The 91,010-nt window shown below is 69.3% G+C and carries 84 protein-coding genes and 1 riboswitch; of the genes, 32 read left to right on the top strand and 52 right to left on the bottom strand.

What is annotated here, in order from left to right; translation table 11 throughout:
- Positions 1-69: 69 nt before the first annotated feature.
- Positions 70-219, bottom strand: a complete 150-nt coding sequence (locus FOZ76_RS27800; protein ID WP_246129249.1) for a hypothetical protein — start codon at positions 217-219, stop codon at positions 70-72.
- Between FOZ76_RS27800 and rpoH the strand changes: the two genes are divergently transcribed.
- Positions 167-1,012, top strand: a complete 846-nt coding sequence (gene rpoH / locus FOZ76_RS01785) for an RNA polymerase sigma factor RpoH (protein WP_246129248.1) — start codon at positions 167-169, stop codon at positions 1,010-1,012. The two genes, FOZ76_RS27800 and rpoH, sit on opposite strands and share 53 nt — an antisense overlap.
- A gap of 161 nt (positions 1,013-1,173) precedes the next feature.
- The gene (locus FOZ76_RS01780; RefSeq protein ID WP_143946408.1) at positions 1,174-1,512 is read left to right on the top strand and encodes an H-NS histone family protein; all 339 of its coding nucleotides are present in this window, start codon (positions 1,174-1,176) and stop codon (positions 1,510-1,512) included.
- Between the two features lie 44 nt (positions 1,513-1,556).
- On the opposite strand, the gene ybgF is transcribed toward FOZ76_RS01780, so the two are convergent.
- The 8 genes from ybgF to ruvB all read right to left on the bottom strand — a co-directional run bounded on the left by ybgF (position 1,557) and on the right by ruvB (position 8,837).
- Entirely contained in the window at positions 1,557-2,270 is a 714-nt protein-coding gene (gene ybgF / locus FOZ76_RS01775; RefSeq protein WP_425473221.1) for a tol-pal system protein YbgF, read from the bottom strand.
- Positions 2,271-2,642: 372 nt separating this feature from the next.
- Entirely contained in the window at positions 2,643-3,167 is a 525-nt protein-coding gene (gene pal, locus FOZ76_RS01770; protein WP_143946406.1) for a peptidoglycan-associated lipoprotein Pal, read from the bottom strand.
- Positions 3,168-3,267: 100 nt separating this feature from the next.
- Positions 3,268-4,539, bottom strand: coding sequence for a Tol-Pal system beta propeller repeat protein TolB (gene tolB / locus FOZ76_RS01765; RefSeq protein WP_143946415.1), 1,272 nt, complete (start codon positions 4,537-4,539; stop codon positions 3,268-3,270).
- A 112-nt stretch (positions 4,540-4,651) separates the two neighbouring features.
- Positions 4,652-5,881, bottom strand: a complete 1,230-nt coding sequence (tolA, locus tag FOZ76_RS01760) for a cell envelope integrity protein TolA (RefSeq protein ID WP_143946405.1) — start codon at positions 5,879-5,881, stop codon at positions 4,652-4,654.
- A 5-nt stretch (positions 5,882-5,886) separates the two neighbouring features.
- A complete protein-coding gene (tolR, locus tag FOZ76_RS01755) occupies positions 5,887-6,333 on the bottom strand; it encodes a protein TolR (RefSeq protein WP_143946404.1) in 447 nt (148 codons plus the stop codon).
- The gene (gene tolQ / locus FOZ76_RS01750; protein ID WP_143946403.1) at positions 6,330-7,004 is read right to left on the bottom strand and encodes a protein TolQ; all 675 of its coding nucleotides are present in this window, start codon (positions 7,002-7,004) and stop codon (positions 6,330-6,332) included. Before tolQ ends, tolR begins: the two co-directional genes overlap by 4 nt.
- Positions 7,005-7,044: 40 nt before the next feature.
- Positions 7,045-7,497, bottom strand: coding sequence for a tol-pal system-associated acyl-CoA thioesterase (ybgC, locus tag FOZ76_RS01745; protein ID WP_143946402.1), 453 nt, complete (start codon positions 7,495-7,497; stop codon positions 7,045-7,047).
- A gap of 269 nt (positions 7,498-7,766) precedes the next feature.
- A complete protein-coding gene (gene ruvB, locus FOZ76_RS01740) occupies positions 7,767-8,837 on the bottom strand; it encodes a Holliday junction branch migration DNA helicase RuvB (RefSeq protein ID WP_143946401.1) in 1,071 nt (356 codons plus the stop codon).
- Positions 8,838-8,974: 137 nt separating this feature from the next.
- Between ruvB and FOZ76_RS01735 the strand changes: the two genes are divergently transcribed.
- Positions 8,975-10,030, top strand: coding sequence for a LacI family DNA-binding transcriptional regulator (locus FOZ76_RS01735; protein WP_143946400.1), 1,056 nt, complete (start codon positions 8,975-8,977; stop codon positions 10,028-10,030).
- 21 nt (positions 10,031-10,051) lie between these two features.
- Here FOZ76_RS01735 and FOZ76_RS01730 read toward each other — a convergent pair whose 3' ends face one another.
- Genes FOZ76_RS01730 through FOZ76_RS01700 form a run of 7 tightly spaced genes read right to left on the bottom strand, consistent with a single transcriptional unit; the run spans position 10,052 to position 16,909 of the window.
- The gene (locus FOZ76_RS01730) at positions 10,052-10,906 is read right to left on the bottom strand and encodes an SDR family NAD(P)-dependent oxidoreductase (protein ID WP_143946399.1); all 855 of its coding nucleotides are present in this window, start codon (positions 10,904-10,906) and stop codon (positions 10,052-10,054) included.
- A gap of 40 nt (positions 10,907-10,946) precedes the next feature.
- Positions 10,947-11,471 (bottom strand): carboxymuconolactone decarboxylase family protein, encoded by a 525-nt coding sequence (locus FOZ76_RS01725; protein WP_143946398.1) that lies wholly within the window; start codon positions 11,469-11,471, stop codon positions 10,947-10,949.
- A gap of 22 nt (positions 11,472-11,493) precedes the next feature.
- Positions 11,494-13,029, bottom strand: a complete 1,536-nt coding sequence (locus tag FOZ76_RS01720; protein ID WP_143946397.1) for an ABC transporter substrate-binding protein — start codon at positions 13,027-13,029, stop codon at positions 11,494-11,496.
- Positions 13,026-14,039, bottom strand: coding sequence for an ABC transporter ATP-binding protein (locus FOZ76_RS01715; RefSeq protein WP_143946396.1), 1,014 nt, complete (start codon positions 14,037-14,039; stop codon positions 13,026-13,028). The genes FOZ76_RS01720 and FOZ76_RS01715 overlap by 4 nt, the downstream gene beginning before the upstream one ends.
- Positions 14,036-15,061 (bottom strand): ABC transporter ATP-binding protein, encoded by a 1,026-nt coding sequence (locus FOZ76_RS01710; protein WP_143946395.1) that lies wholly within the window; start codon positions 15,059-15,061, stop codon positions 14,036-14,038. The genes FOZ76_RS01715 and FOZ76_RS01710 overlap by 4 nt, the downstream gene beginning before the upstream one ends.
- Positions 15,058-15,936 carry an ABC transporter permease gene (locus FOZ76_RS01705; protein ID WP_143946394.1) on the bottom strand — a complete coding sequence of 293 codons (879 nt, stop codon included), beginning with the start codon at positions 15,934-15,936 and terminating at the stop codon, positions 15,058-15,060. The genes FOZ76_RS01710 and FOZ76_RS01705 overlap by 4 nt, the downstream gene beginning before the upstream one ends.
- On the bottom strand, positions 15,926-16,909 hold the full coding sequence (locus FOZ76_RS01700; RefSeq protein WP_170235251.1) for an ABC transporter permease: 984 nt from the start codon (positions 16,907-16,909) through the stop codon (positions 15,926-15,928). The genes FOZ76_RS01705 and FOZ76_RS01700 overlap by 11 nt, the downstream gene beginning before the upstream one ends.
- 159 nt (positions 16,910-17,068) lie before the next feature.
- Between FOZ76_RS01700 and fghA the strand changes: the two genes are divergently transcribed.
- Both fghA and FOZ76_RS01690 read left to right on the top strand, forming a co-directional pair.
- Entirely contained in the window at positions 17,069-17,908 is an 840-nt protein-coding gene (fghA, locus tag FOZ76_RS01695) for an S-formylglutathione hydrolase (protein ID WP_143946393.1), read from the top strand.
- Positions 17,909-18,011: 103 nt separating this feature from the next.
- Positions 18,012-19,187: an iron-containing alcohol dehydrogenase gene (locus FOZ76_RS01690; protein WP_143946392.1), complete on the top strand. Its 1,176-nt coding sequence runs from the start codon at positions 18,012-18,014 to the stop codon at positions 19,185-19,187.
- 97 nt (positions 19,188-19,284) lie between these two features.
- On the opposite strand, the gene FOZ76_RS01685 is transcribed toward FOZ76_RS01690, so the two are convergent.
- Both FOZ76_RS01685 and FOZ76_RS01680 read right to left on the bottom strand, forming a co-directional pair.
- A complete protein-coding gene (locus FOZ76_RS01685; RefSeq protein WP_170235250.1) occupies positions 19,285-20,202 on the bottom strand; it encodes a cobalamin-binding protein in 918 nt (305 codons plus the stop codon).
- Positions 20,203-20,234: 32 nt separating this feature from the next.
- Positions 20,235-22,112: a TonB-dependent receptor domain-containing protein gene (locus tag FOZ76_RS01680; protein WP_143946390.1), complete on the bottom strand. Its 1,878-nt coding sequence runs from the start codon at positions 22,110-22,112 to the stop codon at positions 20,235-20,237.
- 94 nt (positions 22,113-22,206) lie between these two features.
- Positions 22,207-22,406, bottom strand: a riboswitch (cobalamin riboswitch).
- Between the two features lie 216 nt (positions 22,407-22,622).
- Between FOZ76_RS01680 and metH the strand changes: the two genes are divergently transcribed.
- From metH to FOZ76_RS01665, 3 genes are all read left to right on the top strand, one after another.
- Positions 22,623-26,399 (top strand): methionine synthase, encoded by a 3,777-nt coding sequence (gene metH, locus FOZ76_RS01675; protein WP_143946389.1) that lies wholly within the window; start codon positions 22,623-22,625, stop codon positions 26,397-26,399.
- Between the two features lies 1 nt (position 26,400).
- Positions 26,401-27,201, top strand: coding sequence for a helix-turn-helix transcriptional regulator (locus FOZ76_RS01670; RefSeq protein WP_143946388.1), 801 nt, complete (start codon positions 26,401-26,403; stop codon positions 27,199-27,201).
- A gap of 85 nt (positions 27,202-27,286) precedes the next feature.
- On the top strand, positions 27,287-29,356 hold the full coding sequence (locus tag FOZ76_RS01665; protein ID WP_143946387.1) for a hypothetical protein: 2,070 nt from the start codon (positions 27,287-27,289) through the stop codon (positions 29,354-29,356).
- On the opposite strand, the gene FOZ76_RS01660 is transcribed toward FOZ76_RS01665, so the two are convergent.
- The gene (locus FOZ76_RS01660; RefSeq protein WP_143946386.1) at positions 29,320-29,502 is read right to left on the bottom strand and encodes a hypothetical protein; all 183 of its coding nucleotides are present in this window, start codon (positions 29,500-29,502) and stop codon (positions 29,320-29,322) included. The genes FOZ76_RS01665 and FOZ76_RS01660 overlap by 37 nt on opposite strands.
- A gap of 81 nt (positions 29,503-29,583) precedes the next feature.
- Here FOZ76_RS01660 and FOZ76_RS01655 point away from each other — a divergent pair, with 81 nt between their 5' ends.
- On the top strand, positions 29,584-30,858 hold the full coding sequence (locus FOZ76_RS01655; protein WP_143946385.1) for an amidohydrolase family protein: 1,275 nt from the start codon (positions 29,584-29,586) through the stop codon (positions 30,856-30,858).
- Between the two features lie 35 nt (positions 30,859-30,893).
- On the opposite strand, the gene FOZ76_RS01650 is transcribed toward FOZ76_RS01655, so the two are convergent.
- The 4 genes from FOZ76_RS01650 to FOZ76_RS01635 form a co-directional block, all read right to left on the bottom strand.
- The gene (locus tag FOZ76_RS01650) at positions 30,894-31,859 is read right to left on the bottom strand and encodes a Bug family tripartite tricarboxylate transporter substrate binding protein (RefSeq protein ID WP_143946384.1); all 966 of its coding nucleotides are present in this window, start codon (positions 31,857-31,859) and stop codon (positions 30,894-30,896) included.
- A 19-nt stretch (positions 31,860-31,878) separates the two neighbouring features.
- Positions 31,879-32,616: an enoyl-CoA hydratase/isomerase family protein gene (locus FOZ76_RS01645; RefSeq protein WP_143946383.1), complete on the bottom strand. Its 738-nt coding sequence runs from the start codon at positions 32,614-32,616 to the stop codon at positions 31,879-31,881.
- 137 nt (positions 32,617-32,753) lie between these two features.
- Positions 32,754-34,883, bottom strand: a complete 2,130-nt coding sequence (locus tag FOZ76_RS01640; RefSeq protein WP_143946382.1) for an acetate--CoA ligase family protein — start codon at positions 34,881-34,883, stop codon at positions 32,754-32,756.
- A gap of 14 nt (positions 34,884-34,897) precedes the next feature.
- On the bottom strand, positions 34,898-35,878 hold the full coding sequence (locus FOZ76_RS01635; RefSeq protein ID WP_170235249.1) for a Bug family tripartite tricarboxylate transporter substrate binding protein: 981 nt from the start codon (positions 35,876-35,878) through the stop codon (positions 34,898-34,900).
- Between the two features lie 277 nt (positions 35,879-36,155).
- Here FOZ76_RS01635 and FOZ76_RS01630 point away from each other — a divergent pair, with 277 nt between their 5' ends.
- Complete coding sequence (locus tag FOZ76_RS01630; protein ID WP_143946380.1) at positions 36,156-37,049, top strand: LysR family transcriptional regulator; 894 nt, start codon at positions 36,156-36,158, stop codon at positions 37,047-37,049.
- 36 nt (positions 37,050-37,085) lie between these two features.
- Here FOZ76_RS01630 and FOZ76_RS01625 read toward each other — a convergent pair whose 3' ends face one another.
- A complete protein-coding gene (locus FOZ76_RS01625; RefSeq protein WP_143946379.1) occupies positions 37,086-37,937 on the bottom strand; it encodes a sulfurtransferase in 852 nt (283 codons plus the stop codon).
- A gap of 161 nt (positions 37,938-38,098) precedes the next feature.
- Entirely contained in the window at positions 38,099-38,899 is an 801-nt protein-coding gene (locus tag FOZ76_RS01620; RefSeq protein ID WP_143946378.1) for an IclR family transcriptional regulator domain-containing protein, read from the bottom strand.
- A gap of 122 nt (positions 38,900-39,021) precedes the next feature.
- On the opposite strand from FOZ76_RS01620, the gene FOZ76_RS01615 reads away from it, so the two are divergent.
- The 3 genes from FOZ76_RS01615 to FOZ76_RS01605 are packed head-to-tail and all read left to right on the top strand — an operon-like array spanning position 39,022 to position 41,820.
- On the top strand, positions 39,022-39,867 hold the full coding sequence (locus FOZ76_RS01615; protein WP_143946377.1) for a TauD/TfdA dioxygenase family protein: 846 nt from the start codon (positions 39,022-39,024) through the stop codon (positions 39,865-39,867).
- A gap of 7 nt (positions 39,868-39,874) precedes the next feature.
- Positions 39,875-40,795: an alpha/beta fold hydrolase gene (locus FOZ76_RS01610; protein WP_143946376.1), complete on the top strand. Its 921-nt coding sequence runs from the start codon at positions 39,875-39,877 to the stop codon at positions 40,793-40,795.
- A 47-nt stretch (positions 40,796-40,842) separates the two neighbouring features.
- Positions 40,843-41,820 (top strand): Bug family tripartite tricarboxylate transporter substrate binding protein, encoded by a 978-nt coding sequence (locus FOZ76_RS01605; protein WP_143946375.1) that lies wholly within the window; start codon positions 40,843-40,845, stop codon positions 41,818-41,820.
- Between the two features lie 86 nt (positions 41,821-41,906).
- On the opposite strand, the gene FOZ76_RS01600 is transcribed toward FOZ76_RS01605, so the two are convergent.
- The 9 genes from FOZ76_RS01600 to ruvA all read right to left on the bottom strand — a co-directional run bounded on the left by FOZ76_RS01600 (position 41,907) and on the right by ruvA (position 50,034).
- The gene (locus tag FOZ76_RS01600) at positions 41,907-43,082 is read right to left on the bottom strand and encodes a YncE family protein (protein ID WP_143946374.1); all 1,176 of its coding nucleotides are present in this window, start codon (positions 43,080-43,082) and stop codon (positions 41,907-41,909) included.
- 24 nt (positions 43,083-43,106) lie between these two features.
- Positions 43,107-43,406 carry a DUF3325 domain-containing protein gene (locus tag FOZ76_RS01595; RefSeq protein ID WP_143946373.1) on the bottom strand — a complete coding sequence of 100 codons (300 nt, stop codon included), beginning with the start codon at positions 43,404-43,406 and terminating at the stop codon, positions 43,107-43,109.
- Positions 43,403-45,034, bottom strand: a complete 1,632-nt coding sequence (locus tag FOZ76_RS01590; protein WP_143946372.1) for a PepSY-associated TM helix domain-containing protein — start codon at positions 45,032-45,034, stop codon at positions 43,403-43,405. The genes FOZ76_RS01595 and FOZ76_RS01590 overlap by 4 nt, the downstream gene beginning before the upstream one ends.
- A gap of 4 nt (positions 45,035-45,038) precedes the next feature.
- On the bottom strand, positions 45,039-45,314 hold the full coding sequence (locus FOZ76_RS01585; RefSeq protein WP_211365934.1) for a DUF3649 domain-containing protein: 276 nt from the start codon (positions 45,312-45,314) through the stop codon (positions 45,039-45,041).
- A gap of 259 nt (positions 45,315-45,573) precedes the next feature.
- A complete protein-coding gene (locus FOZ76_RS01580; RefSeq protein WP_143946370.1) occupies positions 45,574-46,398 on the bottom strand; it encodes an acetoacetate decarboxylase family protein in 825 nt (274 codons plus the stop codon).
- Between the two features lie 115 nt (positions 46,399-46,513).
- The gene (locus FOZ76_RS01575) at positions 46,514-47,536 is read right to left on the bottom strand and encodes a 3-hydroxyacyl-CoA dehydrogenase family protein (RefSeq protein WP_143946369.1); all 1,023 of its coding nucleotides are present in this window, start codon (positions 47,534-47,536) and stop codon (positions 46,514-46,516) included.
- Positions 47,533-48,510 (bottom strand): tripartite tricarboxylate transporter substrate binding protein, encoded by a 978-nt coding sequence (locus FOZ76_RS01570; RefSeq protein ID WP_143946368.1) that lies wholly within the window; start codon positions 48,508-48,510, stop codon positions 47,533-47,535. Before FOZ76_RS01570 ends, FOZ76_RS01575 begins: the two co-directional genes overlap by 4 nt.
- A gap of 51 nt (positions 48,511-48,561) precedes the next feature.
- The gene (locus FOZ76_RS01565) at positions 48,562-49,338 is read right to left on the bottom strand and encodes a GntR family transcriptional regulator (protein WP_143946367.1); all 777 of its coding nucleotides are present in this window, start codon (positions 49,336-49,338) and stop codon (positions 48,562-48,564) included.
- A gap of 123 nt (positions 49,339-49,461) precedes the next feature.
- Positions 49,462-50,034, bottom strand: a complete 573-nt coding sequence (gene ruvA, locus FOZ76_RS01560) for a Holliday junction branch migration protein RuvA (RefSeq protein ID WP_143946366.1) — start codon at positions 50,032-50,034, stop codon at positions 49,462-49,464.
- A gap of 164 nt (positions 50,035-50,198) precedes the next feature.
- Here ruvA and FOZ76_RS01555 point away from each other — a divergent pair, with 164 nt between their 5' ends.
- The 3 genes from FOZ76_RS01555 to FOZ76_RS01545 all read left to right on the top strand — a co-directional run bounded on the left by FOZ76_RS01555 (position 50,199) and on the right by FOZ76_RS01545 (position 54,281).
- Positions 50,199-50,747 (top strand): sigma-70 family RNA polymerase sigma factor, encoded by a 549-nt coding sequence (locus FOZ76_RS01555; protein ID WP_143946365.1) that lies wholly within the window; start codon positions 50,199-50,201, stop codon positions 50,745-50,747.
- Positions 50,744-51,724, top strand: coding sequence for a FecR domain-containing protein (locus FOZ76_RS01550; RefSeq protein ID WP_143946364.1), 981 nt, complete (start codon positions 50,744-50,746; stop codon positions 51,722-51,724). Before FOZ76_RS01555 ends, FOZ76_RS01550 begins: the two co-directional genes overlap by 4 nt.
- Positions 51,725-51,851: 127 nt before the next feature.
- On the top strand, positions 51,852-54,281 hold the full coding sequence (locus tag FOZ76_RS01545) for a TonB-dependent siderophore receptor (protein ID WP_246129246.1): 2,430 nt from the start codon (positions 51,852-51,854) through the stop codon (positions 54,279-54,281).
- Here the strand turns inward: FOZ76_RS01545 and FOZ76_RS01540 are convergent.
- The 6 genes from FOZ76_RS01540 to FOZ76_RS01515 form a co-directional block, all read right to left on the bottom strand.
- Entirely contained in the window at positions 54,259-54,663 is a 405-nt protein-coding gene (locus tag FOZ76_RS01540) for a type II toxin-antitoxin system PemK/MazF family toxin (protein WP_143946363.1), read from the bottom strand. The two genes, FOZ76_RS01545 and FOZ76_RS01540, sit on opposite strands and share 23 nt — an antisense overlap.
- Entirely contained in the window at positions 54,660-54,914 is a 255-nt protein-coding gene (locus FOZ76_RS01535) for an AbrB/MazE/SpoVT family DNA-binding domain-containing protein (RefSeq protein WP_143946362.1), read from the bottom strand. Before FOZ76_RS01535 ends, FOZ76_RS01540 begins: the two co-directional genes overlap by 4 nt.
- 124 nt (positions 54,915-55,038) lie before the next feature.
- The gene (locus FOZ76_RS01530) at positions 55,039-56,058 is read right to left on the bottom strand and encodes a patatin-like phospholipase family protein (RefSeq protein ID WP_246129245.1); all 1,020 of its coding nucleotides are present in this window, start codon (positions 56,056-56,058) and stop codon (positions 55,039-55,041) included.
- 165 nt (positions 56,059-56,223) lie between these two features.
- Positions 56,224-57,378: a CaiB/BaiF CoA transferase family protein gene (locus tag FOZ76_RS01525; protein ID WP_143946360.1), complete on the bottom strand. Its 1,155-nt coding sequence runs from the start codon at positions 57,376-57,378 to the stop codon at positions 56,224-56,226.
- 41 nt (positions 57,379-57,419) lie between these two features.
- Complete coding sequence (locus FOZ76_RS01520; RefSeq protein WP_143946359.1) at positions 57,420-58,403, bottom strand: Bug family tripartite tricarboxylate transporter substrate binding protein; 984 nt, start codon at positions 58,401-58,403, stop codon at positions 57,420-57,422.
- A gap of 97 nt (positions 58,404-58,500) precedes the next feature.
- Positions 58,501-60,222 (bottom strand): acyl-CoA dehydrogenase family protein, encoded by a 1,722-nt coding sequence (locus FOZ76_RS01515; RefSeq protein ID WP_143946358.1) that lies wholly within the window; start codon positions 60,220-60,222, stop codon positions 58,501-58,503.
- 180 nt (positions 60,223-60,402) lie between these two features.
- Here FOZ76_RS01515 and FOZ76_RS01510 point away from each other — a divergent pair, with 180 nt between their 5' ends.
- Positions 60,403-61,323 carry a LysR family transcriptional regulator gene (locus tag FOZ76_RS01510; protein WP_143946357.1) on the top strand — a complete coding sequence of 307 codons (921 nt, stop codon included), beginning with the start codon at positions 60,403-60,405 and terminating at the stop codon, positions 61,321-61,323.
- Positions 61,324-61,339: 16 nt separating this feature from the next.
- On the opposite strand, the gene FOZ76_RS01505 is transcribed toward FOZ76_RS01510, so the two are convergent.
- The 6 genes from FOZ76_RS01505 to FOZ76_RS01480 form a co-directional block, all read right to left on the bottom strand.
- A complete protein-coding gene (locus tag FOZ76_RS01505) occupies positions 61,340-62,440 on the bottom strand; it encodes an NAD(P)-dependent alcohol dehydrogenase (protein WP_143946356.1) in 1,101 nt (366 codons plus the stop codon).
- Between the two features lie 131 nt (positions 62,441-62,571).
- Positions 62,572-63,378: an enoyl-CoA hydratase-related protein gene (locus FOZ76_RS01500; RefSeq protein ID WP_211365932.1), complete on the bottom strand. Its 807-nt coding sequence runs from the start codon at positions 63,376-63,378 to the stop codon at positions 62,572-62,574.
- Entirely contained in the window at positions 63,371-64,363 is a 993-nt protein-coding gene (locus FOZ76_RS01495; RefSeq protein ID WP_143946355.1) for a Bug family tripartite tricarboxylate transporter substrate binding protein, read from the bottom strand. The genes FOZ76_RS01500 and FOZ76_RS01495 overlap by 8 nt, the downstream gene beginning before the upstream one ends.
- Before the next feature lie 36 nt (positions 64,364-64,399).
- Complete coding sequence (locus FOZ76_RS01490) at positions 64,400-65,584, bottom strand: acyl-CoA dehydrogenase family protein (RefSeq protein WP_425473218.1); 1,185 nt, start codon at positions 65,582-65,584, stop codon at positions 64,400-64,402.
- Positions 65,556-66,818, bottom strand: coding sequence for a CaiB/BaiF CoA transferase family protein (locus FOZ76_RS01485; RefSeq protein ID WP_143946353.1), 1,263 nt, complete (start codon positions 66,816-66,818; stop codon positions 65,556-65,558). Before FOZ76_RS01485 ends, FOZ76_RS01490 begins: the two co-directional genes overlap by 29 nt.
- A complete protein-coding gene (locus tag FOZ76_RS01480; RefSeq protein ID WP_143946352.1) occupies positions 66,815-68,647 on the bottom strand; it encodes an acyclic terpene utilization AtuA family protein in 1,833 nt (610 codons plus the stop codon). Before FOZ76_RS01480 ends, FOZ76_RS01485 begins: the two co-directional genes overlap by 4 nt.
- A 147-nt stretch (positions 68,648-68,794) precedes the next feature.
- Between FOZ76_RS01480 and FOZ76_RS01475 the strand changes: the two genes are divergently transcribed.
- The 4 genes from FOZ76_RS01475 to FOZ76_RS01460 all read left to right on the top strand — a co-directional run bounded on the left by FOZ76_RS01475 (position 68,795) and on the right by FOZ76_RS01460 (position 73,550).
- Positions 68,795-69,649, top strand: a complete 855-nt coding sequence (locus tag FOZ76_RS01475; protein WP_143946351.1) for an IclR family transcriptional regulator — start codon at positions 68,795-68,797, stop codon at positions 69,647-69,649.
- Positions 69,650-69,842: 193 nt separating this feature from the next.
- Complete coding sequence (locus tag FOZ76_RS01470; protein WP_143946411.1) at positions 69,843-71,447, top strand: class I adenylate-forming enzyme family protein; 1,605 nt, start codon at positions 69,843-69,845, stop codon at positions 71,445-71,447.
- A 50-nt stretch (positions 71,448-71,497) separates the two neighbouring features.
- On the top strand, positions 71,498-72,694 hold the full coding sequence (locus FOZ76_RS01465; protein WP_143946350.1) for a lipid-transfer protein: 1,197 nt from the start codon (positions 71,498-71,500) through the stop codon (positions 72,692-72,694).
- Positions 72,695-72,713: 19 nt separating this feature from the next.
- Entirely contained in the window at positions 72,714-73,550 is an 837-nt protein-coding gene (locus tag FOZ76_RS01460; RefSeq protein ID WP_143946349.1) for an SDR family NAD(P)-dependent oxidoreductase, read from the top strand.
- Positions 73,551-73,612: 62 nt separating this feature from the next.
- On the opposite strand, the gene FOZ76_RS01455 is transcribed toward FOZ76_RS01460, so the two are convergent.
- The gene (locus tag FOZ76_RS01455; protein ID WP_170235248.1) at positions 73,613-76,366 is read right to left on the bottom strand and encodes a LuxR C-terminal-related transcriptional regulator; all 2,754 of its coding nucleotides are present in this window, start codon (positions 76,364-76,366) and stop codon (positions 73,613-73,615) included.
- A gap of 213 nt (positions 76,367-76,579) precedes the next feature.
- On the opposite strand from FOZ76_RS01455, the gene FOZ76_RS01450 reads away from it, so the two are divergent.
- The 3 genes from FOZ76_RS01450 to ada all read left to right on the top strand — a co-directional run bounded on the left by FOZ76_RS01450 (position 76,580) and on the right by ada (position 79,376).
- Positions 76,580-77,077 (top strand): hotdog family protein, encoded by a 498-nt coding sequence (locus tag FOZ76_RS01450; protein WP_143946410.1) that lies wholly within the window; start codon positions 76,580-76,582, stop codon positions 77,075-77,077.
- A 96-nt stretch (positions 77,078-77,173) separates the two neighbouring features.
- Positions 77,174-78,160 (top strand): tripartite tricarboxylate transporter substrate binding protein, encoded by a 987-nt coding sequence (locus FOZ76_RS01445; protein ID WP_143946347.1) that lies wholly within the window; start codon positions 77,174-77,176, stop codon positions 78,158-78,160.
- A gap of 139 nt (positions 78,161-78,299) precedes the next feature.
- Positions 78,300-79,376 (top strand): bifunctional DNA-binding transcriptional regulator/O6-methylguanine-DNA methyltransferase Ada, encoded by a 1,077-nt coding sequence (gene ada, locus FOZ76_RS01440; RefSeq protein WP_143946346.1) that lies wholly within the window; start codon positions 78,300-78,302, stop codon positions 79,374-79,376.
- 24 nt (positions 79,377-79,400) lie between these two features.
- On the opposite strand, the gene FOZ76_RS01435 is transcribed toward ada, so the two are convergent.
- Positions 79,401-80,426 (bottom strand): bile acid:sodium symporter family protein, encoded by a 1,026-nt coding sequence (locus FOZ76_RS01435; protein WP_143946345.1) that lies wholly within the window; start codon positions 80,424-80,426, stop codon positions 79,401-79,403.
- A gap of 111 nt (positions 80,427-80,537) precedes the next feature.
- Here FOZ76_RS01435 and FOZ76_RS01430 point away from each other — a divergent pair, with 111 nt between their 5' ends.
- Complete coding sequence (locus FOZ76_RS01430) at positions 80,538-81,419, top strand: LysR family transcriptional regulator (protein WP_143946344.1); 882 nt, start codon at positions 80,538-80,540, stop codon at positions 81,417-81,419.
- A gap of 82 nt (positions 81,420-81,501) precedes the next feature.
- Complete coding sequence (locus FOZ76_RS01425; RefSeq protein WP_143946343.1) at positions 81,502-82,263, top strand: GntR family transcriptional regulator; 762 nt, start codon at positions 81,502-81,504, stop codon at positions 82,261-82,263.
- Between the two features lie 24 nt (positions 82,264-82,287).
- Here FOZ76_RS01425 and FOZ76_RS01420 read toward each other — a convergent pair whose 3' ends face one another.
- From FOZ76_RS01420 to FOZ76_RS01405, 4 genes are all read right to left on the bottom strand, one after another.
- Positions 82,288-83,025, bottom strand: a complete 738-nt coding sequence (locus FOZ76_RS01420; RefSeq protein ID WP_143946342.1) for an amino acid ABC transporter ATP-binding protein — start codon at positions 83,023-83,025, stop codon at positions 82,288-82,290.
- Positions 83,003-83,692, bottom strand: coding sequence for an amino acid ABC transporter permease (locus FOZ76_RS01415; protein ID WP_143946341.1), 690 nt, complete (start codon positions 83,690-83,692; stop codon positions 83,003-83,005). Before FOZ76_RS01415 ends, FOZ76_RS01420 begins: the two co-directional genes overlap by 23 nt.
- The gene (locus FOZ76_RS01410; protein ID WP_143946340.1) at positions 83,692-84,360 is read right to left on the bottom strand and encodes an amino acid ABC transporter permease; all 669 of its coding nucleotides are present in this window, start codon (positions 84,358-84,360) and stop codon (positions 83,692-83,694) included. Before FOZ76_RS01410 ends, FOZ76_RS01415 begins: the two co-directional genes overlap by 1 nt.
- A 63-nt stretch (positions 84,361-84,423) precedes the next feature.
- Positions 84,424-85,254: a transporter substrate-binding domain-containing protein gene (locus FOZ76_RS01405; RefSeq protein ID WP_143946339.1), complete on the bottom strand. Its 831-nt coding sequence runs from the start codon at positions 85,252-85,254 to the stop codon at positions 84,424-84,426.
- A gap of 206 nt (positions 85,255-85,460) precedes the next feature.
- Here FOZ76_RS01405 and FOZ76_RS01400 point away from each other — a divergent pair, with 206 nt between their 5' ends.
- From FOZ76_RS01400 to FOZ76_RS01375, 6 genes are read left to right on the top strand one after another with little or no spacing between them, the layout of a single operon-like run.
- Positions 85,461-85,781 carry a (2Fe-2S)-binding protein gene (locus FOZ76_RS01400; protein WP_143946338.1) on the top strand — a complete coding sequence of 107 codons (321 nt, stop codon included), beginning with the start codon at positions 85,461-85,463 and terminating at the stop codon, positions 85,779-85,781.
- On the top strand, positions 85,778-87,208 hold the full coding sequence (locus FOZ76_RS01395; RefSeq protein WP_143946337.1) for an FAD/NAD(P)-dependent oxidoreductase: 1,431 nt from the start codon (positions 85,778-85,780) through the stop codon (positions 87,206-87,208). The genes FOZ76_RS01400 and FOZ76_RS01395 overlap by 4 nt, the downstream gene beginning before the upstream one ends.
- A gap of 8 nt (positions 87,209-87,216) precedes the next feature.
- Entirely contained in the window at positions 87,217-88,350 is a 1,134-nt protein-coding gene (locus FOZ76_RS01390; protein ID WP_143946336.1) for an NAD(P)/FAD-dependent oxidoreductase, read from the top strand.
- 17 nt (positions 88,351-88,367) lie between these two features.
- Positions 88,368-89,303 (top strand): dihydrodipicolinate synthase family protein, encoded by a 936-nt coding sequence (locus FOZ76_RS01385; protein ID WP_143946335.1) that lies wholly within the window; start codon positions 88,368-88,370, stop codon positions 89,301-89,303.
- Positions 89,304-89,327: 24 nt separating this feature from the next.
- Positions 89,328-90,740 carry a dihydropyrimidinase gene (gene hydA, locus FOZ76_RS01380; protein WP_143946334.1) on the top strand — a complete coding sequence of 471 codons (1,413 nt, stop codon included), beginning with the start codon at positions 89,328-89,330 and terminating at the stop codon, positions 90,738-90,740.
- Between the two features lie 10 nt (positions 90,741-90,750).
- Entirely contained in the window at positions 90,751-90,978 is a 228-nt protein-coding gene (locus tag FOZ76_RS01375) for an FmdB family zinc ribbon protein (RefSeq protein WP_143946333.1), read from the top strand.
- Positions 90,979-91,010 lie beyond the last annotated feature (32 nt).

The raw sequence follows: 91,010 nt of genomic DNA, 5'->3' as shown, positions 1-91,010 counted from the left end.
GGCCGGGCGGTACCGGGGTTAGCTATTCCCTATTGACTTGGGAGAAGGAACCAATTAGCACTCTCGCAGTCAGAGTGCTAACATGTCTTCGTTGGTCCCGGACCTACCCAGGATGACGCACACCATGACCCAGAACACTGTCTCGCTCAGCCCGTCGCCCCAGTCGATGGCCTTGGCCATCTCGAACCCCGGTTCGCTGGGTACCATCGACGCGTACATCGCTGCAGTCAACCAGATGCCCATGCTCACCGCGGAGCAGGAGACCGCGCTCGCCCTGCGTTACCGCGAGCGCGAGGACCTGGACGCCGCGCGTGATCTGGTGCTGTCCCACCTTCGCCTGGTGGTGGCGGTCGCTCGCCAGTACCTCGGCTATGGCCTGCCGCATGCCGATTTGATCCAGGAAGGCAATGTCGGCCTGATGAAGGCCGTCAAACGCTTCGATCCGTCGCGCGGTGTGCGGCTGGTTTCGTTCGCCATTCATTGGATCAAGGCGGAAATCCACGAATATGTGATCCGCAATTGGCGCATGGTGAAGGTGGCCACCACGAAGGCGCAGCGCAAGCTGTTCTTCAATCTGCGCAGCATGAAGCAATCGGGCGATACGCTGACGCCCGATGAAATCGAGCATATTTCGCACGCACTGAATGTGCGCGAGCAGGACGTGCGCGAAATGGAAATGCGCATGACCGGCCGCGAAATGGCGCTCGACGGACGCGACGACGAAGACGACTACGCACCTTCGGCCTGGCTATCCGACGAAGGCGCCGAAGAGCCCACCCAGGTTCTCGAACGGCGCGCGCGCGACGAATTGCAGAGTACCGGCATTACGCGTGCGCTCGACGTGCTGGATCCGCGTTCGCGCCGCATTATCGAGGCGCGCTGGCTGCCCGAGGGCGACAGCGCTACCTTGCAGGAACTCGCCAACGAATTCGGCGTTTCCGCCGAGCGTATCCGGCAGATCGAATCGCGCGCTCTCGGCAAAATGCGCGGCGAACTTGCGCAAGCTGCCTGAAACCGTCGTTTGCGCGGCTTGTTTCAAAACAAAAGCGGCAAAGGAACCATTTCCTTTGTCGCTTTTTACATTCAACACTAAAATAGACGGCATTATTCGATCGCTAGCCACCCTGGCATAGCGCAATTCTGTCGGCCTTCTGGCTGAAAGCGACTACCTCCATGCCCAGCTACCGTTCCCTCCTCGCTCAGAAAGCCTCTTTGGATCGCAAGATTCAGCAAGCCCGAAAACGCGAAGTGAGTTCGGTCATCAAGCAGATCAACGGCTTGATCGAAGAATACGGCCTGACACCGGACGAACTGACGTTCAGCGACGGGACCGCGCGGCCGCAGCAGGCCAAGGCCAAGCGTGGGCGCCGCACCGTGGGTGCCAAGTCGGCCACGGCCGGCATCACGGTGGCGCCCAAGTATCGCGATCCGGAAACGGGCAAGACCTGGACTGGTCGCGGCCGCGCGCCCAAATGGGTGGTCGGCGACAAGGAACAGTACTTGATCAAGTAATCGAAAAGCGGGCCGTCGGCCCGCTTTTCCTATTCGCGGTTGCTTTACTGAAGCAATTGCAGACGGTCACGCGCCGTATTGGCCGCCTGGCTGCCGGGATAATCCTTGATGATGCGCTGCAGGGTGGCGCGGGCTGCATTGCGGTCGTTCAATTCGATCTGGCTGCCTGCGATCACCAGCAGCGCATCCGGTGCGCGGGCATTGTCCGGCCAGTTCTGCAGGACGCCTTGCAGCCGGCTGATGGCGCTCTTGTAATCCTTCAGCGCGTACAGGCTGCTACCCCAATAGAATTGGGCGGTAGGCGCATAGGTGCTTTGCGGGAATTTCTGCACGAAGGCCTGCAGGGCGGTTGCGGATTCGCGGTATTGACCCTTGCGGAAGTAGTCGATGGCCGCGTCGTAGGAGGTCTGCTCCTCGCCGCCCGCAGCCAGGAGATTGGCTGCCTCGGGCTGGCCGGGACCGCCCGCGGCGGGCGGTTGCTCCGTCATGTCGAGAGATAGCTGGCGCTGCGCCTGCTGGGTATCCGCGATCTGCTTGCTCAGCGTTTCGAGTTGTCCGCGCATCTGCGACATCTGCTGCTGCAATTGCTCGATCTGGGCCGCGAGGGCCAGTCGGCCTCGCTGGTCTTCGGAACGGACATCGGCGAGTTCCTGGCGCAGCTTGATGATGGCCTGGCGCGCCTCGTCGTCACCGCCGAAGAGCTGTGCCTGGGCCGGCTGGGCGGCCAGGCCGGCCGCCACGAGCGCGGCGCCTGCCATCAGGCGGGTTGCGAAAGACACCTGCTGAATCATGGACGAATAACTCCTGCTGTGGTGGGGCTGGCGTGACGCCGGCCCCGGCATGCGAATACGGGTGACGCCTACTTTACCGCGTGAGGAGAGGGTCGACGCCGGCCGAGTGCGACACGCGGTGATGAATGCCTGGTGGGACGCTCTTTGCGCTGGACCGCCCAACGGCAAAGTGGCCCCCACGCTCGCCCTTGGCTCGCTGCCCCCAAGGGGTTTTTTGCCTTGGGGCGGCCCGGCGGCAAAAAAAACCGCCCCCCGGCACTCGGCCCAGGGGCGGCTCCACGCGCGGCTGACGGGGCAGGCCGGATGGCGCACCACCGTCACGTCACGCCCTGCGCGTGATCAACGGCGATAGGCGAAGTCGGCGCGACGGTTCTCGGCGTAGTCCGATTCGCTGGTGCCGGTGGCGCGCGGACGCTCCTTGCCGAAGCTAATGGCTTCCACCTGGTTGTCGCGCACGCCCAGCAGCATGAGCATCTGGCGCACGGCTTCCGACCGGCGCTGGCCCAGGGCGAGGTTGTACTCGCTCGAGCCGCGCTCGTCGGTGTTGCCTTCGATGGTCACTTGCTGCTGCGGGTTGCCCGACAGGTACTGGGCGTGCATTTCGACCACGGGACGGTACTGCTGGTTCACCGAGTAGCTATCGAAGTCGAAATACACCGAGCGCTGCTGATACAGCGGGCTGGACGGGTTGAACGGATCGTATTGACCCGAGCTGCCCGCACCCACGCCGCTCACGGTGCCGCCCGCCGTGCCGCCGCCCGCGCCCGCGCCGGCGGAGTCGTCCAGCGGGACCGAGCTGCCGCAGGCCGCGAGGGCTGCCGAAAAGCCAACGACTGCAAAAGCTTTCAAGAAACGATTTGTCATAATGGGCTCCCAACGGAAAGGGATAGATTGAAGGGTGCGGCCAACGTCGTTGCGCCCAGGACGACGGGCCGCCAGTTTTCAGACTACAGCGAGCGGGCGATCACTTTGCCGTACCGAAAGGCCCCCAGGCTGCCGCGCTCACGCCTGCGCCCGCCGCGGACAAGGTCTCCTGCGCGAGCCCGTCGATCGAGCGCACGTTCAGCGTGCCGCCGCGCTGGCCGGCTGCGTACAGCACCATGCCGCCGTCGGGCGAGAAGCTGGGAGACTGGTCGTCCGGGCCGTTCGTGAGCACGACCTCGTTGCCAGAGGAAAGATTCAGCACTGCAATCTGAAAACTGCCCCCGCGGCGCGTCACGTAGGTGAGCGCCGTTCCGTCGGGAGAGATGCGGGGACTCACGTTGTGGCCCCCGTTGAATGACAGGCGGGTGACGTTGCTGCCGTCCACCCCCATGCGATAGATCTGGGCGCTGCCGCCGCGATCACTGCTGAATACGATGGAGCGGCCATCGGGCGAGAAGCTGGGCTCGGTGTTGATGGTGCCGCTTTGCGTGAGCCGGGTCGGATTCGAGCCGTCCGCGTTCACGAGATAGATCTGCGAGGACCCGTCGCGCGAGAGCACGACGGCCAGCCGGTTGCCGTCGGGCGACCAGGCCGGGGCGCTGTTGTTGCCGCGGAAGTTCGCGACGATGGTGCGCTGTCCGGTGGCGATGTGATGCACGTAGACCACGGGCTTGCCGGACTCGAAACTCACGTACGCCAGGCGCGAACCGTCGGGCGACCAGGCCGGCGAGATGATGGCTTCGCGCGAACGCAACGCGGTCTGCGCGTTGTGGCCATCGGCGTCGGCGATTTGCAGCTCCCAGAGATTGCCGCGCTTGAGCACGTAGGCGATCTTGGTGGAGAAGGCGCATTGCGCCCCGCTCAGGCGCTCGCAGATGCGGTCGGCGAGCTGGTGGGCCGCGGCGCGCCAGTTGTTCAAGGGGGCGGTGAAGCCCTGGCCGTCGATCACGGCCTGCTGCACCGTGTCGGCCATGCGGTAATCGATGTCCAGGCGTGAGCCGTCCGAGCGCGAGGTGCCGTAGGCCACGGCATTGGCGCCGCGGTCGCGCCAGACGGCGAAATCGAGCTGGCTCTCGGCGTTCAGGTTGACGCCGCTGGGGTTGACCATGCGGAACAGGCCCGAGCGTGTCAGGTCGGCCCGCACTACGTCCGCGATCTGGCGGCCGCGGGCACCGTCCGAATCGGCGAAGTCCGCGATCGCGATGGGGTACTGGTTGGCGCCGGCGCCCGAGATCTCGACCTGCAACTGGGCCTGCGCGGCGGGAATCGTGCAGCCGGCCAGGAACGCGAAGACAGCGAGGCGGCGGAACATGCCCGAGCGGCCGGAAACGGCGGCCGCACGCGACGGTTGGGTGGTTGTGGACAAGCGGTTTGGGATGTCGGCAACAGTCATGTCTGGGTAGCGGTTATCGGTCGATGGGCGATCAGTCGAACATGTTGTAACGCACGTCTATGGTAGATGGATAGCTGCCCGACGGCGGCCGCGGGAAGGGATTGCAACGCTGAATCCCCACCTGGACGGCCCTGTCGAACGCATCCACGCCGGACGAGCGCAGCAGGCGCGGCGTACCGCCCTGCCTGCCGTCCGGACCAAGCTGCACCCGGAATACCGCATACGGATTGCCGGAAACGCTGTCACGCGAGGCGGAATACACGACCCCTGGCTTCACGCACGCACGGATCAGTGCGCCGTAACCGCTGTCCGCACCGCCACCCGCCTGGCTGCGGGCTGCAGTGCCGCCGGGCAAGCCGGCAGCGGCGGAGGCGGATGCCTGGAAGGCTTCACGCAATTTGCGTTCCCGTTCCTCGGCTTCCTTCTTCTCGGCGGCGCGCTTGGCGGCCGCTGCCTTTTCCTCGGCAGCCTTCTTTTCCGCCGCGGCTTTTTCTGCCGCAGCCTTTTCCGCAGCGGCTTTTTCAGCGGCCGCCTTCTTTTCGGCAGCGGCCTTCTCTGCCGCAGCCTTCTCGGCAGCCGCCTTTTTCTCCGCGGCCGCTTTTTCTGCCGCCGCTTTTTCCTCTGCCGCTTTCTTTTCGGCGGCGGCCTTTTCCTCGGCAGCCTTTCTTTCGGCCGCGGCTTTCTCCGCGGCTGCGCGCTTTTGCGCAGCGGCCGTCTCTTCGGCCGCCTTCTTCTCGGCGGCAAGCCTTTCCTGGCGCTCGCGTTCCTGGGCTTCCTTCTGATCCTGGATCTGGCGCTGGCGCTCTTCTTCCTTGCGCTGGCGCTCGCGCTCCTGCTGACGCTGCGTCTCGAGGCGGGCGCGTTGCTCTTCGCGGCGTTTTTCCTCTTCCTTCTGCAGGGCGATCTCGGCTTCCCGGCGCTCGGCTTCGATCTGCTGCGGCGTCGGTTGCGGCGGCGTCGGCTCCGGCTCCGGTTGCGGCGGCGTTGGTTCGGGCTGGGGTTGCGGCTCGGGTTGCGGCGCAGGCTCGGGCGGCGGCGCGTCCGCTTCCACGACGTCTTCGGGCTCCGGCAGCGAGGCCCACATCTCCACCTGCATCGGTTGCAGGGGCTGGCGGTCCAGCAGGAGGCCGAGGACCACGGCGAGCACGATCAGCAAGTGCAGCCCGATCGCGAGCGCGAGCGGGCGGCCCTGCGGTTCGTCGGGCGACTCTCCCACCGGGTGGGGCGGAAAGTACGTGTTGTTGCGGCCGGGCTGCTCCATGCGCGTCAGCTCCCGGGGCCGCCTTGCTGGACGAGCAGGCCGACGCGGGACACCCCTTCACGCTGGAGCTGATCCATGATCTTCACGACGCTGTCATAGACCACCTTGCCGTCGGCAGCGATGACGACGGGCTGGTTCGGCTGGGCCTGCTGGCGCATGCGGATGTAGTCGGGCAACTCGGTCGCCGGGACCGGCTGCAACTGGGTCTCGCCCTGTTCGAGATCGCGTACCGAAATCACGCCGTCGGCCGCGACCTGCACCTCGATGGGCCGCACGGGCACTTCGGCCGCGCGCTGGCTCACGGACGGCAGTTCGATCATGCCGGGCGCGACCAGGGGTGCGGTGATCATGAAGATGACGAGCAGCACGAGCATCACGTCGATGTAGGGCACGACGTTGATCTCGCTTTTCATTCGGCGGCCGCGGCCGTTACGCGATCGGACGGCCATCAGCGCACCTGGCGTTGCAGGATGTTGAGGAATTCGTCGATGAAGCTGTCGAACCGGGTGGCGAGGCGATCCACCTCATGCGAATAGCGGTTGTAGGCGACCACCGCAGGGATGGCGGCGAACAGGCCGATCGCGGTGGCGATCAGGGCCTCGGCGATGCCGGGCGCGACCACCGCCAGCGTGACCTGCTCCATGCCCGCCAGGCCGACGAAGGCGTGCATGATCCCCCAGACGGTGCCGAACAGACCGATGTAGGGGCTGACCGAGCCCGCGGACGCAAGGAAGGCCAGATGGCGGTCCAGGGTGTCGAGCTCGCGCTGGTACGAAGCGCGCATTGCGCGGTTGGCGCCTTCCAGGACGGCACTCGCATCCGGCTGCGACTTGCGCCCCTTCAGGAACTCGGACATGCCGGACTCGAAGATCCGCGCGAGCGCGCCGTGCTCGACCCGGTGCGTGGCCACCGCGTGGTGCAGCATGGTGAGATCGCCGCCCGACCAGAAATCCGCCTCGAACTTCTCGGTCTGGCGCTGGGTGCGTTTGATCGTGGTGCGTTTGCTGAAGATGTACGTCCAGGAAATCACAGAAATCACGACGAGAATCGCCATCACGAGCTGCACGGGGATGCTCGCGTGCAGGATCAGAGACAGTATCGACATGTCCTGGTTGGGATTCATGGGGTGCCTTGTGGGTTCGCGTAATGGATGGGTTGGACGTTCAGCTCGCAGCGCCGCGGCCCGGGGCCGCCGTCGATGCGCGCAGGGCCTGGAGAATTTCTCCCGGCATGGCGACCGGGCGCAGGCTCGTTGCATTCACGCAGGCGACATCGACTTCGGCGGTGACCAGCGTTTCGCCGTCGCGCTCGCACGATTGCATGAAGGTCATGGAGGCTCGGCCGACGCGGGCGATGCGGCTGGCGATGGACAGCGTATCGTCCAGGCGCGCGGGCCGGTGGTAATCCGTGCGTGCGGACCGGACGACAAAAATACTGCCCGACGTCGCGGCGGTGCGTGATTGATCGAAGCCGAGCGCACGCAGCCATTCGGTGCGCGCACGTTCGAAGAACTTCAGGTAGTTCGCGTAATACACCACGCCACCCGCGTCGGTATCTTCATAGTAGACCCGCACGGTAAAGCGGAATGCAGCGTCACTCCGGGGTACAACGGACATAGCGGGCGGGGCGTCAAAATCAACCGCTGATTGTAGCGTTTCGCCGACCCTGTACGAGGGTTGCTCGCAACAAAATACGACAGTAAAGGGCGCGCATTTTGGCACTTTACGGCCCGTTTTTGGGGCGGCGGTGCGCCGAAGCGTGATGGTAGCGCAACAGTGTTGCGCCGATGGGACATTTATGGGCCAAATGGGCGCTAGCCGGCCAGGCCCGGGAACGCAAAAAACGGCCTCGCGTGCCACGTGCGCAGGCGTGGCGGGCAGGTCGTTCAGAACAGTTCGCCTTCGGCGCCGCGGCCGCCGGGTTCGGCCAGGCCGAGATGCCGCCACGTGGTGCGGGTGGCCATCCGGCCGCGCGGCGTGCGCTGCAGGAAACCGTGCTGGATCAAGTAAGGTTCGATAACGTCTTCGATCGTGTCGCGTTCCTCGCCAATTGCCGCGGCCAGGCTGTCCACGCCCACCGGGCCGCCGTCGAAACGGTGCACCACCGCCTCGAGCAGCTTGCGATCCATCACGTCCAGGCCGTGCGGGTCGACCTGCAGCATCTGCAGCGCGGCGCCGGCGGCTCGTTGGTCGATCACGCCGTGCGCCTTGACCTCGGCGTAGTCGCGCACCCGGCGCAGCAGGCGGTTGGCGATCCGGGGCGTGCCGCGCGAGCGCCGGGCGATTTCCTCTGCACCTTCGGCCGTGATGTCGGCGTTCAGCAAACGGGCGCTGCGCGTGACGATGTGGGTCAGTTCATCGGTGGTGTAGAACTCCAGGCGCGCGGTGATGCCGAAGCGGTCGCGCAGCGGGTTGGTGAGCATGCCGGCGCGGGTGGTGGCCCCGACCAGGGTGAAGGGCTGCAGGTCGAGCTTGACGCTGCGCGCGCCCGGCCCCTCGCCGATCAGGATGTCGATCTGGAAATCCTCCATGGCCGGATAGAGGATTTCCTCGACCACGGGCGAGAGGCGGTGGATCTCGTCGATGAAGAGCACATCGTTGCGTTCGAGATTGGTGAGCAGGGCGGCCAGGTCGCCCGCGCGCTCCAGCACCGGCCCCGACGTCTGCTTGAGGTTGACGCCCATCTCATTGGCGACGATGTGGGCGAGCGTGGTCTTGCCCAGCCCGGGCGGGCCGAAGAGCAGCACGTGATCCAGCGCCTCGCCGCGCTGGCGCGCCGCCGCCACGAAGATCTCCAACTGGTCGCGGATGCGCCGCTGCCCGACGTAGTCGTCCAGCGCCCGCGGGCGCAGGGCGCGCTCGAGGGTTTCCTCGTTCGGCGAGGCCGGCTGCGGCGCCACCAGGCGGGGGCCGCTGTCGTCGAGGCGGGAGGAGAGGGCGTCGGATTTGATGGTCATGGCTGGCTGTGGCTGGCCCCGGCGTATCCAGGGCTGGATGCATATCCAGATGTTAGCCCACCCTGGCGCGAGAGCGCTGCGGGTGTGCGGCACCATTCACATAATAGAATGCGCAATAGCCACACCCGCCGTCGTCCATGAGCCCCAAGTCCAAGCCGCGCTCCATCAGCATCCGGGATGTCGCGCAACGCGCCGGGGTGTCGCTCGGCAGCGCATCGCGCGTCATCAACAACGCCGCCAACGTCACTGAAGACACGCGCCGCCGGGTACTCGCCGCCATCGACGAACTGGGCTATCGCCCGAACCACGCCGCGCAGTCGCTGCGCCTGCGTTCGAGCCGCACCATCGGCTGTCTGCTCACCGACGTCACCAATCCGCTGTATGCGCGGCTGTTTCGCGCCCTGGAGGAGCAGTTCCTTGCCGAGGGCTACATGCTCCTGCTGGCCAACGGGCTGAACGATGCCCGGCGCGAAATCGACATCCTCTCGACCTTCCGCGCGCGCGGCATGGACGGCGTGATCCTCGCGCCCGGCAACGAGCGCGATCCCGAGGTGCTGGCGGCCATCGAGGCGCTGCCGGTGCCCGCGGTGATCCTCGATCGCGACATCCGCGGCAGCAAGGACCGGGTGCTGTTCGAGCAGGTGGCCGGTATGCGCCACGCCACGGGCGAGCTGCTCGCCCTGGGTCACCGGCGCATTGCCCTGGTGCTCGGGCAGACGCCGCTGGCCCCGTCGCGCCGTCCGATGCGCCGGCGCATCGAAGGGTTCCACGCGGCGTATGCCGAGCATGGGCTGGCGGCCCCCGACGATGCGTGCGTCGTGCGCGTGGACGAATCGCTGGATTCCGCGTTCGAGCGGGTGCGAGCACTGCTGCAGTCGCCCGACCGGCCGACGGCGGTGATCGCCCAGGGCACGAACATCCTGAACGAATGCCTCAACGCGATCAGCGCCTCCGGCTTGCGGATTCCCGCCGACGTTTCGGTGGTGACGATCGGCGATCCGGTGTTCGCGCGCACCTTTCTGCCGCCGCTGTCGGCCTCGCGCCTCAGCGCGAACGACATTGCGCGGGCCTGCGCCCATCTGCTGCTCTCGCGCATCCGTGGCGAGGCGGGGCCCGAACCGCGCACGCTGCGCGTGTCGATGACCTGGATCGGGCGCGAGTCGTGCGCGCCCCCGCCCGCCGGGGCGCGCTGAGACCCCTGCGGGCCGGCCGGATCAGGCCGCCCGGACGATCCCGTAGGCCAGCCCCCCGTCCACCTGGAGCGCGTGCGCATTCACGTAGCTCGACTCGTCCGAGGTGAGAAAGAGGCACGCATAGGCCACTTCCCAGCCCGTGCCCTGGCGGCCGAACGGAACCGCGGCCGCGCGGCCGGGGCGGCGGCGCGACGCGTCGCGCCCCATCGGCGTATCCATCAGGCCGGGCAGCACACTGTTGCAGCGGATGCCGAGCGCCTCGCCGGCGGCGGCGATGCTGCGTGCGAGCGATACCTGCGCGGCCTTGGACGACTCGTAGGCCGGGTTGCGGCCGGTCGAGCGCAGACTGGCGAGCGAGGACATCAGGACGATCGTCGAGCCGGCGGGCATCAGGCGCAGCGCGGCTTGGCTGAACAGCATGTGGCTGCGCACGTTGACCGCGTATTCCTGGTCCCAGTCGCGTGCGTTCTGGCCGGGCAGCGGCAGCCCTTTGGAGATGCCGACGTTCAGGACCAGGCCGTCCAGCCCGCCGAGACGCTCGGCGCAGCGCTCGACCAGCGGGGCGATGGCGTCGGCCTGCGCGACGTCGGCGACCTCGGCGAATGCCTGGCCGCCTTCGCGCCCGACCTGCGCTACGGTCTGCTCCACCGCGTCGGCGGACAGGTCCACGCAGGCGAGGCTGGCGCCTTCGCGCGCGAACAGCAGCGAAATCGCGCGGCCGTTGCCCACGGGCGGGGCCTCTTCGGGAATCACGCGCTGGCCGGCGCCGACGACGAGGATGCGCCGGCCCTGCAGGCGGCCGCGTCCGGGGGATAGTCCGAGCGCCGAGGCCGTCAGTTGCCGGCCGGGATCGAGTTCATACGAGGGAATGTTCATGTGCGTGTGTTCCGGATGGTGGCTATGACGTTGGCAGGCCTCAGAAGGCGCCGGGCGGTTCGATGTCGACTTCGAAGTTCTCGAGAAAGCGGCTGACCATCATGTAGAAGCCGATGGTGAAGACCAGTTCGGCCATGCGGCGGTGATCGAGCCGCTCGAGCACGGCGTTGAACAGCGCGTCGGGTGCCTTGACGTCGCGCACCACCGTGTCGGTGAAGCGCAGGATGAGTCGCTCGAGTTCGTCGAAGACCGGCGCGTCCGCGCCCTGGGCGATGGCTTCGATCTTCTCCTCGGACAGGCCGACGGAGCGCGCGACCCGCTTGTGCTGGTGGACTTCGTAGCCGGCGTCCGACAGCATGCCCACGCGCAGGATGACGATTTCGCGCAGGCGCGAGTCCAGCTCGTTCTCGCGCAGCAGCGCGCCGCCCATGCGCAGAAAGCCGCTGGCGGCGCCGACACCGGCGTGCGGCAGCATCCGATACAGGTTCAGGGGCTTGCGCACGTCGAGCAGCGCGGCATATTCGGCAGGCGCGTGTTCGAGGTCGAAGTAGGGAATGCGGGCCAAGAGAATCTCCTTCTCGGGTGGGTCATTTGTCCAGCCAGATACCGCGCACGCGGATCAGGCTGTTCTGCAGCGGTGGAACGCCTTTCACGTAGGGATGCGAGATCGCGTTGTAGGTGGCGCGGATGGGAATGAGCGCGATGGCCTCCTCCGAGAACACCTGTGCGACGTCGCAATAGAGTTGGTGCCGTTTGGCCTGGTCGGTCTCTCCGCGGGCCTGCTCGAGCAGGGCGTCGATGCGCTGAGTGTCGTGGCGCGTGACCGGCTCGCCGGCGGCGCCGCCGAAGTAGTAGGAGAGCACGAGGTCGGGATCGCCGCCGATGTCGCTGAAGCGCCAGACGTCCATCTGGTAGTCGCCCGACAGGCCGGTGCGCACGTTCTGGCTCTGCTCCACCATGCGGATGCCGACGTCCATGCCCACGCTCTTGCCGAACTGCTGGATCATGGCGGCTTGGCGGCGGCCCGCCGGGTTGTTGACGGTGACCAGCTCGAACTTCAGGCCGCCCAGGTCCTTGACGAGTGCGCTGGCGGCCTGCGGGTCGTAGCCGCGCCACGGGATGTCCTTGCAGAACCACTCCGAATTCGGGCCGAGCAGGTCGGTGGTGGGCGTGGTCGTGCCCAGGAACATGGTGTCGATCATGGCCTGGGCGTTGAAGGCGTGCACGACCGCCTGCCGGGCGCGGGCGTCGTCGAAAGGCGGCTTGCTGTGGTTGAAGTTCCACATGAAGCCGCCCGAGCCCTCGTAGCTGATGACTTCCAGGTTGGGTTCCTTCGCCGCGTCCAGGACGTGGTTGGCCGTATCCATGCGGCCGATGTCGACTTCGCCCGAGCGGATGCTCTGATAACGCGTGTTGGCATCGGGCAGGATGCGGAACACGACCTGGTCCAGGTAGGGCAGGCCCTGCTCCCAGTAGTCCGGGTTGCGGGCGAGGATCACGCGGTCGCCGGCGCGCCATTCCTTGAAGACGAAGGGCCCGGTGCCGACGGGATGGCGGTGAAAGCCCTCCGGATCCTTTTGCAGGGCGGTGGGCGAACCGATGAAGTTCACCAGGCTCTCCAGCGCGAGTGCGGATTGCAGCGCCGTCCAGGGCTCCTTGAGGTTGAAGCGTACGGTGAGCTCGTCCACCGTCTCGACCGACGCGATCGGTGACAGGATCGAGGTGTTCACGCCGCTGTCCGGCGCCATCAGGCGCTGGTAGTGATCGACCACGGCGTCGGCGTCGAAAGGCGTGCCGTCGTGGAACTTGACGCCCGGACGCAGTTTGACCTGGGCGCTCAGCCGGTCCGGTGCCTCGGCGAATTCGGTCGCCAGGCGCGGCACGATGTCCTTGCCCTCGTAGGCGAACAGGGTCTCCATCACGGCCGACGCCGGGCCCGAGGTGTTCTGGTTGAAGATGCGCGCCTGGGTGTGATTGAAGCCGCTGAACTCGGCTTCCGAAGCGACGGTGAGCGTGCCGCCGGGCTTGGGCTCGGCGGCGGCATCGGGCACGAAGCCCCAGTGCGCGAGCGCGAGGATGACGGCGCCGGCGATGCCGGATGCGCCGATTCGGTGGGTGGTCATGCGTGGGCCTCCTCCAGGGGGATGCTGGCCGCGGATGGCTTGCTCCGCAGCGCATAGGGAAAATGGCAGGCGACGACGTGGCCGGCCGCGAGTTCGCGCGGCGCCGGCGCTTCGTGGGCGCAGCGCTCCTGCGCCGCCGGGCAGCGGCTGCGGAAACGGCACCCCGACGGCAGGTCGATGGGCGAGGGCATCTCGCCGGTCAGGGGGATGCGCTGCGTCGTGCGGCCCGGTTCGGCCTGCGGCACCGCGCTCATCAACGCCACCGTATAGGGATGGGCGGGCGACGCGAACACCGTGTCCGCCGGACCGGCCTCGCAGATCGCGCCCAGATACATGACGGCGAGCCGGTCGGCGACATTGCGCACCACGGCAAGATCGTGCGAGATGAAGAGCATGGCCAGGCCGAGCGAGGCGCGCAGCTCGTTGAGCACGTTGAGCACCTGGGCGCGCACCGAGACGTCCAGCGCAGAGACCGGCTCGTCGCAGACCAGCAGGGTCGGCTCGAGGATCAGGGCGCGCGCGATCGAAATGCGCTGACATTGGCCGCCCGAGAACTCGTGGGGATAGCGCTCCAGGGCACCGGCAGGATCGATGCCGACCTGTTCCAGCGCGGCGGCGATGCGTGCCGGCGCTTGCGCGTCGAGACGGCCGTTGACCCGCAAGGGTGCGGCGAGGATGTCGCGCACGCGCCGCCGCGGGTTGAGCGAGGAGATCGGGTCCTGGAAGATCATCTGGAAGCGGTGGCGCCGGGCCTTCAGCGCGGCGGCATTCAGGCTGGCGAGATCGGTTCCTTCGAGGCGGATCTCGCCCGCGCTGGGAGTCTCCAGGCGCATCACCGCACGCGCGACGGAGGACTTGCCGCAGCCCGACTCTCCGACCAGCGCTAGGGTCTGGCCACGGTCGATGGCGAAGTCGATGCCGTCCACGGCGCGCACCGTCCGCCCGCCCGCCACGGGATAGTCCACGCGCAGGCCGCGGACGTCGAGGATGCGGTCCCGGCGTGGATTCATGGCCGGTCCTCCAGCGGATACCAGCAGCGCAGCTCGCGGCCGTCCTGCATGCGCTCCAGGGTGGGCGCCTGCGCCTCGCAGCGCGGCTGGGCGCGCCCGCAGCGGGGCGCGAAGCGGCAGCCGGCGATCTGCCCCAGAACATTGGGCGGCCGCCCGGCGATGGCGTGCAGGCGGCTGTGCGGCGGGTCGGCAAGCGAAGGGATCGCGCGCAGCAGCGCCGCGCTGTAGGGCATGCGCGGCCGGGTGAACAGCGCATCGGTCGGCGCACGTTCGACGACCTGGCCCGCATACATCACGGCGATTTCGTCGGCCTGCTCGGCGGCCACGCCCAGATCGTGGGTGATGAGAATGAGGGTCATGTCGTGCGCCTCGCGCAGGCGGCGCAACAAGTCCAGGATCTCGGCCTGGACCGTCACATCGAGCGCGGTCGTCGGCTCGTCGGCGATCAGCAGCTCGGGTTCGCAGGCGATCGCCATGGCGATCACCACGCGCTGGCGCATGCCGCCCGAGAGCTCGTGCGGATACTGGTCGAGCCGGCGTTCCGGCGACGGAATCCCGACTTGGCGGAGCAAGTCCAAGGCGCGCGCCCGGGCGGCCTGGCGGCCCAGCCGGAAATGCCGGCGCGGGCCTTCCGCGAGCTGCGCGCCGATCTTGCGTACCGGGTTGAGCGACGTCATCGGGTCCTGGAACACCATGCCGATACGGCGGCCGCGGATCTCGCGCAGCGCGCGTTCGTCCCGGTGCATGAGGTCCTGGCCATCGAAGACGATAGCGGTCTGCGGCGCGATCTCGGCGCTGCGCGGCAGGATGCGCAGGATGGCGCGCGAGAGCACCGACTTGCCGGAGCCTGATTCGCCCACGATGGCCAGCGTCTTGCCGCGCGGCACGTCGAGGTCGATGTCGTCCAGGGCGTGCAGGGCGCCGCGCGGGGTGGCGAAACGCACGCTCAGCCCACGCACCGCGAGCAGGGGAACCGCCGCGGGGCCGGGGGTGGTGTCGGCTTGGGGCGCGGCGGCGTTCATGCCAGGCCGCCCGCACGGCCGGCATGCTTCTGGCGCAATGCGTCGCCGAGCAGGTTGAGCGAGAGAACCGTCAGGAACATGATCGCCGCGGGAATCAGCGAGACGTGCGGGACGCGCTCCAGCGCTTCGCGGCCTTCGGCGATCATGCCGCCCCAGCTCGGCGTGGGCGGCGGCACGCCGACGCCGAGAAAGCTCAGCGAGCCTTCGGCGACGATCATCACCGACATCATGGTCAGAGCGTAGGTGAGCAGCGGCATGAGCATGTTCGGCAGGATCTCGCGCAACAGGATGTCGGTGTCGCTCGCGCCGGCCGTGCGCGCGGCGAGCACGAACTCGCGGCCGAGCAGGGGCAGGGCATTCGCGCGGGCGATGCGTGCGAACGCGGGGATCGACATGATGCCCAGCGCCAGGGTGACGTTCTGCACGGACGGCCCGAGGACCACGGTGAGGCCCAGCGCGAACACCAGGCTCGGGAAGGCCAGCATCGCGTCGAGCAGGGCGAGGATGCCGGTGCGCAGCCAGCCGTCGTAGTAACTCGCGAGCAGGCCGAGCGGGGTTCCCGCGACCAGGCCGATGGCGGGGGCGCCCAGGCTCACGACGAGCGAGACCTGGGCGCCGTGAACGGCGCGCGAGAGAATGTCGCGCCCATCGAGATCGGTACCCAGCCAGTGCGCGGCGCTCGGACCGCTTTCGAAGTTGGCGAAATCCATGTCGGCAGATGAGGGCAGCGGCAACCAGGGCGCTCCCACGGCGAGCAGCGCCACCAGGCAGATCCAGAGCAGCGGCAGCAGGATGCGCAGCCGCGGCAGGCGGCGCCCGCGTGGGCGTTCGGGCGCGGCAGTGGCAGCCGGAAGGCAGAGCGCGTTACTTGCCATGGCGGTTCAGGCGGGGATCGAGCAGGTTGTAGAGAGCGTCGACCAGCAGATTCACGAAGACGAAGGCGACGCCGATGAAGAGCACGATGCCCTGCAGCGTGACGTAGTCGCGCAGGGTGATGGCTTCGATGAGCAGGCGGCCGACGCCAGGCAGGGCGAACAGGGTCTCGATGATGACCGCGCCGCCGATCAGGTGGCCGACGTTGATGCCCATCACCGTGATGAGGCTGAAGGACGAAGGGCGCAGCGCGTGGCGGAACAGGATGTAGACATCCGACAGCCCCTTGGCGCGGGCCACCGAAATGTAGGGCTCGCGCAGCGTACCGGCGATGTCGCTGCGCAGCAGCCGCATGTACACAGGCGCCTCGACCAGCGCGAGGGTCAGTGCCGGCAAGGTGAGCGAGCGCAGGCTGGCGCCGATGCCCTCGGCCATTGGCACGTAGCCCGTCGCGGGGAACCAGCCCAGCCAGATCGCGAGCAACAGGATCAGGACCAGGCCCAGCACGAAGTGCGGGACGGCGAGAACGCCGAAGGCCGCGCTCGAGAGAGCGCGGTCCAGCACGGAGCCCTCGCGGTAGCCTGCGGCGACGCCCAGGGGCAGCGCGATCAGCAGGGCGAGCATCTGCGCGTAGATCATGAGCTGTACTGACACCGGCAGGCGGTGCCCGATCGCAGCGGCGACGGCCTCGCCGCTGAGGGGCGAACGGCCGAGGTCGCCCTGCACGGCCTGGCCGAGCCAGTGCAGATAGCGTTCGTGCAAGGGCTTATCCAGACCGAGTTGCGCCTCGATGCGCTGGATGTCTTCCGGGCGCGCGTTCTCGCCGATCAGGGCGTCGGCCAGGTTGCCGGGCAGCAGTTCGAGCATGAGGAACGTCGCCAGGCTGAGCCCGACCAGCACCAGCGCGACGTGAACCATGCGCCGGCCCAGGCGCCGTGCGGGCCAGGTGCGCGCGGAAGCGATCAAGGTAGCCATGGCTGCATGGTAAAACGTTTCATTGAAACGTTTCATAAGGGATTTCCCGACGCTTGGGGCGCGGTGCCGGCCGGGCGATGGCCATTGCGTACACTGTCGGTTGCACACGCAAGCCGGACGAGGCTCGTACGTCCGGCGCATTTCGATCCCGGAGTCCCCATGCTCGAACTCATCAGCGAACACCGCTGCTTCGGCGGCTGGCAGCGTTTCTACCGGCACGCCTCCAGTGTCATCGGCCTGCCGATGCGCTTTTCCGTATTCATCCCCGCCCAGGCCGGGCAGGGGCGGGTGCCGGCGCTGTTCTACCTGGCCGGTCTGACCTGCACGGAAGAGACCTTCATGATCAAGGGCGGCGCGCAGCGCCTGGCGGCCGAGCACGGCCTGATGCTGGTCGCGCCGGATACGAGCCCGCGCGGCGCCAACGTGCCGGGCGAGGCCGACAACTGGGATTTCGGCGTCGGTGCGGGCTTCTACGTGGACGCCACGGTCGAGCCCTGGCGCCAGCGCTACCGCATGTACAGCTATGTGACCGAGGAGCTGTTCGGCATCGTGACCGGCGAGTTGCCGGGCGATGCCCGGCGCGCGGGGGTCTTCGGCCACTCGATGGGCGGGCACGGCGCCCTGGTGCTGGCGCTGCGCAACCGCGACAAGTTCCGCAGCGTGTCGGCGTTCGCGCCGATCGCCGCACCCAGCCAGAGCGACTGGGGCAGGAAGGCCTTCGGCGGCTATCTGGGCGCGGACACCGCGGCGTGGGCGGCGTACGACGCCACCGCGCTGATGCGCACCCTGCGCGAGCCGGTGCCCGAGGGCATTCTGATCGATCAGGGCACCAAGGACCAGTTCCTGCACCAACTGCAGCCCGAGGCCTTCGAGGCCGCCTGCCGCGAAGCCGGTCAGGGGCTCACGCTGCGCCGTCACGAAGGCTACGACCACAGCTACTATTTCATCTCGACGTTCATGGCCGACCATCTGGCGCATCACGCGCGCGTCCTGGCCTGAACTGCCTCGCGTCGGGGCGCCGGCGAGCGGCCGCCGCCCCGGCGATCCAACAGACCATCCGAAGAACCCGCGCAGACGGGTTGTTGTGAAGGAGAGACGGGCGATGTCCGCATTCGAGTTTCAGACGGTTCCGGCGATCACGATGCGCGCGGGCGCCGCGCGCCAATTGGGTGAACTGCTGCGCGAGCGCTTTCGCGGCGAGCGGGTGAGCGTGGTCACCGACAGTTTTCTGCATCGCAGCGGGCTGCTCGGGCCGGCGCTGGAAAACCTGGCCGCGCATGGCTGGCAGGTCGACGTGATCGACGACGTGGTGGCCGATCCGCCCGAGCACGTGGTGCTGGCGGCGGCCGAGCGCGCGCGCGCGCACCGCGCGCAAGTGGTCGTCGGCCTGGGCGGCGGCTCGTCCATGGACGTGGCCAAGCTGCTGGCGGTGCTGGCCGCGGGTGAGCAGCCGCTTGCCGAGATGTACGGTGTGGGCAAGGTGACGAGCAAGCGGCTGCCGCTGGTGCAGGTGCCGACCACCGCCGGCACCGGATCCGAGGTCACCTGCGTGTCCATCGTCACGACCGGCGCGACGACGAAATCCGGCGTGGTGTCGCCGGCGCTGTTCGCCGATCTGGCGGTGCTCGACGCCGAGCTGACCTACGGCCTGCCGCCGGCGGTCACGGCGGCCACCGGCATCGATGCCATGGTCCACGCGATCGAGGCCTACACGTCCCGGCACAAGAAGAACCCGCTGTCGGACAACTTGGCGCGCCAGGCCCTGGGCCTGCTGTCCGCACACCTGCTGCGGGCCTGCGACGACGGGCACGACATCCAGGCGCGCGAGGCCATGCTGCTGGGCGCCATGCTGGCGGGGCAGGCGTTCGCCAACGCCCCGGTGGCCGCGGTGCACGCGCTCGCCTACCCGCTCGGCGGGCATTTCCACGTGCCGCACGGCCTGTCGAACGCGCTGGTGCTGCCGCAGGTGCTGCGTTTCAACCTGCCGCAGGCGGGCGGCTACTACGCCGAACTGGCCGACGTGGTGGTCGCCGCGGGCGGGATGAACGGGCCGGCGCCCAGCGCGAGCCGGGAGGCGCGCGCACAGGCCTTCATCGACTACTGTGGCCAGTTGTCGGCGGTGACCGGCATACCCTCCCGGTTGCGCGACGTCGGCGTGGGCGAGGGCGATCTGGACCGCCTGGCCGAGGACGCCATGCTGCAGACCCGCCTGCTGGTGAACAACCCGCGCGAGGTCGGCCTGGACGATGCCCGGGCGATCTACGCGGCAGCGTGGTAGGCGGGGCCGGCGCGCCGGCCATGAACCCGCCGGGCCAGGGCAATGCGCTCACCGACGACACTGCCCTGGCCGAGTTCGGTGCCGCCGGCGGCCGCGATCAGCGCCGCAGCGCATCCAGGGCCTCGCACAGCGAGGCGGTGGCTTCGATCAGGCGCGGCCCCGGCCGATAGAGGTCGTCGGCGGGCAGGACGATGAGCCGATTCTCGGCCACCGCCGGCACATGGCGGGCGAGCAGCCGCCAGGGAGCGGCCGGGTCGGCGCCCGTGTTGTCGCGCGCCAGCAGCAGCGCATCCGGGCGCGTGGCGATGACCGATTCCGGATCGACCATGGGCGCGGCCGCGAGCGCGTCGGCGAACACGTTGCGTGCGCCGCACGTGCGCAAGGCGTCCGACACCACGTGGCCGCCGTTCAGCGTGTAGAGCGGCTCCGTGCCAGCCTGCACGAACACCCGCAGCGGGCTGCGCTGCGCATAGCGCTCGCGCAGGGCGGCGATGCGTGCGCGCATGGCGTTCGCGGCCGGCAGGCCGCTGGCTTCGCTGCCCAGCAGGTGGCTCAGCCGTTCCACGTCGTCGGCAATGCCGTCCAGCGTCGTCGGCGCGGCATGGAACACGGCGATGCCAGCCTGGCGCAAGGCCGGGTCGACGGCCGCGAGCGGCCCGGGCAGCCAGGCGACCACGAGATCGGGCCGCAGGGCGAGCACGCGTTCAGGGTGCAGCGCCCACGCATCGCCCACGCGCGGCAGCGCCTTCGCTTGCGGCGGGTAGTCGCTGTGCTCCACCGTGCCGATGATGGCCTCGCCGCCACCGGCTGCATAGACAAGCTCGGTGGCATGCGGAGCGAGCGTGAGCACGCGGGTCGCCGGGCGCGCCAGGGCGACGCGCTCGCCGCGGTCGTCGAGCGCCGAGACCGCAGTGCTCGCCCGCGCCGGCAGCTCGGGGGCGGCATCCGCGCCGGTGCCGGCCGAGGCGGCCAGCGCCGCCAGGAAGACGGCGCAGCGGGCGAGGGCGCCGCGCATGCCGGCGCGCCTGCGCGGCGCCCCGGCACGCATCAGCGCGGCCGCCAGGCCAGGTTGACGAACACCGAGGTGCCCTGAGTGGCGTAGCCCGGGTTCAGGGTGTAGTCCTTGTCGAACACGTTGTTCACGCGCAGTTGCACCTGCGTGTCGCGGTTGATGTCGTAGCCGGCGGTGAGATCCAGCCGACCGTAGCCGCCCAGGCGCTCGCGCGCGGAAGAATAACGCTCCGACGTCAGATACCACTCGGCGCCCAGCAGGGCGGGGCCGAAGCGCTGGTCGGCGGCCAGGCGCAGCGTGCGCTTGGCGCGGTACGGGAGCTGCTCGCCGGTTTCGGCATTGTGCGGGTCGGCGAAATCCACGCTGGCGCGCAGCGTGGTGTCCTGCCAGCGGTGCGCGCCGGTCAGGGTGACGCCGCGCAGGACGGCCTTGCCCACGTTGATCGGCGGCCAGCCCAGGATGAGGTTGGTCACGCGGTTGCGGTAGACGGTCGCGCCCAGCTCGCTGCTGGCGTTGTGCCAGCGCAGGCCGGCTTCCACGTTGCGCGACTTCTCCGGCTCCAGGTCGGGATTGCCGCCGCCCGGGTAGTACAGGTCGTTGAAGGTGGGCGCGTGAAAGGCCGTGTTGGCCGCGACCGTGGCGCGCAGATTGGGCGTGAGGTCGAAACCGTAGGCCGCGCCGCCGGTGGTCTGGCCGTCGTACTGGGAGTCGTCGTCGTGGCGCAGGCTGGCCTGCAGGTGATGGCGATCGAAGTCGCCGGTGTAGACCGCGGTGGCCGAGTTGGTGTTGCGCTTGGTGGTGGGATAGTCCACGTCGACAGGGAAGCCAGCGCTCCAGTCCTGCAGGTCGCCCGTCACGCGTTGCTCCAGGCGTTCCAGCGCCACGGTCAGGCGCTGCGTGGATGCGAGCTGGAACTCGTTCTGCCAGAGGTACTGGTTCTGGCGGGTGCGAAAGCGCGTGAGGCTGCTGTCCTCGTCCGTGCCGAAGGACGGCGCAGTGACGTTGCGGTTGTCGTCGCGCGTGCTGCCCAGGCGCAGGGTGCTGTACCAGTTGTCCGCGAGGCGATCGCGGCTGCTGATGGCAAAGCCTTCGACGCGCTGGAGCACGCGGTCGTTGAAATACGGCTCGCCGTTGTCGTAGCCGCCGTTCACGCGGGTATGGAACACCTCGGCCGAGACTTCGTGGCCGGTGCGCCAGGCATAGCCCAGCGAGGCCGACACGTTGCGCTGGTAGTAGCTGTCGCGGTCGGGGTTGTAGGCGTACGCGTTGTCGGGCGTGGTGATGTTGTAGCCCTTGCTCTGGCCGTAGTTCGCGTTCACGGCGTAGCGCCAGCCGTGCGAGCTGCCGGCCACGCCGGCCGAGACGCGGCTGGTGCCGCGGCTGCCGAAGCCGACGCTGAAATGCGGCACGAAGGGCTGGTCGGCGGCGCCGCGGGTGATGATGTTGATGACGCCGCCGACGGCGTCCGCGCCGTACAGGCTGCTCGATGCGCCGCGCAGGACCTCGATGCGTTCGATGTGCTCGAGCGGGATCGAATTGAACGCGCTGGTGCCGGCCGTGGCGGAATTGAAGCGCAGGCCGTCGACGAGAATCAGGGTCTGATTGGCGTTGGCGCCGCGCACGAACAGGCTGGCGACGTTCTGCGGGCCGCCGGTGTCGATGTACTCGATGCTGTGCGTGCGCGAGAGCAGTTCCGCGAGCGTGCTCTGGCCCGCGCGCTCGATGGTCTCGCGGTCGATGACGGTGATGTCGCCGAGCGTGTCGGCCAGCGGCTGCGGGCTGCGGGCGCCGATGACGGTGATGGTCTCGAGCTGGGCGGGTGCGGTGGCGGCGGTCTGGGCGGTGGCCAGCGGCGCGGCCAGGGCGAGGCTGGCGGCGATGGCCGTCAGCCCGAAGTGAGAAGGCGTAGTCATGATGAGCTTCGGTGGGACGCGCGACCCCGCACGTCGGTCCTGTTGTGGAATGCGCAGGCTGCGCACCCCCCCTGCCGGGCTGCAGAATGCGTTCTGCGGCCCGGGCGAACCGGCCGGTCTCCGGGCTGGCATGATCAGGTCACGCACCGCCTTCCCGAGGGCGGGCCTCAGTGGCTGTGGTGCGTTGCGCGAGCGCGTCATGCTTACCGTTGCGGGGGCAGCACAGGTTGGGCGCGAGCGCCTCCCTGTTTCCCGTTTCACCGCCGTGGCGGCACCGATTCGTCGCGTAAATGTAACACTTCGTGGCTCATGCCCGCCAGGCCAGAGGGTGTCCCGGGCGGTGGCAGTGTGTCGTATTTGCTACGATATCGGGTTGACTGCGGGCTGCTGCGCCCCGCCTTCGAGGATGAGATCCAGCCCGCCCCTGGCGCGGAAGACGTCCCCCGCATTGCCTTTCGCGGCAGCGCGCCCTTCTTGCGGGCAGCGCGCCGCCTTTCGGAATCCGCCGCCGTGACTTTCCCCAAGCTTCCCTACCCGCCCGAATCCTATACCCGCGGGGCCGAGTTCGCCCGCCGTTTGGGCGAGCGCATCCTGATCCTGGACGGCGCCATGGGCACCATGATCCAGCGCTTCAAGCTGGGCGAAGCGGATTTTCGCGGCGAGCGCTTCGCCGGGCACGTCAAGGACGTGAAGGGCAACAACGAGCTGCTGTCGCTGGTGCGCCCGGACATCATCGAGGGCATCCACCGCGACTACCTGCTCGCCGGCGCGGACGTGATCGAGACCAACACCTTCGGCGCCACCCGCGTGGCCCAGGACGACTACGCCATGCCCGAGCTGGCCTACGAGATGAACCTGGTCTCGGCCCAGCTCGCGCGCAAGGCCTGCGACGCCGTCTCCACGCCGGAGCATCCGCGCTTCGTGGCGGGCGCGCTCGGCCCCCAGCCCAAGACGGCCTCGATCTCGCCCGACGTGAACGACCCGGGCGCGCGCAACGTCACCTTCGACGAGCTGCGCGAGGCCTACATCGAGCAGTTGAACGGCCTGCTCGACGGCGGCGTGGACCTGGTGCTGATCGAGACCATCTTCGACACGCTCAACGCCAAGGCCGCGATCTTCGCGGTGGAGGAAGTGTTCGAGGCGCGCGGCGAGCGCCTGCCGGTAATGATCTCCGGCACCGTGACCGACGCCTCCGGGCGCATCCTGTCGGGCCAGACCGTGGAGGCGTTCTGGAATTCGGTGCGCCACGCGCGGCCGATCACCATCGGTCTGAACTGCGCGCTGGGCGCGGCGCTCATGCGCCCCTACGTGGCCGAGCTTGCCCGCCTCTGCGACACCTACCTGTGCGTGTACCCCAACGCCGGGCTGCCCAACCCGATGAGCGAGACGGGCTTCGACGAGACGCCCGAGGACACCTCCAGCCTGCTCGAGGAATTCGCCCAGGCCGGCCTGGTCAACATGGCGGGCGGCTGTTGCGGCACGACCCCGGAACACATCCAGGCGATCGCGCTGAAGGTCACGCCGCTGGCGCCACGCACGGTGCCCGACGTGCCGGTGCGCACGCGCCTGTCGGGGCTGGAACCGCTGAACATCGACGACGACACCCTGTTCGTGAACGTGGGCGAGCGCACCAACGTGACCGGCAGCAAGATGTTCGCGCGCCTGATCCGCGAGGAAAGATACGACGAGGCGCTGGCGGTGGCGCGCCAGCAGGTCGAGAACGGCGCGCAGATCATCGACGTCAACATGGACGAGGCCATGCTGGATTCGGAAGCCTGCATGAAGCGCTTCCTGAACCTGATCGCCTCCGAACCCGACATTTCGCGCGTGCCGGTGATGATCGACAGCTCCAAGTGGAGCGTGATCGAGGCCGGCCTGAAGTGCGTGCAGGGCAAGCCGGTGGTCAACTCGATCTCCATGAAGGAGGGCGAGGAACCCTTCCTGCGCCAGGCGCGCCTGTGCCGGCGCTACGGCGCGGCGGTGGTGGTGATGGCCTTCGACGAAGCCGGCCAGGCCGACACGCTGGCGCGGCGCAAGGAGATCTGCGCGCGTACCTACCATCTGCTGGTCGACGAGGTGGGCTTTCCGCCCGAGGACATCATCTTCGACCCCAACGTGTTCGCCGTGGCCACCGGCATCGAAGAGCACGACAACTACGCCGTCGATTTCATCGAGGGCGCGCGCTGGATCCACGACAACCTGCCGCACGCGCGCATCTCGGGCGGGATCTCCAACGTGAGCTTCTCGTTCCGCGGCAACGAGCCGATGCGCGAGGCGATCCACACCGTCTTCCTGTACTACGCGGTGCAGGCCGGGCTCACCATGGGCATCGTCAACGCGGGCCAGCTCGGCGTGTATGCCGACCTCGACGCCACGCTGCGCGACCTGGTCGAGGACGTCATCCTCAACCGCAAGGAGCCGCGCGGGCGCACCGATCCGGCCGACGAGCGCAGCGCCACCGAGCGCCTGGTGCAGCACGCCGACAGCGTCAAGGGCTCGGGCGCCAAGAAGGAAGAAGACCTGGCCTGGCGCGCGCTGTCGGTCGAGCAGCGCCTCTCGCACGCGCTGGTGCGCGGCATCACCTCGCACATCGTCGAGGACACCGAGGAGGCGCGCCAGGCGATCGCCGCGCGCGGCGGGCGGCCGATCGAAGTGATCGAGGGCCCGCTGATGGACGGCATGAACGTGGTCGGCGACCTCTTCGGCGAGGGCAAGATGTTCCTGCCGCAGGTGGTGAAGTCGGCCCGCGTGATGAAGCAGGCCGTGGCGCATCTGATCCCCTTCATCGAGGAGGAGAAGCGCCAGCTCGTGGCCGCCGGCGGCGAGGTGCGCTCGGCGGGCAAGATGGTGATCGCCACCGTCAAGGGCGACGTGCACGACATCGGCAAGAACATCGTGGCCGTGGTGCTCCAGTGCAACAACTTCGAGGTCGTCAACATGGGGGTGATGGTGCCTTGCGCCGACATCCTCAAGAAGGCCAAGGAAGAGAACGCCGACATCGTCGGCCTCTCGGGGCTCATCACGCCCAGCCTGGAGGAAATGTCCCACGTTGCTTCGGAGATGCAGCGCGACCCGTGGTTCCGCGAGCGCGGCGTGCCGCTCATGATCGGCGGCGCCACCACCAGCCGAGTGCACACGGCCGTGAAGATCGCACCGCATTACGAAGGCCCGGTCGTCTATACGCCCGACGCCAGCCGCGCCGTGGGCGTGGCGCAGAACCTGGTCTCCGAGGACCGTCGCACGCAGTACCTCGCCGAACTCCAGACCGAGTACGACAACGTGCGCCGCCGCCACGCCAACCGGCGCACCACGCCGCTGCTGCCGCTGGCCGAGGCGCGCGCCAAGCGCACCCCGATCGACTGGACGGGCTACGTGCCGCCGCGGCCCAAGTTCATCGGCCGGCGCACCTTCAAGCAGTACGACCTGGCCGAGATCGCGCGCTACATCGACTGGGGCCCGTTCTTCCAGACCTGGGACCTGCACGGCGCCTACCCGGCCATCCTGGACGACAAGGTGGTGGGCGAGGAAGCCCGCAAGGTCTACGCCGACGGCCAGGCCATGCTGAAGAAGATCATCGAGGGCCGCTGGCTGACGGCGAACGGCATCGTCTCGTTCTATCCCGCCAACAGCGTGGGCGACGACATCGAGATCTATACCGACGAGAGCCGCCAGGAGGTGCTGATGACCTGGCGCAACCTGCGCCAGCAGACCGCCAAGCGCGAAGGCGTGGACAACAAGTGCCTGTCGGACTTCATCGCCCCCAAGGAAACCGGCATCGCCGACTACATCGGCATGTTCGCCGTCACCGGCGGGCTGGGCATGGAGAAAAGGGAAGCCGAGTTCCTCGCCGCGCACGACGACTACTCGCTCATCATGTACAAGGGGCTGGCCGACCGCTTCGCCGAAGCCTTCGCCGAGTGCCTGCACGCGCGCGTGCGGCGCGATCTCTGGGGCTACGCCGCCGACGAGACCCTGGACAACGACGCCATGATCCGCGAGGAGTACCGCGGCATCCGGCCGGCGCCGGGCTATCCGGCCTGCCCCGAACACACCGTCAAGCGGCGCATGTTCGACGTGATGGATTGCCACGACATCCACATGTCGCTGACCGAGAGCTACGCCATGCTGCCGGCGTCCAGCGTCTCGGGCTTCTACTTCAGCCACCCGCAGTCGCAGTACTTCAACGTGGGCATCATAGGCAAGGACCAGCTCGAGGACTACGTCGAGCGCAGCGGGCTGCCCGCCGAGGACGTGAAGCGGGCGCTGGCGAACCACCTGGAAGACTGAAATGTCTTCGCCCATCGATCCGGCGGTCCTGGACCGCGTCCAGGCGCTGTGGGACGAACTGGCGGACTTCGATGCCGCCGCCGTCGACGCCGCCCGCGACCACCTGCTCGCCGGCCTGTGCCGGCTGGTCGACGGCTGCAATGCCGCCTGGGTGGGCGCGGTGCGCATGGGCGATCCGCAGCCGGGCGATCCGGTGTCGGGCTGGCGGCCCAGGTCGATCCGTTTCCTGCGGCCCACCCGCCCGCTGGACTCGGCGGCGCTGGAGCAGGCACGCCAGCTCGAGGCCGGCACGGTCGACCTGACCACCGTGCGGCAGGTCGAGCAGGCCGGCCGCTATCGCACCAACCGGCTGGCCGATCTGGTGCCGGCGGCATGGTTCGAGGGCGCCTACTACCGCGTCTATTACGCCGGCGCCGGCCACCACGACGCGATCTGGGCCGGCGTGCCGATCAACGAGGACGCCGAGGTGTACTTCGGCGTGTTCCGCGGCGCGGAGCAGCCGCGCTACACCGAAAGCGAGCGCGACCTCGTGGCGCTCGTCCTGCGCGGCCTGCGCTGGTTCCATCGCCAGCAGATGCTGGGCCACGGCCTGCACATCTCGGCATCGCCGCTGACCCCGGTCGAGCGCGCGGTGCTGCAGGGCCTGCTGCGCGGGCTGCCGGAAAAGCAGATCGCCGCGCAGCAGGGCCAGAGCCCGCACACCACCCACGAATACGTCACCCGCATCTTTCGCAAGTACAACGTCAACCAGCGCGCCGCCCTCATGGCGCTGTGGCTGGGGCGCCAAGCTCCCCCTGATTAGAGGGTTACGCCCTGGTCGGCATGCTGCGTAACATCGTGTATCCCGGCGGTCGTTGCAGATCGCAGGAACTCAAAGGATGAGCCACATGCCTTACTACGTTGAACGCGCAGCAGCACGTGTCCCGGTCACGTCGCGCATCGGCGGCGCGCTCCTGCTCATGCTGGCGCTGGCTGCCTGCGGCGGCGGTGATGGCGATCCGGTTCCCGTGCCGCAGCAGGTGCCGCCCCCGCCGCCCCCGTCCACCCCGATCGAGTGCCAGGACGCCGGCGGCAACCCGACGGTGCTCGAGCCCAAGACGATCACCCTCTACAACAATTCCGCCGACAGCACCGTCTACCCCGTCCTGGCCACCAGCAAGAACGCGGTGAACGAGTGGCTCCAGGGGTGTTTGCGCAGCACCGAGTCCTATCCGACGGAGTACGTCTACAAGCTGTACGTCAACGAAGGCAAGGGAATCCCGCCGGGCTCGTCGGTCACGATCACGCTGCCGCTCTACAGCAAGCTGCAGGAAGACCGCTACATCACCTGGTGGAACGGCGGGCGCGTCGTCCTGGCCGACAGGAACGACAGGCTGCGCAACGAGAACGACACGAAGCTGGCGGCGCCCTACGGCGTCGCCTGCCAAGGGCAGAACACGGGATGCGAGCTGAGCACCTATTCCAGCGACGTCCAGTTCCCGGAAAACATCTATGCGCAGTTGTCCGAATACACCTTCGGCGACTCCATCTTGCCGCCCAACGATACCAAGCGGATACTGAAGCCGGAGAATGTCGGGTACAACATCTCCTACGTGGACCACGTCTACCTGCCGGTGGCCATCGGCCCCAGGAACAATCCGTACATCGGCTACAGCGGCTCGGCGCAGTCCCTGGCCGATTTCAGGAAGCACCTTGCCTCGTTCCTGGGAAGCCCTGTCGGCCAGGGATGGCCGGTCTACAACCTGGACGAACTGAAGCTGCCCGGCGGCTACAACATCTTTGCCCAGCGTTCCGGCACCCTGCCTCCCACGGATGAGGTGCCCGTCAAGCCCGCAACCGGCTTTCCGCCCGTGCTGACCGTGCTGCAGTGCATCCAGGGGCAATGTTCCGACGCGCAGAAGGCATCCCTGCACTTCGGCGAGGCGGTCCAGCGCGTGCAGAACCTGTGGGGCTCGTGCGTCGCGTGGAACGAAGACCTGAGCGCCTACGTCACCGAGACGGTCACCTGCCCGCAGGCCATGCGGGACAGGCTGGCGGTGGTCAAGCAGTTCTTCGAGCAGAACCACAAGAACTATCTGGCCATGTATGCCGACAGGAAGTGCGAGGGCGCCACGCCGCTCAAGCCCACGTTCAATTACTGGGAGGCCATGACGCACATCTACGGCTGGGTGCCGTTCAACGAGGGTTGCGGCGCGGCGGCGAACCCCCTGGCCGATACGCAGATTCCCGGGTGGAATCATGCGCAAGCCCAATCCATGTATATCCATGAACTGCAATACAACCATCAGCAACCCGAGGTCGCCGCCGACCCCAGGCTGCTGTTCAACCCCTACGTCCAGTTGATCCACGACGACCTGCAGATGAATGCCTATGCATTCTCCGTGGACGACGCGGTCGGCTTCATGAGCGAACTGGGCGATGGCCTGGTCTTCACGGTGGGCGGAACCCACGGCCTGGAGAACCCGAAGCAGTTCAACTACGCGGACGGTTTCTCGCTGGCGATCGGGGTGCCCACATCCCTGCGCGATCGCGCGAACGCGCCGTTGATCAAGAAGTACGGCGTATGCGCGTTGAACCAGGACGGCAGCGACCCGAACTGCGAGCAGGACAAGCAGGATGTCGTCATGCCCGGGAACAGCCAGATCGCCGGGTTCCGGGTCGGCACCGTGCCGTCCTATCCCATTCGGGTGCGCTTCACCGACCTGAACGACAACGTGTACAGCCTCCTGGTCAACGCCCGGTTCGCCGCGTGCCCGAGCGAGGTGGACGCCGCCACGCAATGCCCGGTCAACCGGGCGGAGATCGTCGACAACGCGTCCTGCACGGTGACCAACGGCAAAGGCGAGGCGCATCCCAAGTCGAACGACTGGTGCCTGAACGCCAATCCGAACCAGCAGAGGGAAAAGCAGTTGACCAAGAACTACGTGAGCTTTCCGCAGCCGGTGGATTTCATGTAGGCGTTCAAGGCGCCGCTCAGCCTCGCAGCATCAGCGCGTCGACCGCCAGCAGGCGCGTCGAGCACGCCCGCCCGGGCGGCGCCCATGATCTTGAAGAAGGCGCCGGCGGCGTCCTCGCCGGCCAGCGCGCCGGAGTGCCCGGGCAAGAGCTCCCATCCAGCCGGCCGATACGCTAGGCTATGAGCAGGCGCAGCCCTGCGCCTGCTCATTGTCCGGACCCGCCCGCCATGCTCGACTTCATCCTGCGCAACTGCACCCTGCCCGACGGCCGCCGCGGCCTGGACATCGGCGTGGCCGGCGGCCGCATCCGCGCCATCGAGCCGGCGCTCGAGGCCGCGGCCGGCCGGATCGAGGACGCCGGCGGCCTGCTGGTCTCGCCGCCCTTCGTGGACGCGCACTTCCACATGGATTCCACGCTGTCCTACGGGCAGCCCAGGGTCAACGCCTCGGGTACCCTGCTCGAAGGCATCGCGCTATGGGGCGAGTTGAAGCCGTTGCTCACGCAGGAGGCGCTGGTGGCGCGCGCTCTGGCCTATTGCGACTGGGCGGTGGCGCGCGGGCTGCTCGCGATCCGCACGCACGTGGACGTGTGCGATCCGCGCCTGCTGGCGGTGGAGGCGCTGCTGCACGTGCGCGAGCGCGTGCGCCCGTACCTGGACCTGCAACTGGTGGCCTTTCCCCAGGACGGTGTGCTGCGCTCGCCGGGCGCGCTGGACAACCTGAAGCGCGCGCTCGACATGGGCGTGGACGTGGTGGGCGGCATCCCGCACTTCGAGCGCACCCAGGCCGAAGGCGCCCTGTCGGTGCGCCTCTTGTGCGAACTCGGGGCCGAACGCGGCTTGCGCGTGGACATGCATTGCGACGAGAGCGACGACCCGCTGTCGCGCCATATCGAAACCCTGGCCTTCGAGACGCAGCGCCTGGGCCTGGCCGGGCGGGTCGCCGGCTCGCACCTGACGTCCATGCATTCCATGGACAACGACTACGTGTCCAAGCTGCTGTCGCTGATCCGCGAGGCGGGCGTGGCGGCCATCGCCAACCCGCTCATCAACATCACCCTGCAGGGCCGCCACGATACCTATCCCAAGCGGCGCGGCATGACGCGCGTGCCCGAGCTGCTGGCGGCCGGCATCCCCGTCGCTTTCGGCCACGATTGCGTGATGGATCCCTGGTACGCGCTGGGTTCGGCCGACATGCTGGAAGTGGCGCACATGGGCCTGCATGTGGCCCAGATGACCGGGCAGGAAGCGATGCGCGCCTGTTTCGAGGCGGTCACGACCACACCCGCGCGCATCCTGGGTCTGGACGACACCGGCCTGGACGTGGGCCGGCGCGCCGACTTCGTGCTGCTGCAGGCGCGCGACCCGGTCGAGGCCATCCGCCTGCGCGCCGCCCGCCTGAAGGTCTGGCGGGCGGGCCGGCTGCTGGCCGAGACGCCGCCCGCCGTCGCCGCGCTGCACCTGCCGGGGCGGCCGGGCAGCGTGGACTTCCTGGCGGACTAAGGGGCAGGGGCTTTGCGCCCGCCGCGTGCCCGCGCTTACTCGACCTTGATGTTCTCCTTCTTGATGATGTCGCGCATCGTGGCGGCGTCCGCTTGCACGCGCTTGCCGAAGGCGGCGGGCCCTTCGAAGTCGGGGTACATGGACGAGAGTTCCAGTTGCGCGCGCACCTCGGGCCCGGACAGCGACTGCTCGGCCGCCTGGGCCATGCGCTCGACGATGTCGGCCGGCGTGCCCTTGGGGGCGAACAGCCCGAACCAGCTCGCGGTATTGAGTTCGAAGCCCTGTTCCTGCAGGGTGGGCAGCTCGGGCAGCGCGGGGTTGCGCTGCAGGCCGCTGGTGGCGAGCGCCTTCAACGCACCCTCCTGCACCCGCGGCAGGGTGACGGGGTCGTACATGAGATCGATGCGCCCGCCCAGCATGTCGTTCATGGACTCGATGGCCCCCTTGTAGGGGACGTGCACCACGTCGATGCCGGCCATGCTGTGCAGGCGCACCGCCGTCAGGTGCACGATCGAGCCCACGCCGTTGGAGGCGAAGGTGTACTTGCCGGGGTTGGCCTTGGCCGCGGCGACGAACTCGCGGTAGTCCGAGAAGGGCGCATCCTTGCGCGCCGAGATCAGCCCATAGGAAGAACTGAGCTTGGCGATGGCGGCGAAGCTGTCGGGCGCATACTTCACCGGGCGCAGCCACGGCGCCACCGTGACGGTGGCCGTGGGGGTGATGAAGAAGTTGTAGCCGTCCGGCTCCATGCGGACGGCGAACTCCGTGCCCAGCGTCGCGCCCGCGCCGGGCCGGTTCTCGACGATCACCGGCTGGCCGAGTTCCTTGGAGATGCGGTCCGAAACGAAGCGCGTGATGATGTCCGCCGAGCCGCCGGGCGGGTATGGGCAGATCACGCGCAGTGGTTTGTTGGGCCAGTTGCCCTGCTGGCCCCAGGCGGGCAGGCCCAGGGCGGGGGTGAGCGCGAGCGCGGCCGTGAAGTGGCGTCTGCTGATCGGCATGCGAGTCTCCTGGCGAGATTCAGGTTCCGGTGAAACGGGGCTTGCGCTTTTCCAGGAACGAAGCGACGCCTTCCTTGACGTCGTTGCTGTTGGCGATGCCGTCGAGCAGGCGGCGCTGCGGGTAGTAGCGCTCGGTGGGCGAGCTGGGCAGGGTGTCGCGGGCGATGGCCTTCATCGCCTGCACGACCAGGGGGGCGTTGGCGGCGATCTTGCCGGCCAGCTCCAGCGCCGCGGCCATGGCCTGCCCCTTGGGCACGACGCGGTTGACCAGCCCGATCTCGTAGGCGCGCTGCGCGCTCATGGGGTCGCCCGTCATGAGCCATTCCAGCCCGGCCTTGTACTGCATGCGCGGCGGAAAGCCGGCCATGATGCCCGCGAAGGCGCCCAGCTTGGCCTCGGGGTAGATGAACTGCGCATGCTCCTCGGTGACCGCCATGTCGGCCAGCATGACCATGGTGGCGGCCGCGCCCACGGCGACGCCGTTCACCGCGCAGATGATGGGCTTGTCGCAGCGCACCGACAGGTTGGGCATGGCCAGCCAGATGTCGCGCGGTTTGTCCTTCAGGTCGGCGCCGGCGCTGAAGGCGGCGTCGCCCGCCGCGCCCAGCACGGCGACACGGTCGTCCCCGTCGGCGAAGCGCTGCCAGGCTTCGTGCATCTGGGTGACGACCTCGTTGTTGACGGCGTTGCGCACATCGGGGCGGTTGATGGTGATGCGGGCGATCCCGTCGCTTGATTCGTAGAGGATGGCGGACATCGAGTCTCCTTGGTTTTTTTTGAAAAGGCACGGCCAGGTGCCCTGCCGGCAGCCTGCGTCCGGCAGGGCTTGTCGGTACGGATCAGCGCCGCCCGACGCCGGTGTCCTGCAGAGCGGGCGCCCGGCGCCGGGCGGGTTCAGCTCAGCACCACGCGGGCATCGGCGGCCACGATGTGCTCGCCCGCCACGAAGAGCGGGTTGATGTCGAGTTCGAGCACACGGCCGTCGGCGCCGGCGGCCAGCGCGCCCAGGCGCACGATGGCGTCGGCGATCCGGTCCAGGTCGGCAGGCGGGCGGCCGCGAAAGCCGGTCAGCAGCGGCAGGCTGCGCAGCCGTCCGAGCATGGCGCGTGCGGTGGTATGCGACAGCGGCGCGGGCGCGAGCTGCACGTCCTTCATGAGTTCGACCAGCACCCCGCCCGCGCCCACCATCACCATGGGGCCGAAATCCGGGTCGCGCTGGATGCCCAGGATCAGTTCGGCATCCGCAGCCCACATTTCGGTGACCAGGTAGCCGTCCAAGGCGTCCACGCCCGCGGCACGGCACGACGCTGCGATGTCGGCGCAGGCCTGGCGCACGGCCTCGTCGCCCTGCACGTTCAGGCGCACGCCGCCCATGTCGCTCTTGTGGATGACCTGGGGACTCACGGCCTTGACGGCGACAGAGCCGCCGATCTCGCGGGCAGCGCGCTCGGCCTGGGCCGCGTCGGCGGCAAAGCGCCAGCGCGTGGTCGGGATGCCGGCGGCTTCCAGCACCCGGCGCGCCGCGGGCTCGGTCAGGTAGCCCGAGGGCAGGTCCGCGGGCAACGCCGGCGCGGGCGCCGCCACCACGGGCGGACTGGCTTCGCGCTGGCTCAGCGCAGCGGCCACCTTGAGCGCATCGTGCGGGCTGTCGAAGTAGCCGTGGCCCGCTGCGCGCAGCATCCGCCGGGCGACGTCGCCGTAGTTGCCGGCGCCCTGCACGAACAGCAACGGCTTGTCGGTGCGGTCGGCGGCCGAGATCGCCGCCTCGACCACGCGCTCCTGCGCCGGTTGGGTGGTGAGCATCAGGATGCCCACGCCGACCGCCGGATCGGCCATGGCGCGGTCCAGCGCGATGCCGACGGCGCCGCCGGCGACGGCCGGATCGGCGGGCGCCGTGTGATTGAGCATGCCGAAGTCGAAGGGTAGCTGCCGGTGGGTGGCCGGCAGCACGTTGGCGACGGCGGCTTCGGTTTCCGGGCTCAACCGGGCCAGTTCCAGGCCGTGGTCCTTGAGGGCGTCGGCCAGCAGCGCGCCGCCGCCGCCCGAGCCGGAGAACAGCGCCACGCCGTTGGCGGCCGCACGCTTGCCGCGCTGCAGCAACTGGGCGCCCTGCAGCAGGTCGTAGATGGATTCGAAGAGGTACGCCCCGTACTGTCGGCACACCGCTTCGAAAGCGGGCCAGGCGCCCGCCAGGCTGGCCGTGTGCGAGGCCGCCGCGCGCGCGCCGGCCTCGCTGCGTCCGGCCTTGGCGATGCAGACCGGCTTGCCGGCGGCTTCGGCGCGCGCCAGCAGGGCAGTGAAGCGCGCGGCGTCCTTGACGGCTTCCATGTACAGGCAGACGACGTCGGTGCGCGGATCGTCGACGAGGTACTCGAAGAAGTCGTTCAGGTCGAGATCGGCCTGGTTGCCCACGGAAATCGTGGACGAGAAGCCCGCGCCCACGTCCACGCCGCGCGAGATCATGGCGCCCATCAGGGCGCCGCTCTGGCTGGCCAGGCCGATGCCGCCGGCCGGCAGGCGTTCCACCATGCCCGAGACCACGCCGGTGGTGGCGCACAGGTTGTGGTGCGCGTTCATGAGGCCCATGCAGTTCGGGCCGATCAGGCGCACGCCGCCCGCGCGCGCGAGGGCCACCAGGCGGGCCTCGTCCTCGCGGCCCTGCTGCCCGGTCTCGGCGAAGCCGGCGGTGATGCACAGCGCGCAGCCCACCCCCTTGGCCACGCAGTCGTCGATCGCCTGCTCGACGTGATGGCGCGGCACCAGCAGGATGGCCAGGTCGACCGGGCCCGGGCAGTCGCGCAGGCTGGCGTAGGCGGGCAGCCCGAGCAGTTCCGTGGCGCGGGCATTGATGGGGTACAGCGGGCCGTCCATGCGGTGGCGCAGCATGTAGCGCAGCAGGCGGCCGCCCCACTTCTGTTCGTCGGCGGAGGCGCCGACGATGGCGACGCTGCGCGGATGCAGGATCTCGCGCACGGTGAGCAGGGGGGCGGGCGTGCCTGCGGCAACGCTCGATGAGCTATCCATTGAGGGTCTCTGTCTCAGCTTTGGCTGATGCCAAGGGTTGGCAGGAGTTCTGCGTACATTTTCTGGTCGGCGAGCAGGTTGCGCCGGAAATCCTCGGGCGCCTGCCAGGAGGCGATCGAGTTGGCCCGCACCAGCGCCTGTTGCACGGATTCCTGCTCCAGGACGCGCTGCAGCGCCGTGGACAGGCGCGCCACGATCTCGGGCGGCGTGCCCTTGGGCGCGAGCAGGCTCCAGCCCGCGCCGCGCGAAGTGGTGAGATCGACGCCGGCTTCCTTCAGAGTGGGCACCGCGGGCAGGTCGGGATGGCGCTTCTCGTAGAACGTGGCCAGCGGCCGCACCCGGTCGGCCTGCACCATGTTGATCACGGCGCCGTCGATGATGAAATCGATTTCGCCCGCGACCAGGGCGTTGACCGCCGCCACCGAGCCGCGATACGGCACGTGGCGCAGCTCGATGCCGGTGTCGCGCGCCAGGGTGGCGCCGTACACGTGGCCGGCGGACGCGTCGCCCGCCGAGCCGAAGGTGAGCTCGCCCGGGCGCTGCCTGGCGTAGGCGATGAAGTCGCGCAGGTTTTCGATGGGCAGGTCCTTGCGCACCGCCATGACGGCGATGTAGCTGGCCACGCCGCCGATGACGTCGAAGTCGTCGATGGTGAAGTTCAGCTTGCGGATCTGCGGCAGCACGGTGAAGACCGAGGCCGAGGCGAGCAGGAGGTTGTAGCCGTCGGCCGGCGCGTTGGCGATCGCCTCGGTGCCGATCTGCGTGGTGGCGCCCGGGCGGTTCTCGACGAAGACGTCGGCGCCCAGCTCCGACTTGAGCTGGGCTGCCACCAGACGGCCCAGGATGTCCGATGAGCCGCCGGGCGGGAAGGGTACGACCAGCCGGATGGTGTGGGCCGGCCAGTTGCCGGAGGTGCTTGCGTGCAGCCCTGTGTGCAGCCCGGCCGCGATGGCGGCCAGGGACAGGATCAGCCTGCGGCGTTGCGCTGAGGCCATGAGTGTCGTCTCCTCTTTTTTTCTTGGCCGCTGACTGCCTGCTGCGAGACGAAGAGCCCTCCCATGGGACGGTGCCACCGCGCAGCGGCAAGCGCGGGGCGGGTTCGCCGGGCACGGGTTCGCCTGCGCGCGCCGCAGCCCGGCGCCAAGCCCGCACCCGCATTCCCGGACGATGGCATGAGCCAACATTTCCGGGAATGCTCGGAGCCTAGCCATTGTAGAGAGACCCTATGATGACGATAATCGAATATCTTTCAATGGATCGCCGGTTTTTCTCATGAATGTCACATTCCGCCAGTTGCAAGCCTTTTCCCGTGTTGCGCGCATCGGCAGTTTCGTGGGGGCGGCGGACTCCATGTCGCTGACGCAGGGCGCGCTCAGCCACCTGGTCCGGGATCTCGAGAGTTCGGTCGGCGTACGCCTGTTCGAGCGCACCACGCGCATCGTGCGTCTGTCCAAGGCCGGCGAGATGTTCCTGCCGCATGCCGAGCGGGTTCTCACCGAGTTGGGCAATGCCGAGCTATGTGCCAATGATCTGCGCGCAGGCCGGGCGGGAACGGTGAAAATCGGCATGACGCCGCTGCTGGCGGCGACCAAGTTCCTGGACCTGCTCCAGGCCTGGGGGGAACACCAGCCCGATACGCAGTTGATCCCGGTCGATACCTCGGCGGACGTGCTGGTCGAACTGGTGGCGCGCGGCGAGGTGGACCTGGCGCTGGGGCCGGATCGTCCCCTGCTCCAGGAGGTCGAAAGCCAATGTGCGTTCGAGGACGACCTGATGCTGGTGTGCGCCAGCAGCCATCCGCTGGCCTCGCGCAGGCAGGTGCGCTGGTCGGAGCTGAAGGACGAACCCTTCATCATGAGCGGCCCGGGCGCTGCGCTGCGCACGATGATCGACATCGACTATGCGATCCGCATCGAGCCGTGCCTGGCCGTGGGACATTTCACGACATCGATCGCCCTGGCAGCCGCCGGCAAGGGAGTCGTGCTCTCGACAGCCTATGTGCGGCCCTTTCTCGCCATGTACGACGTCAAGCTCGTGCCCCTGGTGACGCCCCGGGTCAAGCGCAGGGTGATGCTGTACCAGCCGGCCAGCCGCTCGATATCGCCGGCGGCGCAGAACCTGGCCGAGTTCACCCTGCACTGGTTCGGACAGGCGGACGCGGCCTAGGCGTTGGCGGCTCCGAGCCGCTGCGCCGCCCCGCGCCTACGGTTGCGGGCCGGTGCGGATGGGGCGCTGCGGGTCGCTGCACCATTCGCTCCAGGAACCCGGGTACAGCCGCGCGCCCGGCAGCCCGGCGATCTCCATCGCCAGCAGGTTGTGGCAGGCGGTAACGCCCGAGCCGCATTGCGCGATCACGGCGTGCGAGGGGGTGTCGCCCAGCACGGCGCGCCATTCCCGGGTGAGTTCGTCGGCCGGCTTGAAGCGTCCGCTGGCGTCGAGGTTGTCGGTATAGGGCCGGTTCTTTGCACCCGGGATGTGGCCCGCGCGCGGGTCGATGGTCTCGCCGATGCCGGCAAAGCGGCCTGCGCCCCGTGCGTCGACCACCAGCGCTTGACGAGTCTGAAGGTTGGCCAGCACCTGCTGCACGTCCACGCAGCGCGCATCGTCCGCCCGGGCCGCCGCCGGCGCGGCGGCTGGCCAGGCCTGCACCTCGGTCTGCACCGGCAGGCCGGCTTGCAGCCAGGCTTGCCAGCCGCCGTCGAGCACGCGGGCGCGTTCATGGCCGACCCAGCGCAGCAGCCACCATAGCCGGGCGGCGTACATGCCGCCGGCGCGGTCGTAGGCCACGACTTGCGTATCGGGACCGATGCCCTGGCGCCCCAGCCACGCCGCGAACGCCTGCGGCGAGGGCAGCGGATGCCGGCCGTTGCGGCCGGTGGGCGTGCCGGAAAGGTCCTGGTCCAGGTGCGCATGCACAGCGCCCGGGACGTGCCCGCGCAGGAACTCGGCCGTGCCGGCCTGCGGATCGGTCAAATCGTGCGAGCAGTCGACCACGCGAACGTCGAGATGTTGCAGCTCCTGCGGGCTGACGAGGGGCGCGGGGTCAGGCTGCATGTCCGTTTCTCCTGGTGTTGTGGGACATCGGCGCGGCGCGAGCCGCTGCGCGGGAAGGCGCCGGCGGCCGCTCGGGCATCGCGCATTGTAGGCAGCAGGCCCGAACGTGAGAATCGAAAGACTTTCATCATTGCGCCGGCTCGTCTCATGAATGCCCGCGTTCAGACCAGGGTGTCGGTGATCGGCCGCATTTGCTCGGCCCAGGCGCGCAGTCGGGGCACGATGCGTTGCTCGAGCTGCGCCGTGCTCCAGGGTTCGCCGATCGACGTCACGTTCAAACCGAGGACCGCCGGGCCCGCTGCGCTGGGCAGGGCAATGGCGACGCCGAAAAGGCCGGCGACCAGTTCGGAGTTGACGAAGCTCCAGCCGCGTTCGCGGACACGTTCGAGTTCCTTCAGCAGCTTCTTGCGCTCGGTCACGGTGTGCGGCGACAGCTTGCTGAAGGTGCCGGTGGGCAGGTGGGCCGCCAGGCGCTCCTCGGGCAGCAGGGCCAGGAGCGCCCTGCCCAGCGAGTGTGCGTAGGCAGGCAGGCGATCGCCCGCGCGCAGGTCCAGCTTGATCGGCCGATCGGCCTCCACGCGTTCGACGAACAGCACGTCGGTGCCCGCCAGCATGCCGATAGCGGCGCCCGCGCCCAGCTCGCGCGACAGCGTCTGCAGGTGGGGCCGAACCGCTGCGGCCAGACCGAGCGAGCGGAAATAGCGATAGCCCAGTTCGATGGCCTTGGGCGCCAGCGCGAACTGGCGTTCGTCCTGGTGCAGGTAGCCCAGCTCGGCCAGCGTCAACAGGATCCGGCGCGAAGCCGGGCGGGTGATCCGCAGCAGCTCGGCGGCGGACTGGATCGTCATGCTGCGCCGCTGTTCGTCGAAGGCTTCCATCAGCCTCAGGCCGTTGGCCAGGGTGTCGAGGAATTCGCTGTTTTTTTCGCTGCCGGCGGGGCTCGCCGCAACCTTGCTTGGCATGCTTTCTCCAGGGTTGGTACGCGTTCGGGATCAATCGTTTGACAGACTACCCGGATCGTCGATAGGATGGCAGCCATATCAATTAGCGAACTATTGTTCGCAAAATAACGGAGGCTAGGCTCATGCAGGTTGAACCCCTTTCGGACAGCTTCGGCATCGCGATCCACGGCATCGATCTGGCGCGCGAACTGCCCGCCGACGAGTTCGAGCATCTGCATCGCCTGTTCGTCGATCACAAGCTGGTGTGCTTCAAGAACCAGTCGCTGCCCGCCGCAGCGCAGATCGCCTTCAGCCGGCGTTTCGGGCCGCTGGAGGTGCACGTGCTGGCGCAGTACAACCATCCGGAGCATCCGGAGATCTTCCGGCTCTCCAACCGCGTCGTGGACGGCCAGCCGATGGGCATAGCCGACGGCGGCTCGTACTGGCATTCGGACTTCGCGTTCCGCGAACAGCCGGCCAAGGCCACCATCCTCAACGCGCTGGAGATTCCGCCCGAAGGCGGCGACACGCTCTTCGTGGACATGGAGGCGGCCTACGAGGCGCTGTCCGCGCAGTGGAAAGAACGCCTGCACGGCCTGCGCGCGGTGCACCGCTACCGCCGCAAGCAGACGACGGACGGCCAGAGCACGAACGTCAGCCTCACCGCCGACCAGAAGGCGAGCACACCCGACGTGGTGCATCCGCTGATCCGCACCAATCCGGACACGGGCCGCAAGTCCATCTTCGCGCACAAGGGCATGACCGCCGAGATCGTCGGCTTGCCCGCCGAAGAGAGCGACGACATCCTGGACTTCCTGTTCGAGCACACCATCCAGCCGCGATTCCGCTACGACTTCCACTGGAGCAACGGCGACGTGGTGATGTGGGACAACCGTTCCACCATGCACAGCGCGACCACCCGTGACCTGCCCGCCGGCCAGTACCGCACGCTGTACCGCACCACGGTGCGCGGCGAGCGGCCGATCTGACGCGGCCATGTCCACGGCACGCCCATCCTGTACGGCCGAGGGGCCTGCGGTATTCGCCGCCGAAGCCCACGTGGAGGACTTTCGCCTGGCCGACGGGACGGCCGTGACCCTGCGTCTGGCCTACACGCGGTGCGGGCCGTGCGATGCGCCGGCCTACCTGCTCCTGCACGGCTATGCCGGGAGCCACCATGCCCTGGCGCCCTGTGACGATGCCGCCGACGCGGGCTGGGCCTCGGCGTGGGTCGGACCGGGGCGGGTGCTGGATACCGACCGGGCTCAGGTGATCACCGTGAACCTGCCGGGCTCGGCCTACGGCTCGGGCTGGGAAGGCGCGCAAGACAGCCATGCGTCCGTGCGCGGCATGGCCCAAGGCATCGACGTCCTGCTCGAACGACTGGGCATTCCTCGGCTGGCCGGCGCGATCGGCTATTCCTTCGGCGGATATGTCGCGCAGCAGTTGAAGGCCGACTTCCCGCAGCGTGTCGACCGGGTGCTCGGCCTGTGCACGGCCACCCGGGGGCGCGGCGCGCCCGAGGAACTGGCGGCGCTGCGGGCCCTGGCCGATGCCGACCGGCGCGCCGAGTTTCGCCATGCCGTGCTGATGCGCTCGGGGCTATGCGAATGGGCCGCGGACCAGGGCGAGGCCGCGTTGGCCCGCGAACTGCGGAACATCCGTCGCTGGGCCGGGCAGTTCAGCGCGCAGGCCCTGTGGCGGCTGCGCGCAGCAGCTATCGGTTTCGGCCTGGCGCATTGCCCGGCGGATACGCATCTGCTGTACGCCTCTTCCGATGCCTTGTTCCCGCCGCCCGATCCTTTGCCCGCCCACGCCTCGGTGGTCGTCACACGCTACGGCCACCAGGCATTGCTGTACGACCCCGGTCCATGGCTGGCGCCCATCCGTGCCTGGCTGGCGGCTTCTTCGCGTTGAGCCCGCCGGCACGCCAATTCCTCAAACAAAGAAGGACGAGACAAACCATGTCCATCCACCGCAGAAAGCTCCTCTGTGCGGCCGTGGCTGCGCTGTGCCTGCCGGTCCTGGCGGCCGCGCCGGCGCAAGCCGCGGACTGGCCCACCAAGCCGGTGCGCCTGATCGTGGCCTATCCGCCCGGCGGCGCCACCGATATCCAGGCCCGCCTGGTCGGCCAGCGCCTGTCCGAGCAATGGCAGCAGCCGGTGATCGTGGAGAACCGGCCCGGCGGCAACACCGTGATCGCCACCAACGTGGTGGCCATGGCCGAACCGGACGGGCACACCTTGCTGCTGACCGCGATGCCGTTCGCGCTCAACCCGCTCCTGATGGACTCGCTGCCCTACGATTCGGCGCGCGATCTCGCGCCGGTCACCGTGCTCACCACCATCTCCAACGTGCTGGTCGCCGCACCCGATGCCGGCATCAGGAACGTGCCCGAGCTGATCGCCCGCGCCAAGGCCGAGCCGGGCGCCTTGTCGTTCGCGTCGACCGGGGTGGCGACCTCCACGCACCTGTCGGGCGAGCTGTTCTCGAGCATGGCCGGGGTGGAACTCACGCACGTCCCGTACAAGGGCAGCGCGCCGGCGCACCAGGACTTGCTGTCCGGGCGCATCCAGATCATGTTCGACAACGGCGTGCTGCAGCACATCGAGTCCGGGCGTGTCGTGCCGCTGGGCGTGACGTCGGCCGAGCGCCTGCCCTGGCTGCCCGAGGTGCCGACCGTGGCCGAGCAGGGCCTGGCCGGCTTCGAGGCGTCCGCCTGGTACGGCATCTTCGCCACGGGCGGCACGCCGCCGGAGGTGCTGGACAGTCTGGCCGCGGACATCACGGCGGCGGTGCGCGCGCCCGAGCTGCAGCCCCGGCTGCAAGCCATCGGCGCGAGCCCGGGCGGGGGTACGCCTGAGGAATTCCGCCAGTTCCTGGACCAGGAGACGGAGCGCTGGGGCAAGCTGGTGCGCGAGCGCGACATCCGGCTCATGTAGCCAGGCCGCGCCGCCCTTCCTGAGCGAACCGACCCGGGCGACGGGCCGGTCGCGGCGATCATGCCCCCCTCGGCGCGCGCAGCGCGTTACTGCGGCAGCGCGATGCGCGCCACGCTCTCGGGCGCGGCACGGCCTTCGTCCTTATCCGCCTTGATGCTCACGTACAGCACGTTGCGCTGCGCGTCCAGGGCCAGGCTGTTCGGGTGCGCCGGCAGCTCCACCGTGCCCAGGCGCTGGTAGGTGTCGGTGTCGAAGGTGCTCACCGTGCCGGCTTCGCGGTTGGTGACGTGCAGGCGCTTGCGCTGCGCGTCGACGATCAGGCCCAGGGGGCCGGCGTCGGTCGGGATGCTGGCCAGTTCCTGGCCGCTGACGGCGTCCAAGACGAGCACGCGGTTGCCCGGGTGCTTCGACGCGAAGCCGGGGATCGACTTTTCCTGGAAGCTGCGGATCATCTGCAGGCCCTGGTCGGTCACGAAGAGGCGCTGTCCGGATGGGTCCATGTCGATGTTCATGGGCTGCTCGGCGGTGGTCTGCACGCGCTGCACCACCGCGCGCTGCGCGGGATCGATGACCAGCAGCTCGCCGAGCAGGTTGCTGGCGTACACGCGCTTGGTGGCCGGGTCCACGTGCAGTCCGGGCGCCTTGGCCTCGCCCAGGCCGGGGATGGTGTCGACGAGCTTCAGGCTGGCGGTGTCGACCACGAACAGCACGCTGCCTTCGCCGGAGTGGCCGGTGACGTACAGGCGCTGGCTGGCCGGGTCCAGGCGCAGTTCGCGCAGGTCGTGGCTATAGCCCGTCTTGCCGTCCGGGCGGGTCACCTTCTCCATCAACTGGATCACGCCGAGCACCTGGCCGGCATCGACATCGAGCACGGTGACGGAGGTGTCCACGGTGTTGCCCACATACAGGCGGCCGTTGGCATCGTCCAGGGTGACGCCGAAGGCCTTGCGCTCGAGCGGGATCTCGGCCTCGACGGCGAGTGTCTGCGGGTTCAGGCGCAGGATCTTGCTGGGCGCGGCCTGATCGCCGAAGCCGCCCGAAGACGCCACGAAAACCGCATCCAGCCGCGGGCTGTAGGCCAGTTCGTACAGGCCGGGCGCGATGGTCTGGCGGGTCACCTGGGCCTGCGCCGCCGGGGCGGTGGCCGCAGCGTCCGGCGTGTTGCCGGCAGCCGCGGCCGCGGGCTGGTTGCCGCCCTGCGGCGAGCAAGCGGCAAGCAGCGCGATGGCGCCGGAGACGAGCGTGGTTTTCCAGAGGGTCATGGATAGCCTTGAGAGTCGGGCCGCTCAGCGGCGGCGTGGTTGACGGGCGGCAGTGCGCCGCTCGAGCGCGAGCAGTGCCAGAAAGACGAGACCGGCTGCCAGGCTGGTGTGGCCGGAGTAGGCGACCAGCCCGAAGCTGGTGCCCATCGCCGCGATGGACAGCCACAGCGCCACGACGAGCAGCAGCCAGCCGGCCGCGCGCAGGACGCGGGTCTGGCCGTGCGTGAGCGCATGGCCGAACCGGTCGCACTGGTGGCGTTCCATGGCCAGTGCCAGGCAGGCGAAGGCGGCGATGCACAGCAGGAGCAGAACGAGGTGCGTCATGCCGGGCGCTCCAGGGTGTCGCGGGCGGCGTCCGCGGCAGGCTTGCGCCGGGCCGGCTTGGCCGACGGCTTGTGGCGGGTCACGCGCCGGGCGATCGCGGCATGCAGCACGGCGAAGGCGAGCAGCATCAGGTCGAACACCGCGAAGGTCCAGTCGCCGGCCAGCAGGCTGCCCGGCAGCCCGCGCGAGGTGGTGAGGGCGTTGAGCACGGGCGTCAGCGCGAGCAGGCCCGCGCTGGCCCAGAGCAGTTCGATCCAGGCGCGCTTGACCGGACGCGCGAGGCTGTACAGCAGCGCCGCGCCCCAGACCATGAAAAAGACGTGAATCTCCCAGGCAGCGCGTTCGGCCATGCCCGGCGGCAGCAGACGGTTCGCCCACAGCATGCCGGTCATGGCGAGCGAGAGCCCGGCGATGGTGGCGACGTTCAGGCGCTCGACGATGCGGATGCCGAGGTGGGCACGCTCGCCGGCGGCGAGTCTCTGCCGGCGTTTGGTGACCCAGAGCACCAGGCCCGTGCCCACCATCGCCGTGCCGGCCAGGCTGACGATGAAATACAGCCAGCGCGAGACCAGGTCGGCGAAGCGCCCGAGATGCAGCCCGTACAGCACGCCGCGCGTCTCGGCCGCCCCGCTCACGCTGTCCTTGGCCTGCAGCATGGCGCCGCTCACCCCGTCGAACACGATGTAGTGCGGGCTGTAGGAGACACGGCTGCGCTCGCCTTGCGAGACGACGATGCGCGCGCTGGCGTCGCCGGGGTTGTTGACGAGGACCCGCGCCACGGGAGCCCCGCCCCAATGCGCCTGCGCCTGCCGAACCACGTCGGCCACCGAGGTGAGCGGCGTCGGCTGGCCGACGGGCTTGCCGGCGGGCACGAAGGCGCTCATCTCGCTGAACGCGGCCTGGCGGGCGCCAGGATCGCGCAGCGCGGCGTCGGAGCCCCAGGGCATGTACATCAGCATCAGCGTGACCAGCCCGGTATAGGTGATCATCGCGTGGAACGGCAGACCGAACACCGAGACCGCGTTGTGCGCGTCCAGCCAGGAGCGCTGCCCCTTGCCCCAGCGGAAGGTGAAGAAGTCGATGAAGATCTTCTTGTGCGTGATCACCCCGCTGATGATCGCCACCAGCATGAACATCGCGCACAGGCCGGCGATCCAGCGCCCCCAGAACGGGGACATGTAGTGCAACTGGAAGTGAAAGCGGTAGAAGAACTCGCCGCCGTCGGTGTCGCGCAGGCCTTCGAGCGGCTCGGCGGTCATGCCGTCGAACGTGGCGCTCTGGAAGCCGCGACCGCCCTGGCCGGGGTTGCCGGTGCGCCAGAAGACGTCCGCCGTCGGACGGCGGGGGTGCGGCAGGCCGATGCTCCATTGCGAGCTGTCCAGGGCGATGCGCGCCATGGTGTCGACCATGCGCTGCGCAATCTCGGGCGCGGGCAGCGGCGTCGCGGGCGCCGTCACTTCCGGCCGCATCCACTGGCTGATCTCGTCCTTGAAGTAGCTCACCGTGCCGGTGAGGAACATGGCATAGAGAATCCAGCCGGCCAGCAGGCCCACCCAGATGTGCAGGTCGGACATGGTCTGGCGGATGCCGGGCGGCTTGGCCTTGGCGGCGGAACGAGCGGTCTTCATGGATTCAATGCCAGACGGGCCAGGCAAGGACGAGCAGGGGAATCGCCGCCACGACCAGGCCCGCCCATGCCCGGGTGGCGCTGCGCACGGCGAATACCCAGATCACCGCGCAGGCATAGACGAGAAAGCTCGCCAGCATGCCGGTGAGCACGGCTTCGCCCACGGGCATGGGCAGGCGCACGGCCGCCACGCTGGACAGGGCCGCGAGCGCATACCCGCCGAGGACGGCGGCGACGATGCGCGAGACGACGCCGAACGGAAAGCGCGCCAGACGGATCATGCGGGGGGCTCCGACTGCGAGGTCAGGCGCGTGGGCAGGGTGCGCGCACGCGGGCGGACCGCGACGGCCGCAGGGGCTCGGCATGCGCCGGGCACGGGTTCTGGGAATACGGGCATGCGTAGACTCGGCAGGCGATGACACGCTGCCACAGTACTGATAATAAGAATGACTCGCATTCTATTGGGCTTGCGGCATGCTGGCAATGGCTGCATGCGGCTTGCCGCGCGCGCCTACCGCGCCGATCGGCTTTCGGCCACGGTCAGGCGGCGGGGAGCAGGCGCTTTTGATCCGACAAATCCTTGCCGCCGCGCGTCACGTAGACGCCCGCGCTGTGCAGCTCGCCCAAGGGCAAGGCTGCCAGGCCATTGACGATATGGCTCTGGGTCGGCATGTCCTCCCAGCGCGGCCGGGCAAAGGCCGCGCTGGCGCTGGCCGCGACGCGGTGCGAGAGCAGGCGTGCCGGTGAGCCGCCGGCCGGGGTCATGGTGAGATAGTCCACGTCGGCCTCGCCCCAGGCCTGGGTGGCTGGAACGTACTTGTGATGCAGCACCGGGCCGGTGGCGGGCAGCGGCGTCTCGCTGTCGGCCAGGCCGTCGAGCGCGATGTCCAGGAAGCGGTAACCCTGCCAGGAGGCGCACAGTTCCCAGCGCGGGCCCTGGATGCGGGCGGGCGGCAGTTCGGCGTAGATCTTGTTCCAGCCGAGTTCTTCGCGCCCGCTGATGATGGGATCGGCCAGGTTCTCCCAGATCACGGGCTGGAACCAGCCGTCGATGGGGGCGGCCGCGGCCGGTGTGCAGCGCACCGGCACGCGCACGGACAGCATGTTGTAGCCGCGGCCGGCGAGCCAGTCGATCTCTTCGAGGAAGGTGTATTCCAGGGCGAGCAGGGCGGGGCCGCGCAGGGTGACGCCGGCGGGCAGCCGCAGGTCGGCCAGGGCGTGCGCATCCGTCTGGAAGATGGCGTAGGCGGAGGTTCGCAGCGGGCTGCGGGCGTCGTCGTAGCGCACCTCGGGGCCCGGCGTTCGGCGCGGACCGGGGGTCGGGCCGAACGCGGTGGGCATGCGGTGCAGGGGCGGCTGGGCCATGGCAATCTCCTGAGGGCGCGCAGGCTGGCGCCGCGCCGGGTGTGCCGGGCGGCGTGCATCGTGGCGCAGGCGTTCGCTGCTCGCGCCCGCTGGCGGCGGTGCGGGAGCGCGAGGGTCAGATGGGTTTCGGGTCCTGGGCGAAATCACCCAGCGAGCGCATGATGCGCCAGAGCTTTTCGTCGCGCTCGCGCTGCAGCTCGATCAGCGAGCGGCCGTGGTAGTCGTAGAAGCCCTTGCCGCTGCTCACGCCCAGCTCGCCGCGTTCGACGCGCTCGACCAGGGCGGCCGGCTGCGTATCGAGCGGGGCGTCGGTCATGGCCGGGTCGGCGAGATTGCGCAGGCTCAGCGTGAGGCCGGTGTAGTCATACCGCTGCATCAGGCCGAGTAGCTGCATGCGCGGCGACAGGCTGGTGCGCACGGCCACGTCCAGGTCTTCGGCACTGATGACGCCTTCGTCGAGCAGGTAGAACGCCTCCCTGCCCAGTGCGCGCTGCAGGCGGTTGATGACGAAGCCGGGCACGAACTTGTTCAGGCGTACCGGCGCCTTGCCCAGGCCGCGCAGGGCGGCCAGCGTCTGATCCACCAGGCCGGGCAGGGTGGCCGGCTCGCCGACCACCTCGACCAGCGGCAGAATGTGCGGCGGCGCGAACCAGTGCGCGACCAGCAGGCGCGTGCGCAGGGCCTCGTCGGCCAGCGCGAACACGTTCATGGTGGAGGTGTTGCTCCAGACGATGGTATCCGGCGCGGCGAGCTGGCTGATCTGCGCGTACACCGCGCGCTTGACGTCGGCGTTCTCGGTGACGGCCTCGATCACCAGGCGCGCGGACGCCAGCGCGGCCTCGCTGCCCACGTGCGGGCGCACGCGCTCGAAGGTGGCGTTGGCCAGGTCCGACGGGATCAGGCCGGCCTCCTCCTTCAGGCGCAGGGCATCCTCCAGCGAGGCCATGCCGCGGTCGATGGCGGAGTGAGTGGTCTCGCACAGGTCCACCTCGAACCCGTGTTCTGCGAAGGTGAGGGCGATGCCAGGGCCCATCACGCCGGCGCCCAGCACGGCGATGCGGCTGCGGGCAGGGTCCAGCGTGCCCGCGCCCAGCGGCTGGGCGGCAAAGGGCAGGGCGAGGGCGGGGCTGGGGCTCACGGGATCTCCTTGGCGAGGCGTTCGATGATGGTCTTTTCGTCCGCCACGGTCTGGCGCGCCCAGGCGTCGTAGGTGGCGTGGTCGGCGTAGGCCAGTTCCAGGCCGAAGCGCGCCACCATCTCCTGGAACGCCGGATCGCGCAGCGCGTCGGCAATGGCGCCGTCGAGCTTGGCCACGATGTCATCGGGCAGGCCGGCCGGGCCGCCGATGCCGATGGGCGAGAGCATGACGACCGGGTAGCCGGCCTCCTGGAGCGTGGGCGCGTCGGCGAAATCCTTGGGACGTGTGGCGCCGGCGGTGGCGAGCACGCGCATCTGGCCGGACTGCACGAAGGGCAGCACGGTGTTGGTCGAGGACACCACCTGGATGTGCTTGCCCATGAGGGCCGAGAGCGCTTCGGCATCGCCCTTGAACGGCACGTGGGTCATCTCGGCGCCGGTGGCGCGTGCGAGTTCTGCCATCGCCAGGTGGTTGCTGGTGAACAGACCCGACGTGCCGTAGTTGATCTCCCCGGGGCGGGCCTTGGCGTCGGCGACCAGCTCGTCGATGGTCTTCCACTTGGCGTCCGCGAGCACCGCGATGGCGTAGCCGTAGGCCGCCACCTGCGAGATGTAGGTCACGTCCTTGAGCGGATCGTAGGACACGCCGCCCTGCTGCAGGTAGGGCTGGCGGAACACGCCCATGGGGATGATCGACAGCGTGTAGCCGTCGGGCCGGGCGCGCTTGAGCTGCATCACGCCCATGGTGCCGTTGGCGCCGGGCTTGTTGTCGACCACCACCGTCTGGCCCAGGCGCTTGCCCAGGGCTTCGCCGAGCGCGCGGGCGAGCTGGTCGGTGGTGCCGCCGGCACCGTAGGGCACGAACAGGGTGATCGGCTGGCTGGGGTAGGCGGCCAGCGCCGGGGTTGCGGCCGCGGCGGCGAGTCCGAGGGCGGCGAACCAGCGGCGGGCGGTGCGAAGAAAGCGTGCAGTCATGGGTGTCTCGTGGATGTCGTTATGCAGGAGAGGCAGGGAACCCGCGCAGCGCTAGGCTTGCGGGGCAGAGTCGTTGGTGCGCGGGTGCAGCAGGTCGAAGTCCATGTGGACGTACTGCCCGGGAAAATGCACGCGCGACCAATAGATGAGGCGGTGATCCGGTGCGTAGACACGGCGGATCACCTCCGCGATGGGGGAGCCGACGGGGATGTGCAGGTGGCTGGCGGTATCGTCGCCCGCCGAGCTGATCATCACTTTCTGCAGGGCCTGGCCGATGGCGAGTTCGGGCGTCTCGCCCACCGCCGTGGCGATGGCGCTGTGCTGGAAACGATCGGCATAGCGCTCGTAGATGTCCGAGGCGATGTAGACCAGGCTGAAGCACACGCGCACGCCCTGGCGCAGGTAGATGCGCTCCATGCGCTGGTAGCGCTCGGCCACGATGCCCTCGGTGGAGCACCAGGCCGGCAGCTCCAGCGGCACCGCGCTGGTGTCGGTGACGGCCTCGAGCTCGCTGTGGCGGCCGAACTCGACCAGATCGCGCCAGGTATAGACCAGATTGATGTGGGAAAAGCCCGGCTGCTTGCGCTCGCGCACGAAGGTGCCCTGGCCGCGGGCCCGGCTGATGAGCCCGTCGGCCTCCAGCCCGGCCAGCGCACTGCGCACCGTGACGCGCCCGCAGCCGAGTTCGGCGCACAGCGCATCCAGGCTGGGCAGGCGCATGCCGGCCGCCCACTCGCCGCTTTCGATCTTGCGGCGAAATACCGTGGCGAGCTGCTGATAGAGCGGCTGATTGCTGTGGGCCAGCGAATCGGTCTTCAAAGTTCCCATAGTTAAGACTATAGAAACTACAGGTGCGAAAAGTCAAGGCGCCGCAGCGCGCATGCGAGGTTCGAGAATGCTTCGGCGCTTCGCGGGGCCGTGGTGCGGGAGTCGGCCGGCCCCGCCTTCGCCTCAGCGCGCGAGCGCTTTGAGCGCCAGCTTGATGCCCTCGGCCACCGCGGCGCCTGCGGGTACGCTCTTGAGGGCGGCCAGGGATTCCTTCTCGGAATAGCCCAGGGCGGTGAGGGCGTTGAGGATGTCGGCCTGGGCATCGCTGGGGGCGTTGGCCGACAGGCCGAGGTCCGCGCCGAGCTTGCCGCGCAGCTCGAGCAGCAGCCGCTCGGCGGTCTTCTTGCCGATGCCCGGAATGCGGGTGAGCCGGCCGGCCTCCTGCAGGGTGACGGCCTGCGACAGCTCGGTCACGGTCATGCCGGACAGCACCGCGAGCGCGATGCGCGCGCCCACGCCGCTGATGCGGATGAGCTGGCGAAACGCCGCGCGCTCGGCCGCGCTGGCAAAGCCGTACAGCACGTGGGCGTCCTCGCGCACCACCAGGTGGGTGAGCAGCGTGGCCCGGGCCCCGACCTCGGGCAGCGCATAGAGCGTGCTCATGGGCACGTCCACCTCGTAGCCCACCCCCTGCACGTCGATGCACACCATGGGCGGGGATTTTTCGAGCAGGGTTCCGGTGAGGCGTCCGATCATGGGGTGGGACCTGTGTGGGGCGTGGGTGGCGAAGAAGCCCTCGACTATAGACGGTGCCCGCCCCTGCGGCCAAAGCCGGCGCGGCAACGCCCGTTCCTTGCATTCACCGGTGCATACATAAATAATAATAAGAACCATTCTTGAATCCACGGCCCTGCATCGCCATGTCCGCTCCCACCGCCCTTGCCTCGTCCCGTCTTGCGGCGCTCTATGGGAACCATGCGGGCTGGCTGCGCGACTGGCTTCGCCGGCGGCTGGGATGCCCGCACGAAGCGGCCGATCTGGCGCACGACACCTTCGTGCGGCTGCTGCGCACCCCGGGCCACGACGCCATCATCGGCGGCCTGCGCGAACCGCGCAGCTACCTGGCGACGCTGGCGCAGCGCGCCGCAATCGACCATCTGCGGCGCAAGCGCCTGGAACAGGCGTGGCTGGAGACTCTGGCGCAATTGCCCGAGGCCGTCATGCCGTCCGCCGAGGAGTGCGCCGCGATCCTGCAGACGCTGCATCGCCTGGACGCGATGCTGGCCGGACTGGGCGACAAGGTGCGCCAGGCCTTCCTGCTTTCGCAGTTCGAGGGCATGCCCTATGCGCAGATCGCCCAGCGTCTGGGCGTCACCGTGAGTTCCGTGAAGAAGTACATGGCCCGTGCCACCGAGCATGCGCTGCTCGTCATGCTGGCCGACGATGCCGCGGGCACCGGCCTTTCGTGAGCGCCGCGCCGGCCCTCGACGATGCCAGGCGCGAGGCGATCCGCGCCGCCGCCCGGTGGCACGTGCGCCTGTGCGACGAAGGCGTGCGCCCGGAAGACATCCATGCCCATCAGCGGTGGCTCGACGAGCATCCGATCCATGCCTGGGCCTGGCGGCTGGTGGAGCGCCTGCGCGGCGAGCTGAACGCAGTGCCTGCCGAGCTATCGGCGCACACCCTGCGCACCGCCGCTACGCGGGACGGCCGGCGCCAGATGCGCCGGCGCCTGCTGCTGGTCGCCACGCTGGCGGGCGGCGGCTGGGCGGGCTCGCGCCTGGTGTCCTGGCGCGAATGGAGCGCGGACGTGCGCACCGGCACGGGCGAGCAGCGATCGATCGTGATGGCGGATGGCTCGCGGCTCATGCTCGATACCCGCAGCGCGCTGGACGTGCGCTACGGCCCGGCTGAACGTGCCCTGCGGCTGCGGGAGGGGCGGGTGATGATCCGCACGGCGGCCGATCCCCATGTGCCGGCCCGTCCTTTCGTGATCGATACACCGCACGGCCGGCTGCGGGCCCTCGGCACCCGCTTCGCGGTGGACGTGGGGAACGAGGAGACGAAGGTGAGCGTGTTCGAGCATGCCGTGCAGATCCATCCGGCGGGCGCGGCTTCTCGCAGGGTGCCGCTGGCCGCGGGCTGGCAGTGCCGTTTCGATGCCCGGCACGTGGCGCCGCCTCGGCCCCTGGCACCGTCCGACGATGCCTGGATGCGCGGCCTGCTGATCGTCGATGCCTGGCCGCTCGTCCGCCTGCTCCAACAGCTATCGCGCTACCGGCCGGGCTACCTGGGCTGCGACCCGGCCGTGGCCGAACTGCGGATTTCCGGGGCCTTCCCCCTGAGCGACACCGATCGCGCCCTGGATGCCGTGCAGCGCGCACTGCCGGTTCGCATCCGGCACCGCTCGCGATACTGGGTAACGGTCGAGCCCGCCGCCGCGTAGCGCGGCGTGGCGCGCGGCGCGACTGGCATTCTCGGCGCTGCACATAGGTCTGCCCTCCTCGGCGATTGTCCCTCGTCGCGGTCTCGTTCGACTCAGCTCATCCACTCACCCATCGTCGAGGTCTGCTGTGTCGAAACTCCCCTTACACCGCGCGGCTGCGCCCTTGGCCGGCGCCGTCTGGCTGGCGCTGTCATGCGCCTTGAGCGCCTCGGCGGCGCACGCGGCCGAGGCCGCACCCGCAGCCGGCCGCGGCGCGGCGGCGCAGGCATTCCAGATCCCGCCCGGGCCGCTGGGGCCTGCCCTGAGCCAATTCGCCGGCGCCGCCGGTATCGTGCTGTCGTTCGATGCGCAGCTCACCGACGGCAGGCGTACGCCCGGCCTGAGCGGACGCTACACGGTGGAGCAGGGCCTGGACGCGCTGCTCGCAGGTTCGGGCCTGCGTGCGACCCGTGACACCCGCGGAAACTACGGTCTGCAGGCCGCGCCTGCGTCCGCCGCCCCCGCGGCCGGCGCGGTGGCCCAGCTCGGGTCGATCGAAGTCACCGGCAACCAGCTCGGCGACATCACCGAGGGCACAGGTTCCTACACCTCCGGCACCATCGCCACGTCGACACGCATCGTGCTCACGCCGCGCGAGACACCCCAGTCGCTGAGCGTGGTGACGCGCCAGGAAATGGACGACTTCAACCTCACGTCCATCGACAAGGTGATGGAGCACACACCCGGCGTGACCATCACCACCTTCGACAGCGAGCGCACCGTGTACTGGTCTCGCGGCTTCGCGATCAACAACTTCCAGTACGACGGCATTCCCATGCAGCGCAATTCGGCCTACTCGGCCGGCAACACGCTCAGCGACATGGCAATCTACGACCGTGTCGAGGTGCTCAAGGGCGCGACCGGTCTGCTCACCGGCGCAGGCGACCCGGGCGCCACCATCAACCTCGTGCGCAAGCGGCCCACGCGCGAGTTCCAGGGGCATGTCAGCGCGGGCGTGGGCACCTATGACACCTACCGCGGCGAGCTCGATGTGAGCGGCCCGCTGAATGCTTCGGGCTCGGTGCGCGCCCGTGCGGTCGCGGCATACGAGGACAAGCATTCGCACCTGGACAACTACCGCCGGCGCACCCCCGTGTTCTACGGCGTGCTCGAGGCGGACCTCACGTCCGACACCCTGCTCACCATCGGCGCCGACTACCAGAACAACACGCCGCGCGGCTCGACGTGGGGCGGTATCCCGCTCTTCGACAGCGAGGGCAACTTCAATCGCACGTCGCGCTCGTACAGTCCGGCCGCGCGCTGGAGCAACTGGGAACAATACACGCGTACGGCGTTCGCGACGCTGGAGCACAACTTCGCCAACGACTGGGTCGTGAAGCTGCAGCTCAATCACCAGATCAACGGCTATGACGCCCAATTGGGCTCGATCGGGGCGGGCAATCCGAACCCTGCCGACGGCAGCGGCACCAGTTTGTGGCTGGGTGAATACATCGGCAAGACCGTGAGCGACGCGGCAGACGTCTATGCAAGCGGCCCATTCGAACTCTTCGGCCGCAAGCACGAACTGGTGCTGGGCGGCAGCATCGCCAAACGGCACTGGACCAACACCGGCTACGGCCCCGGCGCGTACGACGGCACGGTGGCGGATTTCTACGGCTGGAACGGCGACGTGCCGGAACCCGTGTGGAGTGCCCCCTACGAGAACGAGGAAACCACGCACGAACGCGGCGTGTATGCGGCCGGGCGCTGGAACCTGCGCGACGACCTGAAGGTGATCACGGGCGGGCGCTGGGCGCGCTATCGCAATGCCGAACAAGGGCAGGACGAATCCGGCGTGTTCGTGCCCTACGCCGGCGTGGTCTACGACCTGAACCGCAACTTCTCGCTGTACGGCAGCTATACCGGCATCTTCAACCCGCAATCCGCACAGGATGAAGCGGGACGTACCCTCGACCCCCTCGAAGGCAAGAGCCTGGAGGCCGGCATGAAGGCTGAGTTCTTCGACGGCCGGGTCAACGGCAGCCTCGCGTACTTTCGCATCAAGCAGGACAACTATGCCGAGGCGACCGGCGGCACGACGCCGTCGGGCGGCGTTGCATACCGCGCCGTGGATGGCGTGACCACGCGCGGGTTCGAAGCGACGCTGAGCGGCGAAGTGCTGCCGAACTGGCAGGTGCACGCCGGCTACACCCACCAGGTGTCGCGCCTGGACAGCGAGCGGGTCAGCACGGAAGACCCGTCCAACCAGTTCAGCCTGTACACCACCTATCGGCTGTCGGGCGCCCTGCGCGGCCTGACGCTGGGCGGCGGTGCGCGCTGGCAAGGCAAGACCTGGGCCGACGTCAGCAATCCCGTACACGGCACGGTGGAGCACCGGATGGCCTCGCGCTGGCTGTTCGACGCCATGGCGCGCTACGAGTTCGACAGGCATCTGTCGGCGACTCTGAGCGTGGAGAATCTCTTCGACAAGAAGTACTACACGCTCATGTCGTTCTACAACACGTATAGCTGGGGCACACCGCGCACCGTCCTGCTCAATCTGCGCTATCAGTTCTGACCGAACCCAACTGCACGATCTGATTGAGAACGTCCAGGACTTCGGCAAAACGGGCGTCGGGAATGCGCTTCAGCGGATGGGGCGCACCGCTACGCAGACGCCAGTCGAAGGACTTGGGCTGGTGGCAAAGCACATAGCTCGTCTGACCGGCCTTGCGTCCGCTGGCCACGCCCACCGGGACGGCGAACGGATTGTCCGCGTTGTACGCCGCTGTCGTCATGGGTAGGCCGATGACCCGCGACGTGCGGGCGTTGAACGCTTGGGGCGAAAGCACGAGAAAGGGATGCACATCGCGCATTTCCTGTCCGCGCTGCGGGTTGCAGTCGATCCAGATGACTTCCTGCCGGCCGGGTATCCACGTGCGACGAGAGGCTGTACTCACCAGCGTTCCGCGCCCAGCGTTGCGGCGGTGGGCATGGCTTCGCCGCCATGGCGCTGCGGATCGAAACGGGCCAGTCGCTGTTCCAGCGTGAGGACTTCGTCGCGCACAGGGGAGATGATGACGTTTTCGCCTTGCACCGTGATGTGCACGCGCTGGTCCACGTGCAGGCGCGCGGCTTTGGCCACGGCCGCTGGCAGCCGCACACCGAGGTTGTTGCCCCAACGTTTGATATCGAGCACCGCCTCTGTCATGATCGCTCCCAGGCAAGTCTAGACGAAGTTTAAACCTCGCGGTGCGTGGCCGTAAGACGCATCGCCACCGAAGTTCCGCTTGCCCAGGAGTATTGCGCGAGAGGACGTCTCTGCCCCCTCGCCCCTACAGGAACGTCTCGCGGATGTTCAGGCTGGAGCGCTTGCCGAGATCGTCGTAATGCCGCGTCAGCCATTGCTCGGCGCAGGCGCGGCCCAGGTTCTTCAGGTGTGTGACGAAGTTGCGTTCGGCGTTGGCCTTGCTGCTCGGGCCGAGCGCGGCGATGCCCGCTTCGTCCGACAGCATGTGCATGCGCACGTTCTTGTAGCGCGAAGCCACCGGCTCGCGCAGGGCGTCCTGCTCGAGCAGCCGCTGCACGAAGGCGATCGCGCGCATCTCGTGCATCAGCGACGAGTTGAACGCGATCTCGTCCAGGCGATTGGCGATCTCGCTCGGCGTACGCGGCACGCTCTCGCGGCGCAGCGGGTTGATCTGCACCAGCACCACGTCGGCGGTCTCGGTGTTGTAGATCAGCGGCCAGATCGCCGGGTTGCCCATGTAGCCGCCGTCCCAGTAGGCTTCGCCGTCGATCTCGACCGCCTGATAGATGTGCGGCAGGCAGGCCGAGGCGAGCAGGGCGTCGATCGTGACATCCTCGCGCTGGAAGACGCGGGCGCGCCCTGTGCGCACGTTGGTGGCGGCCACGAAGATGCGGATGTCGGTGCAGGCGTGCAGCGCGTCGATGTCGAGCTGCTGGCGCAGGATGTCGCGCAGGGGATGCAGGTTGAAAGGATTGGTCTGGTAGGGCGAGAACAGCGAAGAGAACCAGTTGCTCCAGAGGTAGCCGGGCGAGCTGTCCAGGTTCCAGGTGCCGGTGAGGTGGTCGGTCCAGTTGCGCTGTACCGGGCTCAGGCTGGAATACTCGCTGATCGTGCGCCAGAAGCGCTCGAGCGCGTCGCGCGCGCCCGCGGCGCCGCCCCGGGCATAGCCTGCCGTGAGAATCGCTGCGTTCATCGCGCCGGAACTGGTCCCGCTCAGGGCTTCGACGTGCACACGCTCGTCTTCCAGCAGGCGATCCAGCACGCCCCACGTGAAGGCGCCATGGGAACCCCCGCCCTGCAGGGCCAGACTGATGGCTCGGGTCATGCGAACTCCTGCAAAGAACATATAGCCTATAGCATGCCATATTTGTTGCATTGCAGCATAAAGCCCGCTTGCCGGGCGGCGCGTGCTCCGGCGCAGGCCCGCGCAAGCCCAGCCCGGCCTGCGCGGGCAGGCCGAACCAGGCCGCAGCGCCGCGCGGCGTCGGCGTCAGTTTGCGCGTTCGGCCAGCGTGCCGCGCACGGCCGCGCCATCCGCGTCCAGCGCCGGCGGCAGGCGGCGCAGGCTGGCGGGCGTGCGCGAGAGTTTGATCGGCGAGGCCACCGCGCGGTAGTTCTCGCCTTCGAGCACCATGCCGCGATGCACGGTGTGCGGCTGGGCCAGGGCCGCGTCCACGGTGAAGACCGGGGCCGCCGGCACGCCGGCCCGCAGCAGGCGCTGGGCGATGTCGCCGGCCTGGTGCCGGCCGAGCAGCTCGGCCAGGCTGGCGTGCAGGGCGTCGCGGTGGGCCAGGCGATCGGCATTGCTGGCGTAGCGCGGGTCGTCGGCCAGGGCCGGCGCCTCCAGCACCTGGGCCAGCGTGCGGAACTGGCGGTCGTTGCCCACGGCGAGGAACACCGGCGCGTCGGCCGCCTGCACGGTCTCGTACGGCGCGATGTTGGGGTGGGCGTTGCCCGTGCGCCGGGGGATCTTGCCGTTGCCGAAGAAGTTGGCCGCATGCGGGTGCAGCAGCGAGAGCGCGCAGTCGTACAGCGTGATGTCGATGAACTGCCCGCGCCCGCTGCGCCCGCGCTCCTGCAGGGCGAGCAGGATGCCGATGGCCGCGTTCAGGCCGGTCACCATGTCCACCACCGGCAGGCCGACGCGGGTCGCTTCGTTGGTGGGCTCGCCGTTCACGCTCATCAGCCCGCACATGGCCTGGGCGCAGGCGTCGTAGCCGGGCATGCCGCCCAGCGGGCCGTCGGCGCCGAACCCGCTCACGCGGCAATGCACGAGCTGGGGATAGCGCTCGGACAGCACGTCCCAGCCCAGCCCCCATTTCTCCAGGGTGCCGGGCTTGAAGTTCTCGATCAGCACGTCGGCGTCGGCGAGCAGGGCGTGCGCCAGTTCGCGTCCGGCGTCGCCGGCCAGGTCCAGCACGATGCCGCGCTTGTTGCGGTTCACGCCGCGGAAGTACCACGCCGTGTCGCCTTCGAACGGGGGGCCCCAGCCGCGGGTTTCGTCGCCGGTGGGCGGCTCGGCCTTGATGACGTCGGCGCCGTGATCGCCGAGGATCTGGGTGCAGTACGGCCCGCCGAGCACGCGGGAGAGATCGAGTACGCGCAGGCCGGCGAGGGCGCCGGTGCCGGTGTCTTGCCAGGGCATGGAATGGTCCGGTTCGATGATGGAAGGTGCGGGCGGACGGCTCAGTCGAGCGCGATCTTCTCGCGTTGGATCAGCTCGCCCCACTTGGGGACTTCGGCCTCGATGAAGGCCGCCAGGCCGGCCGGCGAGGTGTCGTCGGCCTTGACGATGCCCTGGTTGGCGAGCGTCTGCTCGACCTCGGGAATCGCGAGCGCATGCGTGAAGGCCGTGTTCAGGCGCTGCACGATGGGCTCGGGTGTGCCCGCGGGGGCGACGATACCGAAGAATACGCTGACGTCGTAGCCGTCCAGCCCCTGCTCGGCGAGCGTGGGCACGTCGGGCAGGGCGGCGCTGCGTTGCGCGCTGGCCATGCCGATCGCGCGCAGCCGGCCTTCGCGCACGTGCGGCAGCGCGGTCAGCACGTCGGTGAAGGACATGTCGACCTGGCCGCCGAGCAGGTCGGTCAGCGCCGGTCCCGTGCCGCGGTACGGCACGTGTTGCAGCTCGGTGCCGGCCTTCTCGTTGAAGAGGATGCCGGCCAGGTGGGACGAGGCGCCGTTGCCCGACGAGGCGAAGAACAGCGGCTCGCGCTTGGCCAGCGCGATCAGTTCCTGCAGGTCGGCGGCGGGCAGGTTCTGCCTGACCACCAGGATGTTGGGCAGGTGCCCCAGGCGGATGACGGGCGCGAAGTCCTGGCGCGGATCGTAGCCCTGGTCCGGATACAGGCTGCCGTTGATGGCCAGCGGCCCCGACGTGCCGAAGAGCAGGGTGTAGCCGTCCGGCTTGGCCTTGGCGACGTAGGCGGCGCCGACGTTGCCGCCGGCGCCCGCGCGGTTCTCCACCACGACGGTCTGCCCGAGGTCCTGGCGCAGGCCGTCGGCCAGCCGGCGCGCCAGGGCGTCGGTGGGGCCGCCCGGCGGAAACGGCACGACGAGATTGATCGGGCGTTCGGGGAAATCCGCGGCATGGCCGGGCAGGGGCGCACTCAGGGCCGTGATGGCCAGCGTGGCCGCGGTGAGTCCGCGCAGCAGGCTGCGTCGTTGCATCGTTGTCTCCTTTCTCTAATGGTGCTGCGGCATGCGCATGCCGCCGCTTGCGCGGCACGCGTGCCGGGGCCTGGATGTCGATGGGTGCCGGGCGCGCTCAGGCGATCGGCGCGGCCAGCCAATCGCACAGCGCCGCCTCGTCGGGGACTTGGCCGCCGGCGAGCGGATCGCGGGCGGCCAGGCGGTGCAGCAGGACGCGGTCGGCCAGTGCGGCGCGCTGCGGCAGACGGGCCTGGCGGGCTTCCCAGCGCAGGCCCGCCAGGGTGACGGCGTGATAGAGGCCGGACGCGGCCTGGCGCGCGTGCTCGGTCTGGCCGGACTCGGCCGCTTCGGCGGCGAAGGCGAAGGCGCGCGCCAGGCGCTCGTCCTGCAGCGCCTGCAGCGAGGCAGCGCAGGGTTCGCCATCGGCCAGCAGCTCCTGCACCAGCGCCTGCAGCGCGGGCAGGGCATGCTCGCGCTTGATCGCGCGCATCACGTCCAGCGCCACGATGTTGCTCGTGCCTTCCCAGATCGAGCCCAGATGCGCATCGCGCATGAGGCGCGGTTCGACCCATTCCTCGATGTAGCCGCAGCCGCCGCGCACCTCCATCGCATCGCCCGTCACCTTGCGGGCGTCGCGGCAGGCGCGGAACTTGATGAGCGGGGTGAGGATGCGTGCGAGCGGGCGCTGGGCCGGATCGGCATCCGCGGCCTGCAGCGCGCGCGCGGTCTGGAACACCATGGTGCGCGCCTGTTCGGTCCAGACGGCCATCTTGGCGAGCTGGCGCTGCATGAGCGGCATGTCGATCAGCCGCTGGCCGAAGGCCTGGCGGTGCGTGGCCACATAGAGCGCCTCGGTCAGCGCCCGGCGCATCAGCCCGGCGGCGCGCACGCCGTTGGACAGGCGCGAGTTGTTGATCATGTCGGCCATCTGCTTGAAGCCCTGGCCGCGCTCGCCGACCAGCCAGGCGAAGGCGCCTTCCAGGCGGATCTCGCCGCTGGCCATCGAGCGCGTGCCGAGCTTGTCCTTCAGGCGCAGGATGCGATAGGCGTTGGCCGTGCCGTCCGGCCGCTCGCGCGGCAGCAGGAACAGCGACACCCCGCCCAGCCCGTCACGGGCCTCGCTGCGCGCGAGCACCATGGCGAAGCCCGCGTCCGGGTTGGAGCAGAACCACTTGTCGCCGTACAGCGCCCACGTACCGTCGGGCTGCGCCACCGCGCGCGTCTCGGTGGCGGCGACGTCCGAGCCCGCGCCCTGTTCGGTCATGAACATGGCACCCTGGCGCAGCGTCTCGAAATCCTGGCTGGTCAGTTGCGGCAGCACGGCTTCGACGAGTTCGGGCCGGCCGAACTTGCGCAGCGTGCGGGCCAGCGAATCGGTCATCGACACCGGGCAGCACAGGCCGAATTCGGTCTGCACGAAGAGATAGGTGAGCGCGTACTTGGCGGCGGCCGGCATGGGCTCGGGCCAGCCGAGCACGCCGGCGCGGTGCGACATGGCGGCCAGGCCCAGCTCGCCATAGGCATAGCGTTCCAGCGCGACATAGTCCGGGTGCTTGTCGACGCGCGACTCGTCCTGGCCGGCGCGGTTGCGCACCGACAGCGTGGGCGGGTTGCGGTCGGCGCTGAAGGCCAGCTCGTCCAGCCGCGCGCCCGCATCCGCGCCCACGCGGTCCAGGTGCGGCAGTAGATGGGCATGCAGTGCCGGCGGCAGGTAGCAGGCGAGCACACCCGCGCTGGCGTCGGCGCGGAACAGGTTGATGCCTCGGGCATCGGGCACGGGCGTGGCCGGCGCGGGAGCGGCGCTGTGCTGGCGCGGCAGTTCCTGGGGAGCGTTCATGGCGGCGTAGCGAAAGGACGGTGTGGGATACCTGCACTGTCACGCCCGCGATCAATATAGGCAAATACCGTTTTCCTATCCGATAATCCAAAAAAAGTATGGATGCCGGTACCCTCTGCGCAAACCCGGCAGTTGCCCGGCGGAGGAGCCGGCCGAGACCCCCGTAACGGAACACGCCGAATGGACCTCGAACCGCGCTTGCTGCGCTACTTCGTCGCGGTCGCCGAAGAGCGGCATTTCAGCCGCGCGGCGCAGCGGCTGCACATTTCCCAGCCGCCCCTGAGCTACGCCATCCGGCAGCTCGAGCAAGGCCTGGGCGCGAACCTGCTCGAGCGCACCAGCCGCTCGGTCACGCTCACCGACGCGGGCCGGGTCTTCTATCGCGAGGCGCTGGGTCTGCTGCGCCAGGGCGAAGAAGTGCGCACGCTGGTGCAGCGGGTCGACGCCGGGCTGCACGGGCGGCTGCGCATCGGCTTCGTCGGCTCCATGCTGTACCGCGGCCTCACCGAGATGCTCGCCCTGCTGCGCGAGCGCATGCCCGAGGTCGAGCACGTGCTGACCGAGCTGAACTCCAACGAGCAGGTCGACGCTGTGCGCCGCGGCGAGCTGGATCTCGGGCTCATCCATCAGAATCCCCTGCCGCCCGGGCTGTTCTCGCACGAACTCGTGCGCGAGCCCTTCGTGCTCTGCGTGCCCGAAGGGCACCCCCGCGCGCGCGACGCTACGACGGCGCTGGCGGACTTCCGGGACGAGGAATTCGTGGTGTTCGCCCGCGCGGCCTCGCCCAGCTACTACGAGACCGTGCTGGCGTTGTGTGTGAACGCGGGCTTCGCGCCGCACACCCGGCATGAGGTGCGCCACTGGCTCGGGGTGATCGGGCTGGTCGCGCGCGGCCTGGGCGTGGCCATCGTGCCGGCCTGCCTGGCCCGCTGCGGATTGGCGGGCGCGCGGTTCCTGGCGTTTGCGCACGACGCCGCCTCGGTGAGCGTGTTGGTGGCGCCGGGCGAGCAGGCCACCCCGCTGCAGCGGCAGGGGGTGGCGCTGGTGTGCGAGTTCTATGGCGTGCCGGGGCCGCAAGCCGCGGCGCATGCCGGCCCGTAGACCGGCCCGCGCCGGTTCACGCCGGCTTGATCGCCACCTTCAGCACCCCGTCGCGCTGGTTGGCGAAGAGGTCGTAGGCTTCGACGATGTCGTCGAGCGCGAAGTGGTGTGTGACCAGCGGGCCGAGGTCCACGCGGCCGGATTCGATCACGTTCATCAGCCGGCGCATGCGTTCCTTGCCGCCCGGGCACAGCGCGGTGACGATGCGGTGATCGCCCAGCCCGGCGGCGAAGGCGTCGACCGGAATGGTGAGATCCTCCGAATACACCCCCAGGCTGGACAGCGTGCCGCCCGGCTTGAGCACCCGCAGCGACGACTCGAAGGTGCTCTGCAGGCCCAGCGCCTCGATCGAGGCGTCCACCCCGCGCCCGCCGGTGAGCTTCATGACCTCCTCGACCACGTCGCAGTTCTTGAAGTTCAGCGTGACGTCCGCGCCCATCTGGCGGGCGATCTCCAGGCGGTGGTCGTTGCCGTCGATAGCGATGATGGTGGTTGCCCCGCGCAGCTTGGCGCCCGCCGTGGCGCACAGGCCGATCGGCCCCTGCGCGAAGATGGCCACCGTGTCGCCGATCTTGATGCCGGCGTTCTCGGCGCCCTTGAAGCCGGTGGACATGATGTCCGGGCACATCAGCACCTGCTCGTCGGTCAGGCCGTCGGGGATGGGCGCGAGATTGGCCTGCGCGTCTGGCACCAGGACGTATTCGGCCTGCGTGCCGTCGATCAGGTTGCCGAAGCGCCAGCCCGCCGTGGCCTTGTAGCCGTGGCAGCCGCAGCGCCCGCTCGGGATCAGGTAGGCGCCGTCCTGGCTCGGAAAGCCGTCCTGGCTGGGATAGGACGTGAAGCTCGGGCAGATCGCGCCGGCGACGACGCGCTGGCCTTCCTCGTAGCCGATCACGGCGCTGCCGAGCTTCTCGATCACGCCCACGGGCTCGTGGCCGACGGTCAGCCCCTTGGCGACCGGGTACTCGCCCTTGAGGATGTGCACGTCGGTGCCGCAGATGGTGGTGGTGGTGATGCGCACCAGCGCGTCGTTGGGCCCGACGTCCGGGATGGGCTTGTCGGCCAGTTCGATGCGGCCGGGTTCGACGAAGACGGCGGCTTTCATGAGTGCGGACATGGCGGTGGCTCCTGGAGGCCGGTTGGGGACACCATTCCACGATAGCGCCTGGCCCGGGCCTTGTCTTGCCCTGGGTCAAGGTCTGTCGATCCGGCCGGGGAAAGCGCTGCGCAACGGCCCACCGGCAAGGCCTAGCTGCCCGTCCAGGCCGGCGGGCGCTTTTCGCCGAAGGCCCGGATGCCCTCCTGCGCGTCGCGCGTGCTGGCCATGGCGGTCACCATCACCTGGGCGTACTCCAGCCCTTGTTCCACGCTCATGTCGCGCATGGCATGAAAGGCCTGCTTGCCGATGCGGATGGCGGTGGGCGACTTGTCCAGGAGGCGCGCGAGCAGCCATTCCAGCTTCGCATCCAGTTCCTCCTGCGGTGCGAGATGGTTGACGATGCCCAGCGCCAGCGCCTCTGGCGCGCCGATCGGCTCGCCCGTCAGGCACATTTCCAGGAGCTTGCGTTCGGGAATCACGCGCAGCATGCCCGGCAGAATCATCATGGGCACCAGGCCGATCTTCGTCTCGGGCGTGCCGATCATGGCGTGCTCGGCGGCCACGGCCATGTCGCACGCGCACAGCAGACCCACTCCGCCCGCCATGACGTGGCCGTTGACGCGGGCGATGATGGGCAGCCGGCAGCCGCGCATGAGCTTGAACAGGTCCACCAGATAGTGCGTGGGCCGGGAATGGTCCACGGCGAAGGCGAAGCCCTGCGCGCCCGGCTCCAGGTCGGCGCCGGCGCAGAAGGCGCGCGTGCCCGCGCCGGTGAGCACGATGGCCAGGCAGCCTTCGACGCTTTCGGCCGTTTCGATGGCGCGGCCGATTTCCGCCACCACCCTGGCATTGAGCGCGTTGCGGCGCGCCTCGCGCGAGATCGTGATCCAGCGCACCGGGCCGCGCTGTTCGACGCGGACCACCTCGTCGTGCCGGGCGTTCGTGGATTCAGTCAATGCTGGCTCCCGAGAATTTGACGATCTCCCCCCACTTCTCGATTTCCTCGTTCATGTAGGCGGCGAAGTGGGCGCCGCTGCCGCCCAGCGGCGTATAGCCCATGCCCAGCAGGCGCTGCCGGAAGGCCGGGTCTTCGAGCGCGGCGTTCACCGTGTGGTTGACCTTGTCGATCACAGCCTGCGGCGTTCCTTTCGGCGCGAGCAGTCCGATCCAGGTGGCCGACTCCAGTCCGGTCAGGCCCAGCTCGACGGTGGTGGGCACGCTGGGCAGCACCGGTGAGCGCTCGGCGGCCATGACCGCCAGCGCGCGGATCTTGCCGTCGGTCACGAAGGGCGCGACCGCCGTCGCGCCCGGAAACGAGGCCTGCAGGCGATTGCTGGCCAGGTCGGTGAGCACGGTGGCCGGGGATGTATAGGGAACGTGCACCAGGGACACGTCGAACTGCTTCTTGTAGAGTTCGCCCGACAGGTGCCAGGAACTGCCGCTGCCGGTGGAACCGAAGTTCATCGCGCCCGGGTTGCCCTTGGCATAGGCCGTGAGCTCGTCCAGCGATTGCGCCGGAATGGCGTTGGACACCACGACGACGTTGGGAATCGAACCGATCAGGGCGATGGGCTCGAAGTCGTGCCGAGGGTCGAAAGGCTTGGCGTTGTACATCGTCACCGCCGACACCAGGGTTCCGGTCCACGACAGCAGCAGGGTATAGCCGTCGGGCGCTTCGCGGGCCACCATCGAGGCGCCCACGTTGCCGTTGGCGCCGGGCCGGTTTTCCACCACGAAAGACTGCTTGAGCGCACGGCCCAGTTCCTCCGAGATCATGCGCGCGAGCGGGTCCGCGCTGCCGCCCGGCGCGGCCGGCACGATCACCCGCACCGAGCGTGTCGGCCACTCGTCGGCCATGGCGGCGCCCGCGCCGGCCAGCCAGCCCATGCCGCCCAGCACGGCACACAGTACGCCTTTGCAGGCCTTGCTTGCGATGTCCATTCTTCCTCTCCTCGTTTTGTCGTTATCGGAAATGCCTCAATACGATTTCGGCAGGTTCAGCACGCGCTCGGCGATATGGGACAGGATCATCTCGCGGCTCACCGGCGCGATGCGGGCGATCATGACCTCCCGCAGGTAGCGCTCGACGTGATATTCCTTCGCATAGCCGAATCCGCCGTGGGTGAGCACGGCGCGCTCGCACGCATGGAAACCCGCCTCCGCGCCCAGGTACTTGGCCGCGTTGGCCTCGGCGCCGCAAGGCATGCCGCGGTCGTAGAGCCAGCCGGCCTTGTGCATGACGAGGTCGGCGGCTTCCAGTTCGATCCAGTTGTGGGCGAGCGGGTGCTGGATCGCCTGGTTCTTGCCGATGGGCCGCTCGAACACCACGCGCTCGGCGGCGTAGGCGGCGGCCTTGCGCAATGCGGCCCGGCCGATGCCGATGGCTTCGGCGGCCAGCAGCACCCGCTCGGGATTCATGCCGTGCAGGATGTACTGGAAGCCCCTGCCTTCCTCGCCGATCCGGTCTGCCGCCGGGATCTCCAGGCCGTCGATGAACAACTCGTTGGAATCGACGGCCTTGCGTCCCATCTTCGGGATGAGACGCACGCTGACCCTGGCGCGGTCCAGGTCGGTGTAGAACAGGGTGAGCCCCTCGGAATGGCTGCGGCATGCCTCGATCGGCGTCGTGCGCGCGAGCAGCAGGATCTTGTCGGCCACCTGCGCGGTCGAGATCCACACCTTTTGCCCGTGCACGACGTAGCGATCGCCCTGCCGGACCGCGCGGGTCTTCAACTGGGTGGTGTTCAGCCCGGTGTCGGGCTCGGTCACGCCGAAGCACGACTTGACCCGGCCCTGCACCGCCGGCGGCAGCCAGCGGGCCTTCTGCTCGGGCGAGCCGAACACCACGATGGGCATCAGGCCGAAGATGTTGATGTGGAACGCGGCGCACCCGCTCATGCAGGCGCCGGTCTCGGCCACGGTCTGCATGAGCAGCGCGGCCTCGACCACGCCCAGCCCCGAGCCGCCGTATTCCTCCGGGATGGCGATGCCCAGCCAGCCCGCGTCGGCCATCGTTCGGTAGAAGTCGTGGGGAAACGTCCCGTCCTCGTCGCGGGCGAGCCAGTAGTCCTCGCCGAAGGCGGCGCAACTGCGCCGCACCGCCTCCCGGATGGCGAGCTGGTCCTGTGTAAGCTCAAAGTCCAACGTGTTCTCCCTTTTCATGGTGGGTGCCGCCGAGCACGCCCGCGCGCACCAGGCGTTCGATCTCCTCGGCGGCGTAGCCCGCCTCGCGCAGAACTTCCTCGCCGTGCTCGCCCAGCCGCGGCGCGGCGCGGTGGCTCTCCGGCTGGGTCCTGGACCATTGCGACGGATGCCGCAGGGTGCGCAGCGGGCCTTCCGTGGGATGGACCTCGCGGCCGAAGAAGCCGGTCTCGCACAGGTGCGGGTCGTCGAAAATGGATTGCAGGTCGTGCACCGGCGTGGCCGGTATGTCGGCCGCGCGGAACAGCGCCAGCCATTGCGCCGTCGTGCGCGAGGCCAGCGTGCGCTCCAGTTCGGCGTAGATCTCGTCGATGTGCTCGGAGCGCGTCGCCAGGCTCGCCATGCGCGGGTCGGCGTCCAGTTCGGCCTCGCGGCCCAGCAGGCGGTAGAAGCTGCGCCATTGCTTGTCGGTGTAGACCAGGGCGCACAGGTGGCCGTCCCGCGTGCGGTAGGGCCGCCGCGCCGGCGACAGCAGCCGGGCGTAGCCGCCCGCGTCCAGGGGCGGATCGAAACTGAGCCCGGCCAAATGATCCGACAAAACGAAGGCCACCATGGTCTCGAACATCGGCACGTCGATGCGCTGGCCCTGTCCGCTGCGCTGCCGTTCGTGCAGCGCGGCCAGCACCGCGTTGACCGCCGCCATGCCGGTGATGCGGTCCACCATCGCCAGCGGGACGTAGCCCGGGGCCTCGCCGCGGCTCTGGCCCACCATGGCGGCCAGCGTGCAGGCGCCCTGTATCAGGTCGTCGTAGGCGGGCATGGCCGCATACGGCCCGTCCTGGCCGTAGCCGAACACGCCGGCGTAGATCAATCCGGGGTTGACCTCGCGCAGCGACGCGTAGTCCAGGCCCAGGCGCGCCATCGCCTGCGGGCGGATGTTGTAGACCAGGATGTCGGCATCCTCGGCCAGGCGCAGCAGGACCCGGCGTCCTTCCGCGTTCTTGAGGTCCAGCTCGACGCTGCGCTTGCTGCGGTTGGCGTTGAGAAAGACCGGTCCCATCCCCTCGTTGCGCGACGGCCCGATGAGGCGCACCACGTCGCCGCCCGGGGCCTCGATCTTGATCACGTCCGCGCCCATGTCGCCCAGCATCTGCGTGGCGTAGGGGCCCATCAGCACGGCGGTGAGGTCGATCACCTTCAGGCCGGCGAGCGGCCCGCCTGCGGGTCCGGCGGGTCGTGAGGCGCGAGCGCTCATCGCACCTCCCCGGCCGCGCCGGCGGCCCATTGCGCGGGGACCTGCACCGGAAAATCCATCAGGATCTCGGCGTGGGCCTTGCCCTGGGGGTCGTAGCGCAGCGACGCCACCCCGCCGCCGCCCAGCGCGTTGCGCACGACGAAGTTGAAGCCGTCCAGGCCGGGCCATTCGAAACGCTCCACCGGTCCGTCGGCCAGGTGCCGCAGATAGTCCCCGACCGCCTCGGCGGTGAGCTGGCTGCGCAGCAGCGGGACGAATTCCGGCCGCCTGGCCAGGATCGCGATGTTGGAGTCGTTGCCCTTGTCGCCGCTGCGTCCGTGCGCGATCGTGTCCAGCGGCACGCTCACCGTGCCGCCCGGCGGGGGGATATCCAGCGATGCGGCATCCGGCGCCGCCCAGGGTGCGGGCTCGCCTGCACTTTCGTCGGGCACGCAGGCCGGCACCGGGTGCAAGCGCCCGTCCATCTCCACCTCGACCGGCACGCCGGCCTTGGGCTGCAGCAGCGAGAACAGGCGCACCACGGGCTGCACCTTGGGCCGGCCGCCGAACACGCCGGCCACCCCCTGCACGGTGCTGGTCGAGGTGGGGAAGATCTCGCGCGAGAACACGTCCAGCGCCCGCGCGTCGTCATGCCGCACGTCGATCTTGAGCAGCACTTCGCGCGGGGCCGGCGTGCGCGCGTGCGGGCCGTAGGCGTCTTCCGCGCCGATGCGTTCGACCGACACTTCGGCGAAATCCGCCCGGCCCTCGCGCGCGCAGACGGCGCGGGTGCGCGCGAGGATGGCCTGCGCCACCGCGCTGGCCTTGTCGGCGGCGCTGCGGCCCCGCACCAGCAGGGTGGCCATGCAGCGGTAGCCGTCGGCGTGGGTGGCGCTGACCTTGTAGGCGGGGCCGGCGGGCCGGCCCCGCGCGCCGGTCACGCGCACGCGGTCCGCGCCCACGGCCTCCAGCCGCACGTGGCGCCAGTCGCAGGTGACGTCGGGCAGCACGTAGCTGGCCGGATCGCCCGTCTCGTAGGTGACCTGCTCGGCGACGGCGGCGACCGATACCTGTCCCCCGGTGCCGGCGGGCTTGGTCACGACGAAGCTGCCGTCGGCGCGGCATTCCGCGATCGGAAAGCCGATGTCGGCCCAGCGCTCGCAGGTCTCGCGCCAGTCGGTGGCGAACCCGCCGGTGCACTGCGGGCCGCACTCGATGACGTGGCCCGCCAGCGAGCCCGCGGCGAGCAGGTCCCATTGGTCGGGCGCCCAGCCGAATTCGTGGATCAGCGGCCCCAGCGCGAGCGCGCTGTCCACGCAGCGGCCGGTGACGACGATGTCCGCGCCCAGCGCCAGCGCCTGTGCGATCGGGAATCCGCCCAGGTAGGCATTGGCCGATGTCAGCGCGGCGGGCAGCGGCGCGCCGGTGAACATCTCGCGCACGTCCAGGCCACGCCATTCGGGCAGCAGGTGCATCAGGTCGTCGCCCAGCACCGCGGCCACCTTCAGGTCCACGCCCTGCGCCGCGAGCTCGGCGCGCACCGCGGCCGCGCAGGCGCGCGGATGCACGCCGCCGGCGTTCACGACCACGCGGATGCGGCCGGCCGCGAGCTGCCTGGCATACGGCCGCACGACCTGGGTGACGAAGTCGGTGGCGTATCCCGCCTCGGGATCGCGGGCGCGGGCGCGGGCCAGGATCGACATCGTCACTTCCGCCAGGTAGTCCATGACCAGATAGTCGATACCCCCGGCCTCGATCAGTTGGCGGGCTCCCTCGGGGGTGTCGCCCCAGAAACCCGAACCGCCGCCGATGCGCACGATGCGCTCGCCTGCCTCTTCCTGCTGCTGCATTACCCGTCTCCGTGTTGAACCGATATAGGGATAGTCGTTTTGATATCGGACATTCTAGGCCTGGTAAGAGGGAGCACAACTGGGGTTTGCACGCAGACCATACCGATATCGGTCCGGCAGGTCGAAATCTGGTAAGGTGGGGCCACTATGTCCAAAGGTATCGAGAACGACGCCGGCGGGGGGAATCCGGCGCTGACCACCCGCGCCCCGCTGCGGGTGATGCATCTGCTGGCCACCCTGGCGCGCCATGCGCACGCCCTGTCCCTGGCCGAACTCAGCCACACCATCGGGATACCCAAGACCACCCTGTTGGTGATGCTGCGCACGCTGGAGAGCGGCGGCTACGTGGAGTCCGCCGCGGGTGGCTACCGGCTGGGGCGCAGCGCCTACCAGTTGGCGGCCATCATCGGCAAGGCCAACGGCTTTCCCGAGAGCCTGCATGCCACGCTGGAGCGCCTGCAGCGCCAGTGCGGGCAGACGGTGATGCTGGCCGTGCCCGGCGACGCCTGGACCGACCTGGTGTACGTGGACGTGGTCGAAGCCGATTCCTGGCTCAGCTTTCGCGCGCGGATAGGCGCGCGCCGGCCGCTGCCGACCACCGCCGGCGGGCTCGCACTGCTGGCCTTCGCCCCGGATGCCGTACGTCGTCTGCACGTCGACCCGCCGGGGCCGCCCCGTGCCGCGGACGACGCCTCGGCCGGGCGCACCGGCCTGGCGCGGCGACTGGCCGAGTTCCGCCGGCAGGGCTTCGTGATGAGCGAAGGGTCGGTGGAGGGGGCGACGGGCGTGGCCGCGCCGGTGTTCGACCGCGACGGGGAACTGGCCGCTTCGGTCGTGGCCGCCGGTGTGAGCGCGGTCATCCACCGCAACCTGGCGACGATCCGCGCCGACCTCATGGCGGCGGGAGAACAGATGTCGCGCATACTCGGCTACGCGCAGGACTACCCCCGCCGGGACGACGACCCGCGGGGCGAGGCCGGCCCGGACTCGCGGACCGGGTAGACGTGCAGGCGGTGGTGGGCGGGGCCTCTAGCGCCGCCCACGGCTGGATGGGGTACGTGGCGGAAATCGCGCGCCGGCTGCACGGCTGATTAGACGACGCCCAACCACCCGCGATGGGGGGTGCGCGATGACACCCGGCGCGTAGCATCTGCGGATCGCCGACGTGGATCGGCTGCTCCTGGGTGCTTCGTTCATGTGCATTGATTCGTCCTCTCCCGCCGCGCCGTTGCCCGGCGTTCCCGATCGGGTGCGGCAGCAGGCCCGGCAACGGCCGCAGGCGACAGCCCTGGTCTGCGGCGAGCGGCGCACCCGCTATGGCGAGCTGGATGCGCTGGCGGACCGGGTCGGGGCCGCCCTGCAGCGGCAAGGACTGGGGATGGGAGACGTGGTCGCGGTGTGTGCCGCGACGTCGATCGAGTACGTCGCGGTGTTCCTCGGTGCGGTCAGGATCGGCGTGGCGGTGGCGCCGCTGCCGACGACGGTGACGGCGGAGTCGCTGGCCGCGATGGCGCAGAACGCGCCGGCCAGCCTGGTCTTCGCCGATGCAGCTACGACGCCGCTGGTGCGCAACGCGGGGCTGGGCGAGCTGTGCGTGATGCTCGACGGCGACCTGGGCGAACTGGCGCCCTGGCCGGGCGCCGCGGCCCGCGAGCCGCAGCCCGTGCGGATCGACCCCCGCTGGCCGTTCAACATCATCTATTCGTCCGGCACCACGGGCACGCCCAAGGCCATCATGCAGACGCACGCGCGCCGCGCCGCGCAGGCCGAGCACGGCAAGGCCTTCGGCTACGGGCCCGACGCGGTAACCCTGCTGGCCACGCCGCTGTATTCGAACACGACGCTGGTGGGCCTGTTCGCCACGCTCGCCGCCGGGGGCGCGGCGGTGCTGATGCCCAAGTTCGATGTGCGTGGGTATCTCGAACTCGCGCAGCGTGAGCGGGCGACCCACACCATGCTGGTCCCGGTGCAGTACCATCGCATCCTGGCCGAGCCGGAATTCGCGGCATTCGATCTCTCCGCCTTCCGGTTGAAGATCTGCACCGGCGCGCCGTGTCCGCCCGAACTCAAGCGGGAGGCGGTGCGGCGCTGGCCCGGCGGGTTCATGGAGCTGTATGGCACGACGGAGGGCGGCGGTAGCTGCGTGCTCGAAGCGCACCGCTACCCCGACAAGCTGCACACCGTCGGCCGCCCGAGCGGCGGCAGCGAGTTCCGCGTGATCGACGACGGCGGCCGCGAGCTGCCCGCGGGTGAGGCCGGCGAGATCGTCGGGCGTTCCGAGGTGATGATGGACGGCTACCACGGGCAGGCCGCCGCCGGCCGGGACCTGGACTGGTTCGACGCGCAGGGCAGGCGCTTTCTGCGCAGCGGCGACATCGGGTACTTCGACCCGGATGGCTTCCTGGTGCTGGTCGAGCGCAAGAAGGACATGATCATCAGCGACGGCTTCAACGTGTACCCGAGCGATCTGGAGGCCCAGTTGCGCCAGCATCCCGGGGTGCTGGAGGCCGCGGTCGTCGGCGTGCCCTCGGAACGCTGGGGCGAGACGCCGGTGGGCTTCGTGGTGCGGCGCGCGGGCAGCGACGCCGACCCGCAGGCCATCCTGCAGTGGTGCAACCAGCGTCTGGGCAAGATCCAGCGTCTTGCCGGCGTGCAACTGGTGGCGGCCCTGCCGCGCAACCCGCTCGGCAAGGTGCTCAAGCGCGAGCTGCGCGATGCCTACCTGGCGCGCACCGCTGCGCTCGACCCCCCGATGGGGGTGGCGACGGCGCCGGGCGTTTCGCCCAAGATCGCTTCCTGAGTCCCGCCGCACGCCTGCGGCGCGGTATGTGACCAAGGAAGAACTATCCCATGACCCAGAAGACATTCATCGCCGGCGTCGGCATGGTCCCGTTCACCAAGCCCGGGGCCAGCCCCACCTACGTGGAGATGGGCGCGCAGGCCGTGCGCCTGGCGCTGGCCGATGCCGGTCTGGACTACGCCAGGGTGCAATCGGCCTATGCGGGCTATGTCTACGGCGACTCCACCTGCGGCCAGACCGTGCTGTACGAGGTCGGGCGCACCGGCATCCCCATTTTCAACGTCAACAACAACTGCTCGTCCGGTTCGAGCGCGCTCCTCCTGGCGCGCACCGCCGTGGAGCTGGGCCAGGTCGATTGCGCGCTGGCGGTGGGCTTCGAGCAGATGCAGCCCGGGGCGCTGCGCTCGCACTGGGACGATCGTCCCGAGACGCGCACCCGCTTTCATCCGGTCTGGCAGACGCTGACCGCGGACGCCGAGGGCGTGCCGCGCGCGGTGCGGTGTTTCGCCGGCGCCGGGCGCGAGCACATGCGCAGGTACGGCACCCGGCTGGAGACCTTCGCCGCCATCCGGGCCAAGGCCAGCCGGCATGCGGCGAACAACCCGCTGGCCATCTTCCGGCAGGTGCTGACGACCGAGGACGTGATGAACGACAAACCGATCTGGCCCGGCGTGGCGACCCGCCTGATGGCCTGCCCGCCCACCTGCGGGGCGGCGGCCGCGATCGTGGTCTCCGAACGCTACGCGCGTCAGCATGGCCTGCGCACCGACGTGCAGGTGCTGGCGCAGGCGATGGCGACGGACCCGGTGGAATCCTTCGATCCCCCGTCGATGATCGGCTACGTCGGTTTTCACATGTCGCGGGCGGCGGCGCGCGCCGTCTACGAGCAGGCGGGCGTGGACCCGGCCGACGTGCGCGTGTGCGAGCTGCACGACTGCTTCGCCCACAACGAACTGCTGACCTACGAAGCCATCGGCCTGTGCCCCGAAGGCGAGGCGGAGCGCTTCGTGGTGGACGGCGACAACACCTACGGCGGGCAGTGCGTGACCAATCCGTCGGGCGGGCTGCTGTCCAAGGGCCATCCGCTGGGCGCGACCGGCTTGGCGCAGTGCTACGAGCTGACGCACCAGTTGCGCGGCACCGCCGAGGCGCGGCAGGTCGAGCGGCCGCAGATCGCACTGCAGCACAACCTGGGGCTGGGCGGCGCCTGCGTAGTCACGCTCTATGGCCGCGCCGATGCGCATTGAGCACAAGGAGCAGACGACGATGAAGGGAACCCTGGAGGCGAAGGTGGCGATTGTGACCGGCGCGGGCCGCGGCATCGGCCGCGCCGTCGCGTTGAAGCTGGCCGGCGCCGGCGCGGCCGTGCTGGTCAACGACCTGGACGAGCCGCCGGCACGCGAAGTGGCCGCGCAGATCGAGGCGGCCGGCGGGCGGGCGTTCGCCCTGGCGGGCGACGCGGCCGCGCCGGATTTCGGCACGCGCACGGTGGCCGCCGCGCTGGAGCACTTCGGTGCGCTGGACGTCATCGTGAACAACGCCGGCTACACCTGGGACAACGTGATCCAGAAGATGTCCGACGAACAGTGGGAGGCGATCCTGGCCTGCCACCTGACGGCGCCGTTCCGGCTGCTGCGCGCGGCCCAGCCGTATTTCCGCGAGCGCAGCCGCGCGGAAGCGGCCGAGGGGCGCGAGGTGTTCCGCAAGGTGGTCAACGTGTCCTCGGTCTCGGGCACCGGCGGCAATGCGGGCCAGGCGAACTACTCAGCCGCGAAGGCCGGCGTCATCGGGCTGACCAAGGCCCTGGCCAAGGAATGGGGGCCGATGAAGGTCAACGTGAACTGCGTCGCCTTCGGCGCGATCGAAACGCGGTTGACGCAGCGCGTACCCGCGGGCGAGCGCGCCGTGGTGCAGATCCAGGGCCGCGAGATCCGCGTCGGCATTCCTGCGGAGCGCGCGCTGGCGCCGGGCCGCGACATCCCGCTGGGGCGGCTGGGCACGCCCGAGGAAGCCGCCGGCGCGATCTACCTGTTCTGCTTGCCGGAGTCGGATTACCTCTCAGGGCAGACGCTCATCTGCGGCGGCGGCCGCGGCGGCTTCTGAGCGTCCCCAGGGCCACGCCCGGCCCGCCCCCGAGACGGCAAGGCAACCCGGGGGCTCGGTGCTCACAGTTCCAGGTCGCGGGCGCGCGCGACCGCCGCATCCCGCGCGGTGACGCCCAGCTTGGCATAGATGTTCTTGAGGTGCCATTTCACCGTCTCGGGCGATAGCCCGAGGATGCGCGCGATCTTCTTGTTGGGCAGCGCCTGCGCCAGCAGGCCCAGGATTTCCCGCTCGCGTTCCTTCAGCGGTTCGGCCGGGGCCGTGCGCGCCGGCGCCGCGGCATCGGCGCTCGGCAGCGCCCGCTGCCGGGCGGCTACGGCCAGCAGGCGGCGCGCGTAGTGATCGAGCACGGGGTCGAGCGTGCGCGATTCGACCAATTCGTGCAGCGCGCCCGGCACCCGGCGCGAGGTATCCAGCACGATGCGCAGCAACCCCAGCCGGTGCGCCAGCCTCAGGGCTTCGACCAGCATCGGCCCGGCCGCCTCGCCGTGGCCCAGGGCGCGTTCGACCAGCGCTAGCTGCGCGAGCAGCGACGCGGCGGGGCGCATGCGGCCCGCCGCCCGCACCCGGTCCAGCAACCGGCGCAGGCCCTGGGCCGCCGCCTCGAACTCGCCACGGTTCAGGTGCACGGCGATCTGCGCCTGTTCGGCCAGGCGACGGATTTCCTGCGAGACGGAGTCCTGCGCCTGCGCTTGCCGGCCGACCAGTTCGTCCAGCCGGCACAGGGCATCCGAGACGGCCAGCATCTGGCCACGCTGCTGCTGCAGGCGTACGCGCAGGCATAGCGCATGCGCCTGCAGGCGTCCCAGTCCGTGCCGCGTGGCGTAGTCCTCCAGCCGGTCCAACTGGGCCAGGGCCTCCAGGCGGCGCCCGCACAGCCAGTGCGCGCTGGCCAGGGACATCGCCCCCCGCAGAATGGCTTCCGGCATGCCTGTGTGCTCGATCAGGTCCATGCGCGCATCCAGCAGCGCGCAGGCCGCTTCGAGTTCGTCCAGCTCGTACAGCACGTCGCCCAGCAGCGCCGCGGCGAGGTTGGACACCTGGACCCCGCCGGCGCCGTGGCCGTCGGCTGCTTCCAGGACCTGCCGGTAGAGATGCTCCGCATCGACCATGCGGCCTTCCAGGGTGTGCGACAGGCCCAGCAGGCACAGGCCGGTCAGGGACGCCACGGCGCTGCCCTGCCGCGCATCCCGGCCGCCGAGCACCTCGCGCGCGAGCGCGAACTCGCCGCGCGCCAGATGCACCCAGGCCGACAGGTTGGCCCGGGTCGATTCCAGCAGCGCGTCGGCCCCGGGCGGCAGTTCGTCCAGCCCGGCCAGCAGCCGTGCCGCCAGGTCGACATCGTCCCGGTGCAGCGCGGCTGCGCAGCGCAGCAGATCGAGTTCGGCGCGCTGCAGGACATCGAGCGGCTCGTCCGCCAAGACGGCGAAATCGGCTACGAGCGCGTCCAGTTCGCGCCAGTTCAGGCGCACGTGCGCGCGGGCGAACCGCAGGCCGATGCGCTGCTCGACCAGCCCGGCCGGCAGGCGCGCCAGCAGCGAACTCATCTGCGTGAACTCGCCCCGGCTCAACAGCCGGCGGGCACAGGATTCGACCATGTGTGCCGCCGCCTCGCCCTCGTCCGCGAGCACGGCATGGCGCACCGCCTCGGCCATGCTGCCACGGCCGGCGAACCAGCGCCAGGCCCGTCGGTGCAACTGCCGCTGCTCGTGCCCGGGCAGCGCCTGCAGCCGCCCGTTGAGCACTTCCCGCAGCAGGGGATGCAGGCGCCACCAGCTTTCCTGGCCCGGCTCCTGTTCGTGATGGATGAAAAACCGCGCGCGGTCCAGCGCACCGAGCCGCTGCTCAATCCGCGCGGCGCTCTCGCGTGCCTCGAGAAGGACGTAGCAAAGGTCGGCACAAAAGCGGGGGCAGGCCGAAGCCCGGGTGAGCAGATCCAGCTCGCCGGCGGACATGTTCGCCAAGACGTTGCGCTCGAAATAGGCTGCGAATCCGCCCGCATCCTTCAGCGGCATTTCCCGGGCCGAATCGTCCTGGTCCTGAAAGTGCACGCTCAGCAACTGCAGGCCGGCGATCCAGCCGTCGGTGCGTTCGTGCAGGCGCATGGCCTCCTCGTGCGTGATGCCGGCGACCCGCTCGCGCAGGAACTGCGCCGACTCGGTGGCCGTGAAGCGCAGGTCCTCCGGCAGGAAGTCCGCCACCGCGTGCAGTTGCCGCAGCCGCGCGATGGCGGTGCCCAGCGGGTGGCGCGGCGCCTCGCGCGAGGCCAGCACCAGATGGAACGAGGGTGGCGCGTAGTCGAGCAGCCATTGCAGCGTCTGCAGCGCGGCGCCGTCGGCGAGCTGGTGCGCGTCGTCGAGCATCAGCACCAGCTCGCCCTCGCGGCGGGCCAGATCCTGCGCCAGCACGATGGCCAGGTGCTCGGCCGCCTGGGCATCGCGCTGCCCGCCGCTGGCCAGCAGCCAGGCGTTGCGCACCACCGCCGCATCGACCTGCGCCACGCTGGCCAGCAGCCCCTGCAGAAAGGTGCCAAGGTCGTTGTCATCCGCGGCCAGCGAGAGCCACGCCACCTCGAAGCCGTGGGTCATGAGCGCGCGGCGCAGCGCCAGCAGCGCCGACGTCTTGCCGCATCCGGGCGGCCCCTGGAGCACCACGCAGCGCTTGCGCCTGGCCTGCGTGAGCCGCTCCACCAGTGTCGCGCGCGGCATCAGTCCGGCGGGCAGGCGCGGCGCGATGAAGCGCGTGGACGCCAGCGGGTCCGCGAGCGCGGCAGCCGGCCTTTCGGATGTCTCCGGGCTGGTGTGCTGGAAGGTCATCGGACCATGATACGGTGCGTTCGGCCCGGCCGCGCCGCGAGCGACCACCACCACCCGCCACGGGGGGTGCGTGCCGGTCGGGGCGTGGACAGAATCCCTGTGAGTCGCTCCCGCCTGAAGGGAGCTTCCTCGCCACAAAATGGGGCTTGCGCTCAGGCCCGTGGCCACGCTGCACCGGTGCGGCGCAGATGGAGACAGGGCAGACATATGGACATGCAGATGATGGACCGGGCGCTCCGCTGGGACGATCTGGCCCCCGGGCTGCGCTACCGCTCGCGCGGCCGCACCCTGACCGAGACCGACCTCGTCAACTTCGTCAACGCGAGCTGGCTGACCGAGGGGCTGTTCACCAGCGTTGAGCCGGGCGACCGCGAACACGGCGCGATCGCCGGCCGCGTGGTGCCCGGCGCCCTGGTGTACGCCTACGCGGAAGGGCTCGCCAAGCCGACCATGGAAGGCATCGGGCTGGCCTTCCTGGAAGCCACCCTCGTCGTCAAGGCGCCGAGCCGGGTGGGCGACACGATCCACGTCGAATGCGAAGCGATCGAACGCAAGACGACGTCCAAGCCGGGCCGTGCGCTGCTGCGCTCGCGCATCGACGTGCTCAACCAGCGCGGCGAGACCGTGCTGACCTACACCGCGCTGCGGCTGGTGCGCTGTCCGCCGGACGCGGGTGCCGGGCCGCCGGCCGTGGCCGCGGGCCGGCCTTAGCGCGCATGGGCCTTCGTCGCCGGGGGGACGAAGGCCGACACCCGGGAGCGCGCCCGCACGTTGCCAAAACGACATGACAAAAAAGGAGACAAAGACATGCATGGCCGACTCACTCGCCGCCGGATGCAATTCCTGCTGGCCGCCTCAGCCCTGTGTCCCGCGCTTGCGGTGCGGGCCAACGACTACCCGTCGCGCGCCGTGCGCATGGTCCTGCCGGTGGGCACGGGCGGCGGCGGGGATACCCTCGGACGCGCCATCGCCGAACATCTGTCCGCCATCATCGGCCAGCCGGTGGTGGTCGACAACAGGCCCGGCGCGGACGGCCTGATCGCCATGCAGTCGCTGCTGAGCGCGCCCGCCGACGGCTACACCATGCTGCTGATCGGTCCCCAGCCCATGGTGTTCAACCCGCTTCTGCGCAGCGACCTGCCGTACCAGCCGTCCGACCTGCTGCCCTTGACCGGCGTCTTCCGCTCCTGGACCACCCTCGTCACCGGGCCCGATTCGCGGTTCGGCAACTTCGCCGAACTCGCCGCGGCGGTCCGCGCGGGGCGAGACACCGTGTCGCTGGGGACGTCGGGCCTGTCGTATCGCGTCGGCGCCACCCTGCTGGGCAGCCGCCTGGACAGCCGCTTCCTGCAGATCAGCTACAAGAGCTTCCCGCAGATACTGAACGACCTGGTGGGCGGCGTGCTGGACGTGGCGCTGGTGGACACCACGCCGATCGTGCCCCTGCAGAACGCCGGCAAGCTGCGTGCCCTGGCCGTCGCCGCACCGCAGCGCCTGCCCCTGTTGCCCGGGGTGCCCACCATCCACGAATCCGGCGTCGATTTCGATTTCGCCCTGTGGACCGCGCTCGCGGTGCGCGCCGGCACGCCCGCCGAGCATGCCCGCAGGCTGGAAGCCGACCTGCACAAGGCACTGACGAGCCCCGGGCTGACCGATTTCGTGGCCAAGCTCGGCACTACCGAGCTGTGGCCGGTGAGCGGGGCCGACATCGCGGCGGAAGTCGCGGCCGGGCTGTCCCGCTTCAAGGCGCCCGTCGCGCAGGTCGCGGCGGATGTGAGCGTGGAGCAGCGCTGACGGTGCCAGGTTTGCCTGGGGGCGGGCGGCGGGACGCGCCCACGTCGTGCGGATAGAATTCAACCGCAAGAAACGGGGTTCTTGCGGTTGAAATCATGCCTAAGCTGGTCCCGTCGACAAACGTCGGGACGACGACATCATGAAATCCCACACCACCACAACGCAGGCGTACGACGGGGACGACGCCCGCTGGCAGGCCGTGCAGGCCCGGGACGCGGGGGCCGACGGGCATTTCGTCTACGCGGTGCGAACCACGGGCGTGTATTGCCGCCCCAGCGCTTCGGCTCGCCTGCCCAGGCGGGAGAACGTGGAGTTCTTCGGTTCCGCCGCCGCGGCGGAAGCGGCCGGCTATCGCCCCAGCCGTCGCGCGCACGGCGATCGCACCGCGGCCGCGGCTGGGCGCGCGGCATTGGTGGCGCAGGCCTGCCGCCAGATCGAAGCGTCGGAAACACGGCCCGATCTCGACGCGCTGGCTGCCCGGGCCGGCATGAGCCCCTTTCACTTTCATCGGGTCTTCAAGAGCGAAACCGGGCTCACGCCCAAGGCCTACGCCACCGCATACCGCGCGCGCAAGCTGCGCGAGGAGCTGAACGCCGCTGGCGGCTCCGTGACCGACGCCATCTACGACGCGGGCTTCAACGCCAGCAGCCGCTTCTACGAGACCTCCGAACGGCTGTTGGGCATGCGCGCCAGCGAGTATCGCGCCGGTGGAGTCGGCGCCGTGATCCGGTTTGCCGTCGGCCAATGCTCGCTGGGTGCGATCCTGGTTGCGCAAAGCCAGCGCGGCATCTGCGCCATCCTGCTCGGCGACGATCCGGACCGCCTGGTGCGCGAGCTGCAGGATCAGTTCCCCAAGGCCGAGCTGATCGGCGGCGACGGCGGGTTCGAGCGATTGGTGGCCGAAGTGGTGGGCTTCGTCGAAGCGCCCGCCGTCGGGCTGAACCTGCCGCTGGACGTGCGCGGTACCGCTTTCCAGCAGCGGGTCTGGCAGGCGCTGCGCGAGATTCCCCTGGGAGCCAGGGCGAGCTATGCCGAGATCGCCGAGCGTATCGGCGCGCCCAAGGCAGTGCGTGCCGTCGCCCAGGCCTGCGCCGCCAACCGCATCGCCGTGGCCATCCCGTGCCACCGGGTGGTGCGGCGCGATGGCGACATCTCGGGCTACCGCTGGGGCGTGGAGCGCAAGCGCGAACTCCTGCGGCGCGAAACCCAGGCCTGAACAGGCCGTTACGGCCGCCGGCGCTCAGGCGGCCGGCGAGCGCGCCGCCGGTGCGCCGTCGGCGGCCTCGCGGGCCTCGGCCAGATCGGCTTCGCGCGCCCAGCGCTGGGCCAGGAAGGCGCAGGCAAAGAGCTGGATCTGGTGGAACAGCATCAGCGGCAGCACGATCAGGGGGACGGCGGGGCCGGCAAAGAGGATGCCGGCCATCGGGATGCCGGTGGCCATGCTCTTCTTGGAGCCGCAGAAGGCGAGCGTGATGCGATCGGCCCGATTGAACCCCAGGTGGCGGCCGAGGAAGGTGGTCAGCCAGAGCACGATGGCCAGCAGCAGCACGCACAAGCCGATCACCCAGGCGAGGTCGGCCGGGCGCACGCTGGACCAGATGCCCGCGACCATGCCGGCGCTGAAGGCCGAGTACACGACGAGCAGGATGGCGCCGCGGTCCACCGACAGGGTGAGCCTGGGATGGGCCTTGAGCACAGGGGCGAGCCAGCGGCGGCACAGTTGGCCGACGGCGAAGGGCAGCAGTAGCTGGACGGCGATGTCGACGAGCGATTGCAGGTTGAAGCCGCCGGTATGCGCGCCCAGGACCGCGGCGACGAGCAGCGGGGTGATGACCACGCCCACCAGGTTCGACACGCTGGCGCTGGTCAGCGCGCCCGGGACGTTGCCGCGCGCGATCGAGGTGAAGGCGATCGAGGATTGCACGGTCGAGGGCAGCAGCGAGACGTAGACGAGGCCGGTGAGCAGCTCGTCCGCGACGTGGCCGCGCCCGAGAAAGGCGATGCCCAGGCCCAGCAGCGGGAAGACCGCGTAGGTGAAGAGGAACACGAGGCCCTGCAGCCGCCAATGCAGCAGGCCCTGGCCGATCGACTGCAGCGACAGCTTGGCGCCGTACAGGAAGAAGAGCAGGGCGATTGCCGCGTAGGTGACGTAGCCGAAGACCTCGGCGGCCCGGCCCTGCACGGGCAACACCGCGGCCAGCGCGACGGTGCCCGCCAGCAGCAGGAGATAAGGGTCGATCCGGAGTTTCTTGAGCAGGGCTTGCATGGCGGCGATCCCGGAGGATGGGGCGATGCGCCCCCAAAGGCAAAGCCGAGACCTTAGCACCGCGGGTTATGATTTGGAATCCCTATCACCGTGTTTTCTGTTATCACGAAAATGGATAAGACAGATCGCCTGCCCGACCCGGAACTGCTGCAGACGTTCCTGGCTGTCGCCGACAGCCGCAGCTTCACCGCGGCGGCGCGCCGCCTGGGCACGCGCCAGTCCACCGTCAGCCAGCAGGTGTCGCGGCTGGAGGCGCAGCTCGATTGCCGGCTCTTCATGCGCGATACGCATTCGGTCGCGCTGACCGTCCAGGGCGCGACGCTGATCCCGTTCGCGCGCGAGGTGCTCACGGCCAGCGCGCGGCTCAAGAGCGCCTTTGCCGGCCGCACGCTGCGCGGCCTGGTGCGGCTGGGCATCTCCGAGGATTTCGCGCTATCCGGCCTCTCGGCCGTGCTGGCGGATTTTCGCGCGCGCCACGCCGAGGTCGAGCTGGCACTGGTGATCGGCCTGAGCGGCCTGCTGCGCGAACAGTTCGATGCCGGGGCGCTGGACGTGATCTTCGCCAAGAAGGGCCGGGACGACCCGCGCGGCCAACGGGTCTGGCGCGAAGAACTGGCCTGGGTCGGGCCGGCCGACGTGCGGCCCGATCCGGACCAGCCCGTGCCGCTCATCATGTACCCGCCGCCCAGCATCACGCGGGCGCAGGCGCTGGATGCGCTGGAGGCCGCGGGGCGCGCCTGGAAGATCGTGTGCACCAGCAGCAGTCTGAGCGGGCTGCGCGCGGCCGCCCTGGCCGGCCTGGGGTTCGTGCCGCATTCGCGCCGCCTGCTGCCGGCCGGGCTCTCGGTGGTGCCGCCCGCGGCGGGGCTGCCGCCGCTGGGCGACATCGAGTTCGTGGTCCTGGGCCGGGCCGACGCCGACCATCCGGCGCATGCCCTGATGACGGCGCTGTTCGAAAGCGCCGGCCGCCTGAACGCGCCGCCCGCGCGCTGACCGCGGGCGCGGGCGGCCTGCGCGCCTGTTGCCAATTCCGGGGCAATGCTATGGAATACGGAAATTGGACAATTCGTAGACAATGAGTACATCACGCAAGACGACCGGCAGAGCCAAGCCTGCAAAAAAGGCTGCCCGCGCGAGTTCGCGTCCTGCGGCAACTGCCGCAACCGACGCGCCGGCCGCGGCAACGGACGCTCCCGCCAACCTGACCGACCGCGCCTACACCATGCTGCGCCGGTTCATTCTCGAGCGCGAGCTGAGCGGCGGCGAGGTGCTGGTCGAGGGCCGCATGGCCGAGCGCCTGCAGATGTCGCGAACCCCGCTGCGCGAAGCCATGCTGCGGCTCGAAGGCGAAGGCCTGCTCGTGCGCGCCAATGCGCGCTCGTACGCGGTGCGCAGGATCACCGCTGCGCACTATTTCCAGTGCCTGCAGGTGCGCGAGCGCCTCGAGTCCCAGGCGATCGGCCTGGCCATGGGGCGCGTGCCCGAAGCACAGATCGAGGCGCTGCGCAGGCACATCGAGGGGCTGGACTCGGCGCAGCAGAGCGCGAGCCACTGGCAGGCGGACGATCAGATCCACAGCGTGTTCGCACGCGCCTCGGGCAACGAGATGCTGGCGGACACCATCGCCCACCTGCGCGTGCTGTGCCGGCTGTTCGAGGTGGTCGACCCGTTCCAGCGCATCGAGGAGGATCGGGAAGAGCACCTGGCCATCCTCGCGGCCTATCTGAACGGCGATGCGCAGGCCGCCGAAGCCGCCGTGACGGCGCATCTGCGCCGTCTGGGGCGCTACACACTGTCGCGCCTGAGCCATGGCCTGGTGAGCGCCGTGGAGCCCTGAGCCGCGGCCCCCGGGGCGGTGGAGTCAGTGGCGCAGGATCTTGCCGACGAACTCCCGGGTCCTGGCGTGCTGCGGGTTGTCGAACAGCTCGCGCGGCGTGCCTGATTCGACGATGTGGCCGCCGTCCATGAACACCACCTTGCTCGAGACTTCGCGTACGAAGCCCATTTCGTGCGACACGATGAACAAGGTCATGCCGTCGGCGGCCAGCATGCGCACCGTGTCCAGCACCTCGTTCACCAGCTCCGGGTCGAGCGCCGCGGTCACCTCGTCGAGCAGCATGATCGAGGGTTGCAGCGCGAGCGCCCGGGCGATCGCCACGCGCTGCTGCTGGCCGCCCGAAAGCTGGTCGGGGTAGGCATCGAGCTTGTTGCCCATGCCGACCTTGGTGAGCAGGCGCACCGCCAGCTCCTCGACTTCCTTGCGCGCGCGCCGCTGCACTTTGACGGGAGCGACACAGACGTTCTCGAGCACGCTCATGTTCTGGAACAGGTTGTACTGCTGGAAGACGATCGCCATGCTGGCGCGGATCTCGCGCAGTTGGGCCGGATTGGCGTAGTCCAGGCTGCGGCCGTCGACGCGGACCCCGCCCGAGATCGGCGGCAGCAGCCCCATCAGCACGCGCAGCAGCGTGCTCTTGCCCGATCCCGACGGGCCGATCAGGCTGATGATCTCGCCTTTCTCGACGTCGAGGTTGATGCGCTCGAGGACGGTATGCGTGCCGTAGTTGGCCTTCAGGTCATGGATTTCGAGTTGGGGCAAGGCGGGCCTCCAGGTGTTTGCCGAAGCGGGCGAGAGGATAGGAAAGCAGGAAGTACATGACCATGACGGTGAGATAGACCAGGGTGGCCGAAAATCCCTTGTTGGCCATCGTCTTGCCGGCGAAGGCCAGCTCCATCACGCCGATCTGCGATGCCAGCGCGGTGTCCTTGATGAACATCACGAAGAAGCCGAACACCGGCGGCAGGATGATGCGCCAGGCCTGCGGCACGATCACCATGCGCAGCGTCTGCCAATAGCTCAGGTTCATGGTGAGCGCGGCATCCCATTGCGTGCGATGCACCGACTCCAGGCCGCTGCGCACGATTTCCGCGATGTAGGCCGTGGCGATCAGGCACACGCTGACGGCGGCGATGGTGAACGTGCTGATCCCCGGCATCAGAGCCTGGAAGACGAAGAACACGAGCATCAGCGTGACGAGGAACGGGACGCGCCGGAAGGTCTCGGTCGCGAGCGTGATCGCAAAGCGCACCGGGGCCAGCCAGCGCGCGCTGGTGAGCCGCACGGCCGCGATGGCGAAACCCAGCACGAAGCCCACGCCGCAACCCAGGGCGGAGAGGGCGAACGTGATGCCCAGCGCCTGGAGCAGGAAGATGACGTTGTAGAGGCTGAAGAACCGCGGGATTTCATCGATGAGTTGCGCGAGCATCAGAACCACCTCATGCGCGCGCGAAAGAAGCGCCGGCCCACGTAGGCCAGCGACAAGGTGGCGAACAGGGTGACGACGATGTAGAGCACGGCGGCCGTGGAGAACACCTCGATCGAGCGGAAGGTCTCCGAGTTGATGTTGAAGGCGCGGCCCGTCAGTTCCTCGACGCCGAAGACCGCGGCCATCGAGGTGCCCAGCACCATGATGATGTACTGGTTCGAGAGCGGCGGAAACAGCACGCGCATGATGTGGGGCAGGATCACCAGGCGTATGGTCTGCACGCGCGAGAAGCCCAGCGTTTCCGCGGCTTCCAGCTCCTGCCGGTGCACCGAATTGAAGCCAGCGCGCTGTATTTCGGTGAGGTACGCACCGGCATTGAGCGTCATGCCGATGAGCACGGCCATGTACGGCGAGACCAGGATGCCGAATTCCGGCAGCGCGAAGAAGATGAAGAAGATCTGGATGAGCTGGGGCGTGTTGGTGAAGAACACCACGTAGGCATTCACCAGGCGGCTGAGCGGCCGCGGCCCGAAGGCCCGTATGCCGGCCCCGGCCACGCCGATGACCATGCCGAGCGCGAACGAAAAGAATGCCAGTTGCAGGCTGATCCAGGCGCCGGCCATCAGGTAGGGCAGGCGCTCGAGCACTGGCGCGAAATCGAATGACATAAGCAGGCTTCAGGAAGAGGCTGCCGGCCGCGGCCGCGCGGCGGGCAGCCGGGCGCGGGGGGCTTACTGGTAGGTCGGGCCTGAGCGCGGATCGTGCAGCATCGGGCCGCCGAACCATTTTTCCCAGCGTTCATCGATGTAGCCGTTGGCGTGCAGCTCCTTGATGATCTCGTTCAGGCGGGTGCGCAGGGCGTCGTTGCCTTGCTGGACGCCGATCGCGCAGAAGTACACGTCGATCGGGGCCTGGACGATGCGCCAGTCGACCCGGTGCTTGCTGGTGTGCTCGGTCATGAAGTCCATCACGTCGATCATGGCGTCGGCGCGGCCCTGGGCGATCGCGCGCACGGCATCGGGGTAGTTGTCGAGCAGCAGCAACTGCGCCTTGGGCAGGTTCTCCTGCACGAATTTCACCGGCGTCGCGCCCCGGACCTCGACCAGGCGGACCGAGGAATCGTTCAGGTCGGTCCAGTTCTGGTAGGGCTTGGCCGCGGTCGTGAGCACGCCCAGCACTTCGGTGTGCACCGGCACGGTGAAGTCGATCACTTTCGCGCGTTCGGGCGTGATCGTCATCGCGCCCAGCACCGCGTCGATGCGGCCGCTGCTCACGAAGGGGATGCGATCGGGCGAACCGACATGGACGATCTCGGTCTGCACGCCCAGCATCTCGCCGATCTTGCGCGCGACGTCGACATCGAAGCCGTCGATCTGGTTCTTGTCGTTGAAAAGGCCGAGCGGGGGCATGGTCGGGTTGACCCCGAACACGATCTTGTTGCTGGCCTGGATTTCCTCGAGTGAACGCGCCTGCGCCGGCTGCAGGGCGAACAGGCTGACGCTGGCGACGGCGGCCGCTGCGAGCAGCAGGCGGCGCCGGCAGGCGGAAACGAACTGGGACATGGCGGGACTCCGGTGTGAGAGGTCAGTGAAGGTGATCCGGCGAGGCGGAGCTGCGTTCGTCGTAGGCAAGATGGATGCCAGTTTCGACCATTGCATTGAAAATATATACTGTTCAAATACGAAAGGTATACAATTTGGATTCAAGGTTCAATATCAGTCAGCGTTTACCCTGAGTCCGCACCCCGCGGTTCGTCAGTGGAGCCCCCATGAGTCCGTTATCCAGCGCCGCGCCACGCGCCGTGCGCAGCAGCAAGTACGAACGCGGCCCCGCCGTGCGATTCCTCCTGGACGGCCAGGAAGTCACCGCCCATGCCGGCGAGAGCGTGGCCGCGGCCTTGCTCGCGGCAGGCCGCCGTGCGCTGCGCACGAGCCCCGTGCAGGGCGCGCCGCGCGGCGCGTTCTGCTTCATGGGCTCCTGCCAGGAGTGCGTGGTCTGGGTCGAAAACCAGCGCATGCCCGCGTGCCAGGTTGCGGTACGCGAAGGCTTGCGCGTCGAAACGCTGCCCGCCCGGGAAGCGCGCACATGACGCTCGCTCCCGATCTCCTCATCCTCGGCGCAGGCCCGGCGGGCAGCCGCGCCGCGCTGCGCGCGCAGGCCTGCGGCCTGGCGGTGGTCCTGGTCGACGAGAACGCCGACGCGGGCGGCCAGGTCTGGCGCGCCCGTCCGCCGGGTTTCGAGCTGCGCGGCCCCGGGATGAATCCGGACGCGGCTGCCGGCGACGCCCTGCGCGCGGAATTGCGCGCGCAGGGCGTAGTCTGTCGGTTCGATCACAAGGTCTGGAATGTGGGTACCGATCTGCGCACCGACCTGGTCGGGCCGCAGGGCCTGGTGAGCCTGGCGCCGCGTGCGCTGCTCGTGGCCACGGGAACGACCGAACGCGTCGTGCCCTTTCCCGGCTGGACATTGCCCGGCGTGATCGGCCTGGCCGGCGCAACCATCCTGCTGAAGTCGCAGGGGATGGTGCCGGGCGAACGCACGGTGGTGGCGGGCAACGGCCCGCTGCTATTGGCGGTGGCCGCCGCCATCCTCGATGCCGGGGGCCAGGTGCAGGCCGTGATCGACCTGGCCAGCCGCTGGGACTGGCTGCGCACGGCGCCGGCGCTCGTCGGCAGGCCCGACCTGGTGCGCCAGGGGTTGCGCTGGCAATCGCAACTGCGGCGCGCGCGGGTCCCGGTGCACCGTCGCCATGCGATCCGCCGTATCGACGCCCGCGCCGACGCGCTCGAGGTGCACATCGGCGCCGTCGATGCGCTGGGCCGCGCCCAAGGCGAGGCGACGCGCATGCTCAGCACCTCGGCCGTGGCCATCGGCAACGGGCTGAGCCCGAGCACCGACGTCACCCGCCTGCTGCGGGCCGAACACGACTACCGTCCCGAGCTGGGCGGCTGGATCGCCCGCACCGATGCCGACGGCCGCAGCAGCCTGCCGGGCCTGTACGTCGCCGGCGACGGCGCGGGCATCGCCGGCGCGGCGGCTGCCGGATGGCATGGCGAACTGGCGGCGCTGGCCTGCGTCCATGATCTGGGCGCGCTCGATGCGCCGGCGTATTGGGCTGCGCGCGGCCAACTGCAGGCACAGTGGCGCAAGGCGGCGCGTTTTGGCCGGGCGATGGCCGGGCTGATGGCGCTCAAGCCGGGCGCGGTCGAGAGCATCGATGCCCAGACGGTCGTGTGCCGCTGCGAGGACGTGTGCCGGGCCGACATCGATGCGGCCGTGCGCGAAGGGGCATGCACCATGAACCAGGTCAAGGCCTGGACACGTTGCGGCATGGGGCCATGCCAGGGCCGTACCTGCGGCGACGTCGCGGCGCAACTGGTCGCCGCGCAGGTCGGCCGGCGCGAGGACGTCGGCTACTTCCGCGGGCGCGCGCCGCTGCGCCCGGTGTCGCTCTCGGCGATGGCGGGAGACTACACCTATGCCGACATTCCCATTCCGAAGGCGGCACCGCTGTGAAGGCAGCCATGAACCCTTCGACCGAGTGGGACGCCGTTGTCCTCGGCGCCGGCGTGATGGGGTGCTCGAGCGCGCTGCACCTGGCGCAAGGCGGCATGCGCGTGCTGCTCATCGACCGCGGCCCGATCTGCCGCGAGGCATCCGGCGTGAACGCCGGTACGCTGACCCTGCACATGACGCGCGCGGCCTTGATTCCCTATGCGATGCGCGCCTGGGAGATGTGGATGCAGGCCGAGCGCTGGCTGGGCAGGGGCGTCGACGCCACGCACGTGCCCGGGCTCACGCTCGCCTTCACCGAAGCCGAGGCCGAACTGGTGGAACTGCGGGCCCGCGCCCGGCGCGAGTTCGGCGCGCCGATCGAGGTGATCACCGCGGCCCGGGCGCGCGAGATCGAGCCCGGGCTGAACCCGGCCCTGCTCAAGGCCGGCTATTGCGAGATCGACGGCTACGCCAGCGCCTATCTCACGGGGCGGGCTTTTCGCCATGCGCTCGACAATGCCGGCGTCACCGTGCTTGAGGACACGCCGGTCACCGCCATCGACTCCGGCGACCAGGGCCACGTCCTGCGCGGGCCGAACCTGGCTGACGGCCCCCTGCGCGCCCGCCGGCTGGTACTGGCCGGCGGCGTATGGATCGAGGACATGCTCGCCATGCTGGGCGTGCACATCCCGATCAAGGTGCTGGTGAACCAGCTCATCGTTACCGAGAGGCTGCGCCCGGCGATGCGCACCGTGTTGAGCGTGGCCAACGGCCTGCTCTCGCTCAAGCAGTTCGCCAACGGCACCGTGCTGATCGGCGGCGGCTGGCAGGGCGAGGGCGACCGCGAGCGCGGCGGCGTACAGGCGCGCACGGCCAACCTCGTGGGCAACGTGCGGCTGGCCGCCTACGCCGTGCCGGCCCTGGCCGAGGCGCGGGTGGCGCGCATCTGGCTCGGCCTGGAGGCCGAGACGGCCGATGCCATGCCCATCATCGGCGACGTACCGGGCGTGGCCAACGCCTGGGTCGTCGGCAGCGCGCACTCCGGCTATACCAGCGGCCCGTTCATGGGCCGCATATTGGCCCAACATATTCTCGGGCAAGACCCCGATCTGCCCTTGTTCGATCCGGCACGGCTCGTCGGCCTGCCCATGCCCAACGCCTGAGTCCCTGGTTGCTCATCATGATTCCGAATCGCCCCCATCCCTTTCATGGCATCTACGCCGCCACGCTCTGCCCGCTGCAGGACGACGGCATGCTGGACGAGGCCGCCTTGGCGGACCATCTGGATGCCTGCATGAAGGCGCCCGGCATGCACGGCCTGCTGGTCAACGGCCATGCCGGCGAGAACTTCACCCTGTCGCGCGAGGAAAAACGCCGGGTGACGGCCATCGCCCGCGAGGTGTGCGCCGATCGCGGGGTCATCGTGAGCGGTGTGAACGCGGAGGGCAGCCTGGAAGCGCAGGCGCACGTGGACGATGCCAGGCAGGCCGGCGCCGACGCGATTCTCGTCTTCCCCCCGTTCTCCTGGGCTCTGTCGCAGGACGAGCAGATGGCGATCACGCACCACACGGTGGCCAACGCCCGTGCGCGCATGCCGATGATGCTGTATCAGGCCGGCGTGGGCGCGGGCACCATGGCCTATACCCCGCAGGTGCTCTCGGCGCTGGCGCAACTGCCCGACGTGGTCGGGGTGAAGGAAGGTAGCTGGGAAGCCGCCGCCTACGAGGCGAACTGGCGCATGCTGCGCCGCGTGGCGCCGCACGTCGCCATGATGGCTTCCGGCGACGAGCACTTGCTCACCTGCTTCGTCGTCGGCAGCGACGGCAGCCTGGTGAGCCTTGCGGCGATCGCGCCCGAACTGGTCGTCGAGCTCGACCAGGCCGTGCGCGCCAACGATCTGCCGCGCGCGCGCGAGATCAACGATCGTCTGTATCCGCTGGCCAAGGCCATCTATGGGACGGCGCCCGGCGGGCGCGCGACGGCGCGCCTGAAGACCTGCCTGAAGCTGCTGGGCAGGATCCCGAGCGATTGCATGCGCCTGCCGATGAGCCCGCCGCCGTCGGGCGAGGTGCGCGAACTCGAGCGTTTGCTGGCACAGGCCGGGCTGACCGGCTGAACGGAGCATCTTCAGGAGCCATCCATGGATAGAAAGATCATTCGCAACGGCCGCATCGTCACGGCGATCGACGACTACGTGGCCGACATCCTGATCGAACGCGGCCGCATCGTCGCGATCGGCCAGTCCTTGCCCGCCGCGGACGACACCGAAGTCATCGACGCGGCGGGCCTGCTCGTGCTGCCCGGCGGCGTGGATTGCCACACGCACCTGGACAACACCTTCGGCGATTCGACGACCTGCGACAGTTTCGAATCCGGCACGCGCTCGGCCGCGTTCGGCGGGACCACCACCGTGGTCGACTTCGCTTTCCAGCGCCAGGATGTGCCCTTGCCCGAGGCCATCGCGCGGGCACAGGAGAAGGGGCGCGACGGGGCCTGCGTCGACTACGGCTTTCACGTCATCGTCACCCGGGTCGATGCCCAGGCGCTCGCCGACATGCGCGACGCCATCCGGCACGAGGGTATCTCCAGCTTCAAGATGTTCATGGCCTACCCCGGCTCGGTAATGGTGGACGATGCGGCGATCTTCCAGGCCATGCGCATGGTCGGCCAGCATGGCGGCATGGTCTGCCTGCACGCCGAGAACGGCAATGTGATCGAGCTGCTGATCCAGGAGGCGCTGGCCCAGGGGCACACCGCGCCCAAGTACCATGCGCTCACGCGCCCGGCCATTCTCGAGGGCGAGGCGACCCACCGCGGCATCAAGCTCGCGGAGCTTGCGCAGGCGCCGGTCTATTTCGTGCACCTGTCGGCGCAGGAAGCGCTCAAGCACGTCGTGGAGGCGCGCGACCTGGGCGTGCCGGTGTTCGCGGAGACCTGCCCGCACTACCTCTTCTTCGACGACAGCGTCTACGACAGCGAGGATTTCGACCTGGCGCGCTACGTGATGAGCCCGCCGCTGCGCTCCAAGCAGGCGCAGGATGCGCTGTGGACCGCGCTGCGCACGGACGACCTGCAACTGGTGTCGACCGACCACTGCCCCTTCTGCATGAAGGAGGGCCACCTGGGCCGGGTCAGGCAGAAGCCCTATGGGCGCGACGATTTCTCGAAGATTCCCAACGGGGTGCCGGGGGTGGAGACCCGCCTGGCGACGATCCACGACGGTGGCGTGCGCACCGGGCGGATTTCGCTGCAGCGCATGGTCGAGCTGACGTCGACCGCGCCGGCCAAGCTCTTCGGCCTGTACCCGCGCAAGGGGGCGATCGCGATCGGCAGCGATGCCGATCTGGTGCTTTTCGATCCGGGCGAAAACCACGTGATCTCGGCGCAGACGCAGCACGGCAACTGCGATTTCACGCTGTTCGAGGGGCGGGAAGTCACCGGCAAGGTGCGCCAGGTCTACCTGCGCGGCAACCGGATCGTCGACGGCGAGGCCTGGCTGGGCGGCCCGGGCCAGGGCCTGTATGTGCCGCGCGGCGAATCGGGCGGCTGGTGAGTCCGGCGCCATGCCGATCTACGAATACCTCTGCCCGCAATGCGGCACGTTCACGGCGCGCCGGCCCGTGAGCGAGTTCGATCAGCCGGCCGCCTGCGCCGGCTGCGGCGAGCCGGCCCCGAGACAGCGCAGCCTGCCGGTGCTGCTGCGCAGTGCCGGTGCGGGCCCCGCACCGCGCACGCAGCCGGCCGGCGGAGGATATCCCCGCATGCGCCACGTGGGCTGCAACTGCTGCTGAGCCTTGCGCCGGGCGCAGCGTGCGCCCGGTCG

The organism is Verticiella sediminum, from assembly GCF_007558815.1.
In the GTDB taxonomy this organism is placed as follows: Bacteria; Pseudomonadota; Gammaproteobacteria; order Burkholderiales; family Burkholderiaceae_B; genus Verticiella; species Verticiella sediminum.
The sequence above is the reverse complement of the archived record's forward strand: the minus strand, read 5'-3'. Positions and strand labels throughout refer to the sequence as shown.

Excerpts from the sequence above, each read along its gene's own strand:
- rpoH (WP_246129248.1), top strand. The coding sequence starts at position 167 with ATGGCCTTGGCCATCTCGAACCCCGGTTCGCTGGGTACCATCGACGCG.
- FOZ76_RS27800 (WP_246129249.1), bottom strand. The coding sequence starts at position 219 with ATGTACGCGTCGATGGTACCCAGCGAACCGGGGTTCGAGATGGCCAAG.
- FOZ76_RS01780 (WP_143946408.1), top strand. The coding sequence starts at position 1,174 with ATGCCCAGCTACCGTTCCCTCCTCGCTCAGAAAGCCTCTTTGGATCGC.
- ybgF (WP_425473221.1), bottom strand. The coding sequence starts at position 2,270 with ATGGCAGGCGCCGCGCTCGTGGCGGCCGGCCTGGCCGCCCAGCCGGCC.
- pal (WP_143946406.1), bottom strand. The coding sequence starts at position 3,167 with ATGACAAATCGTTTCTTGAAAGCTTTTGCAGTCGTTGGCTTTTCGGCA.
- tolB (WP_143946415.1), bottom strand. The coding sequence starts at position 4,539 with ATGTTCCGCCGCCTCGCTGTCTTCGCGTTCCTGGCCGGCTGCACGATT.
- tolA (WP_143946405.1), bottom strand. The coding sequence starts at position 5,881 with ATGGAGCAGCCCGGCCGCAACAACACGTACTTTCCGCCCCACCCGGTG.
- tolQ (WP_143946403.1), bottom strand. The coding sequence starts at position 7,004 with ATGAATCCCAACCAGGACATGTCGATACTGTCTCTGATCCTGCACGCG.
- ybgC (WP_143946402.1), bottom strand. The coding sequence starts at position 7,497 with ATGTCCGTTGTACCCCGGAGTGACGCTGCATTCCGCTTTACCGTGCGG.
- ruvB (WP_143946401.1), bottom strand. The coding sequence starts at position 8,837 with ATGACCATCAAATCCGACGCCCTCTCCTCCCGCCTCGACGACAGCGGC.
- FOZ76_RS01735 (WP_143946400.1), top strand. The coding sequence starts at position 8,975 with ATGAGCCCCAAGTCCAAGCCGCGCTCCATCAGCATCCGGGATGTCGCG.
- FOZ76_RS01730 (WP_143946399.1), bottom strand. The coding sequence starts at position 10,906 with ATGAACATTCCCTCGTATGAACTCGATCCCGGCCGGCAACTGACGGCC.
- FOZ76_RS01720 (WP_143946397.1), bottom strand. The coding sequence starts at position 13,029 with ATGACCACCCACCGAATCGGCGCATCCGGCATCGCCGGCGCCGTCATC.
- FOZ76_RS01715 (WP_143946396.1), bottom strand. The coding sequence starts at position 14,039 with ATGAATCCACGCCGGGACCGCATCCTCGACGTCCGCGGCCTGCGCGTG.
- FOZ76_RS01710 (WP_143946395.1), bottom strand. The coding sequence starts at position 15,061 with ATGAACGCCGCCGCGCCCCAAGCCGACACCACCCCCGGCCCCGCGGCG.
- FOZ76_RS01705 (WP_143946394.1), bottom strand. The coding sequence starts at position 15,936 with ATGGCAAGTAACGCGCTCTGCCTTCCGGCTGCCACTGCCGCGCCCGAA.
- FOZ76_RS01700 (WP_170235251.1), bottom strand. The coding sequence starts at position 16,909 with ATGGCTACCTTGATCGCTTCCGCGCGCACCTGGCCCGCACGGCGCCTG.
- fghA (WP_143946393.1), top strand. The coding sequence starts at position 17,069 with ATGCTCGAACTCATCAGCGAACACCGCTGCTTCGGCGGCTGGCAGCGT.
- FOZ76_RS01690 (WP_143946392.1), top strand. The coding sequence starts at position 18,012 with ATGTCCGCATTCGAGTTTCAGACGGTTCCGGCGATCACGATGCGCGCG.
- FOZ76_RS01685 (WP_170235250.1), bottom strand. The coding sequence starts at position 20,202 with ATGCGCGGCGCCCTCGCCCGCTGCGCCGTCTTCCTGGCGGCGCTGGCC.
- FOZ76_RS01680 (WP_143946390.1), bottom strand. The coding sequence starts at position 22,112 with ATGACTACGCCTTCTCACTTCGGGCTGACGGCCATCGCCGCCAGCCTC.
- FOZ76_RS01670 (WP_143946388.1), top strand. The coding sequence starts at position 26,401 with ATGTCTTCGCCCATCGATCCGGCGGTCCTGGACCGCGTCCAGGCGCTG.
- FOZ76_RS01665 (WP_143946387.1), top strand. The coding sequence starts at position 27,287 with ATGCCTTACTACGTTGAACGCGCAGCAGCACGTGTCCCGGTCACGTCG.
- FOZ76_RS01655 (WP_143946385.1), top strand. The coding sequence starts at position 29,584 with ATGCTCGACTTCATCCTGCGCAACTGCACCCTGCCCGACGGCCGCCGC.
- FOZ76_RS01650 (WP_143946384.1), bottom strand. The coding sequence starts at position 31,859 with ATGCCGATCAGCAGACGCCACTTCACGGCCGCGCTCGCGCTCACCCCC.
- FOZ76_RS01645 (WP_143946383.1), bottom strand. The coding sequence starts at position 32,616 with ATGTCCGCCATCCTCTACGAATCAAGCGACGGGATCGCCCGCATCACC.
- FOZ76_RS01640 (WP_143946382.1), bottom strand. The coding sequence starts at position 34,883 with ATGGATAGCTCATCGAGCGTTGCCGCAGGCACGCCCGCCCCCCTGCTC.
- FOZ76_RS01635 (WP_170235249.1), bottom strand. The coding sequence starts at position 35,878 with ATGGCCTCAGCGCAACGCCGCAGGCTGATCCTGTCCCTGGCCGCCATC.
- FOZ76_RS01630 (WP_143946380.1), top strand. The coding sequence starts at position 36,156 with ATGAATGTCACATTCCGCCAGTTGCAAGCCTTTTCCCGTGTTGCGCGC.
- FOZ76_RS01625 (WP_143946379.1), bottom strand. The coding sequence starts at position 37,937 with ATGCAGCCTGACCCCGCGCCCCTCGTCAGCCCGCAGGAGCTGCAACAT.
- FOZ76_RS01620 (WP_143946378.1), bottom strand. The coding sequence starts at position 38,899 with ATGCCAAGCAAGGTTGCGGCGAGCCCCGCCGGCAGCGAAAAAAACAGC.
- FOZ76_RS01615 (WP_143946377.1), top strand. The coding sequence starts at position 39,022 with ATGCAGGTTGAACCCCTTTCGGACAGCTTCGGCATCGCGATCCACGGC.
- FOZ76_RS01610 (WP_143946376.1), top strand. The coding sequence starts at position 39,875 with ATGTCCACGGCACGCCCATCCTGTACGGCCGAGGGGCCTGCGGTATTC.
- FOZ76_RS01605 (WP_143946375.1), top strand. The coding sequence starts at position 40,843 with ATGTCCATCCACCGCAGAAAGCTCCTCTGTGCGGCCGTGGCTGCGCTG.
- FOZ76_RS01600 (WP_143946374.1), bottom strand. The coding sequence starts at position 43,082 with ATGACCCTCTGGAAAACCACGCTCGTCTCCGGCGCCATCGCGCTGCTT.
- FOZ76_RS01595 (WP_143946373.1), bottom strand. The coding sequence starts at position 43,406 with ATGACGCACCTCGTTCTGCTCCTGCTGTGCATCGCCGCCTTCGCCTGC.
- FOZ76_RS01590 (WP_143946372.1), bottom strand. The coding sequence starts at position 45,034 with ATGAAGACCGCTCGTTCCGCCGCCAAGGCCAAGCCGCCCGGCATCCGC.
- FOZ76_RS01585 (WP_211365934.1), bottom strand. The coding sequence starts at position 45,314 with ATGATCCGTCTGGCGCGCTTTCCGTTCGGCGTCGTCTCGCGCATCGTC.
- FOZ76_RS01580 (WP_143946370.1), bottom strand. The coding sequence starts at position 46,398 with ATGGCCCAGCCGCCCCTGCACCGCATGCCCACCGCGTTCGGCCCGACC.
- FOZ76_RS01570 (WP_143946368.1), bottom strand. The coding sequence starts at position 48,510 with ATGACTGCACGCTTTCTTCGCACCGCCCGCCGCTGGTTCGCCGCCCTC.
- FOZ76_RS01565 (WP_143946367.1), bottom strand. The coding sequence starts at position 49,338 with ATGGGAACTTTGAAGACCGATTCGCTGGCCCACAGCAATCAGCCGCTC.
- ruvA (WP_143946366.1), bottom strand. The coding sequence starts at position 50,034 with ATGATCGGACGCCTCACCGGAACCCTGCTCGAAAAATCCCCGCCCATG.
- FOZ76_RS01555 (WP_143946365.1), top strand. The coding sequence starts at position 50,199 with ATGTCCGCTCCCACCGCCCTTGCCTCGTCCCGTCTTGCGGCGCTCTAT.
- FOZ76_RS01535 (WP_143946362.1), bottom strand. The coding sequence starts at position 54,914 with ATGACAGAGGCGGTGCTCGATATCAAACGTTGGGGCAACAACCTCGGT.
- FOZ76_RS01530 (WP_246129245.1), bottom strand. The coding sequence starts at position 56,058 with ATGACCCGAGCCATCAGTCTGGCCCTGCAGGGCGGGGGTTCCCATGGC.
- FOZ76_RS01525 (WP_143946360.1), bottom strand. The coding sequence starts at position 57,378 with ATGCCCTGGCAAGACACCGGCACCGGCGCCCTCGCCGGCCTGCGCGTA.
- FOZ76_RS01520 (WP_143946359.1), bottom strand. The coding sequence starts at position 58,403 with ATGCAACGACGCAGCCTGCTGCGCGGACTCACCGCGGCCACGCTGGCC.
- FOZ76_RS01515 (WP_143946358.1), bottom strand. The coding sequence starts at position 60,222 with ATGAACGCTCCCCAGGAACTGCCGCGCCAGCACAGCGCCGCTCCCGCG.
- FOZ76_RS01510 (WP_143946357.1), top strand. The coding sequence starts at position 60,403 with ATGGACCTCGAACCGCGCTTGCTGCGCTACTTCGTCGCGGTCGCCGAA.
- FOZ76_RS01505 (WP_143946356.1), bottom strand. The coding sequence starts at position 62,440 with ATGTCCGCACTCATGAAAGCCGCCGTCTTCGTCGAACCCGGCCGCATC.
- FOZ76_RS01495 (WP_143946355.1), bottom strand. The coding sequence starts at position 64,363 with ATGGACATCGCAAGCAAGGCCTGCAAAGGCGTACTGTGTGCCGTGCTG.
- FOZ76_RS01490 (WP_425473218.1), bottom strand. The coding sequence starts at position 65,584 with ATGAAAAGGGAGAACACGTTGGACTTTGAGCTTACACAGGACCAGCTC.
- FOZ76_RS01485 (WP_143946353.1), bottom strand. The coding sequence starts at position 66,818 with ATGAGCGCTCGCGCCTCACGACCCGCCGGACCCGCAGGCGGGCCGCTC.
- FOZ76_RS01480 (WP_143946352.1), bottom strand. The coding sequence starts at position 68,647 with ATGCAGCAGCAGGAAGAGGCAGGCGAGCGCATCGTGCGCATCGGCGGC.
- FOZ76_RS01475 (WP_143946351.1), top strand. The coding sequence starts at position 68,795 with ATGTCCAAAGGTATCGAGAACGACGCCGGCGGGGGGAATCCGGCGCTG.
- FOZ76_RS01470 (WP_143946411.1), top strand. The coding sequence starts at position 69,843 with ATGTGCATTGATTCGTCCTCTCCCGCCGCGCCGTTGCCCGGCGTTCCC.
- FOZ76_RS01465 (WP_143946350.1), top strand. The coding sequence starts at position 71,498 with ATGACCCAGAAGACATTCATCGCCGGCGTCGGCATGGTCCCGTTCACC.
- FOZ76_RS01460 (WP_143946349.1), top strand. The coding sequence starts at position 72,714 with ATGAAGGGAACCCTGGAGGCGAAGGTGGCGATTGTGACCGGCGCGGGC.
- FOZ76_RS01455 (WP_170235248.1), bottom strand. The coding sequence starts at position 76,366 with ATGACCTTCCAGCACACCAGCCCGGAGACATCCGAAAGGCCGGCTGCC.
- FOZ76_RS01450 (WP_143946410.1), top strand. The coding sequence starts at position 76,580 with ATGCAGATGATGGACCGGGCGCTCCGCTGGGACGATCTGGCCCCCGGG.
- FOZ76_RS01445 (WP_143946347.1), top strand. The coding sequence starts at position 77,174 with ATGCATGGCCGACTCACTCGCCGCCGGATGCAATTCCTGCTGGCCGCC.
- ada (WP_143946346.1), top strand. The coding sequence starts at position 78,300 with ATGAAATCCCACACCACCACAACGCAGGCGTACGACGGGGACGACGCC.
- FOZ76_RS01435 (WP_143946345.1), bottom strand. The coding sequence starts at position 80,426 with ATGCAAGCCCTGCTCAAGAAACTCCGGATCGACCCTTATCTCCTGCTG.
- FOZ76_RS01430 (WP_143946344.1), top strand. The coding sequence starts at position 80,538 with ATGGATAAGACAGATCGCCTGCCCGACCCGGAACTGCTGCAGACGTTC.
- FOZ76_RS01425 (WP_143946343.1), top strand. The coding sequence starts at position 81,502 with ATGAGTACATCACGCAAGACGACCGGCAGAGCCAAGCCTGCAAAAAAG.
- FOZ76_RS01415 (WP_143946341.1), bottom strand. The coding sequence starts at position 83,692 with ATGCTCGCGCAACTCATCGATGAAATCCCGCGGTTCTTCAGCCTCTAC.
- FOZ76_RS01410 (WP_143946340.1), bottom strand. The coding sequence starts at position 84,360 with ATGTCATTCGATTTCGCGCCAGTGCTCGAGCGCCTGCCCTACCTGATG.
- FOZ76_RS01405 (WP_143946339.1), bottom strand. The coding sequence starts at position 85,254 with ATGTCCCAGTTCGTTTCCGCCTGCCGGCGCCGCCTGCTGCTCGCAGCG.
- FOZ76_RS01400 (WP_143946338.1), top strand. The coding sequence starts at position 85,461 with ATGAGTCCGTTATCCAGCGCCGCGCCACGCGCCGTGCGCAGCAGCAAG.
- FOZ76_RS01395 (WP_143946337.1), top strand. The coding sequence starts at position 85,778 with ATGACGCTCGCTCCCGATCTCCTCATCCTCGGCGCAGGCCCGGCGGGC.
- FOZ76_RS01390 (WP_143946336.1), top strand. The coding sequence starts at position 87,217 with ATGAACCCTTCGACCGAGTGGGACGCCGTTGTCCTCGGCGCCGGCGTG.
- FOZ76_RS01385 (WP_143946335.1), top strand. The coding sequence starts at position 88,368 with ATGATTCCGAATCGCCCCCATCCCTTTCATGGCATCTACGCCGCCACG.
- hydA (WP_143946334.1), top strand. The coding sequence starts at position 89,328 with ATGGATAGAAAGATCATTCGCAACGGCCGCATCGTCACGGCGATCGAC.
- FOZ76_RS01375 (WP_143946333.1), top strand. The coding sequence starts at position 90,751 with ATGCCGATCTACGAATACCTCTGCCCGCAATGCGGCACGTTCACGGCG.